Annotated in this window: 108 protein-coding genes, 1 tRNA gene and 2 pseudogenes (2 of these 111 only partly in view); 58 read left to right on the top strand and 53 right to left on the bottom strand. The window is 63.1% G+C overall.

Annotated features, from left to right (window positions below; all coding sequences use genetic code 11):
* On the bottom strand, positions 1-2,220 hold the 5' portion of the coding sequence (locus ACT3HL_RS03875) for a PAS domain S-box protein (RefSeq protein WP_445085496.1). 93 nt of this gene lie to the left of the window's left edge; only the first 2,220 of its 2,313 coding nucleotides appear in the window; it begins with the start codon at positions 2,218-2,220; the stop codon falls past the left edge of the window.
* A 90-nt stretch (positions 2,221-2,310) separates the two neighbouring features.
* Between ACT3HL_RS03875 and ACT3HL_RS03870 the strand changes: the two genes are divergently transcribed.
* Positions 2,311-3,180, top strand: a complete 870-nt coding sequence (locus tag ACT3HL_RS03870; protein ID WP_445085495.1) for a fosmidomycin resistance protein — start codon at positions 2,311-2,313, stop codon at positions 3,178-3,180.
* A gap of 112 nt (positions 3,181-3,292) precedes the next feature.
* Here ACT3HL_RS03870 and ACT3HL_RS03865 read toward each other — a convergent pair whose 3' ends face one another.
* The gene (locus ACT3HL_RS03865) at positions 3,293-3,772 is read right to left on the bottom strand and encodes a DUF456 family protein (RefSeq protein ID WP_445085494.1); all 480 of its coding nucleotides are present in this window, start codon (positions 3,770-3,772) and stop codon (positions 3,293-3,295) included.
* An 87-nt stretch (positions 3,773-3,859) separates the two neighbouring features.
* Positions 3,860-6,256, bottom strand: coding sequence for a tRNA(Met) cytidine acetyltransferase TmcA (gene tmcA / locus ACT3HL_RS03860; protein WP_445085493.1), 2,397 nt, complete (start codon positions 6,254-6,256; stop codon positions 3,860-3,862).
* A 250-nt stretch (positions 6,257-6,506) separates the two neighbouring features.
* On the opposite strand from tmcA, the gene rpl7ae reads away from it, so the two are divergent.
* Genes rpl7ae through ndk form a run of 4 tightly spaced genes read left to right on the top strand, consistent with a single transcriptional unit; the run spans position 6,507 to position 7,762 of the window.
* Complete coding sequence (rpl7ae, locus tag ACT3HL_RS03855) at positions 6,507-6,869, top strand: 50S ribosomal protein L7Ae (protein WP_445085492.1); 363 nt, start codon at positions 6,507-6,509, stop codon at positions 6,867-6,869.
* A gap of 6 nt (positions 6,870-6,875) precedes the next feature.
* Positions 6,876-7,100, top strand: coding sequence for a 30S ribosomal protein S28e (locus tag ACT3HL_RS03850; protein ID WP_049986948.1), 225 nt, complete (start codon positions 6,876-6,878; stop codon positions 7,098-7,100).
* Between the two features lie 3 nt (positions 7,101-7,103).
* Positions 7,104-7,301, top strand: a complete 198-nt coding sequence (locus tag ACT3HL_RS03845; RefSeq protein WP_445085491.1) for a 50S ribosomal protein L24e — start codon at positions 7,104-7,106, stop codon at positions 7,299-7,301.
* The gene (gene ndk / locus ACT3HL_RS03840; protein WP_445085490.1) at positions 7,298-7,762 is read left to right on the top strand and encodes a nucleoside-diphosphate kinase; all 465 of its coding nucleotides are present in this window, start codon (positions 7,298-7,300) and stop codon (positions 7,760-7,762) included. Before ACT3HL_RS03845 ends, ndk begins: the two co-directional genes overlap by 4 nt.
* 109 nt (positions 7,763-7,871) lie before the next feature.
* Here ndk and ACT3HL_RS03835 read toward each other — a convergent pair whose 3' ends face one another.
* The 6 genes from ACT3HL_RS03835 to ACT3HL_RS03810 form a co-directional block, all read right to left on the bottom strand.
* Complete coding sequence (locus tag ACT3HL_RS03835) at positions 7,872-8,939, bottom strand: methionine synthase (protein ID WP_445085489.1); 1,068 nt, start codon at positions 8,937-8,939, stop codon at positions 7,872-7,874.
* Positions 8,939-10,012 (bottom strand): 5-methyltetrahydropteroyltriglutamate--homocysteine methyltransferase, encoded by a 1,074-nt coding sequence (locus tag ACT3HL_RS03830; protein ID WP_445085488.1) that lies wholly within the window; start codon positions 10,010-10,012, stop codon positions 8,939-8,941. Before ACT3HL_RS03830 ends, ACT3HL_RS03835 begins: the two co-directional genes overlap by 1 nt.
* Positions 10,013-10,071: 59 nt before the next feature.
* Positions 10,072-10,743, bottom strand: a complete 672-nt coding sequence (locus ACT3HL_RS03825; protein WP_445085487.1) for a HemK2/MTQ2 family protein methyltransferase — start codon at positions 10,741-10,743, stop codon at positions 10,072-10,074.
* The gene (locus ACT3HL_RS03820) at positions 10,740-12,035 is read right to left on the bottom strand and encodes a mechanosensitive ion channel domain-containing protein (protein WP_445085486.1); all 1,296 of its coding nucleotides are present in this window, start codon (positions 12,033-12,035) and stop codon (positions 10,740-10,742) included. The genes ACT3HL_RS03825 and ACT3HL_RS03820 overlap by 4 nt, the downstream gene beginning before the upstream one ends.
* 10 nt (positions 12,036-12,045) lie before the next feature.
* Entirely contained in the window at positions 12,046-12,966 is a 921-nt protein-coding gene (locus ACT3HL_RS03815; protein ID WP_445085485.1) for a 16S ribosomal RNA methyltransferase A, read from the bottom strand.
* An 88-nt stretch (positions 12,967-13,054) separates the two neighbouring features.
* The gene (locus ACT3HL_RS03810) at positions 13,055-13,705 is read right to left on the bottom strand and encodes a DUF655 domain-containing protein (RefSeq protein WP_445085484.1); all 651 of its coding nucleotides are present in this window, start codon (positions 13,703-13,705) and stop codon (positions 13,055-13,057) included.
* A gap of 379 nt (positions 13,706-14,084) precedes the next feature.
* Between ACT3HL_RS03810 and ACT3HL_RS03805 the strand changes: the two genes are divergently transcribed.
* Genes ACT3HL_RS03805 through ACT3HL_RS03795 form a run of 3 tightly spaced genes read left to right on the top strand, consistent with a single transcriptional unit; the run spans position 14,085 to position 16,083 of the window.
* Positions 14,085-14,486, top strand: coding sequence for a metalloregulator ArsR/SmtB family transcription factor (locus tag ACT3HL_RS03805; RefSeq protein ID WP_445085483.1), 402 nt, complete (start codon positions 14,085-14,087; stop codon positions 14,484-14,486).
* Complete coding sequence (gene arsB / locus ACT3HL_RS03800; RefSeq protein WP_445085482.1) at positions 14,479-15,639, top strand: ACR3 family arsenite efflux transporter; 1,161 nt, start codon at positions 14,479-14,481, stop codon at positions 15,637-15,639. Before ACT3HL_RS03805 ends, arsB begins: the two co-directional genes overlap by 8 nt.
* Before the next feature lie 6 nt (positions 15,640-15,645).
* Positions 15,646-16,083 carry an arsenate reductase/protein-tyrosine-phosphatase family protein gene (locus ACT3HL_RS03795; RefSeq protein ID WP_445085481.1) on the top strand — a complete coding sequence of 146 codons (438 nt, stop codon included), beginning with the start codon at positions 15,646-15,648 and terminating at the stop codon, positions 16,081-16,083.
* Between the two features lie 42 nt (positions 16,084-16,125).
* Here ACT3HL_RS03795 and ACT3HL_RS03790 read toward each other — a convergent pair whose 3' ends face one another.
* Positions 16,126-16,482, bottom strand: coding sequence for an RNA polymerase Rpb4 family protein (locus tag ACT3HL_RS03790; protein ID WP_445085480.1), 357 nt, complete (start codon positions 16,480-16,482; stop codon positions 16,126-16,128).
* A 12-nt stretch (positions 16,483-16,494) separates the two neighbouring features.
* A complete protein-coding gene (locus ACT3HL_RS03785) occupies positions 16,495-16,785 on the bottom strand; it encodes a 50S ribosomal protein L21e (protein WP_445085479.1) in 291 nt (96 codons plus the stop codon).
* Positions 16,786-16,938: 153 nt separating this feature from the next.
* On the opposite strand from ACT3HL_RS03785, the gene ACT3HL_RS03780 reads away from it, so the two are divergent.
* Entirely contained in the window at positions 16,939-17,211 is a 273-nt protein-coding gene (locus tag ACT3HL_RS03780) for a hypothetical protein (RefSeq protein ID WP_445085478.1), read from the top strand.
* 107 nt (positions 17,212-17,318) lie between these two features.
* On the opposite strand, the gene ACT3HL_RS03775 is transcribed toward ACT3HL_RS03780, so the two are convergent.
* The 4 genes from ACT3HL_RS03775 to ACT3HL_RS03760 all read right to left on the bottom strand — a co-directional run bounded on the left by ACT3HL_RS03775 (position 17,319) and on the right by ACT3HL_RS03760 (position 20,846).
* On the bottom strand, positions 17,319-17,585 hold the full coding sequence (locus tag ACT3HL_RS03775; protein ID WP_445085477.1) for an elongation factor 1-beta: 267 nt from the start codon (positions 17,583-17,585) through the stop codon (positions 17,319-17,321).
* 3 nt (positions 17,586-17,588) lie between these two features.
* Complete coding sequence (locus tag ACT3HL_RS03770) at positions 17,589-17,768, bottom strand: HVO_2753 family zinc finger protein (RefSeq protein WP_445085476.1); 180 nt, start codon at positions 17,766-17,768, stop codon at positions 17,589-17,591.
* A 102-nt stretch (positions 17,769-17,870) separates the two neighbouring features.
* Positions 17,871-19,148: a tripartite tricarboxylate transporter permease gene (locus tag ACT3HL_RS03765; RefSeq protein WP_445085475.1), complete on the bottom strand. Its 1,278-nt coding sequence runs from the start codon at positions 19,146-19,148 to the stop codon at positions 17,871-17,873.
* A 99-nt stretch (positions 19,149-19,247) separates the two neighbouring features.
* The gene (locus ACT3HL_RS03760; protein WP_445085474.1) at positions 19,248-20,846 is read right to left on the bottom strand and encodes an ATP-binding protein; all 1,599 of its coding nucleotides are present in this window, start codon (positions 20,844-20,846) and stop codon (positions 19,248-19,250) included.
* Positions 20,847-21,490: 644 nt separating this feature from the next.
* On the opposite strand from ACT3HL_RS03760, the gene ACT3HL_RS03755 reads away from it, so the two are divergent.
* The 6 genes from ACT3HL_RS03755 to purF all read left to right on the top strand — a co-directional run bounded on the left by ACT3HL_RS03755 (position 21,491) and on the right by purF (position 28,623).
* The gene (locus ACT3HL_RS03755) at positions 21,491-22,726 is read left to right on the top strand and encodes an HD domain-containing protein (protein WP_445085473.1); all 1,236 of its coding nucleotides are present in this window, start codon (positions 21,491-21,493) and stop codon (positions 22,724-22,726) included.
* Between the two features lie 84 nt (positions 22,727-22,810).
* Positions 22,811-23,824 carry an amidohydrolase family protein gene (locus tag ACT3HL_RS03750; RefSeq protein ID WP_445085472.1) on the top strand — a complete coding sequence of 338 codons (1,014 nt, stop codon included), beginning with the start codon at positions 22,811-22,813 and terminating at the stop codon, positions 23,822-23,824.
* 215 nt (positions 23,825-24,039) lie between these two features.
* Complete coding sequence (dnaK, locus tag ACT3HL_RS03745; protein WP_445085471.1) at positions 24,040-25,980, top strand: molecular chaperone DnaK; 1,941 nt, start codon at positions 24,040-24,042, stop codon at positions 25,978-25,980.
* Between the two features lie 97 nt (positions 25,981-26,077).
* Entirely contained in the window at positions 26,078-26,497 is a 420-nt protein-coding gene (locus ACT3HL_RS03740; RefSeq protein WP_445085470.1) for a hypothetical protein, read from the top strand.
* A 54-nt stretch (positions 26,498-26,551) separates the two neighbouring features.
* Positions 26,552-26,899 (top strand): hypothetical protein, encoded by a 348-nt coding sequence (locus tag ACT3HL_RS03735; protein WP_445085469.1) that lies wholly within the window; start codon positions 26,552-26,554, stop codon positions 26,897-26,899.
* A gap of 119 nt (positions 26,900-27,018) precedes the next feature.
* Positions 27,019-28,623: an amidophosphoribosyltransferase gene (gene purF / locus ACT3HL_RS03730; protein WP_445085468.1), complete on the top strand. Its 1,605-nt coding sequence runs from the start codon at positions 27,019-27,021 to the stop codon at positions 28,621-28,623.
* Between the two features lie 85 nt (positions 28,624-28,708).
* Here the strand turns inward: purF and ACT3HL_RS03725 are convergent, their stop codons facing one another.
* Both ACT3HL_RS03725 and ACT3HL_RS03720 read right to left on the bottom strand, forming a co-directional pair.
* Positions 28,709-29,104 (bottom strand): pterin cluster protein, encoded by a 396-nt coding sequence (locus ACT3HL_RS03725; protein WP_445085467.1) that lies wholly within the window; start codon positions 29,102-29,104, stop codon positions 28,709-28,711.
* Positions 29,105-29,210: 106 nt separating this feature from the next.
* Entirely contained in the window at positions 29,211-29,771 is a 561-nt protein-coding gene (locus ACT3HL_RS03720; protein ID WP_445085466.1) for a DUF420 domain-containing protein, read from the bottom strand.
* A 116-nt stretch (positions 29,772-29,887) separates the two neighbouring features.
* Here ACT3HL_RS03720 and ACT3HL_RS03715 point away from each other — a divergent pair.
* The 5 genes from ACT3HL_RS03715 to ACT3HL_RS03695 all read left to right on the top strand — a co-directional run bounded on the left by ACT3HL_RS03715 (position 29,888) and on the right by ACT3HL_RS03695 (position 33,385).
* A tRNA-Leu gene (locus ACT3HL_RS03715) sits at positions 29,888-29,972 on the top strand.
* A gap of 175 nt (positions 29,973-30,147) precedes the next feature.
* Positions 30,148-30,663 carry a transcriptional regulator gene (locus ACT3HL_RS03710; protein WP_445085465.1) on the top strand — a complete coding sequence of 172 codons (516 nt, stop codon included), beginning with the start codon at positions 30,148-30,150 and terminating at the stop codon, positions 30,661-30,663.
* A 167-nt stretch (positions 30,664-30,830) separates the two neighbouring features.
* Complete coding sequence (locus ACT3HL_RS03705) at positions 30,831-32,036, top strand: alanine--tRNA ligase-related protein (RefSeq protein WP_445085464.1); 1,206 nt, start codon at positions 30,831-30,833, stop codon at positions 32,034-32,036.
* A gap of 95 nt (positions 32,037-32,131) precedes the next feature.
* Complete coding sequence (locus ACT3HL_RS03700) at positions 32,132-32,689, top strand: HAD-IA family hydrolase (protein WP_445085463.1); 558 nt, start codon at positions 32,132-32,134, stop codon at positions 32,687-32,689.
* A 282-nt stretch (positions 32,690-32,971) separates the two neighbouring features.
* On the top strand, positions 32,972-33,385 hold the full coding sequence (locus ACT3HL_RS03695) for a hypothetical protein (protein WP_445085462.1): 414 nt from the start codon (positions 32,972-32,974) through the stop codon (positions 33,383-33,385).
* Positions 33,386-33,430: 45 nt separating this feature from the next.
* On the opposite strand, the gene ACT3HL_RS03690 is transcribed toward ACT3HL_RS03695, so the two are convergent.
* From ACT3HL_RS03690 to tbsP, 3 genes are all read right to left on the bottom strand, one after another.
* The gene (locus ACT3HL_RS03690) at positions 33,431-34,318 is read right to left on the bottom strand and encodes a tetrahydrofolate dehydrogenase/cyclohydrolase catalytic domain-containing protein (protein ID WP_445085461.1); all 888 of its coding nucleotides are present in this window, start codon (positions 34,316-34,318) and stop codon (positions 33,431-33,433) included.
* Between the two features lie 96 nt (positions 34,319-34,414).
* Positions 34,415-35,662, bottom strand: a complete 1,248-nt coding sequence (glyA, locus tag ACT3HL_RS03685) for a serine hydroxymethyltransferase (RefSeq protein WP_445085460.1) — start codon at positions 35,660-35,662, stop codon at positions 34,415-34,417.
* Positions 35,663-35,726: 64 nt separating this feature from the next.
* Complete coding sequence (tbsP, locus tag ACT3HL_RS03680; RefSeq protein ID WP_445085459.1) at positions 35,727-36,548, bottom strand: transcriptional regulator TbsP; 822 nt, start codon at positions 36,546-36,548, stop codon at positions 35,727-35,729.
* Positions 36,549-36,684: 136 nt separating this feature from the next.
* On the opposite strand from tbsP, the gene ACT3HL_RS03675 reads away from it, so the two are divergent.
* Entirely contained in the window at positions 36,685-38,376 is a 1,692-nt protein-coding gene (locus ACT3HL_RS03675; protein WP_445085458.1) for a YcaO-like family protein, read from the top strand.
* A gap of 192 nt (positions 38,377-38,568) precedes the next feature.
* On the opposite strand, the gene ACT3HL_RS03670 is transcribed toward ACT3HL_RS03675, so the two are convergent.
* From ACT3HL_RS03670 to ACT3HL_RS03660, 3 genes are all read right to left on the bottom strand, one after another.
* Entirely contained in the window at positions 38,569-39,708 is a 1,140-nt protein-coding gene (locus tag ACT3HL_RS03670) for a DUF63 family protein (protein ID WP_445085457.1), read from the bottom strand.
* An 82-nt stretch (positions 39,709-39,790) separates the two neighbouring features.
* A complete protein-coding gene (locus tag ACT3HL_RS03665) occupies positions 39,791-40,240 on the bottom strand; it encodes an AsnC family transcriptional regulator (RefSeq protein ID WP_445085456.1) in 450 nt (149 codons plus the stop codon).
* Positions 40,241-40,329: 89 nt separating this feature from the next.
* Entirely contained in the window at positions 40,330-41,136 is an 807-nt protein-coding gene (locus tag ACT3HL_RS03660) for an inositol monophosphatase family protein (protein ID WP_445085455.1), read from the bottom strand.
* A 105-nt stretch (positions 41,137-41,241) separates the two neighbouring features.
* On the opposite strand from ACT3HL_RS03660, the gene ACT3HL_RS03655 reads away from it, so the two are divergent.
* On the top strand, positions 41,242-41,523 hold the full coding sequence (locus ACT3HL_RS03655; protein WP_445085454.1) for a hypothetical protein: 282 nt from the start codon (positions 41,242-41,244) through the stop codon (positions 41,521-41,523).
* A gap of 11 nt (positions 41,524-41,534) precedes the next feature.
* On the opposite strand, the gene ACT3HL_RS03650 is transcribed toward ACT3HL_RS03655, so the two are convergent.
* The 4 genes from ACT3HL_RS03650 to ACT3HL_RS03635 form a co-directional block, all read right to left on the bottom strand.
* The gene (locus ACT3HL_RS03650; protein WP_445085453.1) at positions 41,535-42,803 is read right to left on the bottom strand and encodes an RNA-guided endonuclease TnpB family protein; all 1,269 of its coding nucleotides are present in this window, start codon (positions 42,801-42,803) and stop codon (positions 41,535-41,537) included.
* Positions 42,804-43,068: 265 nt separating this feature from the next.
* Entirely contained in the window at positions 43,069-44,082 is a 1,014-nt protein-coding gene (locus tag ACT3HL_RS03645; RefSeq protein WP_445085452.1) for a biotin--[acetyl-CoA-carboxylase] ligase, read from the bottom strand.
* Between the two features lie 7 nt (positions 44,083-44,089).
* Positions 44,090-45,937 carry an acetyl-CoA carboxylase biotin carboxylase subunit gene (locus ACT3HL_RS03640; protein WP_445085451.1) on the bottom strand — a complete coding sequence of 616 codons (1,848 nt, stop codon included), beginning with the start codon at positions 45,935-45,937 and terminating at the stop codon, positions 44,090-44,092.
* Between the two features lie 157 nt (positions 45,938-46,094).
* Positions 46,095-46,340 carry an amphi-Trp domain-containing protein gene (locus ACT3HL_RS03635; protein ID WP_445085450.1) on the bottom strand — a complete coding sequence of 82 codons (246 nt, stop codon included), beginning with the start codon at positions 46,338-46,340 and terminating at the stop codon, positions 46,095-46,097.
* A gap of 276 nt (positions 46,341-46,616) precedes the next feature.
* On the opposite strand from ACT3HL_RS03635, the gene asd reads away from it, so the two are divergent.
* From asd to ACT3HL_RS03620, 3 genes are all read left to right on the top strand, one after another.
* Positions 46,617-47,651 (top strand): aspartate-semialdehyde dehydrogenase, encoded by a 1,035-nt coding sequence (gene asd, locus ACT3HL_RS03630; RefSeq protein WP_445085449.1) that lies wholly within the window; start codon positions 46,617-46,619, stop codon positions 47,649-47,651.
* 280 nt (positions 47,652-47,931) lie between these two features.
* A complete protein-coding gene (locus ACT3HL_RS03625; RefSeq protein ID WP_445085448.1) occupies positions 47,932-48,414 on the top strand; it encodes a redoxin domain-containing protein in 483 nt (160 codons plus the stop codon).
* Positions 48,415-48,465: 51 nt separating this feature from the next.
* The gene (locus ACT3HL_RS03620; protein ID WP_445085447.1) at positions 48,466-49,248 is read left to right on the top strand and encodes a DUF7847 domain-containing protein; all 783 of its coding nucleotides are present in this window, start codon (positions 48,466-48,468) and stop codon (positions 49,246-49,248) included.
* A gap of 159 nt (positions 49,249-49,407) precedes the next feature.
* On the opposite strand, the gene ilvD is transcribed toward ACT3HL_RS03620, so the two are convergent.
* The 5 genes from ilvD to ACT3HL_RS03595 form a co-directional block, all read right to left on the bottom strand.
* Positions 49,408-51,162, bottom strand: a complete 1,755-nt coding sequence (gene ilvD, locus ACT3HL_RS03615; protein WP_445085446.1) for a dihydroxy-acid dehydratase — start codon at positions 51,160-51,162, stop codon at positions 49,408-49,410.
* A gap of 73 nt (positions 51,163-51,235) precedes the next feature.
* Positions 51,236-51,874 carry a molybdenum cofactor synthesis domain-containing protein gene (locus ACT3HL_RS03610; RefSeq protein ID WP_445085445.1) on the bottom strand — a complete coding sequence of 213 codons (639 nt, stop codon included), beginning with the start codon at positions 51,872-51,874 and terminating at the stop codon, positions 51,236-51,238.
* 86 nt (positions 51,875-51,960) lie between these two features.
* Positions 51,961-52,737, bottom strand: a complete 777-nt coding sequence (locus tag ACT3HL_RS03605; RefSeq protein ID WP_445085444.1) for a transcriptional regulator FilR1 domain-containing protein — start codon at positions 52,735-52,737, stop codon at positions 51,961-51,963.
* 163 nt (positions 52,738-52,900) lie between these two features.
* Positions 52,901-53,077, bottom strand: coding sequence for a 50S ribosomal protein L37e (locus ACT3HL_RS03600; protein ID WP_445085443.1), 177 nt, complete (start codon positions 53,075-53,077; stop codon positions 52,901-52,903).
* Positions 53,074-53,304, bottom strand: a complete 231-nt coding sequence (locus ACT3HL_RS03595) for an LSM domain-containing protein (RefSeq protein WP_445085442.1) — start codon at positions 53,302-53,304, stop codon at positions 53,074-53,076. Before ACT3HL_RS03595 ends, ACT3HL_RS03600 begins: the two co-directional genes overlap by 4 nt.
* Before the next feature lie 128 nt (positions 53,305-53,432).
* On the opposite strand from ACT3HL_RS03595, the gene ACT3HL_RS03590 reads away from it, so the two are divergent.
* A complete protein-coding gene (locus tag ACT3HL_RS03590; RefSeq protein ID WP_445085441.1) occupies positions 53,433-53,852 on the top strand; it encodes a hypothetical protein in 420 nt (139 codons plus the stop codon).
* Between the two features lie 124 nt (positions 53,853-53,976).
* Here ACT3HL_RS03590 and ACT3HL_RS03585 read toward each other — a convergent pair whose 3' ends face one another.
* A complete protein-coding gene (locus ACT3HL_RS03585; protein WP_049985763.1) occupies positions 53,977-54,189 on the bottom strand; it encodes a ribbon-helix-helix domain-containing protein in 213 nt (70 codons plus the stop codon).
* Positions 54,190-54,342: 153 nt separating this feature from the next.
* Here ACT3HL_RS03585 and ACT3HL_RS03580 point away from each other — a divergent pair, with 153 nt between their 5' ends.
* Together ACT3HL_RS03580 and ACT3HL_RS03575 are read left to right on the top strand one after the other, a co-directional pair.
* Positions 54,343-54,666, top strand: a complete 324-nt coding sequence (locus ACT3HL_RS03580) for a DUF5789 family protein (RefSeq protein WP_445085440.1) — start codon at positions 54,343-54,345, stop codon at positions 54,664-54,666.
* A gap of 234 nt (positions 54,667-54,900) precedes the next feature.
* Positions 54,901-57,162, top strand: coding sequence for a PAS domain S-box protein (locus ACT3HL_RS03575; RefSeq protein ID WP_445085439.1), 2,262 nt, complete (start codon positions 54,901-54,903; stop codon positions 57,160-57,162).
* 134 nt (positions 57,163-57,296) lie between these two features.
* Here the strand turns inward: ACT3HL_RS03575 and aglJ are convergent, their stop codons facing one another.
* On the bottom strand, positions 57,297-58,214 hold the full coding sequence (gene aglJ, locus ACT3HL_RS03570) for an S-layer glycoprotein N-glycosyltransferase AglJ (RefSeq protein WP_445085438.1): 918 nt from the start codon (positions 58,212-58,214) through the stop codon (positions 57,297-57,299).
* 152 nt (positions 58,215-58,366) lie between these two features.
* Between aglJ and glmM the strand changes: the two genes are divergently transcribed.
* The 3 genes from glmM to ACT3HL_RS03555 all read left to right on the top strand — a co-directional run bounded on the left by glmM (position 58,367) and on the right by ACT3HL_RS03555 (position 61,869).
* Positions 58,367-59,731: a phosphoglucosamine mutase gene (gene glmM / locus ACT3HL_RS03565; RefSeq protein ID WP_445085437.1), complete on the top strand. Its 1,365-nt coding sequence runs from the start codon at positions 58,367-58,369 to the stop codon at positions 59,729-59,731.
* A gap of 60 nt (positions 59,732-59,791) precedes the next feature.
* On the top strand, positions 59,792-60,052 hold the full coding sequence (locus ACT3HL_RS03560) for a HalOD1 output domain-containing protein (RefSeq protein ID WP_445085436.1): 261 nt from the start codon (positions 59,792-59,794) through the stop codon (positions 60,050-60,052).
* A gap of 1,154 nt (positions 60,053-61,206) precedes the next feature.
* Positions 61,207-61,869, top strand: a complete 663-nt coding sequence (locus tag ACT3HL_RS03555; RefSeq protein WP_445085435.1) for an MBL fold metallo-hydrolase — start codon at positions 61,207-61,209, stop codon at positions 61,867-61,869.
* A 74-nt stretch (positions 61,870-61,943) separates the two neighbouring features.
* Here the strand turns inward: ACT3HL_RS03555 and ACT3HL_RS03550 are convergent, their stop codons facing one another.
* Entirely contained in the window at positions 61,944-62,351 is a 408-nt protein-coding gene (locus ACT3HL_RS03550) for a nuclear transport factor 2 family protein (RefSeq protein ID WP_445085434.1), read from the bottom strand.
* 109 nt (positions 62,352-62,460) lie between these two features.
* On the opposite strand from ACT3HL_RS03550, the gene ACT3HL_RS03545 reads away from it, so the two are divergent.
* Positions 62,461-62,871, top strand: a complete 411-nt coding sequence (locus ACT3HL_RS03545) for a nuclear transport factor 2 family protein (protein ID WP_445085433.1) — start codon at positions 62,461-62,463, stop codon at positions 62,869-62,871.
* Positions 62,872-63,023: 152 nt separating this feature from the next.
* Entirely contained in the window at positions 63,024-63,929 is a 906-nt protein-coding gene (locus ACT3HL_RS03540; protein WP_445085432.1) for a dihydrodipicolinate synthase family protein, read from the top strand.
* A gap of 460 nt (positions 63,930-64,389) precedes the next feature.
* On the opposite strand, the gene ACT3HL_RS03535 is transcribed toward ACT3HL_RS03540, so the two are convergent.
* The 3 genes from ACT3HL_RS03535 to ACT3HL_RS03525 all read right to left on the bottom strand — a co-directional run bounded on the left by ACT3HL_RS03535 (position 64,390) and on the right by ACT3HL_RS03525 (position 66,238).
* Positions 64,390-64,722 carry an AzlD domain-containing protein gene (locus ACT3HL_RS03535; RefSeq protein ID WP_445085431.1) on the bottom strand — a complete coding sequence of 111 codons (333 nt, stop codon included), beginning with the start codon at positions 64,720-64,722 and terminating at the stop codon, positions 64,390-64,392.
* A complete protein-coding gene (locus tag ACT3HL_RS03530; protein WP_445085430.1) occupies positions 64,719-65,414 on the bottom strand; it encodes an AzlC family ABC transporter permease in 696 nt (231 codons plus the stop codon). Before ACT3HL_RS03530 ends, ACT3HL_RS03535 begins: the two co-directional genes overlap by 4 nt.
* 251 nt (positions 65,415-65,665) lie before the next feature.
* On the bottom strand, positions 65,666-66,238 hold the full coding sequence (locus ACT3HL_RS03525) for a MaoC/PaaZ C-terminal domain-containing protein (protein WP_445085429.1): 573 nt from the start codon (positions 66,236-66,238) through the stop codon (positions 65,666-65,668).
* A gap of 368 nt (positions 66,239-66,606) precedes the next feature.
* Between ACT3HL_RS03525 and ACT3HL_RS03520 the strand changes: the two genes are divergently transcribed.
* Both ACT3HL_RS03520 and ACT3HL_RS03515 read left to right on the top strand, forming a co-directional pair.
* Positions 66,607-66,894, top strand: a complete 288-nt coding sequence (locus ACT3HL_RS03520) for a hypothetical protein (RefSeq protein ID WP_445085428.1) — start codon at positions 66,607-66,609, stop codon at positions 66,892-66,894.
* A gap of 401 nt (positions 66,895-67,295) precedes the next feature.
* Entirely contained in the window at positions 67,296-67,889 is a 594-nt protein-coding gene (locus ACT3HL_RS03515) for a flavin reductase (RefSeq protein ID WP_445085427.1), read from the top strand.
* A gap of 85 nt (positions 67,890-67,974) precedes the next feature.
* On the opposite strand, the gene ACT3HL_RS03510 is transcribed toward ACT3HL_RS03515, so the two are convergent.
* Positions 67,975-69,159 carry an MFS transporter gene (locus ACT3HL_RS03510; protein ID WP_445085426.1) on the bottom strand — a complete coding sequence of 395 codons (1,185 nt, stop codon included), beginning with the start codon at positions 69,157-69,159 and terminating at the stop codon, positions 67,975-67,977.
* Between the two features lie 350 nt (positions 69,160-69,509).
* Positions 69,510-70,187, bottom strand: a complete 678-nt coding sequence (locus ACT3HL_RS03505; protein WP_445085425.1) for a cyclase family protein — start codon at positions 70,185-70,187, stop codon at positions 69,510-69,512.
* Between the two features lie 385 nt (positions 70,188-70,572).
* Here ACT3HL_RS03505 and ACT3HL_RS03500 point away from each other — a divergent pair, with 385 nt between their 5' ends.
* The 4 genes from ACT3HL_RS03500 (at position 70,573) to ACT3HL_RS03485 (ending at position 75,831) form a co-directional block, all read left to right on the top strand.
* Positions 70,573-71,496, top strand: coding sequence for an MBL fold metallo-hydrolase (locus ACT3HL_RS03500; protein WP_445085424.1), 924 nt, complete (start codon positions 70,573-70,575; stop codon positions 71,494-71,496).
* Positions 71,497-71,964: 468 nt separating this feature from the next.
* A complete protein-coding gene (locus ACT3HL_RS03495; protein WP_445085423.1) occupies positions 71,965-72,717 on the top strand; it encodes an IclR family transcriptional regulator domain-containing protein in 753 nt (250 codons plus the stop codon).
* Between the two features lie 240 nt (positions 72,718-72,957).
* Positions 72,958-74,424 carry an amidase family protein gene (locus ACT3HL_RS03490; protein WP_445085422.1) on the top strand — a complete coding sequence of 489 codons (1,467 nt, stop codon included), beginning with the start codon at positions 72,958-72,960 and terminating at the stop codon, positions 74,422-74,424.
* Positions 74,425-74,685: 261 nt separating this feature from the next.
* Complete coding sequence (locus ACT3HL_RS03485) at positions 74,686-75,831, top strand: LLM class flavin-dependent oxidoreductase (RefSeq protein ID WP_445085421.1); 1,146 nt, start codon at positions 74,686-74,688, stop codon at positions 75,829-75,831.
* A gap of 128 nt (positions 75,832-75,959) precedes the next feature.
* Here ACT3HL_RS03485 and ACT3HL_RS03480 read toward each other — a convergent pair whose 3' ends face one another.
* From ACT3HL_RS03480 to ACT3HL_RS03470, 3 genes are all read right to left on the bottom strand, one after another.
* Positions 75,960-76,901, bottom strand: a complete 942-nt coding sequence (locus ACT3HL_RS03480; protein WP_445085420.1) for an alpha/beta fold hydrolase — start codon at positions 76,899-76,901, stop codon at positions 75,960-75,962.
* Between the two features lie 170 nt (positions 76,902-77,071).
* Entirely contained in the window at positions 77,072-77,908 is an 837-nt protein-coding gene (locus ACT3HL_RS03475; protein WP_445085419.1) for an ABC transporter permease subunit, read from the bottom strand.
* An 84-nt stretch (positions 77,909-77,992) separates the two neighbouring features.
* A complete protein-coding gene (locus ACT3HL_RS03470; RefSeq protein ID WP_445085418.1) occupies positions 77,993-78,970 on the bottom strand; it encodes an ABC transporter permease subunit in 978 nt (325 codons plus the stop codon).
* Between the two features lie 715 nt (positions 78,971-79,685).
* Here ACT3HL_RS03470 and ACT3HL_RS03465 point away from each other — a divergent pair.
* Positions 79,686-81,329, top strand: a complete 1,644-nt coding sequence (locus tag ACT3HL_RS03465; protein ID WP_445085417.1) for an ABC transporter substrate-binding protein — start codon at positions 79,686-79,688, stop codon at positions 81,327-81,329.
* 398 nt (positions 81,330-81,727) lie between these two features.
* Here ACT3HL_RS03465 and ACT3HL_RS03460 read toward each other — a convergent pair whose 3' ends face one another.
* The 3 genes from ACT3HL_RS03460 to ACT3HL_RS03450 form a co-directional block, all read right to left on the bottom strand.
* Positions 81,728-82,816 (bottom strand): oligopeptide/dipeptide ABC transporter ATP-binding protein, encoded by a 1,089-nt coding sequence (locus ACT3HL_RS03460; protein ID WP_445085416.1) that lies wholly within the window; start codon positions 82,814-82,816, stop codon positions 81,728-81,730.
* A complete protein-coding gene (locus tag ACT3HL_RS03455; protein ID WP_445085415.1) occupies positions 82,809-83,777 on the bottom strand; it encodes an oligopeptide/dipeptide ABC transporter ATP-binding protein in 969 nt (322 codons plus the stop codon). The genes ACT3HL_RS03460 and ACT3HL_RS03455 overlap by 8 nt, the downstream gene beginning before the upstream one ends.
* Before the next feature lie 474 nt (positions 83,778-84,251).
* Entirely contained in the window at positions 84,252-84,974 is a 723-nt protein-coding gene (locus ACT3HL_RS03450; RefSeq protein WP_445085414.1) for a fumarylacetoacetate hydrolase family protein, read from the bottom strand.
* A 426-nt stretch (positions 84,975-85,400) separates the two neighbouring features.
* Here ACT3HL_RS03450 and aceB point away from each other — a divergent pair, with 426 nt between their 5' ends.
* A complete protein-coding gene (gene aceB, locus ACT3HL_RS03445) occupies positions 85,401-86,708 on the top strand; it encodes a malate synthase AceB (protein ID WP_445085786.1) in 1,308 nt (435 codons plus the stop codon).
* A gap of 247 nt (positions 86,709-86,955) precedes the next feature.
* On the opposite strand, the gene ACT3HL_RS03440 is transcribed toward aceB, so the two are convergent.
* Both ACT3HL_RS03440 and ACT3HL_RS03435 read right to left on the bottom strand, forming a co-directional pair.
* Positions 86,956-87,537 (bottom strand): carboxymuconolactone decarboxylase family protein, encoded by a 582-nt coding sequence (locus ACT3HL_RS03440; protein ID WP_445085413.1) that lies wholly within the window; start codon positions 87,535-87,537, stop codon positions 86,956-86,958.
* A 760-nt stretch (positions 87,538-88,297) separates the two neighbouring features.
* The gene (locus tag ACT3HL_RS03435; protein ID WP_445085412.1) at positions 88,298-89,239 is read right to left on the bottom strand and encodes a DUF7504 family protein; all 942 of its coding nucleotides are present in this window, start codon (positions 89,237-89,239) and stop codon (positions 88,298-88,300) included.
* A gap of 226 nt (positions 89,240-89,465) precedes the next feature.
* Between ACT3HL_RS03435 and glmU the strand changes: the two genes are divergently transcribed.
* On the top strand, positions 89,466-90,668 hold the full coding sequence (gene glmU / locus ACT3HL_RS03430; protein WP_445085411.1) for a bifunctional sugar-1-phosphate nucleotidylyltransferase/acetyltransferase: 1,203 nt from the start codon (positions 89,466-89,468) through the stop codon (positions 90,666-90,668).
* Positions 90,669-90,811: 143 nt separating this feature from the next.
* Here glmU and ACT3HL_RS03425 read toward each other — a convergent pair whose 3' ends face one another.
* The gene (locus ACT3HL_RS03425) at positions 90,812-91,246 is read right to left on the bottom strand and encodes an ArsR family transcriptional regulator (RefSeq protein WP_445085410.1); all 435 of its coding nucleotides are present in this window, start codon (positions 91,244-91,246) and stop codon (positions 90,812-90,814) included.
* Positions 91,247-91,374: 128 nt separating this feature from the next.
* Here ACT3HL_RS03425 and ACT3HL_RS03420 point away from each other — a divergent pair, with 128 nt between their 5' ends.
* Positions 91,375-91,977 carry a hypothetical protein gene (locus ACT3HL_RS03420; protein ID WP_445085409.1) on the top strand — a complete coding sequence of 201 codons (603 nt, stop codon included), beginning with the start codon at positions 91,375-91,377 and terminating at the stop codon, positions 91,975-91,977.
* 26 nt (positions 91,978-92,003) lie between these two features.
* On the opposite strand, the gene ACT3HL_RS03415 is transcribed toward ACT3HL_RS03420, so the two are convergent.
* Both ACT3HL_RS03415 and ACT3HL_RS03410 read right to left on the bottom strand, forming a co-directional pair.
* Positions 92,004-93,425 (bottom strand): oligosaccharide flippase family protein, encoded by a 1,422-nt coding sequence (locus tag ACT3HL_RS03415; RefSeq protein ID WP_445085408.1) that lies wholly within the window; start codon positions 93,423-93,425, stop codon positions 92,004-92,006.
* Between the two features lie 221 nt (positions 93,426-93,646).
* A complete protein-coding gene (locus ACT3HL_RS03410; protein ID WP_445085407.1) occupies positions 93,647-94,300 on the bottom strand; it encodes a DUF7509 family protein in 654 nt (217 codons plus the stop codon).
* Positions 94,301-94,394: 94 nt separating this feature from the next.
* On the opposite strand from ACT3HL_RS03410, the gene ACT3HL_RS03405 reads away from it, so the two are divergent.
* The 9 genes from ACT3HL_RS03405 to ACT3HL_RS03365 all read left to right on the top strand — a co-directional run bounded on the left by ACT3HL_RS03405 (position 94,395) and on the right by ACT3HL_RS03365 (position 104,005).
* Positions 94,395-94,790: a helix-turn-helix domain-containing protein gene (locus ACT3HL_RS03405; protein ID WP_445085406.1), complete on the top strand. Its 396-nt coding sequence runs from the start codon at positions 94,395-94,397 to the stop codon at positions 94,788-94,790.
* Between the two features lie 198 nt (positions 94,791-94,988).
* Positions 94,989-96,146, top strand: coding sequence for a sugar phosphate nucleotidyltransferase (locus ACT3HL_RS03400; RefSeq protein WP_445085405.1), 1,158 nt, complete (start codon positions 94,989-94,991; stop codon positions 96,144-96,146).
* A gap of 1 nt (position 96,147) precedes the next feature.
* Positions 96,148-97,962 (top strand): glutamine--fructose-6-phosphate transaminase (isomerizing), encoded by a 1,815-nt coding sequence (gene glmS, locus ACT3HL_RS03395; RefSeq protein WP_445085404.1) that lies wholly within the window; start codon positions 96,148-96,150, stop codon positions 97,960-97,962.
* A 114-nt stretch (positions 97,963-98,076) separates the two neighbouring features.
* Entirely contained in the window at positions 98,077-98,934 is an 858-nt protein-coding gene (locus ACT3HL_RS03390) for a glycosyltransferase (protein WP_445085403.1), read from the top strand.
* Positions 98,935-99,125: 191 nt separating this feature from the next.
* On the top strand, positions 99,126-99,968 hold the full coding sequence (locus tag ACT3HL_RS03385; RefSeq protein WP_445085402.1) for a glycosyltransferase: 843 nt from the start codon (positions 99,126-99,128) through the stop codon (positions 99,966-99,968).
* 67 nt (positions 99,969-100,035) lie between these two features.
* Complete coding sequence (locus ACT3HL_RS03380; protein WP_445085401.1) at positions 100,036-100,617, top strand: DapH/DapD/GlmU-related protein; 582 nt, start codon at positions 100,036-100,038, stop codon at positions 100,615-100,617.
* Positions 100,617-101,699, top strand: a complete 1,083-nt coding sequence (locus tag ACT3HL_RS03375; protein ID WP_445085400.1) for an aminotransferase class I/II-fold pyridoxal phosphate-dependent enzyme — start codon at positions 100,617-100,619, stop codon at positions 101,697-101,699. Before ACT3HL_RS03380 ends, ACT3HL_RS03375 begins: the two co-directional genes overlap by 1 nt.
* Positions 101,692-102,669: a Gfo/Idh/MocA family oxidoreductase gene (locus ACT3HL_RS03370; protein ID WP_445085399.1), complete on the top strand. Its 978-nt coding sequence runs from the start codon at positions 101,692-101,694 to the stop codon at positions 102,667-102,669. The genes ACT3HL_RS03375 and ACT3HL_RS03370 overlap by 8 nt, the downstream gene beginning before the upstream one ends.
* Complete coding sequence (locus ACT3HL_RS03365; RefSeq protein WP_445085398.1) at positions 102,653-104,005, top strand: nucleotide sugar dehydrogenase; 1,353 nt, start codon at positions 102,653-102,655, stop codon at positions 104,003-104,005. The genes ACT3HL_RS03370 and ACT3HL_RS03365 overlap by 17 nt, the downstream gene beginning before the upstream one ends.
* Positions 104,006-104,045: 40 nt before the next feature.
* Here the strand turns inward: ACT3HL_RS03365 and ACT3HL_RS03360 are convergent, their stop codons facing one another.
* Entirely contained in the window at positions 104,046-105,176 is a 1,131-nt protein-coding gene (locus ACT3HL_RS03360; protein ID WP_445085397.1) for a glycosyltransferase, read from the bottom strand.
* Positions 105,177-106,032: 856 nt separating this feature from the next.
* On the opposite strand from ACT3HL_RS03360, the pseudogene ACT3HL_RS03355 reads away from it, so the two are divergent.
* The 6 genes and pseudogenes from ACT3HL_RS03355 (at position 106,033) to ACT3HL_RS03330 (ending at position 112,050) form a co-directional block, all read left to right on the top strand.
* Positions 106,033-106,631, top strand: a pseudogene (locus tag ACT3HL_RS03355) (IS6 family transposase).
* Between the two features lie 136 nt (positions 106,632-106,767).
* Positions 106,768-107,651: pseudogene (locus ACT3HL_RS03350) on the top strand (IS1595 family transposase).
* A gap of 74 nt (positions 107,652-107,725) precedes the next feature.
* Positions 107,726-108,715: an SDR family NAD(P)-dependent oxidoreductase gene (locus tag ACT3HL_RS03345; RefSeq protein WP_445085396.1), complete on the top strand. Its 990-nt coding sequence runs from the start codon at positions 107,726-107,728 to the stop codon at positions 108,713-108,715.
* Between the two features lies 1 nt (position 108,716).
* Entirely contained in the window at positions 108,717-109,856 is a 1,140-nt protein-coding gene (locus ACT3HL_RS03340) for an aminotransferase class I/II-fold pyridoxal phosphate-dependent enzyme (protein ID WP_445085395.1), read from the top strand.
* A gap of 536 nt (positions 109,857-110,392) precedes the next feature.
* Complete coding sequence (locus ACT3HL_RS03335) at positions 110,393-111,337, top strand: formyltransferase family protein (RefSeq protein WP_445085394.1); 945 nt, start codon at positions 110,393-110,395, stop codon at positions 111,335-111,337.
* A gap of 32 nt (positions 111,338-111,369) precedes the next feature.
* On the top strand, positions 111,370-112,050 hold the full coding sequence (locus tag ACT3HL_RS03330) for a formyltransferase family protein (protein WP_445085393.1): 681 nt from the start codon (positions 111,370-111,372) through the stop codon (positions 112,048-112,050).
* 96 nt (positions 112,051-112,146) lie between these two features.
* Here ACT3HL_RS03330 and ACT3HL_RS03325 read toward each other — a convergent pair whose 3' ends face one another.
* Positions 112,147-112,452: the 3' portion of a PIG-L family deacetylase gene (locus ACT3HL_RS03325; RefSeq protein WP_445085392.1), read on the bottom strand. Its footprint extends 366 nt past the window's final position; 306 of the gene's 672 nt are visible here — the last part of the coding sequence; the start codon falls outside the window, past its right edge; it ends in the stop codon at positions 112,147-112,149.

The following is a 112,452-nucleotide window of genomic DNA, read 5'->3' as shown; positions in this document are numbered from 1 at the left end:
GCACTGCCGGACGATCGACAGCCCGAACCCGGTCCCGCCCGGGGTCGTCGAGTAGCCGTACTCGAACACCTGCTCGCGCTCGGCTTCGGGGATTCCGGGGCCGTCGTCTTCGACGTAGAACCCGTCGCCGTCCGGTAACGGACCGACTCTCACGGCGACCCCGTCGCCGCCGTGCTCGACCGCGTTACGGAGCAGGTTTTCGAACAGCTGTCTGAGCTGTGCCTCGTCGGCGCGAACCGTCTGGTCGGTCTCGACGACGAGCGCGGCGTTCGCCGTGTCCACGTGCCGCCAGCAGGCGTCAACGAACGACTGCAGCTCGATCCGAACCGTCTCGACCTCCGTCTCGCGGTCCCGCGCCAGCGTGAGCAGATCCTCGATCAGCTCCGCCATCCGGTCGTGGGCGTCCGCGACCATCTCCAGTTGGTCGCTCTCGCAGTCCTCCATCGCGAGCGAGAGCCGCCCCTCGGCCACGTTCAGCGGGTTTCGGAGGTCGTGGCTGACGACGCTCGCGAACTCCTCGAGGCGCGCGTTCTGCCGGGTCAACTCCCGCTCTCGCTCGCCGAGCCGTTCCGTGCGCTGGACCTGCTCGAGTGCGGTGACAATGGTGACCGCCAGAATCTCGCCGAGAACGACGTCCTCGGCGTCGAAGGCGTCGGGGGTCGGCGACCCGCCGATGAGGATACCGTACGAGTCCAGCGGCAGATGAAGCTCGCTTCGGATCGGCGAGTCCGGGTTGTAGATGTCGGGGTCCTCGTGCACGTCGTCGATCGAGAGCGCCTCGTTCGTCTCGAAGGCGCGCCACGCGATGCTGTCGCCGCCGGTGAACGTTGGAACCTCGTCGATAAGGTCGACTACCGTCTCGGTGGCCGCGACCGGGACCAGCCCCGCTCCGTCCTCGTACAGGTGGATCGCGTTCGCGTCGAGATCGAGTACCGTGCGCGCGGCCTCGACACCGATCTCTGCGACCTCCTCACAGCTCTCTGCGGTCATCAGCTCTCTGGCCGTCTCGTTCAGTGATTCGAGCCGCCGCTCGCGCTCCTTTCGAGCGGTGACGTCGTAGTACACCCACAGATGTCCCTGTCCGTCCGGCAGCTCGATCGGACGGTAGTTCCGCTCCAGCGTCCGTCCGCTTTCGAGCGTCAGTTCCTCGTTCCAAACCGGCTCACGCGCCTCGACGACGGTGTTAATCCGGTCGACGAACCGCTCTGGCTCCGCGAACAGCCCGCTCACGTCCGCTGCGAACGCTTCGCAGTCGTCGCCGATAGCCTCCTCGGGTTCCCCGGGCAGGTCGAGCAACTCGAACAGCCGCTCGTTGGCTCGGAGGACCCGCCGGTCGGCGTCCTCCGCGAGCACACCGACGGGCAGCGTCTCGAACAGCGTCGAGCGGACGGCGTTCGTCCGTTCGAGTTCGCGCCGCCGCTCGCGGTCCTCGGTGACGTCCTCGAACTGCGAGAAGATCGTGATGACCTCGCCGTCGGTGTCGGTCACGACCGAGTTGTGCCACGACGTCAGCCGCCGCGTGCCGTCTTTCCGAACGATCTCGTTGATGCTCTGATACCCGCCACGGTCCGCGAGCAGGTCCCGCTCGACTTCGGCGACGTGTCGGCGCTCCGATTCGGGAACGATCGGCAGCCACGTCCCGCCGACGAGCTCGGAGGCCTCATAGCCCGTGATCTCGACGGTGGCGTCGTTGACCCGGACGATCGTGAACGACTCGTCGTACTCGATCGTCCCCAGCGGCGACTGCTCGATGAACCGCGAGAGGCGCTTTTGGCTCGCCGCGAGCGCCTGCTGTGAGCGGTTCTGCTCGACCGCGTTCTTGATGCGGTTGGCGAGGACGGTGTACTGCTCGGTCCCGCTCTCCTTCTGGAGGTAATCGGTCACGCCCGCCGAAATCGCTTTGCTGGCGACCTCCTCGCTTCCCCGGCCGGTGAAGAGGATGAAGGGCACGTCGGGATCGAGCGCTCTGACGCGGTCGAGGAGTTCGAGCCCCGTTAGGTCCGGCATCTCGTAGTCGCTGACGACGCAGTCGAAGACGCCGCTCTCGATGCGTTCGAGGGCGTTTTCGGCACACGTCGAGGAGTACACCGAAAAGGAGTCATCCGTGCGAGTCAGAAACGACGCGGTGAGGTCGACGAACGCGGCGTCGTCGTCGACGTGAAGCACACGTATCTTCTCGGGGAACTCTCCGGTCTGTTGTCCCCCCGCCGCTCCGGTCATAGGCGGAATACAGATACCGTGGGGAAATAGGTTTGCAAGGCGTTTATATGTGGACAGTAGCCCTTTCAAGACTGCGTCCCACTGTGGGGTATGCTCACCGCGCTCCGCCGGCTCGGACTCGAAGTGAAGCACCTCGATTCAGCGCGCGCGTTCTACGAAACGCGGCTCGGGCTCGTTCCGACAGTGCCCGGTGCGGAGCGAGTCGGATCCGAGTCCGAACTCGGGTCCGACGACGGCCGAAAACCCGCGCGCGATCCGGTGACCGAGGACGAGGCCGGACCGCGCGTCTGCTACGCGATCGGGTCGGACGCGGATGGGTCCCCCGCGACGACACTCGTGCTCCGCCGGCCGACGGGTCAGCCGCGGGGAGGCGTCCACACGCACTACGCGTTCTCGACGACGGCGGCGGCGTACCCGCGGTGGATGCAGCGCCTCTCCGATCTCGATCCCTCCGAGTTCTCCTTCGGGTCGAGCGAGTCGCTGTACGTCTACGATCCCGCGGGCCACTGCGTCGAAATCGGCAGCGTCGATCGGGACTCCCCGAACGCTAAATCGGGTGATAACGACACCGAGAGCCGACAGAGCGGCGACGAGGGGGACCACTCTGCTCCCCCGCCACTGTCGGGGATCTTCGAGGTCGTCCTGGAGGTGACCGACCTAGCGGCGGCGGAGTCGCGCTATCGTCGCCTCGGATTCGAGGTCGTCGACCGCGGCGAGACGCGGCGGCGCGTCAGGCTCTCCGGGCCGCTCGATCTCGAACTGTGGGAACCGCAGCTCGGGATCGCCGACGCGCGCGGCGGACTGCACGTTGATCTCGCCTTCGAGACGCCCGTCCCCGACGCGGTGGTCGAGGCGGGCGCGCCCTGGTGTGGTGACCCCGAACCGGTCGACGGCGGACTGCGCGTCGTCGACGACGACGGCCACGTGCTGACGTTCCTCGCGCCCGTCGCGGATCGCTGATACTGATTGTTCTGAGACGGCAGCAGACGCGATGCGACGGGCGATGAGAGACGGTGGCGAGCGCCTCATTCGGAGGATCGATCCCTCTCCCACCGGCGACCGCACTCGACGGTCAGAAGAGCACGACGAACGCGAAGGCCGCCAGAATCGATCCCGTCAGCATCACCTGCACGACCGAGGACGCGAGTACGCCGACCGTCGAGTAGAGCGCGACGCGCAGTCCGACTTCGGCGTCGGCGTGCTGGGCGAACTCCACGGCGAAGACGGTCGCCGCGAGGCCCAGGAGGAAGCCGACCGGCCCGGCGACGAACAGGAGCACGGTCCCGACGAGCACCGCCGCCGCCGTCGTCCGCAGCGAGGCGCCGCCGGCGCGAGCGGCGATCGCGCCCCCGAAGTAGTCGACGAGCATCGCGAGCGCGCCGACGCCGACGAGGACGAAGACGATGAGGTCCGACGGCTCGCTGAAGCCGCTCGACCACCAGTAGAGGAGGACGCCGGCGACCGACAGCAGGCCACCGGGAACGAGCGGGAGCACCGACCCGATGACGCCGAGCACGAGGAGCGCCAGCGCCAGCCATCCGATCGGATCCATACCGGGACGTCGTCGCCGGCGGTGATGAGCGCGGCGGTTCTGACCGCGCAACGCACCGGGGCCGGCAGCACGCACAGCGGCCGATCCTCACCCCTCGAAGCGCTCGCGCTCGGCGACGACGACCTCGAGCCCCGAGCCGAAGCGCTCGAGGAGCGACGCGCAGGCCGCGCCGAACGCCCGCATACACTGCCGTTCCGAAACGTACCCCAGTTCGTCGGCGACGACGTCCCACGGTTGCGTCTGCAGGACTTTCCGGACGAGCAGGCGCTCCTCTCGGAGGGTCAAGCGGCCGCCCTCACTACCACTCTCGTCCCCATCTCTGCCTCCGCCTTCACCGCCCCGTTCGGGCGCCTGCCTCCGCCGGCCGACGAGCGCGGCGAGCGCGAGCCGACGGAACGCGTCCGGCGCGCTCGCGTACTGGCCGGGGCCCACGGCGGCCCCGACGACGACGCGCCACTCGTGCTCTGAGAGGTCGGGACGGGGTGCGTCTCGGTCGCCCGGCGGACACGCGGCCAGCGCGCCGCGGACGACGTCGGGGTCGGCGTCCCGGAGGTGGTCGGCGAGGACGCCGCCGACGCGCTCGCGGAACCACCGCGCGTGTCGGGTGCAGAGCCGTCGACCCGCAGTCGAGAGCGGGTCGAGCATCAGCGCGGAGTACTCGCCGCTGGCGGCGTTCCGCGTCGTCGAGAGATGGACCGTCTCGTAGCCGTTGTCCGCCCAAAACGAGAGCAGGTCGGGCGTCGCGCCGTAGCCGACGCCGAGGTAGTCCGCCTCGCCGTCGAACTCCGCGCGGATCCCGTCGAGGAGTTCGGAGCCGAGCCCCCGCGAGCGCGCCGCGTGGTGCGTCGCGATCCGGACGACGCGGTACCCGACCGGCGCGCCGGCGTCCTCGTCGCGGAGTTGGCTCGTGAACACGTCGGGGAGCATGTTCCCGCGGACGCGCGCGCCCTCGTACATCTCGCGCCGGAGATCGGCGTCGAGACCCCCTTCGCGGGCGAGCAGCGCGACGCTGACGACGTGCCCGTCGTGTTCGAGCACCCGGACGCGGAGGTTCGGCGCGTCCAAGAGGCGCGCGAGGTCGTCGGGCTCGGTCCGGTAGTGCGCGAGGACGAGGAGCCCGAACACCGCCCGCAGCAGGTGTTCGTCGTCGTCGAGTTCCTCGGACGGGACCGCGCGGTACGTGACCGACGACGGCGAGGCCTCCGCGACCAGTTCGTCCACCGGCGGCCGGGCGTCGAAACACAGCGCGCGGAACGCCCACGACTCGATCGGATCGCCGGGCGCATAGCGGATCGGTTCGCGCAGCGACACGTCGGTGACGTCGTGGTCGGCCGACTCCAGCCGCTCGCGGAACCGGACCGAGAAGCCGCGTCCGGCGCCCTCGTAGCCGTGGACGGTCGTGAAGAACGCGACCCCCGGGGCGTCGAGGAACGCCGCGAGCCGTCGGACGGGAAACGCGGCCGCCTCGTCGACGAGGACGACGTCCGGATCGCCCGGGAGCGACGTCGCCTCCGCGGGAGGAACGAAGCGGACCCGCCCGCCGCCGGCGGCGCGGAGCCGATCGGTTCCGGTGTCGGCGTCCGCGGCGGCGGTACCGGGGCCGGCACGCTCCGCGTCGGTAGCGGGGGGGTGGGCATTGAGGTCGTCGAGGAGTTCTCGCGCGCGGGCGAACACGTCCGCGGCGCTCCGCCGGCTCGGCGCGGTGACGAGCACGTCGCAGCCGGCCGCCGCGAGCGACGCGCCCGCGAGCCCCGCCGCGCTCGATTTCCCCCGACCGCGGTCCGCCTCGACGACGACCGCGCGGCGGGGGCGTGTCGCTGTCCCCCCGCTCTCGGCCGGCAACAGCGCTTCGAGTGCGGAGAGCGCGCGCGACTGATCGGCCGTCAGGCAGGCGTCGTAGGCGGACCGCGGGAACCGGCGGGCGCCGTCGACCGGAACGATCGGGGCCGATCGGAGCGGCGGCGACTCCGGGGCGTCGCCCGGCCGCTCGACGGTCTCCCCGTCTACGTCGATGATCGCGACCCCGGGGTGGGACCGGAGCGTCGAGACGAGGCGTTCGCGGAAGCGGCCGCCGACGTCCTCGATTCCGTGCGGGGGGACGGCGAGCGATCGCTCGAAGGTCCCGGGACGGACGGCCCACGAGTCGAGGGGCGGCGCGAGGAGGACGAACAGGCCGCCGCCGTCGACGACGCCGACGAGGCGACCGAGCACGTTCGGCGAGAAGTCCTCGTGGGCGTCGCAGATCACGGCCGTCCGCGTCGCGCCGAGGAGGTCGCCGGCGCGTTTCGGCTTGACGCGGTCGAAGCGGAACCCCGCTTGCGCCGTGACGATCGTCGTCTCCGCGTCCGGGATGTCGGCCCCCTCGACGGCGTCGAACGCGGCGTCGATGCAGGCGCTCCGCTCGCCCGACAGCACGAGCAGGCGGCGGTGGCCCGTCCGCTGCGCCGCCGCGCGGAGGTCGGCAGCGATGGCGGCAACGTCCATAGTCGCAGGTGTTCGTCCCCGCCTAAGGCGGTTGCGCTCGGGAGATGCGGAGCGTCGCCGCGTCAAACCACGGGTCCGGAAACGGCGTGCGCAGACGTACCACGGCAGGACGCCATTGAAAGCGCTTTTATGGGATCCGAGGCTACCGAACTGTACAGCCTGCCCGGGGTTGATGATGCTCCCCGCCGTAAGGGAAACCGTACGCACCGGCGGGGCAGTCGAGCCCGCGAGCAGGAGAGGTGAACAACCAATGTCAGTCTACGTAGAATTCGACGTCCCAGCCGACCTCGCAGAGGATGCCCTCGAGGCACTCGAGGTCGCCCGAGACACAGGAACGGTAAAGAAAGGAACCAACGAGACGACCAAAGCCGTCGAGCGCGGCACCGCCGAACTCGTCTTCGTCGCCGAGGACGTCTCGCCCGAAGAGATCGTGATGCACCTGCCCGAACTCGCAGACGAGAAGGGCATCCCGTACGTCTTCATCGAGACGCAGGACGAAGTCGGCCAGGCCGCCGGCCTCGAAGTCGGCTCCGCCGCCGCCGCCATCGTCGACGCGGGCGAGTCGGACGGCGACGTCGAAGACATCGCCGGGAAGCTCGAGGAACTGCGGTAACCGACGATGAGCGCAGAAGAGACCGCCAGCGACTCGACGTCCGCGGAGGTCATCGAGATCGTTGGCAAGACAGGGATGCACGGCGAGGCCATGCAGGTCAAATGCCGCATCCGCGAGGGCTCGAACCAGGGCCGCATCATCACGCGGAACGTCCTGGGCCCCGTCCGCGAGGGCGACATCCTTCAGCTTCGCGAGACGCAGCGGGACGCCGACTCCATCGGAGGTCGATAACCAATGGTCGAAACGCGCACGTGTGATTACTCCGGCGAGGAGATCGAGCCCGGAACGGGCACGATGTTCGTCAAAAACGACGGAACGATCCTCCACTTCAAGGATTCGAAGGCCGAGAAGAACTACCGGCTCGGTCGCGAGCCCCGCGATCTGGAGTGGACGAAAGCGGGACGCGGCGCGGACGAGGAGTCCGACGAATGAGCAACGACGAGCGCACCTTCGTGATGGTCAAGCCCGACGGCGTCCAGCGCGGGCTGATCGGCGAGATCGTCTCCCGCTTCGAAGAGCGCGGACTGAAGCTCGTCGGCGGGAAGTTCATGCAGATCGATCAGGAACTGGCCCACGAGCACTACGGCGAGCACGAGGACAAGCCGTTCTTCGACGGCCTCGTCGACTTTATCACCTCCGGACCGGTCTTCGCGATGGTCTGGGAGGGCGCGGACGCGACCCGGCAGGTCCGCTCGATGGTCGGCGAGACCGACCCCGCAGAGTCAGCCCCGGGCACGATCCGCGGCGACTACGGCCTCGATCTCGGCCGCAACGTCATCCACGCCTCCGACCACGAGGACGAGGGCGCGAACGAGCGCGAGATCGGCCTCTTCTTCGACGAGGGCGAACTCCTCGATTACGAGCGGATCGACGCGCCCTGGCTGTACGAATAGACGGCCTCGGTCGACCGGTTCGCGGTCCGTTTTCGGGGGGCACTCGTCGGCCACGTTCGACCTGTGATGCGGAGCTGAGCGACTGCCGCGATCGATGCGAGATTCCCGTTCAGTCGTCGCCGGGGGCTGCGAGGTCGATTTCGCCGGCGTCGAGCTCCGCCTCGACCTCGCGGGCCGCCTGCACCAAGTTCTCGAGCTTCCGGTAGGCGACCGCGCGGGGCAGGAGCTTCACGCCGCAGTCGGGCGAGACGGTGAGTCGATCCGGCGAGACGACCTTCAGGCCCTGTCTGATGTTGCGTTTGATCTCCTCGACGGACTCGACCGCGGGGTCGTGGACGTCGACGACGCCGAGGCCGAGATCCGGCTCGAACGCGGGGTCGCCGAAGACGTCGATCTGCTCGTAGCCGCCGTTGCAGAGTTCAACGTCGAACTCGTCGATCGGGAAGTCGTTGATCGCCGGGTAGATGCGGGAGTAGTCGCCGTAACAGACGTGCAGGCAGATACGGACCGCCTCGGGGACGCCGTCGACGATGCGTTCGAGGCAGTCGCCCACGACGGCGTGGTCCTCCGGGGTCGTCGCGAGCGCGGGTTCGTCGATCTGCACGTAGCGCGCGCCGGCGTCGACGAGTCGCCGCACCTCCTCGTTGACGAGGTCCGCGAGGTCGTACGCGAGCGCCGCCTCGGTCTCGTAAGCCTCGTTGAACGACCACCGCGCGAGCGTGTACGGCCCGGTGATCGGGACCTTCACGGGCCGCGTGGCGACGCTCGACGTGAACTCGAACTCCTCGAGGAGCCACGGCTCGTCGTACTCGACTTTCGAGACGACCGACGGCTTGTCGAAGTAGTTGTGTCCCCAGACTTTCACCGGCCCGTTGAACTCGTAGCCGGGGATGCGGTGGGCGAAGTACTCGACCATCTCCTCGCGGCGCATCTCGCCGTCGACGACGGTGTCGAGCCCCGCGCGCTCGTGTTCGTGGGTGATCACGCGGGCGGCGTCGTCGTGGGCTTCCCGGAGGTCGGCGTCGTCGACGGCCGACTCGGGGTCCTCCGAGAGGTCGCGCATCCGGTTCAGCCACGCCGGCTTCGGATAGCTCCCGACGACGGTCGTCAGGAGGAAGTGCTCGGCGTCGTGGCCCGGTGGGCGGAACTGCTCGCGGTTCGAGGCGTCTCGGACCATCAGGCGGCCACCTCCTCCTCGTGGTCGGCGGCCGCCCCGAGCGCGGCGAGCTTCTCCCGGTATCTGTTCACGGGCAGATAGAACAGCTCCGTGTTGGTGCTCAGATACGCGGTCTCGAAGTCGGTCTGTGGGACCCGCTCTGTGAACCACGCCGCGCGCTCGCGGAGCGTCTCCGGCGATTCGACGAGCGTGTTCTGCCCGTCCGCCAGCCCGAGCGCGACGTCGTCGGTGACGCCGTACTCGCTGGCGTTGTAGACCGTCTGCTCGCGGTCGTCGGCGACGATGTCGAATCCGAGCGCCGAGACGTCGGCGTCCATCAGGTACGCGTACGTCTTCTCGTCGAGCGCCCCGAAGTACGTGTGCACGACCACGTCGGCGTCCGTCGCGTCCGCGACGGCGTCGATGGCTTCCGGGACGGCGTCGGCGACGTCGTCGGTCGGCGGCGACTCGACGAGCGAGGGCTCGAGGAGAAACAGCGTCTCGTGGGCCGGGAACGACTCGACCTCGCGGCCGAGAAACGACGCGATTGCCGAGAGGAACTCCCGCTCGTCGCCGTAGTGTTCGTCGGTCGCGAGGTCCGAAAGGGAGTAGGGTCCGGGAAGCACCGCCTGCAGCGCGTCGGTGTCAGCACCGCCGTCTGCCTCGTCGGCGTGTTCACTGCCGTCGGTCGCGTCGGCGTCGCCACCGTTGTCGAGCAGCTCTGCCGCCCGCGCCAACTCGTTGGGCACGTCGCCGGAGGGCGTCAGCTCACCCACCACGCGCGGGTCGCGATAGAAGTTGTTGTTGTCGTAGTACCGGACGATACCGCCGGTCTCGACGTTTTCGTGGACCGCGAGCGGATGCACGAGCATATCGTCCCAGCGAAGCTGTCCCTCGACGATCCGGTCGAGACCGGCCTCGCGCTGGTCGGTGACGGCCCCCGACCGCGCCTCGTCGTACGCGGCGCGTAGTTCATCGGACCCGATCCCGGAGATCAGATCGGCCTTCCCGTGGCCTTTGAGGTCCGAGAGCTCCGACTTCGCCCGATCCGAGAGTGGAAAGAGGCCGGGCGTCGTCGCGACGTATTCGGTCATCGACAGACGGTATGTAATGCCGAGGCTTAATATTTGCCAAAGATTGATATGCGTTATAGTTATTCCCTGTCCGGCGCCGCGCCGTCGCGCGTCAGCGCCAGCACCGAGAGCGTCTCGAACGGATACGACTCCTCGACGACGACCTCGTGAGCGAAGCCGCGGGCCGCGGCGTACTCGACGACGCCGTCGTACCCGGTGAGCGAACTCACGAGCAGCAGCACGACGCCGCCGGGGGCGAGGACGCGGCCCACCGAATCGAGGAACGGATCGATCAGTTCCCGCCCCGACTCGCCGCCCGAGAGCGCCCGCTCCATCCAGTCGTCCCACTCGTTGTCCGGATCGGTCGGCAGGTAGGGCGGATTGAACGCCACCGTATCGAACGCGTCGTCGACGAAGGGGTCGAGGAGGTCTGCGCGCACGACGTCGAACGCGGGGGATTCGGGCGCATCGACGCCGCCGTCGCCGCTGTCGACAGCACTTTCGAGCGCGCGCCGGCGGGCCTCTCGACAGGCGTGCGGGCTCAGATCGCTCGCGACGACCGCCGTCACGGCTCCGGCGTCTTCGACCGCGCGCCGGGCGACCCAGCCGGATCCGGTGCCGACCTCCAGCAACCGTCCGCGACCGCGCTCGACGACGGCGGCGGCGAGCAGTCCCGAGTCCTCTGCGGGCTGGTACACGTTCGTCTCGACGCCCCGTCGGTCCGCCAGGTCGCGTTTCGTCTCGTCAGTCACGATCCGTCCCCACCGCCGTTCCTGCTCCCGCGGCTCAACCGCTCCTCGTCGGTCATTCCATCGCCTGCTCTGCCGTCGTCCGACCCCCCTTCGATCGCCCGCGCTTCGTCCGCCGGACTACCGGCCGTACCGTCGTCGACGGCTGTCTCGGCGCCCCGTCCCTCGCCAGCGAGGACGAATCCGCCCGCCTCCTGTCGTCCGGTCAGCTCGCGCTGCGGGAACGGGATCTTGACCCCCTCGTCCTCGAGGGCACCCTTGACCGCGCCGATGACGGCCGTCTGCGAGCGCCACTTGCGGCGCGCGCTGGGGTTGTCGATCCAGTACCGGACGCCGAGGACGACCGCCGAGTCGTCGAGCCGCTTGAGGACGACCTGCGGGGTCGGAACGCTCATCGGAACCTCCAGCCTCGAAACGGCTTTCTTCGCCACGTCGGCGGCGCGTTCCGGGTCGCTCCCGTAGTCGACGCCGACCTCGACCTCGATGCGGAGGCGACCCTTTCGGCTCCGGTTGACTAGGCTCTCCGAGGAGACGACGTCGTTCGGGACCATCACGTACTCGCCGTCGAACGTCTGGACCCGCGTGTTGACGATCGTGATGTCGGTGACGATCCCCTCGTACTCGCCGACCTGTATCCAGTCGCCGATCTCGAACGGCCGCGAGAACATCAACACGAAGCCGGCGATGAGCGCGCCGAGCGTCTGTCTGGCGGCCATACCGACGACGATGCCGAGGAACCCGGCCCCGACGAGGATGCCGCCGATGTTCACCCGCCACAGCGAGAGGATGATCAAGAGCGCGAGGAGATACAGCGTGACCTGTCCGAGTCGGAACGCGATCTCGCTCTCGTGCTCGCCGATCGACGAGCGAGTCTCCGTGAGCTCTTCGACGAGCTGGCGGATCAGCCCGGTCATCGTGTACGCGCCGATCAGGAACAAAATCGAGACGCCGAATCGGACGACGGACTCCGGTCCGTAGTGATCGCCGAACACGGCGAATAGCTCGTCTGAGAGCCCCCACACGCCGACGATTACGACCCCCGCCGACGCGGCGACGGCCATCGTTCCGAGGGTGATGAGAAGGTGCCACCCGGTCGAGGGAAGCCGTTCCGGGGCGGCCGCGTGGAGCCGGTCCGTCCGGGCCAAAAGCGCCATCACGGCGATACCGATGGCGAACGTCACCGCCACCCGCCCGGGGAGCGACGGGACGAGGTCGGGCAGCGCCGCCAGCGTGCCGCCGACTTCGCCGCCGGGCACCGGTGTCGGCGTCGTCTGCAGGAGGGACGAAACGGACACGTCAACCACCTCAGCGCCCGTGTTCGTCCGCGATCGAGGCCAGTTCGGCGAACTGTGCGGGCGCGAGTGATCCGGCCCGTGCACCCAGCAGATCCTCGTCGACGGCCGCGACGGCGTCGACGACCGCCTCGGGCTCTGCGAGCCCGGAGATGTGGGCCGTGTTGCGGATGCCGTTTCTGATCGTCTTGCGCCGCTGGGTGAAGAGCGCCTTCACGAAGTCGAAGAAGAACGCCTCGTCGTCGACCTCGTAGGTCGGCGCTCGCGGCGTCAGCCGAACGATTGCGCTCTCAACGGCCGGGGCGGGGTCGAACGCCTCCGGCGGGACGATCTCGACGACTTCGACGTCGGCGTAATGCTGGGCGCTGACCGACAGGCGGCCGTACGCGTCGGTGCCGGCGTCGGCCGCCATCCGCTCGCCGAACTCGCGCTGGAACATCAACACGAGCGGCCGCCGCTTCGGGAGCAGACGAAACGCGATCGCAGAGGAGATCCCGTAGGGGAGATTCGAGACGCACGCGGTGAACTCGGGGAGGTCGACCTCGAGCGCGTCGCCCTCGACGATCCGCACCCGATCGGCCTCGATCTCGCCGGCGAACTCTTGTCGGAGGAACGCCGCGAGCGAGGCGTCGCGTTCGACGACGGTCACCCGATCGGCGACGCGGAGCAGTCGGTCTGTGAGCGCCCCCGTTCCACCGCCGATCTCGAGGATGTGGCTCGCGTCCGCGTCCGCCGGCAGGTACGTCGGGATCCGATCCAGCACCCGGTCGTCGACGAGGAAGTGCTGATCGCGATCGGGGTCGCCGCGGACGCCCGCCCGACGGCGCAGCTCGTCGGGGTCACGGGCGTCGACTCCCCCATCGGTACCTCGGCGCTCGCCCGCGGATCCGGCGTCGCGTAGATCGGACGCGGCGTCGGGCGTCGAATCAGTCATCGCAGGGGGGTTGCGGCCGGGCGAGTGTAAACGTCCCGACTCTCGACGCCCGCCCAACGCGGCAGCGCAACGTCGGGCCGACCGACCCCTACGCGTCCCGTCCGACGAACGTCTTGTACTTCAGGTCGTCGTCGCGCAGCTCCTCGAGGATCCGCTCGACGAGGACCTCCCTCGGCCGGTGGAGCCCGGAGACGCGCTCTTCGAGGTCCTCGAAGCTCTCGAAGGGGCCGCGCTTGCGCTGATCGAGGACGTTGTTTCGGAGCTTCTTCCCGATGCCGGGCAGGAGGTTCAGCTGGTGGAGCCGCAGCGTGATCGGCTGGGCGTCGTTGTAGAAGTCGACGAAGCGCCGTTCGTCCGCGTCGATGATCGCCTCGATGGCGTACTCCAGTTCCGCGCTCGCCGTGTTCGAGAGGTCGTCGTACATCACCTGCTTGAACCCCTCCACCGCGTCGCGGGCCTCCGTCGGCCCGATCACGACCCGGTCGCCGATCGAGACGTCCGCGTCGTCGGTCAGCGTCAGCTCGAAGAGCCGGAAGTCGCGCTCGCCGAGCGCGTAGGCGAGCGGCGATTTCCGGTGTCGCGGACGGTCGTCGTCGGCGCGCCCGTGCGGCAGATGATCGAGGAGGACCGCATAGCGGATCTCGTCTGCGTCCACCGCGTCCTCCGCGGGCGCGTCAGCGGTGTCGCCGGACTCCGATCCGGTCCCGTCATCGGCGTCCCCGCTCTCGGTCGTAGTCATATAGATGACGTACGCCTACAGCCTATTTAAAAAATTGGCTGACGACACCGGTGTCGGATCGGCCGCGGCCGCGGTCGGGGTTGTATCGTAGCGTTTGCAAGTCAGTGCACACTCGAGCGCGAGACCGCGTTCGATCTAATGAGCGAACAGTTGCAAACGCTACGATAACAGGCGGCCGTTCCGTCGGTGCCCCATAGTACCGTGGACAGTGAGAGCGATCCGCGAACCGAGCATAAATTGAATCTTTTCTCAATTGGATTTCTCGGGGTCGACACCAATACTTGTTTTCACGCCGGATATCTGATAACCGCTCTCTCTTTACAAGATCTGGACTGAGATTCCGAAACCATTAATTGAACATCTCTTCAAGTGGAAGCCGATGGCACAAGCGACAGACCGGCTCCGGCGATACCTCGATGACGAACTCGAATCGTGTCGCAGCGAGGACGTCGAGGAGCGGCTGGACGAACTCGGCACGCTCGAAGCGGCCCTCGGTACCGCACAGGTGAACGCCGAGCTCGACGTCCTCTCGGCGCTCGCCAACGAGACGCGCTACACGCTCGTTCGCGTGCTCGTGGCCGCGCGCGAGGAACTCTGCGTCTGCGAGTTGCACGCGGTCGTCGACGTGAGCGAGAGCGGGCTGAGTCACGCGCTCTCGGCGCTCGTCGACGCGGGGCTCGTCGACGGGCGGAAGGACGGCCGCTGGAAGAAGTACCGGGCGACGAACCGCGCGGTGGCGATCGTGACGGTCCTCGAGGGGAGCGTGAGCGTCGGTGAGTAACCTCGAACACGAACACGGCCCGAACTGTGGGTGTCCCGACTGCGGGGACCCCCGGTCGATGGCCGTCCTCGATAAGTACCTGACCGTCTGGATCTTCGGCGCGATGGCGATCGGCGTCGGCCTCGGCTTCGTCGCGCCGTCGATCACGGAGCCGATTCGGCGCTTCCACCTCGTCGAGATCGGGCTCATTCTGATGATGTACCCGCCGCTGGCGAAGGTCAACTACGGCCAGCTTCCGACGGTGTTCCGGAACGTCAAGGTCCTCGGGCTGAGCCTCGTCCAGAACTGGCTCATCGGGCCGACCGTGATGTTCGCGCTGGCGGTGTTCTTCTTCAGCGGCCTCGTGCCGGGGCTGCCGGCGCGGCCCGAGTTCTTCCTCGGACTCGTGTTCATCGGGATGGCCCGCTGTATCGCGATGGTGCTCGTCTGGAACGAACTCGCCGAGGGCTCCGCGGAGTACGCGGCCGGGCTCGTCGCGTTCAACAGCGTGTTCCAGATCCTCACCTACGGCGTGTACATCTGGTTCTTCGCGCTGTTCCTCCCGCCGCTTCTCGGGATGGAGTCGCTCGCCGCCGACATTTCGGCGTTCGATATCACGCCGATGCAGGTCTTCGAGGCGATCGCTATCTTCCTCGGGATCCCCTTCGCGGCCGGGATCGTCTCTCGGTACGCCGGCACGCGGACGAGGGGCGTCGAGTGGTACGACGAGACGTTCGTGCCGACGATCAGCCCGCTGACGCTGCTCGCGCTGTTGTTCACCGTGGTGGTGATGTTCGCGATGCAGGGCGAGCGGATCGTCGGCCAGCCGACCGACGTCCTGCTCATCGCCGTCCCGCTGACGATCTACTTCGTGATTATGTTCTTCGTGAGCTTCGGGATGGGCCGCGGTATCGGCGCCGACTACTCGACGACGACGGCGATCGGCTTCACCGCCGCCTCGAACAACTTCGAGTTGGCCATCGCCGTCGCGGTCGCGGTCTTCGGCGTCGGCTCGGGCGTCGCCTTCGCGACCGTCGTCGGGCCGCTGATCGAGGTGCCAGTGCTTCTCGCCCTGGTCAACGTGGCGCTGTACTTCCAGCGGCGCTACGACTGGACCGGCTACACGACCGGTCGCCTCGAAAAATCGTCGACCGACACCACGGTGGAGGACTGATCGGCGATGGCGAGTGAATCCGACGGGACGACCGTCGCGTTCGTCTGCGTGCAGAACGCCGGGCGCTCTCAGATGGCCGCCGCCTTCGCCCGGCGGGAGGTGCGAGAGCGCGGCCTCGACTCCGAGATCGAGCTCGTGACCGGCGGGACTCGGCCCGCAGACCACGTTCACGAGGAAGTCGTCGAGGCGATGCGCGACGTCGGTATCGAGATCGGCGAGCGGACACCGCGGGCGGTGACGTTCGAGGAGCTCAGCGGGAGCGACTACGTCGTCACGATGGGGTGCTCCGCCGAGGACGTCTGCCCGGCGGGCTGGGGCGGCGAGAACCGCGATTGGGGGCTCGACGATCCGGACGGGAAATCACCGGAAGAAGTCGCCGCGATACGCGAGGAAATCGGCGCGCGAGTGGATGACCTCTTCGACGAACTCGAATCGAGCCGCTGATCGGTCCGGACGCGTGCTCCAAAACGGGCGGACGCGCGCCGTTCAGACGTATTTCGCGACGACGTTGAGCACGTCGTCGAGTTCGTCGCCGTCGAGGGCGTAGCGCTCCTGTGCGTACACCGCGCGGAGTTCGTCGCGGCTCTGCGGGAGGAGATCAGCGATCTTGATCGCCGTCGCGGCGTCGACCTTCTCCAGTTCGAGGAGCTCGACGACGAGGTCGCGGGACTCCTCGGGGTCGAGGTGAGCGAACCGGTTCACGTGCTCGATCGCGCGCGCCAGCTCGTATCGGAGCTCGCGCTCCTCGTCGGCGGCGCGTTCGGCTTCGACGTCCTCGAGGAGCGCTTTGACCTCCGAGACGGTCAGATACTCCTCGGAAACCTTCTCTTTGAATATCGTCATCGGGTGCGGATGTTACGCCTGTGCGCGCAGGTGGGCGGGGCGAGCGATGAGCGTCTTCTCTTTGCCGCCGTCGACGATGCGGACCTTGAACGCGCGGCCCTGTTTGCCGACGACCTCGCCGGTGTGCCCGTTGAATCGGGGGTGGAAGCGCCCCTCGCGGACGCTCGGGTCGATGCTCAGGTGGACTTTCTGTCCCTCGTCGTACTCCTGGATGGCGCGCTGCGGCGGGGACGTCCCGCGGTCGCGCGGTTTGTTCGAGAGCTTCTTTCGCGTCCCGTGAAGTGGACCGTTGGAACTCGGCATAGTCGTTGGAGGCAGTACTTCCGACGTGGTTATAAAACGCACGTTCCCGACTCGCGAGCGCGGCCCTGTGTGGCCCCTGATCTGCGACCGCGTCCGCGCGCGTGCCGGACGGTCTCGACAACATCTAAAACCGGGGCAGCCGTACACGCGTGTATGGCACAACAGCACGCATCCGGCAGGAAGCTTCCGAGCGACGTCGACGGCGCGCTCGACGGCGCGAGCGAGCCGTCCACGCATGACGATTCCAGTTCCCGCCTCGAGCAGTTCGGGGCCGGCGTCTCCGCGAGCATCCTCCTCGGGGCCGTCGTCGGGGTCGCGGCGATGGCGGCGCTCGACGCCGGCGCGGTACCGCTGCTCGTGGCGGTGGGAATCGGGTTCATCCTCTCGCCGGTCATCGGCGTGTTGGTCCTGCAGCGGGGCGACTGATCGACCGACTAGCACGGTGAAGCGGCCGGCACAGCTATCGCCGTCGCGCTCTCTTCACACGTCCGATAAAATGGTGTCAGCGCAGCCGATCGAGGCCGACCGATTCCTCAGATCCGGCCGACGTTCTCGACGGCGACGCTCTCGACGCCCTCGACGCCGTTGAAGGACTCTTCGACGGCTTCGGTGCCGCCGGCGTCGTCGGGGACGATGACGGTCGGCAGCAGCGCGACGAGGCCGAACGCGACGTCGTCGCGCTCGAAGCCGTTGATCTTCGCGCCCTCGGGGAGGGACTGTTCGAGCCGCTCCTGCAGTTCGTCGAGGTCGATTTCGGGGCTGTTCGGCATCACCTTGATCTTGGCAGCTACTTTTCCCATCGTTCAGGGTCCCATAAATCCGCAGTCGGGGCACTCATAGAGGTTGCTCTGCTTGCGGCACTTCGCACAGCGCGAGATCTCGGTGCCGCAGTCCGGACAGTCGAACGTCGCCGCGCTCATGCCGGAGATGTTGATGCCGCAGGACACGCACTGTCGGGCGTGCCGCTGTTCGGACTGGCTCATACACTACAGGACCCGGCCGCGACTTTTAACGGTTGTCTTTCCCGCCGCCCGGTGGGGGACGCGCGGCTTTCGGTCCGCTGTCGCCGCCGGTACGCGTACTGCTTACCAGCCCAGCGCGATCGGTCCGAAGAGCACGCCCATCAGATGGACGCGGCGGGCGCCGACCCGGGGCGGTAGGAGACCGACGAGCGCCCCGAGGCAGAACACGGCCCCGCCCAGCGGTCCCGCGAAGCCGACCGCGAGCGCGAGAAGGAGCCCGAACACGGCGACGACGAGCGGACGGCGGGGGAGTCGCCGGACGAGGCGGAGGTACCGGTCGCCGACCGTGACCAGAAGCGCGATTCCGGCCCCCGCCGCGAGGACGATGACGAGCACCATCGCGACCAGTCCCATCGGTGGGTCCGCGGGGGCGCTCGCGGCGCCGCTTCCGCCCCCGCCCGCGGCCAGTTCCGAAAGCGCGACCGTGACCCCGCTGCGCGGCGCGCCGAGGACGGCCAGCGACGCCACGGCGAACACCGCCGTCGCCGTGTCGGCCCCGCTGGTCGCGACGACGTACGCGCGGTCGGACCCACGGCCCGCCGGGCCGCTTCCGCCGGCGCCGCCGAGGGCGAGGACCGCCGCGACGCCCGCGGAGACGCCCGGGAGATACCCGACGAGCGCGCCCCCGCCGACACCGGCCAGCGCGGCGCGCGCGGCCTCGACCGGCGACAGGCCGAGGCGCGTGCCGTCCTGCGGTGGGATCTCCCCCCGCGCGTCGAGGGCGTCGAGCAGCACCGGCGCGCCGAACAGGCCGCCGAAAAGCGGCGCGAGCATCGAGGCCGCGCCCTCGGCCGACAGCGGTCCCGCCGCCGGCAGATCGAGCGTTAGAAAGCCGAGCGCCGTCGCCGCGCCGAGACAGAGCAGCCCGCCCACGCGAGCGCGCCGAGTCGGCTCCGCCAGCACGAGCAGCGCGGCGACCAGACCGAGGAGTACCGGGAGCCCGGCGAGCAACCACGCGCGACCGGCGGCGACGACCCGGGACAGCGGGAGCGCGACGGCGACGGCGGCGGCGAGCGCCACTCCGCTCCCGATCGCGGACAGGCGAATCGCCTCCCGACCGCGTCCGGCCAGTACCAATCGGTGACCGGGAAGCGCCCCGGGCGCGGTCGCCGCGTCGGGAACGCCGAGGACGAGCCCCGGGACGATCGAGAGGAACGTGTGGACGACGCCGGCCGCGAGGACCGCCGCGCCGACGGCGACCGGCGGTCCGTCGACCGACGGCGCGACCCCGACGAGGAGGAACGCGACGCTGTTGACGTGGAGCCCCGGAATCAGCCCCGTGACCGTCCCGAGACAGACACCGAGGCACGCGTACGCGAGGGTCTCCGTTGGCGTCGCCATCGCGACGGAGTGGCCCCGCGATCCTATTTGAACGTTCGCGCCGACGACGCGTGTACGTGCCTCTCGGGGGCGCGGGCGCCTCTCCCGAAAGCGCGGCCGTCACCCGGTGCGGATCTCGAAGCGCGCGCCACCAGTCGTCCCCTCGGTCGCACGGATCTCCCAATCGTGGGCGTCGACGACCTCCGAGACGATCGCCAACCCGAACCCGGTTCCGTCCGAAGCGGTCGTGTAGCCCGCCTCGAACACCTGCTCGCGCGCGGCCTCCGGGATCCCCGGTCCGTCGTCCTCGATGTAGAACCCCGCGCCGTCGGTCAGCGCGCCAACGGTGATCGAGACGCCGTCACCGCCGTGTTCGATCGCGTTCCGAAAGAGGTTCTCGAACAGCTGTTGCAGCCGCTCGGGGTCCGCGGAGACGACTTGGTCGGCGTCGTCTTCGACCGAGAGCGAGGCCCCGTTCGCGGGGATCATCTCCCAGGATCTCGCCGCGACCGCGCCGACCTCGACGCGCTCGGTCTCGTCGATCGAGACGCCCTCTCTGGCGAGCGTCAGGATCTCCTCGATCAGCTGTTCCATCCGATCGTGCGCTCGAACGGCCGGCTCGAGGTGTTCTGTGTTCCCGTCCTCTAAGGCGAGTTCGGTCCGGCCCTTCGCGACTTGGAGGGGATTCCGGAGGTCGTGTGAGACGATGCTCGCGAACTGCTCGAGCTTCTCGTTTTTCGTTTCGAGCTCCTGTCGGTACTGCTCGCGGTAGGTCACGTCGGTCAGCACCACTGACCGCCCGGTGCGGGCGCCGTCGGTTGTGAACGGGTTCGAGGAGACGTTGTAGTACCGCGTCGTCTCGTCCACCTGCACCTCCAGAATCTGGTCGGGGTCCTCGAGCGCCGACGCGAGGTCGGGGAGGACCGCAGAGAGCGGTTCGTCCACGGCATCGGAGAGGCCCGGAAACAGCCCCTCAGCCCGGGAGTTGAAGTCTCTGATCTGCCCCGCGTCGTCGAGGACGACGATCGGATCGCTCGTCTCGCCGGTCACGCGAACGAACTGGAAGCGATCGAAGTACACCGTGAAAACGCCGATCGCGAACGCCGCGACCCCGATCGGCGAGTACGTGAGGTTCAAGATGGCCGGATGGACAGCGCCGAACACGTCGAAGAGCACCGGAAGCCCGGTGAGCCCCAAGAGCACGAACAGCGGTCGCGTATCGGAGTTCACTCGGTCGAACAGCTCGAAGAGCATGAAGAAGCCCACGAACGCGAGCGCGTACGCGAGCCCCATCACGACCCAGTGCAACGGCTGGTGGTCGATCCGCAGGTACGCGAACGGCGCGTCGACCCGCTCGGCGACGAAGTACCACTGATGCAGCGGGTTCGAGACCTTCACCGCGACGATGGTGAGAAAGACGCCGATAGCGACCCACTGGACGGTCCTGTCCCGGTGAATCGATCGCCCGGTGTAGGCCGCACAGAAGTAGAGCCAGGGGCCGATCGAAGACAGCCCGATGACGAGTCCGACGACGTAGAAGGCGTACTTGAGGCCCACGGTCGGAACAGTTAGATACCCGACGTGTGCGATGCCCCAACCGCCGCTCGTGAGGAGGAGCCAGTAGAGACCGCGGCGGGTGTCGTCGTGTTGGATCTGTCGCGTCCGTCGCAACATCCCGAGACAGACCACGGCGACCGCGAGAAAGGCGAAGACGTACACACCGTACGGGGCGTAGGGAGATGAGATGGACAACATTCCGAGTGAATTGTGCTCACATCGGTGGGTGGCGTTATCAACCCACCGGACGCACACCTCGGGCGGCGACGGTACCGTCGGCGTCGAGAAGGGGGTGTCGATCGAGTGAACGGAACCGATCCGTTCGCTGCGGGGTGCCTCCCACGCGCTGTCGGGGGCGTTGTCCGCCGGCAGCCGCTGCGGGATCTGTTGGTGACGCCGCGAGCGGGCGGTCAACCCCGGTTCGCGGCGATACCGACATCGCCGGGACGGGAGAACCGGCAGACGTCGGTGGCGTGGACCGCAGCCGGCTGCGGGATCCGAGCACCGGTGGGGCACTCGGACGCCGGCGCGCGGTCGCATCCGCGACGCCACGCGGCGCGGCGCAGCGTCGCATCCGTTCGTTGCGTTCGGACCCACTTCAACCGGGGCGACCCTCAACCCGAATTCGGTTCGTTGTGCGGGGGCAAATCCGGCTGAATTCGGATAAACCGTCGATGGGATATCCGGGCATCGAACCTCGAGAACTCCGTATGAAACTACTACACGATTGATCAGGAATAGTTCGGCGGCGTGCGTGCGACTTCCCCGCCCGACGGTTTTTCTACGGTGCCGCTCCACCCCTCTCTATGACGACGATCAAAGACAGCGTCCACGACCACATCGAGGTCGAGGGCGTCGCGGCGGCCCTCCTCGACACCGAGTCGATGCAGCGGCTCCGCCACATCAAGCAGCTGGGCACCGTACAGCTGGTCTATCCCTCGGCGAACCACACGCGCTTCGAGCACTCGCTGGGCGTCTATCACCTCGCCGACCGCGCGCTCTCCCACCTCGGTATCGAGGGCGTCCGGGCCGAGCGGCTCCGCGCGGCGGCGCTCCTGCACGACGTCGGCCACGGGCCCTACAGTCACAACGTCGAGCGGGTCACGCACCGCCACACCGGCAAGTACCACGACGACGTGCACGAACTGCTCGCCGACGGCGAGGTCGGCGACGCGTTGCGGGCCCACGACCTCGAACCCGCCCGCGTCGCCGACCTCGTCGCTGGGAAGGGAACGTACGGACAGCTGATCTCCGGGGAACTGGACGTCGACCGGATGGACTACCTCGTCCGCGACGCCCACCACACCGGCGTCCCCTACGGGACCATCGACCACGAGCGGCTGATCCGCGAACTCACGTTCGTCGACGGAGAGCTCGTCCTCGCGGAGGGAAACGTCCAGACCGCCGAGTCGCTGCTGCTCGCGCGCGCGTTGATGAACCCCACCGTCTACCAGCACCACGTCGCCAGGATCTCGAAAGCGATGCTTCGACGGGGCGCCGAACGGCTGCTCGACCGGACGCGGATCACGCCGACGCAGCTCCGCCGGATGGACGATCACGACCTGCTTGTCGCGCTCCGAACGACGCCCGAAACGGAGTCGATCGGCCACCGGCTCCGAACGCGCGAACTCTACAAACGGGCCGTGTGGGCCGAACTGGACGCCGTTCCCGAGCGCGTCCTCGACGCCGACTACGACGACGTCTGCGACCTCGAAGCGGCGGTCGCAGACCGGGCGGGGCTGCCCGCCGAGCAGGTCGTCGTCGACGTGCCGCCGCGGCCGTCGATGACCGAGTCGACCTCGCGGGTGATGGTCAGCGGCGAGATGCGTCGGCTCGGCAAGCAGTCGCCGCTCGTCTCGGCGCTGCGGACCGCCCAGAAGCACCAGTGGCGACTCGGCGTTTACGTCCCCGAGGGAGAGACGGACGCCGTCGGGAGAGCGGCGGTCGAGACCCTCGGGCTCGACATCGAGGGGCCACCGGTCTCAGACGTGCGTCCGGGCGTCCCAGCGACGCTCGACGAGTTCACCGGTCCCGGTCCGTGAGCGGTCGGCGTCGCGCCGCGGCGGCACCGAGGCCGCCGCCGCGCTCCGGGAGTTTCAAGCCGCTGCGTCGGCGAGACCCTCGCAATGATCGTCGAGGGAACGGTGCTTCGAGGTCCGGAACTCGACCCCATCCGGGGGCGGGTCGTCGTCGAGGACGGAGCGATCGCGGCCGTCGAGGAGGCGGACGTGTACTCCGATGATATCGTCGTCCCGGCGTTCGTGAACGCGCACACGCACCTCGGCGACTCGATCGCGAAGGAGGCCGGCGCGGGGCTCTCGCTCGACGAACTCGTCGCGCCGCCGGACGGGCTGAAGCACCGGCTGCTCCGACAGGCGAGTCGCGAGGAGACGGTCGCGGCGATGCGTCGCACGCTGCGGCTGATGGGCGAGACCGGAACCGCGGCGTGCATCGAGTTCCGCGAGGGCGGCGTCGAGGGCGTCGAGTACATGCGCGAGGCGGTCGCCGACCTGCCGATCGAGCCGGTGATCCTCGGCAGAGAGACGGAGGCGGCGATGCACGCGTCGGCGGGGTTCGGCGCGTCGGGCGCGCGCGACGGCGACTTCGGCCGCCTGCGGAACGCGACCCGCGACGCCGGAAAGCTGTTCGGCATCCACGCGGGCGAGCGCGACCCCCACGACATCAACCCCGCCTTGGACCTCGACCCCGATTTCCTCGTCCACATGGTCCACCCGGAGCCGCTCCACTACGAACGGCTTGCTGACCACGATATCCCCGTCGTCGTCTGCCCGCGCTCGAACCTCGTCACGGGCGTCGGCGTCCCGCCGATCCGCGAACTGGCCGAGCGGACGACGGTCGCGCTCGGCACCGACAACGCGATGCTGAACTCCCCGTCGATGTTCCGCGAGATGGAGTTCGCCGCCAAACTCGCCGACGTCCCCGCGAGCGAGGCCCTCAAGATGGCGACGGTCAACGGCGCGGAGATCGCGGGCCTGAACTGCGGCGTCGTCGAGCCGGGGCGGGACGCGAGGCTGCTCGTCCTCGACGGCGACTCCGACAACCTCGCGGGCGCGCGGGACGTCGTCCGCGCGGTCGTCCGGCGGGCGGGCGCCGCAGACGTCAAGAACGTCGTGCTCTAGTGTCAGCACCGTTCAGAAACCGTGGTAGCCACTCCGTTACAGACCCCCCGCGTCGGGCGTATCCATCTCGCGGCTGACCTGCGGTTCGATATAAATCCTACTACCTGCCAGTCGTTCACACAGACGAACCGCAAGACAGCGTCGACCCCCGAAACGCCACATCCTGCCCGTGTCTAGTAACCTTTAACCGATTTAGACCAGTAGTTGGCGCCAAGATGGCGAGCAACAAGATCCTCGGTATCGACCTCGGCACCACGAACAGTGCGTTCGCGGTGATGGAAGGGGGCGACCCGGAGATCATCGTGAACTCCGAGGGCGACCGCACCACGCCCTCCGTGGTGGCGTTCACCGACGACGAGGAGCGACTCGTGGGCAAGCCCGCGAAGAACCAAGCGATCCAGAACCCAGATCGGACGATCCAGTCCATCAAGCGACACATCGGGGAGGACGACTACTCCGTCGAGGTCGGCGACGAGGAGTACACCCCCGAACAGATCTCGGCGATGATCCTGCAGAAGATCAAACGCGACGCCGAGGAGTACCTCGGCGACGAGGTCGAGAAGGCGGTCATCACGGTCCCGGCGTACTTCAACGACCGTCAGCGGCAGGCGACGAAGGACGCCGGCGAGATCGCCGGCTTCGAGGTCGAGCGCATCGTCAACGAACCGACCGCCGCGTCGATGGCCTACGGCCTCGACGACGACTCCGATCAGACGATTCTCGTCTACGACCTCGGCGGCGGGACGTTCGACGTGAGCGTCCTCGACCTCGGCGGCGGCGTCTACGAGGTCATCGCCACGAACGGCGACAACGACCTCGGCGGCGACGACTGGGACGAGGCCATCATCGACTGGCTGGCCGAGCAGTTCCAGAACAACCACGGGATCGACCTCCGCGATGACCGGCAGGCGCTCCAGCGGCTGAAGGACGCCGCCGAGGAGGCGAAGATCGAACTCAGCAGCCGAAAGGAGACGACGATCAATCTGCCGTTCATCACCGCGACCGACTCCGGTCCGGTTCATCTCGAAGAGACGCTCTCGCGCGCGAAGTTCGAGTCGCTGACCGAGGACCTGATCGAGCGCACCGTCGGCCCGACCGAGCAGGCGCTCGAAGACGCCGGATACGGCACCGGCGACATCGACGAGGTCATCCTCGTCGGCGGCTCCACGCGGATGCCGCAGGTCCACGACCGGGTCGAGGACATGCTCGGCACCGAGCCGAAGAAGAACGTCAACCCCGACGAGGCTGTCGCGCTCGGCGCGGCGATCCAGGGCGGCGTCCTCGGGGGCGAGGTCGACGACATCGTCCTGCTCGACGTGACGCCGCTGAGCCTCGGGATCGAGGTGAAAGGCGGTCTCTTCGAGCGCCTCATCGAGAAGAACACGACGATCCCGACCGAGGAGTCGAAGATCTTCACGACGGCCGCGGACAACCAGACGTCCGTGAACGTCCGGGTCTTCCAGGGCGAACGCGAGATCGCCGCGGAGAACGAGCTGCTCGGCGAGTTCCAGCTGACGGGCATCCCGCCGGCTCCCGCCGGGACGCCGCAGATCGAGGTGTCGTTCAACATCGACGAGAACGGCATCGTGAACGTCGAGGCCGAGGACAAAGGCTCCGGGAACGCCGAGTCGATCACCATCGAGGGCGGCGCCGGCCTCTCCGACGAGCAGATCGAACAGATGCAGGAGGAAGCCGAAGAGCACGCCGAAGAGGACGAGCGACGCCGCGAGCGCATCGAGGCCAGAAACGAGGCCGAAAGTACCGTTCAGCGCGCTGAAACCCTGCTCGAGGAGAACGAGGAGAACGTCGACGACGACCTCCGCGAGTCTATCGAGGAGAAGATCGGGGACGTCGAGGAGACCCTCGAAGACGACGACGCGACCAAGGAGGACCTCGAGGAGGCCACCGAGGCGCTGACGACCGAACTGCAGGAGATCGGCAAGCAGATGTATCAGGCACAGCAGGCCGCCGGCGCGGGCGGTGCCGGCGCTGCGGGTGCCGGCCCGGGCGGAGCGGGTGCTGGCCCCGGCGCTGGCGCCGGTCCCGGCGGAATGGGAGATATGGGCGGTGCGGCGGGTAACGGCGACGAGTACGTCGACGCCGACTTCGAGGACGTTCAGGAGGACAACGAGGGCGAGGGCGGCGACGAGCAGTAACGCTCGCCAGTCCGACGCGGCCGCGACGTTTTTCCGGATTCCATTGACTGCGTAGGGTCACTTTTATGTGACAAAGATAGTGTATACCGACTGTCGTATGACGAAGGCACTCAAGTCATCCGGCTTTCTCGGATTAGCCGTGATGATGGCGGTCGGGTTGCATCAGTTCACGATCGTCGCCGGCGGCGATCCCGTACCGGCGTGGATGATCGGCGGGCACGCCCATCTGGGCGTGCTCTCGATTCTCGCGGTCGTGATGGGGTTCGCCGTCCCGGCCCTCGGCGTCACCGGACAGTTACGGACGGTGGTGTCCGTGCTCTTCATCGCCGGTCAGTGGGGGATCCCCGGTATCGTCTGGCTGGGCGAAGGGTTCGGACTGCTGTTTCTCATGCCGACGGGGTTCCTCTGGGGGATCTGTCTGATCGTCTCGATGCTCGTTATGTTCTACGTGACGGTCACCGGCGACGGAGGCGTCGGCAGCGGCGGCCCCGTGTCGACGGCGCCCGGCGACGACTGACGCGCGTCTGACGCCGAAGAAACACTTTTTGGCACCCCGATCCGAGCGGGCACTATGCCGATCAGCGACGACGAGTGGGACTCGGGCAAGCAGTGGGACGACATCGAGCGCGCGGTGGCGGAGTTCCTCGACGCCGTCGAGCCGCGGGCGTACGCCGTCCCCGAGTTACACGACCTTCTCGCCGACGGCGGGACGGTGACCGCGCCGGAAACCGACACGTGGTGCGACGAGGAGGACGACGAACCCGAACGAATCGATGTCGCTCCGATGGACGTGACAGCGCGCGAGGTCCACACGGCGGTGCTGGATCTCCGCGATGCCGACTACCTCTCCTCGAAGCGGATCGAGACCGACGACGGTGTCGTCACGTACTACCGCAGATCCGACTCCTTCTTGGGCTGAGGAGCGTGGCGCGCCGACTCCCCCAAAAGTACACACGTACTTGCATATCTACCCCCGCTATCTCCGTCGAAGGTAGCATATGGACGGGTTTTTAGCCCCGGGCGTCCGTATCGACTCGTATGCCTGACGGGCGGGACCCATCGACCCCCACACCCGGACGCGGGACGACGCACCCGACACAGACGAACCCCTCCGCGACGGACTCGACGTCGGCGCGCGCGACGCCGACCGAGGCGGATCGCTCCGGCCCGACGGAGAAGTGTGGCGTCGTCGGCGTCGCGCTCGAGGACCGGGCGGCCGCCCGCCCGCTGTATTACTCGCTGTATGCGCTCCAGCACCGCGGGCAGGAGTCGGCGGGGATCGTCACACACGACGGGTTCCAGCAGCACAGCCACGTCGAGATGGGCCTCGTCGGCGACGCGTTCGGCGAGGCCGACCTCGACTCGCTGGCGGGGGACACGGGAATCGGTCACGTTCGGTATCCGACGGCCGGAAGCGTCAACGCCTCCTGTGCGCAGCCGTTCTCGGTCTCGTTTAAGTCCGGCTCGCTCGGCCTCTCGCACAACGGCAACCTCGTCAACGCCGATGAGATCCGCGACGAACTGGCGGAACTCGGCCACGCGTTCACCTCCGACGGCGACACGGAGGTCATCGCCCACGACCTCGCTCGCAATCTCCTCGAGGCGGACCTCGTCCGGGCGGTCAAGCGCACGATGGACCGCATCCACGGCTCCTACGCGCTCACGATCATGCACGACGAGACCGTGCTCGCGGTCCGCGACCCGCAGGGGAACCGGCCGCTCTGCATCGGCGAACTCGAAGACGGCTACGTCGTCGCCTCGGAGTCGGCCGCGATCGACACGCTCGACGGCGAGCTCGTGCGCGACGTTCGGCCGGGAGAGCTCGTCGTCCTCGAAGCCGACGGCTCGGGGTTCGACTCCTATCAGCTCGTCGAACGCGACGACACGGCGCACTGTTTCTTCGAGCACGTGTACTTCGCCCGCCCGGACTCCGTCGTCGATGGGACGCTCGTCTACGAGGCGCGGCGGAACCTCGGCCGGAAGCTCTGGGCGGAGTCGGGCGTCAAAACCGACGTGGTGATGCCCGTTCCCGACTCCGGCCGGGCGTTCGCGTCGGGCTACGCCGAGGCGGCCAACGAGACGACCGCCGCCGGCGAGGAGCGCGCCGCCGCCGACGAGCCGATCGAGTTCGCCGAGGGACTGATGAAGAACCGCTACGTCGGCCGCACGTTCATCATGCCCACGCAGGACGAGCGCGAGCGCGCCGTTCGGCTCAAGCTCAACCCGATCAAGAACACGATCGAGGGCCGATCGGTCACCATCATCGACGACAGCATCGTCCGGGGAACGACGTCTCGACAGCTCGTCTCGCTGCTCCGGGACGCCGGCGCGTCGGAGGTTCACGTCCGCATCGGCGCACCGCCGATCGTCGCGCCCTGTTATATGGGGATCGATATGGCCTCCCGCGAGGAGCTCATCGCCGCGGACCGCTCTATCGGGGAGATACGCGAGGAGATCGGCGCCGACAGCCTCGGCTATCTCTCCATCGACGCCGTCGCCGACGTGCTCGACGCCGCGCGGCTCGATCTCTGTCTCGGGTGCGTGACCGGTGAGTACCCCTACGACATCGACGGTGAGGCGACCGACCGAGACGTTCAGCGACCGGTCATCGGCGATAGCGATCCCGCTCCCGCCGACGACTGATTCGGCGCTCGTCGCCGCTGAGAGGGCGCAGCCCCAGTGTTTTTCCCTCGATGATCGAGGGCTCCCAATGCGGAACCAGCTCAGCTTAGAGACAGAACATAAACGGATTCACGAGCGCGACCCGGTCGCCGTCGAGGAGTTTCGTATCGAAGCCGTCGAGAGTCTCGTTGAACCGCCCGTTGACGAGGATGCGCGCGTACGCTCTCGTCTGCTCGCCGTCGGGGTTCTTCCGGAGGCTCCCGGGAACGTCGTCGGCGTCGATCGGGGCCCACCCGCGGGTCGCGGACTCTTCGGCCGTCTCCGCGATCACGAGGTCGCGCACGTCGTACTCCGCGAAGAACGCCTCGACGAACTCCCGCAGCGTGTCGCCCTCGAACGTGTAGGAGAGCCGCGGCGTGCCGAGCGCGTCGCGGACGTGCCCCGTCGCGCGGACGTCGACGGTCGTCTCCGCGGTCTGCCGGGCGCTCTGAGACTGAGCCATACTGTTAGTCGGGTGAGGAGGCGTTTGTCAGTGTGGCCGAATATGTTCGGCTCTCGGCTCGCTCTCGGCGACTACGGTCGCGTACCGCGGGGGCGTATTGTCGCCATCAGTAGACGAGATACAATAGCGCGTAGACGACGTTGCCGAGGACGAACGAGAGCAGCCACAGCGACGCCGCGACCCGGCCGACACGTCCGTGTGGCGTCTGGGATATCGCCGTCACCGGGCGCGTGAGTGCGAAGAGCAGCGCGTAGAACAACAGCGGAATGCAGACGACGGCGAGGACGATGTGTACCGTCAGCGTGGGCAGGTACACGAGGCTGTAGACCGCTTCGGGACCGGGGAACTCCGTGGGGCCCCGCAGAACGATCCGGTAGAGATACAGCACGAGGAAGGCGGCGAACAGTCCGAGCGAGAGGAGCATCATCGCGCGGTGACGCCCGACGTCCCCCCGACGGATGGAGCGGACACCGAGGAGGATCGTCGCGATCGCGACCGTGCTGATCGCGGCGTTGACGTGGGGAATCGCGTTCACGACGGACGCGGGAGCGCGCGGCAGCGCGGCGGCCGGAACGACTCCGAGGACGGCGCTGAACACCGCGGCGAGCGCGACAGCCGAGAGCGCTGCGGCGAGTTCGGGCACGTGGTTCCGAGCGCGGTGTCCCATAGCGAATGACAGGACGGCTCGGTGAAAACGGTGCTGGCTCGGCGGCGCTTCGCCGCCGAAAGGAAACTCATTTAAATTACCCCGGACAACCACTGACTGGGTATACGACACCGCGAGCGTGGGTAGCCAAGCCAGGCCAACGGCGCAGCGTTGAGGGCGCTGTCCCATAGGGGTCCGCCGGTTCAAATCCGGTCCCACGCATCGCACAGCGGCGAACCCGCCAACCCGATGCGGGTGCTCCTCCCTTCGGGGACACAGCATCCACGCACAATCCTTTCGAAGCGCTACCGTAACTCCGTAGCCGGGCGTCCGCCGTCTGCGGAGCCCCGATCGGCGGCGCAGCGCTTTTAAACCAGTCCGGTCCGTACGAGCGGCTATGCCCAAGTACTCCACCGGGAGCGGCGGAAGCGGTGGCGACGGCGATAGCTGCGAGCTCTGCGGTCGCTCGACCGGCTCGCTCCGCCGAGCGAACGTCGCCGGCGCCGAGCTGCTCGTCTGTGAGTCGTGTGCGCCCCACGACGACTCCCGAAAAGGGACCTCGAGTGCGGGCGGGTCCGAGCCGAGCGGCGACAGCGGACCCTCTCGACAGAAACGTGCCGCACAGCGGCAGGCGAGGATGTACGATCAAGCCAAGGGAGACGCCACACGCTGGGAGGAAGGCACCGATTACGAGTCGGACCGACTGCCCTACCTCGTCGCAGACTACAGCGATCGGGCGGCGACGGCGCGGCAGGAGGCGGGACTGACAACCGAGGAACTCGCCGCAGAACTCGAGCTCGAGGAGTCGGATCTCCTCGCGGTAGAACAGGGACGTGCGACGCGCGCCGGCGTCGGCGGGTCGGTCGTCCGCGCGCTCGAAGAGCGGCTCGACGTCGAACTCGTCGACGAGTGAGACGGGCCGTCTGGACGGTCGGACTCGAGCGCCACCCCGTCATATAATAGCGTTTGCAAGTCTTCGCTCATTCGATCGCACGACCGCGTGCGATCGGGTGCGCAATTAGTTGCAAACGCTACTATAACTACCACCATTTTTGTCTCCCGGAACCCTCAGCGCGTCGTATGCGAACGCACGCTCCCGAGGAACCCGAGGTTCGCGAGTTCACCGCGTCAGTCGTCGCTATCGACGGCCGGTCGGTGACGCTGGATCGCACCTACTTCTACGCCGAGAGCGGCGGCCAGCCGGCGGACACCGGGACGCTCGGCGGGACCCGCGTGGTCGACGTCCGCGACGACGGTGAGGCGGTTCGACACGCGCTCGCGGCGGCGCCCGACTTCGGCGTCGGCGACGAGGTGACGGGCGTCGTAGACGACGACTTCCGAACGTACTGTATGCGCGCACACACCGCGAGCCACCTGCTCTACGGCGCGGGGCGCAGGCTCCTCGATGACCTCGGCTACGGCGGCTTCGACATCTCCGAGGAGAAAGTCCGCGTGGACTTCACGACCCCGACCGACATCGGCGACGAGACGCTCGTCGAACTCGAACGGCTGACGAACCGCGCGGTGTGGGACTCACTCGACGTCTCGTGGACCGAAGTCCCGACGGAGGAAGCGACCGCTCGCGACGGGATCGCGTTCAACACCAAGACCGAAGAGGGTGTGATGGGCTCCGCCGAGACGGTCCGAATCGTCGACATCGACGGCTGGGACGTCGCCGCCTGCGGCGGGACGCACGTCTCGAACACGCGCGAGGTCGGCCCGGTGACGGTACTCGAACGCTCGAATCCGGGCGAGGGACTCACCCGCGTCGAGTTCGCCGTCGGACCGACCGGCATCGACCGCCGGGCGACCCAGCACCGAGCGCTCCGCGAGACGACAGCCGCGTTGGGCACGAACACCGACGACCTCGCAGCGCACGCGACGTCGGTGCGAGCCGAGCGCGACGACCTCGAAGCGCGCGTTCGCGAACTGGAACGCGAGGCGGTCGCAGACGCCATCGACGACTTCGAGACCGTGGATGTCCGGGACGCGACGTGGCGGATCGGCACGCTCGTGGATGCCGACTCGAACGACGCCGGCGAGGCCACGAAGGCCGCCGTCGAGGAGTCGACCGTCGTCGTCGCCGTCGGTGACACGCAGAGTCCCTACGTCGTCGTCGCCGCGGGCCCCGAGAGCGGCGTCGACGCCGGGAGCGTGGTCGACGGGCTCACGGACGCGTTCGGCGGCGGTGGCGGCGGTGGCCGGCCGTTCGCTCAGGGCGGCGGCCTCGACGCGTCGCCCGAGGAAGTCCTCGAAGCCGTTCGCGCGTGGGAGCCGGACGAGTGAACCCTGCGCCGATGCTCCGTGTGCCGTAGACAACGTACAACACAGCCGATCGTCGGCCGAAGCGCCTTTTGACGCTGCCGCCGTACCGTCATCGAATGACTGACCGAGTATCGGAGACCGCGGATCCGCTCTCGACGTTCGACGCGGTGGTCTGGGATCTCGACGGGACGCTCGTGCGACTCCTGGTCGACTGGGACGCCGTCTCTGTCGAGGTCGCGGGCGTGTTCGAGGCCGCCGGGATCGACGCCGCCGGGAGGGACCTCTGGGAGATGCTGGACCTTGCCGACGAATCCGACCTCCGAAACGATGTCGAAGCGGTCATCGCAGACCACGAGCGAGATGGGGCGATGCGCTCGGAGCGACTCTCGCACGCCGATTCAGTCGGTCGGTTCGACACCGAGGGCGTCTGCTCGCTGAACAGCGAGTCCGCCTGCCGGACGGCTCTCGACGTGCACGGGCTCACGCGACACGTCGACGCCGTGGTCGGACGCGACACGGTCTCCGCGCGGAAGCCGGACCCGTCGCCGCTCCTCGAAACGCTCCGTCGGATCGGCGCCGACCCCGACGAGGCGCTGTTCGTCGGCGACTCGGCGACGGACGCGGAGGCGGCGCGTCGGGCCGGCGTCGCGTTCTATCGCGTGGGCGAGCGGTAGCGAATCGGTCGCGTCGTCGGCAGCGTCGGCGGTGGCTACGCTGTCGCGTCCACGGAGGCTCGGGAGTCGGGGCCCGGGGGACGAATACGATGGCGAACAGGCGGCACACCGCCCACGAGACGCCGTGCCGCGCTCCCGCGTCACGTCCCGTGGCTGCTCTCAGCTCACGGGGGCGCTGGTCCCGCGATCGCATATAAACACTCGGCGGAGAAGGGCACCGGAGGACGGAACGCACTCCCGCGAGCCGGCAGTATAAATCTCTGTGGCCCCGAACGTGAAGTAATGAGCTACCCGGTCAGCTACTACTGCCCGCACTGCGGGGCGGTCTTCGAACTGGACCGCGAGGGCTACTTAGCCGATAAGTCGGTCACGCCGTATCCGCTCGCCGGCTGGACGTACGCCGACCCCGACGACGACTTCGAGTCGGCCGACGGCGTCCGACTCGTCTGCGGTGCGGGCGACGAGCGGGAGCGACTCCGCTGGACCGACGAACGGGTGGCGGCGGACGACATCGAGAACCCGACCGGAGAGAGCCCCTGTGGTCGGGCGATCTATCTGTCCTTCGTGCGGTTCGAAGGCGGCGAGGAGGTCGATCCGCGACCGAGTGCGGACCACGTGGAGATCGCCCCCCGCGGCCCCTCGCGACCGCGCGGACCGGAGGGTCCCGGTGGCCCGGACGGGTTCGGCGGTCGGTGAACGAAGCGGCTATCGAGTACAGAGAGCGGCCCCTAGGTCCTGATCTCAGGGGAGTTCGACGTCGATTCCGGCGACGTCGCTCGCGGCTTTGACCGTGTTCCACAGCAGCATCGCGCGCGTCATCGGGCCCACGCCGCCGGGGACCGGCGTGATCGCGCTCGCCTTCTCCTTTGCGCTCTCGTACTCGACGTCGCCGACGAGTTCGGAGCCGTCGTCGGTCTCGACGCGGTTGATGCCGACGTCGATCACGACCGTGCCCTCGGTGAGCATCTCGCCGGTGAGCATCTCGGGGACGCCCGCGGCGGCGATGACGATATCGGCCGCGCGGGTCTTCTCCGCGAGGTCTTTCGTGCGGGAGTGACAGACCGTGACCGTCGCGTTGCCGCCCTCGGCCTTCTGGAGCAGGAGGTTCGCCATCGGCTTGCCGACGATGTTCGACCGGCCGACGACGACCGCCTCTGCGCCCTCCGTCTCGACGTCCGCCGCGGCCAGCAGCTTTTGGACGCCGTGCGGGGTGCAGGGCTTGTACCGCGGGTAGCCCGCGACGAGTCGTCCGACGTTCTCCGGGTGGAAGCCGTCGACGTCTTTCGCGGGATCGATCCGCCGCAGGACCTCGCGCTCGTCGACGTGGTCGGGCAGCGGCATCTGGACGAGAATGCCGTGGACGTCGGGGTCAGCGTTCAGCTCGTCGACGGTGTCGAACAGGTCGTCGGCGGGGGCGTCTGGGTCGAGTTCGATGTCCCGGGTGGCGATGCCGACCTCCTCGCAGTCTTTGTGTTTCATCGAGACGTACGTCTCGCTGGCCGGGTCGTTGTTCATCAGCACGGTGGCGAGACACGGGGTCGTCCCCGCGTCCGTCAGCGTCTCGATCCCCCCGAGGAGGCCGTCTCGAACGTCTTCCGCGACAGCGTTGCCGTCGATTATCTCGGTCATACCCTAAGGGCGTCGCTCGCGCACTTCAAATGTGCGGGTTCGCGTACTACCGCTCGCGTTCGGCAACGGATCGATGCGGACGTGCGAGAGGCGAGTTTACTCGTACAGCGGGAACGCCGCACAGAGCTCGCGGACGCGCTCGCCGACGTCGGCGACGACGGTCTCGTCGTCGTAGTTGTCGACGACGCGGACGACGAGGTCGGCCACCTCGCGGGTCGCCTCCTCGTCGAACCCGCGCGTGGTGATGGCGGGGGTCCCGAGGCGGATCCCGCTGGGATCGAACGCGGAGCGCGTCTCACCGGGGACCGTGTTCGCGTTCATCACGATGCCCGCGGATTCGAGCGCGCTCTCGACGTCTTTGCCCGTCGTGTCGGGGTGAGACGGCCGGAGGTCCGCGAGAACGAGGTGGTTGTCGGTGCCGCCGGAGACCAGCGTGAGGCCGTTCTCTCGGAGTCGCTCTGCCAGCGCCGTCGCGTTCCGCACCGTCTGTTCGGCGTAGGCCTCGAACTCCGCGGAGAGCGCCTCTTTGAATCCGACGGCCTTGCCCGCGATGTTGTGCATCAGCGGGCCGCCCTGCGCGCCGGGGAAGACCGCCTTGTCGACCGCGTCCGCGTACTCCTCCTCGCACATAATGATGCCACCGCGACCCGCCCGAATCGTCTTGTGTGTCGACCCGGTGACGAAGTCCGCGATCCCCACCGGCGAGTCGTGGACGCCGGCGGCGACGAGGCCGGTGATGTGGGCGATGTCCGCGAGGTGGTACGCGTCGACGCCGTCGGCGATCTCTTGGACGCGCTCCCACTCGACCTCACGTGGGTACGCCGAGTAGCCGGAGACGATGATGTCCGGCTCGAACTCGTCGGCGATCGATTCCAGCCCGTCGTAGTCGACGTAGCCCGTCTCGGGATCGATCTCGTACTGTTCGACCTCGTAGGTCTGTCCCGCGAAGTTCGCCGGGTGACCGTGGCTCAGGTGGCCGCCGTGCGTGAGATCCAACGAGAGGATCTTGTCGCCTGGGTCGAGCATCGCGAGGTAGACGCCCATATTCGCCTGCGATCCCGAGTGTGGCTGGACGTTGACGTGCGCCGCACCCCACAGCTGCTTCGCGCGCTCGATCGCCAGTTCCTCGACGTCGTCGGCGTACTCACAGCCCGCGTAGTACCGCGACCCCGGGTACCCCTCCGCGTACTTGTTCGTGAGGGCGCTTCCCTGCGCCTCCATCACGGCTTCGCTCGCGTGATTCTCGCTCGCGATCATCGCCAGCGTGTTCTGTTGCCGCTGTACCTCGCCGGAGAGGGCGTCGGCGACGGCGGGGTCGACGTCGCGCACGTGGCTGTCGTGCATACGTGTTACGGCGCTCGTCGCATCAATAAGTGTGTTTACTTCGACCGCGGGAGCGCGGGCTCGGCTACCCGAGACGTTCCAGCGCGACTGTCGCAAGTCGCTCCGGCGGGGCGTCGGCGAGTCTCTCGTCGTCGAGCTTCAGCCGGAGTCGGGGGCGGCCGACGTCGATCGGGACCTTCTCCGTCGCGATCAGTCCGCCGTCTTCCAACTCGGATTTCGTCCGGGAGAACGTCGCTTTGCTCGCAATGCCGATGTCCTCCCCCCACTTCGAGACGTCGTACAGGAGCACTTCGTGTCTCGCGGCGACGAGGAGACAGATCGTCACTTCGTCGAGCCGGTCACCGGTGCTCGGGTCCGCCGGCAAGGAATCGAGGACGGTATCGAAGTCCGAACGCACGTCCGAGCCGAGATCCCTCTCGAGGGACTCTCGGACCGCAGAGATGGCCGGCGTCCGCAGCGGGAATCGATCGCTCTCCTCGAACAGCGACTCATAGGCGTCGTTTGCGGCCCGAACGAACGCCTCGTCGTCGGTGTTCAAGCCCGCGACGCGACCGCCGGCGGACACCACGGCAGTCACCGCGTCGCGCCGAACCAGCAGCGTGTTCTCGATCCGCCGGTCAGTCACGCGGAGTTCGAGCGCGCCGGCGGCGACCAGGTCCGCCGCGTTACTCGCCGCGACGAAGTCGCTAAAGACGGCCTTCAGCGTCCCGTTATCGGCGAGCACCCGGATCTCCGGCGTCGACGCCTCGCTGACGGAGAACTCGACCAGAGATTCGACGAGTTCCGGCGTCGGATCGACCACGTAGACGGGGGCAGACGACGACTGGAGAGCCGAAGAGAGAACGTCCTCAAGGCCGGCGCCGAGCACGTTCGTATCGGGAGCCATACGCTACTGCATTCGGAAGTGGCTACTTAATTTTACCGTAACTTGACCTGTATATACCCCTTCACCCGCGCAGTCGGAGAGCCGACATTCGAACCGAACCCGGCGCTTTTTCTGCGCCAGGGTCGACAACGGAGTTATGACACGCACGATCGCGGTCGTGGGAAGCGGCCCAGCCGCAGACGCCGCAGCGGCCGCGTTTGACGACATCGACGCCCGCGTCGGTTCGGACCCGGAGGCGGCGGCGCTCACGGTCGTCGTCGTTCCGGCGGGCGCCGACGTCCCAGCGGCCGCGCCCGAGAGCGAGCGACTCGTCGTCGTCGAGATCGGCGGTATCGGCGGTCGCCCGGTCGCCGAACTCGACGCCGGAGTCTCCGCGTTCGGCCCGGGCGGCGCGCGGTTCGCCGATCTCCGGGCGCGCGTCGCTGCGACGACCGACGCCGACGGATCACCGTCGGGCGATCGGAGCGCGGTCCGCCTCGCGGGCGCGCTGGCGGGGCGGCGAGCGGTCGCGCTGCTCGCGGGCGACGACGTCGCGGGAACCGTCGTCGAAGTGTCCGGAACGGGGGTGCTCGCGGAACGACGGGTTCTCCCGGTTCCGGATCCCGCCGCACGGGACCGAACCGTCCGTCTCGACCACCGCGAGACCGGCGTCGACGACGCGCTCGCCCGCGCCGAGCGCGCGCTCGACGAGCGGACCGGAATCGTCTCGCAGGTCGGCGAGCGCGAGTCGTTCCCGGTCCCGTACTACCTCGCACAGACGGCCGACACGAGCGGGTTCAGCGACGCTCGCGCCGCCGAGTTCGCCGCCGGCGTCGATGTCGGCTGGGACGCCGCGTTTATGAAGGGCCTCGGCGAGGCGCTCGAACGGTACTGCGCAGGCGTCTATCGGGGCTCGGAGTTCACCGTGGCCCCCGAGCGGACCCGCGCCGCTCCGGTCTCGCCCTCGCGGTTCGTACGACCCGACGACCACCGCGACCCGGATCCCGAAACGCCGATTCCGTGGGTTTCGGGCGTCGATCTCCGGACCGACGCGGCGGTGTCGCTGCCCGCGGAGTTCGTCCACTACCCGCCGCCGACAGAGCGGTTCAAGCCGGCGATCACGACGGGGTTGGGGCTCGGAAACTCCGGAGTGGAGGCGCTGCTCTCGGGGCTCTATGAAGTGATCGAGCGCGACGCCGCGATGCTCGCGTGGTACTCCACGTTCGAGCCGCTGGAACTCACGGTGAGCGACGACGCCTACGACGACCTCCGCAAGCGGGCCCGCGCGGAGGGGCTGTCGGCGACGGCGCTCCTCCTCACCCAAGACGTCGACGTGCCGGTCGTCGCCGCCGCGGTCCACCGCGACGGCGAGTGGCCGCGCTTCGCCGTCGGCTTGGGCGCGTCGCTCGACGCGGTCGACGCCGCCCGGTCGGCGCTCGCGGAGGCGCTACAGAACTGGATGGAGTTGCGGTCGATGGGGTCCGAGCGGGCGGGCTCCGAGGACGGCGCGATCGGCGAGTACGCTGACTTCCCCGCCGCCGCGACCGGCTTCGTCGACGCCGACGCGAGCGTTCCGGCCGAAACCGTCGGTCCCGAGGAAGTGCCGGACGGGAAGGCGGAACTCTCGGCGGCGATCGAGCGGGTCGCCGACGCGGGCCTCGACGCCTACGCCGCGCGGACGACGACCGCGGACGTCGACTCGCTCGGGTTCGAGGCCGTTCGCGTGCTGATCCCGGAAGCGCAGCCGCTCTTTCAGGGACAGCCGTTCTTCGGCGAGCGGGCGCGGACCGTTCCCGCGGAGTTGGGGTTCGAGGCGAGACTCGATCGGGAGTACCACCCGTACCCCTGACGGCCGGCCGCGACGAGAGCGGTGACTGGATCTCACAAGGGGCTGACAGCCGACACGCTCCGCCCGCGCGGCGGCGTGTCGGACTCCCGCGAGTCGCCGCGCGGCTGGCTACGGGGGGATACGGCTCGTGGTCCCGTTCTCATATATAAATCGACGGACGGGGGAGGGGGCGAAGGCGGAGGGGGCGCGTCCTCACACGCCGAACGTCGCCCGGAGCATATCCCGCGTCCCGGGGCCGAGTCCGACCGCGAGCACGGCGACGAGCAGCAGCATCGTGTACCGGGGGCTCTCCTCGAAGATCTCCTCCTCGAACACCCACAGCACGAACGTCGCGGCGACGAGTTTCACGACGAGGAACGGCCACGTGTCGCCCGTGATCGCGAGCACCGACGTCGGGAGCACCGACCCGGTGACGTCGACGACGAACTGATTGACCGGGTGTTTGGGAATCAGGTTCGGCCCGGCGTCGAGCGCGGGCATCCAATCGAGGCCGACGACGTTGGCGACGCCGTCGACGGCGTGGCCCCACAGGATCACGAATCCGATCTTCTCGGTCCCCTCGTTCACCGAGGGCGCGTAGCGCTCGATGAGCCACCACGTCGCGGCGGCCGAAACCGTCGCGCCGGCGAGGACAACCACGAGGACTTGCGGGTAGAACTCGACGCCGTCGGTGCCGCCGACGACGAGCGAAACGAGGTAGCCGAGGGTGGCGAGAAGGGCCGCGGACCCGATCCCGAACAGGAGGCGACCGTAGTGCTCGACGTACCCCGCGCGCGCCGCGTACACCGCGGCGACGACGGCGACGAGCGTGATCGCGAACACGGTGAAGTAGATGATCGGGCTGATGAACAGGGTGTTCAGCGGGTAGGTGATGAGCGCCTCCGACGCGGGGACGGCGTCGTTGGCGTCCTCGACGACGCGGAGCGCCCCGCCGAAGAAGACGAACGGAAGCAGCGCGTAGAAGAACTCTCGATCGGTCCCCAGATCGAGGCGTCGCAGGAGCAAGACGACCCCGATGAGGGCGACGAGCAGCGTCACCATATAGCCGACTTCGGAGACGAGTGTGTAGCCGGGGTACGCGACCGGTTCGGCGGCGTTCGCACACGCCTGCGAGTCGTACAGGTACTCGACGGTACTCCCCGGTCGGATCGCACAGACCGCGGAGTTCGCGTCCGCCTGTACCGGCCCCCAGAAGTAGTGCCAGATGAAGCCGTCGTAGACGGTTTCGGGGAATGCGAGCGCCCCGACGACGAGCGCGACGAGCGCGGTCAGTACGCTCCCGCCCCAAAGCCGCTCGGGATCGACGCCGAGGCGTTCGGCGACTGTTGACATACGCGAAAAGGTGACGCGGGACGTGTTGAGGATTCCGGTCTCCGGCGCGTCCGCGCTCCATACCGTCCCGTCAGATGCGCCGTCAGATCGGGAGCGTCCGGTCGTCGAGGTCGGTCGCGAGAACCACCATCGTCTGCGACCGCGAGAACCCCTCGACCTGTGCGATGTCGTCGAACATCAGCTCTCGGAGCCCGCCGGTGTCCTCGGCGTAGACTCGGAGGATTACGTCCCACTCCCCGGTGGCCAGGTGGATCTCCCTGACGCCCTCGATCTCACGGAGCCGTTCGAGCGCGTCGTCTTCGACGCCCTGCTCGATCCGGAGACCGACGATGGCGGAGGCTCCGAGTCCGACCGCGCGCGGGTCAACCTTCGCGTGGTACCCTTCGATGACGCCGGCGTCCTCCATCCGTCCGACGCGGTCGTGGACCGTCGCGCTGGACATCTCGATCCGGCGCGCGATCTCGCTGAAGGGCGTCCGCGCGTCGGCCTGGAGGACTCGGAGGATCTGCCGGTCCGTCTCGTCGAGTTCCATATCTACGGTGGGGGCCGCACAGCCTTCCCGTTTGTGGCTCCGATCGTCTCGGAGTCTCAAAACGTCGTCTCCTGATCCGTCTCCACCGCTCAGGACTCCCCCGCGGACGCGGAATCGATCTCTCTCGCGGCCTCGAGAACCGACTCGTGCACGTGTCCGTTCGAGGCCACGAGTCCGACGGAGTCGTGTCGCCACCGGTCGCCGTCGAGGTCAGTGACGGTCCCACCGGCGGCGCGGACCATTGCGACGCCGGCGACCGTATCCCAGGGGTGTCCCCGCACGTTCGTCAGGACCCCGTCGAGCGAGCCGTCGGCCACGCTCGCGAGTTCGGCCTGTGCACAGCCCAGACGGCGGATGTCGCCGAACCGGTCGACGATCCCCGAGCAGGCGCGCCCGAACTGCCCGCGCTCGTCGAAGTCCCACCACATCGTCGGCGCGACGACGCAGGCCTCCGGATCGCCGCGCGCGGAGACGGACACCGGGTCGCCGTTCCGGTAGGTCGCGTCGCCGTCAGTCCAGTAGACGTCTCCGAGCGCGGGGAGGTTCGTCGCCGCGGCGACCGACTCGCCGTCGCGAACGGCCGCGACGGCCGTGCCCCACACTCGGAGCCCCCGGGCGTAGTTGTTCGTCCCGTCGATCGGATCGATCACCCACGCCGCGCCGGCGTCGGGCACCGTTTTCAGTTCGTTGCCCTCCTCGCCGACGACTGCGTCGTCCGGAAACGACCCCTCGATCACGTCGATGACGGCCGCCTGCGCGTCGCGGTCAGCCTGAGTCACGACGTCGGTCTTCGCGCCCTTTCGCTCGACGGCGATGTCCGTCCGGAACTTCGAGGCCGCGACAGCCGCGCCGGCCTCGGCCGCTCGTCTCGCGAGCGCCGCTCGATCCGCTGTCATATCTATCCGGGCGCTCCCCGGCGTTGTGAACCCTCGGGGTTTCGATCCATTAACTCAATTCCGAGTCTGAGTACGCTTTAGTATTCTCGGGCCGTTTATCCGCGTATGCACCCATCCGACGCCGCACGACAACTCCAGTACGCGGTCGCCTCGAAGGCGGACACCGACGACTACCAGATCGGCCACTGGGAGACGCACGCGTACCAAGACGTCTTCGCGGACGTCGCGGATCGCGGGGAGCTCTCGGACGTGATGAGCGTCGTCGAAGAGCTCGGAGACCGGTGCTGTGAGGGCTCGCACCCGACGCCGGCGGAGGCCCGCGAAATCGCGGACGGCGTTCTCTCCGCGGGCGGCCGACCCCTCACGGACGGCGGCGACGGGAAGTGAACTACCCCTGCCTACTCGGCGGCTTGTGCCGCCTCCTTGAGGCAGGGGCTTCCTGTTTCGACGACGCGACTTGCAGACACATCAATCGTATCCGCAGCGGTCGCAGTCTCCGCAGGCGTGTCTTCGGAGTGAACCACTCCTAGTTGGTTCCAACCGCGTTGCTGAACATTGAGCGCCGCGTTCCAGTCTCGGTCGATTTTGAAGCCGCACGACGGGCAAGAATGTTCGCGCACCCACAGCGGCTTTGCGGTTTCCGCACCGCATTCGGCGCATTCTTTCGTCGTTCCTCGTGGCTCGACTTCCAGGATGTGACACGCGTTCTTGTCGCCGTGGTGTTCAAGGATAGTGAGGAAGTCACGCCAGCCGACCTCGGCCTTATTCCGGGCGTTCTGCGGGGATTCAAGCATACCCTTCACGTTGAGGTCTTCGACGAACACTGCGTCGTACTCGGTGGTGTAAAAGTGCGCGAGTTTGTGCTTGAAATCCCGCTTCTTGTTCGACATCCGCTGATGGATTGCAGCGACGCGACGACGCTGGTTCGCCCAGTTGTTCGAGCCTTTTTCTTTCCGTGACAACGCTCTCTGTTCGCGTTCGAGGCGTTTACGGTCACCCGACAGGTCGAGGCGTCGCACTGACCGTCCGTCGCTGTCGTGGATGAAGTTGTGGACGCCGAGGTCGAGTCCCACCGTATCTTCGGGGTCGATGTTCTCGGGGTCGGGTTTGGGCGGTGCGTCGGTGTCGATGGTGAACGACGCATACCACGCGCCAGTCGGCTCTTTCTTGAGCGTGACTTCTTTGATGGCGTCGTGGTCGGGGAGGTCACGGTGGAGTCGAATCGGTATCTCGCGGGGTTCGCCTTTGAGTTTCTTCAGCGACAGGAGTCCGCGTCCGTTGGGGCCACTCTTCGTGTCGAGTTCGAAGCCCGATTGCCGGTACGTGAAACTCCTGTACTCTCTTGGGGGCTTCCAGTTTAACGAGCCGACGCCGTACCCTTTCTCTTTCAGTTTTCCGAGGTTGTTGATGTTGTCACGGATGCGCTCGACGGCTTTCTGTAAGACGGTGGAGTAGACTTTCTTCAAGTCTGACCACCAGTCTTTTAATTCGGGGATGGTGTCGCGGACCATCCAGACGCGCTGCCGGAGCGTCCCGGTGTCTTCGGGAATCTGGTTGAATTCTCTGAGCGCGTGGTTGTAGAGTTGCCGGACGGTGTCGCGTTGCCAGTCCATCGCTTCTCGTTGCTCTTCAGTAGGGAAGAGTCGAAAGCGAGGACTGTACTTCATGCGACGTGTTCACATCTACGACTTATTGATAATTAAGGATGCTGATTAGAGTCGTTTGTACCTCGTGCGGGCGCTGTATCCCCGCCCTACTCGCTCGCCTCCGGCTTGCTCCTTGAGGACGGGGGCTTAGCGCCCTCACCTTCAGCTAACGGCCGCCGCGATCCCGGATCGTTCCGGCCGAGAACGCGCTTTTCCGCTGTCGTGTCTCGTTGGGTGTTCAGATCGCGGAGGGACGCGAGCGACGCCCGAGCGCCGACGTGCCGAATCAGCGGTCGGCGGCCGGCCGCAGGTGTTCGCAGTCGCCGGCGTGGACGACACGCTCGCCGTCGTCGGTCCGGACGACGAGGCTGCCCGGGAACCGGACGTCGACCGCGTCGCCCTCGATCGTCTCGCCGGCGGTCTCGACGCGGACGCGTCGCCCGATCGTCGCGGCGTGCTCCCGCCAGGCGTCGAGCACCCCCCGGAGGTCTGCGCCCTCGCCCGTCAGCTCTGCGAAGACTTCGAGCAGCCGCTGGAGGAACACGCGCCGGTCTACGTCGCCCACCTCCGCGCGGAGACTCGTCGCTCCGGGCGGCAGGTCCTCGACGTCCACGTTCGCGTTCACGCCGATCCCGACGACGAGCCACGAGACGCGGTCGGCCTCGCCCTCCATCTCGGTCAGAATACCGGCGAGCTTTCTGGCGCCCGGCCGATCGACTTCGTCCTCCCCGCCTTCATCGTCGTCCCGGCCGTCTCCGTCATCGCCGCCTCCGCTGTCGCCGACGAGGACGTCGTTCGGCCACTTGATCGCCGCGTCGACGCCCGCCTCTCGGCTGGCCCGGACGACCGCGACGGCGGCCGCGAGCGTGTAGAGGGGGACCTCCGCGGGCGGGCGTCGCGGCCGGACGAGCGGGCTCGCCCAGACGCCGCCGGACGGCGAGGAAAACGAACGTTTCAGCCGTCCCCGGCCGCCGGTCTGTTGGTCCGCGACGACGACCACGTCGGAGGCCCCGTCGGCGGCGAGTTCGCGGGCGCGATCGTTCGTGCTCGCGATCCGGTCGTGGTATTCGATCTCGTACGGGGCGTCGAGACCGAACTGGATCGCCGCGGCCCCGTACTCGGGGACGTCGACGACCCGGTAGCCGCCCTCACCGCTCTCGATCGAAAAACCCTCCTCGCGCAGCGCTTCGACCTGCTTCCAGACGGCCGCCCGGGAGACGCCCAGCCGCTGAGCGAGCGCCGGCCCTTCCACCGGTCCGGCCGCGAGGGCGTCCAAGAGCGCGCGTCGCGTCTCGTTCATCGGCCGGCTACTCGATGGCGACGAGGACGTCGCCCATATCCACGCTGTCGCCCGCTTCGACGAGGATCTGTGAGACGGTGCCGCCGCGCTCTGTGACGATGTCGTTCTCCATCTTCATCGCCTCTAGCACGCAGACCACGTCGCCGGCGGCGACCTCCTCGCCCGCCTCGACGTCGACCGAGAGGATCGTCCCCTGCATCTCGGCGACGACCTGCTCGCCGTCGCCCTCGAGAACGATCTCTCCCCCGTCGTCCGCGGTCGCGTCCCCGCCCCGTGATCGGGAGCGGCCGCCGGCGCTCGTCCCACCGCTCGCCCGCCCGTCTGCGATCGCGTCGAGCGACGGGACCGGCGGCGCGCCGCGCTCTTCGAGGCTGACGTCGAAGCGCTTGCCGTTGACCTCGACGGTGAACTCCCGCTCTGTCGCGTCGTCGCCCGCCTCGTCGCCGTCGGCTCCGTCGTCCGCGTCGGCGGCCGCGCCGTCGGTGCCCCACTTCTCGACCGCGCGATCGATCCGCGTGCGGTCGAGTTCCTCGTCGAGGTACTTCGTGGTGTGCTCGCCGGCGCGGAACGCCTCGTCGGTCAGCATCAGCCGGTGGAAGGGCACGATCGTCGCGAGCCCCTCGATCTCGAACTCCGAGAGCGCCCGCTCGGAGCGGGCGAGACACTCCTCGCGGTCTGATGCGGAGACGATCAGCTTCGCGATCATCGAGTCGTAGTCGCCGCCGATCTCCTCGCCCTGACGGACGGCGTCGTCGATCCGGACGCCGATGCCGCCCGGCGGATCGTACGTCGAAAGCGTCCCGGTCGCCGGCGCGAACTCGTCGGCGGCGTTCTCGGCGTTGATCCGGTACTCGATCGCGTGGCCGTCGATCTCGACGTCCGCCTGCGCGAAGTCGAGTTCCTCGCCGGCGGCGACCCGCAGTTGCCACTTCACCACGTCGATACCGGTGACCTCCTCGGTGACGGTGTGTTCGACCTGGATGCGGGTGTTGACCTCCATGAAGTAGAACTCGCCGTCTTCGACTAGGAACTCCACCGTCCCCGCGTTGGTGTAGTCGGCCTCGCGGACGCCGCGGCGGGCGGCCTCGCCGACCTTCTCTCGGAGGGCCGAATCGAGCGCGGGCGAGGGCGCCTCCTCGATGACCTTCTGGTGCCGACGCTGCAGCGAGCAGTCGCGCTCGCCGAGGTGGCGGACGTTGCCGTGCTCGTCGGCGAGGATCTGCACCTCGACGTGCCGCGGCGCTTCCAAGTACTTCTCGACGTAGACGGAGGCGTTGTCGAAGTACGCCTCGCCCTCGCGCTGGGCCGTCTCCAACTGCGACTCGACCTCCTCCTCGGATCGGACGACCTTCAGTCCGCGGCCGCCGCCGCCACCCTCGGCTTTGATCGCGATCGGGTAGCCGTACTCCTCGGCGATCGCCTTCACCTCCTCGGCCGACTCGACGGGCTCTGTCGTCCCGGGGACGACCGGCACGTCGGCCTCCTGCATCAGCGATCTGGCTTTCGTCTTCTCGCCGAGACGCGCCATCGCCTCGGCCGACGGGCCGATCCACGTCATCGGGCTCTCCTCGACCTTGCGGGCGAACTCGGCGTTCTCCGCGAGGAATCCGTACCCGGGGTGGACGGCGTCCGCGCCCGCCTTCCGCCCGGCCTCGATGACGGCCTCGTGGTCGAGGTAGGAGTCGGCCGCGCGCGCGGGCCCGACGTTGTACGCTTCGTCGGCGAACCTGACGTGGCCGGCGTGTTTGTCGGCGTCGCTGTAGATCGCGACCGTCCGGACGCCGAGATCCCGACACGCCCGCATCACCCGGAGGGCAATCTCTCCGCGGTTGGCGACGAGAACCTTGTTGAACATTTGCCGATGTGTTACCGAACGTGCCACCTCTATCTGTCGGTTCTGCACGAAGGGACGTTCGACAACCGTCGATAAAAACCGGAGGGGAACCGAAACAACGACGCTTTGGGGCCGTTGTCGGGCGTCGTCGACGCGCAGCGTCAGGCGACGCGATTCGTCACTCGCTCCAGCGGACCTCGTATTCCAGTTCGTACCGTTCCTCGCCGGTCTCCGAATCTGTCAGCCGTTCGAGTTCGACCTCGAACAGCGCCGTCTCGGGGACGTTGACCTCCCGCGTATCGGTCTGGCTCTCGAGGTGGACCTCACCCCCTCGATCTGGTCGGCGGCGGCGAGAGCCGCGGCGGTCTCGGAGCGGGCGTGCGATTCCTCCGATTTGTAGAGAACTTCTTCGGACATCGATCAAATTCCGCGCCCCAGTGTGATATAGTAGCGTTTGCAACTGATTGCGCATTCGATCGCACGCAGTCGTGCGATCGAGTGAGTGAAGACTTGCAAACGCTACTATAGCAGTACAGTCACGGTCGAGACTGCACTGTGATACACCTATAATCGACCAATATATTCGGTAATAACTGGACGTTAATCAAAAATCCGGTGCGCACCGAGACTCGTCCGAACATTCGTGAAATACGATCCGAATCCAAACCGCCTTATGTGAGTGTCACTCACGCTCACGATAATGACAGTACGTGTCGGTATCCTCGGCGCGACGGGCGCAGTGGGACAGCGATTCATCCAGCTCCTCGACGACCACCCGACGTTCGAGCTCGCGGCGCTCACGGCCTCGGAGTCCAGCGCGGGCAAGTCGTACCGCGACGCGGCGAAGTGGCGCGTGAACACGCCGATCCCCGAGGACGTCGCGGAGATGAAAGTCAGCGCAACGGCGCCGGAGGAAGTCCCCGACGACGTCGACCTGCTCTTCTCGTCGCTGCCGTCGGGCGCGGCCGCGGAGGTCGAGCCGGCGTTCCTCGAAGCGGGCTATGTGGTCTCCTCGAACTCCTCGAACGACCGGATGGCCCCGGACGTCCCGCTGACGATCCCGGAGATCAACCCCGGTCACCTCGACCTCATCGAGGTCCAGCGCGATCAGCGCGGCTGGGACGGCGCGCTCGTGAAGAACCCCAACTGCTCGACGATCACGATGGTCCCCACGCTCGCGGCGCTCGATCAGTTCGGCCTCGAATCCGTCCACGTCTCGACGCTGCAGGCCGTCTCGGGCGCGGGCTACTCCGGAGTCACCTCGATGGAGATCATCGACAACGCCATCCCGCACATCGGCGGCGAGGAGGACAAAATGGAGACCGAGTCCCGAAAGCTCCTCGGCGAGTTCGACGGCGCGGAAATCTCGCTGCACGAGATGGACGTCGCCGCCTCCTGTAACCGCATCGCGACGCTCGATGGCCACCTCGAGAACGTCTTCGCGGAGACGGCCGAGGACGTCTCGCCCGCGGAGGCGGCCGAGGCGATGCGCGGGTTCCCGAGCGCCGACCTCCCCTCCTCGCCCGAGCAGCTCATCCACGTCTTCGAGGACTTCGACCGCCCGCAACCGCGGCTCGACCGCGAGCGCGGCGACGGGATGCAGATCTCCGCCGGCGGGATCCAGGAGACCGAGCACGGCCTGAAGTACAACTGCCTCGCGCACAATACGATCCGCGGCGCGGCCGGCGCGTCGCTGCTCAACGGCGAACTGCTCGTCGAAGAGGGCTGGATTTAAACCTCCAGGTTTTTACGCGGAGGGGTCCGGGGACCCCTCCGCGTAAAAACCTGGAGGGAAAAAGGCCGCGAGGCTCTCAGCCGCGAGCCTCGCGGTACTACCGCTGGATGTGACTTCTTGGACGCGACTCTCCGGATACGACTTCTTGGACGCGACTCTCCGGATACGACACCCTAGTTCGACTGCTTCTGACTCCCACTGACGGCGACCACAGCGACCGCAGAGCCGAACATATGGCCCAGTATCTTTTCCTCTGTGGCGTGCGAACGTCTCTAGCGCAATGACGCAGTCACCGACCATCGGCGACGAGGCACCGAACTTCCGAGCGACGCTCGCTGACGGGGATGTTTCGGCGTTCGAACTCGACGACGCGCTGGGCGAGGGGCCGGTCGTCCTCGCGTTCTTCCCCGGCGCGTTCACCCCGCCGTGTACGAGCGAGATGGGGGCACTGCAGGACCACCTCGACGAGTTCCGGGACGCCGGCGCGACCGTCTACGGCGTGAGCGCGGACTCGCCGCTGTCCCAGAACGTCTTCCGAGAACGGGAGGGCCTCGAGTTCGGACTCATCAGCGATATGGGACGCAGCGCGATCGACAAGTACGGGCTGGAGATCGACATCGACGACCTCGGACTGATCGGCGTCGCGAACCGCGCGGTGTTCATCGTCGACGACGACGGCACCGTCGCCTACGACTGGATCGCCGACGATCCGACGAACGAACCCGACTACGAGGAGCTGCTCTCGGAAGTGCGAGGGCTGTGAGGCCGAGTCGCTCTACCAAGGTTTACTAGCGTCGACGGAGAGCCGTTATGTATGGCCGCCCTCCGGTCCCTCCGCCCGGCAGTCGCTGCACTGATCCGCAATCCCGTCCTCGTGGCGTTAGTCGGGCTGTTCGGCCTGATCCAACTCCCACAGCTCGCCCTCCAGCCGTCCCAGCCCCTCCTCGCCGCCCTCGTCTCGCTCGTGACGACCGGCGTTTTGATCGTCGTGATGCCGTTCTTCCAAGGCGGGCTGCTCGGGATGGCCGACGAGGCGCTCGCCGAAACGACGAGTCTGCGGACGCTCGTCGACGAGGGGAAGGCTAACTACGTCAGCCTCCTCATCGCGTACCTCGCCGTGTTCGCCGTGAACGTCGCCGTCGGTATGGGCGCGTTCTTCGCGCTCATCTTCGGCGGTGCGGGCCTGTATGCGGCCGACGCCTCCAGTCTCGTCGGTCTCGGCGCCGTCGCCGTCGTCGGCCTCCTGTTCGTGCTCGCGTACCTCCTGATCGCGTTCTTCGTCCAGTTTTACGCCCACGCGATCGTCCTCGGCGACGCCGGCGTCGTGGACGGCTTCAGGACCAGCGTGGGTCTCGTCCGCCGCAACCCCGTCAGCGTCGTCGGATACACGGTCATCCTGTTCGCCGGGAGCCTCGTCTTCGGCGGCGTCGCCTCCCTCCTGCTGTCGCCGCAGCCGACAGCGCTCCCGCTTCCCGATCTCTCCGTGCCGCTCCTCGCGCTGGCCGCGGTCGTTTACGTGGTCGCGCTCGCAGTCGTCGGGGCGTTCTACGCGACCTACTCGGTCGCGTTCTATCGGTCCATCGAGGAGACGATCTGAAAAGCGGCGACTGCCGCTTCGCGCCCGGGTTCGTCACCGCGCCGTTCCACCTTTTTTTCGCTCGCTCCGGGAGACCGAGTTCTCCCGCGCTCCCGATCGCCTTCGGCTCACGGGAACTCCGCTCGCTCGAAAATCTGGACCAAAAGGCGGTTGGTCGGGCTACTCCTTCGCGCCCGGGTTCGTCACCGCGCCGTTCGCGGCCGACCCGAAGTCGTTGCCGTACTTCGCGAGCACACCGGAGGTGTAGGCCGGTTCCTTCGGCTCCCACGCCTCGCGGCGGGCGTCGAGTTCCGACTCCGAGAGGTCGACCGAGAGGTCGCGCGCGGGGATGTCGACAGTGACCTCGTCGCCCTCCTCGAGCAGGGCGATCGGGCCGCCGACGGCCGCCTCGGGCGCGACGTGACCGACCATCGGGCCGCGGGTCGCCCCGGAGAAGCGGCCGTCCGTCAGCAGCGCGACGTCGTCCTCGTGACCCTGTCCGACGACGGCGGCGGTGACGCCGAGCATCTCGCGCATCCCCGGGCCGCCCTGCGGCCCCTCGTTTCTGATGACGATGACGTCGCCGGACTCGATGTGGCCCTCCTGGACGTAGCGCATCGCCTCCTCCTCGCTCTCGAAGATCCGCGCGGGACCGGAGTGGTGGAACGCGTCGTCGCCGGTGACCTTCAGGACCGCGCCGTCGGGCGCGAGATTGCCCGTCAGGATCTTGATCGCGCCCTCCGCCTGATACGGGTCGTCGACGGTGTAGATGAACTCACCGGAGATTTCGCCGTCGTCCGGGAGGTCCAGCTCTGCGAGCTCCTCTTCGATCGTGCGCCCGGTGACGGTCATCGCGTCGCCGTGGAACAGCCCGGCCTCAAGCAGGCGGCGGATCACGACCGGGACGCCGCCCTCCTCGTGGAGGTCGTTCATCGTCTTCGTGCCGCCGGGCTGGAGATTCGCGATCTTCGGCGTCCGTCGGGAGATCTCGTCGAACTCCTCGATCGAGAGGTCGATTCCCGCCTCCGCGGCGAGCGCGAGCAGATGCAGGACGGCGTTGGTCGAGCCGCCGATCGCGACCTGCAGCGCGATCGCGTTCTCGAAGGACTTCTTCGAGAGGATGTCGGAGGGTCGGAGGTCGTTCTCGACGGCCTGCAGGACGGCCTCGCCGGAGCGCCGCGCAACGTCGTAGCGCTCGGGCGATTCCGCGGGCGCGTCGGCGGTGCCGAGCGGCGCCATCCCGAGCGCCTCGGAGATAGAGGCCATCGTGTTCGCGGTGAACATCCCGCCGCAGGAGCCCGCGCCCGGACAGGCGTGGCGTTCGAGGTCGTCGAGTTCGTCGGCGCTCATCTCACCCTCCGCGTAGGTGCCGACGCCCTCGAAGACGTTCTGGACGGTCACATCGCGCCCCTCGTGCTGGCCGGGCATGATCGACCCGCCGTAGAGGAACACCGAGGGCAGGTCCGTCCGGATCGAGGCGATCATCATCCCCGGGAGATTCTTGTCGCAGCCGGCGACCGTGACGAGCGCGTCCATCCGCTCGCCGAAGGCGACGAGTTCGACGGAGTCGGCGATGACCTCTCTGGAGATCAGCGAGGCCTTCATCCCCTCGGTCCCCATCGAGATGGCGTCGGAGATGGTGATCGTCCCGAACTCGATCGGCATCCCGCCGGCGTCCTCGATCCCCTCGATCGCGGCGTCGGCGACGTCGTCGAGGTGGACGTTACACGGCGTGATGTCGGCCGCCGGGTTGGCGACGCCGACCATCGGCGAGCCGAGATCCTCGTCGTCGAAGCCCATCGCGCGGAACATCGCGCGGTGCGGCGCCTTGTCAGGCCCCTCGGTGACGTCCGAACTCGGGAGGTCAGGGTCCTTTCCGGTCGAGAACGGCTCGTCGCTCCCGTCCTCGGGTTCGCGTGATTCCTGTTGGCTCATACACGGGAGGTAGTCGCAGCGGCATTAAAAGTCAACGCATGGTTTCCCACAGCCGAGTCCGTGACCGGAACTGTCACTCCTCGTCTCGGGTTTCGTCACCTGACTCGTCGGTCCCTTCAGACGCTTCCTCCCCGTCCTCGGGGCGGGTCGCCAGCCCCGCGAGGTGCGGCGCTTCGGGGACGATGATCTCCTCGCTGCCGAGCCGCGCGGCGTTCTCGCTGCCGGGGAGACAGAACACCGGGACGCCGCGGGCGATTCCCGCGGTCGCCCGCGTGCCTACGACGCGCGTGCCGATCTCCTCCTCTGAGTAGCGGCGGAACAGCTCGCCGAAGCCGGGCAGCTCCTTCTCGAAGAGGTCGTCGATCGCCTCGACGGTCACGTCGTCCGGCGTGACGCCCGTCCCGCCCGTGGTCACGACCACGTCGACGTCGTCGCTGTCGGCGAACCGATCGACGATCGACTGCAGGCCGTCGTAATCGTCCGCGACGACGTCCCGCGCTGTGATTTCGTGGCCGGCCGACTCAAACGCCGAGGCGATGGCGTCGCCCGCGGGATCGTCTTCGAGCGTCCGAGACGAGGAGACGGTGACGACCGCCGCGGCCAGCGACTCGAGGTCGTGAGCGTGGTGATCGTGGTCGCCGGAATGGTCGTGATGGTCGTGGTCGTCCGACGACGACTCGTCGTCCTGCTCTGGTGAATCGGAATCAGTCACGGCACGCGTTTCGACTTCGACCGACAAAGCTCCCGCGACGTGTCGCCGGTCCGCTCTCGACGTCCACCGCCGCGCTCCCGCTCGTCTCACACCGACGGCGGCTCGATCGGGTCGGCGCTGTGGGCGATCCGCTCGTACTGCGAGCGCGCCCACGCCAGCGCCTCCTCGGTGTCGTTGACGATGACGCCCCGGACACCAGTGTCGCTGTAGAGCACGATCCCGGCCTCGTCGTCGGTGATCCAGAGGCCGTACGAGAACGGCACGTCGGCGCGTCGGAGTTCGACCAGCTCGTCGCCGAGCGCGGTCAGGAACGGTCCGGACGTCTCGGACGCCCCGAGTAACTGCTCGACGACGGGGTGATCGAGGACCATCTCCAACGTCGCTCCGCCCGCGGTCGCGACCTCGTGGAACTGCCTGATGTGTCCCGAGAGGACCGCGGGCGCGATGCACCGAATGGCGGCCGCGGGTTCGACGCTGTCGAACAGCCGCTGCATAACCCCGTCCGGGACCTCGGGGGAGGCGTGGATCACCTCGGCCCCGTCGAGGAACCGATCTGCGATGGGGACGTCCGCCGGGACGTGTCGGAACACCTCGATCCCCGCTCGGATCTCCCCGAGCCGCCGGTGATACCGGTCGAGCGCAGACAGCGCGGTGCGGCCGGCGAGAGTCGCCTCGTATCCCTTATCGGTGCGCTCGATCAGATCGCACTCGAGGAGGTCGCGGACCGCCCGGTCGACCGTCGAGCGCGACGCGTCGGCCGCCTCGCGGAGTTCGGACTTCTGCTTCGGCCCGTCGAGGATCGACCTGAGGAATGGTTCTCTCGTCCCGATGACGTCTTGGAGCGGTCGGTCGATCCCGGGCATCGACTACGTTGTTAGTGACGGCGGTGATGAGTATTTCGACGGCAGACACGTTCGCCGCTACGGCCGCTATCGAGCGGGAGGGAAACGAGAAACACCGCCGGAACCGGTCGAGGACCGGCGTTGATAGATCAGTCGGCGTCGATTAGTCGGCGACCGGACCCGACTAGTTGTCGCCCGCTTTCGACGTCCACTCGTAGTCGCGTCGCTTCGCGGACTTACCGAAGCCGCACGAGGAGCAGACACTCTTTTTGATGTGGTATGATTTCTCGCCGCACCGGCGACATTTGACGTGCGTCGTCTTGTTCTTCTTTCCTTGGCTCGGGGTACCTGCGCCCGTCATGTTTGTATCGTCACGACGTTGTCGCCGCGTATAATCGTTGTGTCTTCGACCGCCGTGGCGTCCAGTTCGCCCGGTACGGCATCGCTGTCTGCTGCGGGCTCCAACACGGCGTTCATGTGCTGGTCGTACCCGGCCAGCGTGCCGTAGTAGGCGGTGCCGTCTTTCAACGTGACCGTGACCACGTCTTCGAGTGCGGCTTCGAGAACGTCCAGGGGTCGTCCGCTCATACCCCAAGCGCCGCCCGTTTCGGTATTAAATGTGCCGGACCAGCGCCGCAATCGCGTCAGCAGAGAGCGCTCCGCTCGACGCTCGATCCCGCCGATGCGGTTTTCACTCGGGGCGCCGAGAGACGACTGTGGTGTACATCACGCGCGGGCTACTCGACGCGCTGCTGGAGATGGCCGCCGCGGAGGAACCGTCGTCGATCAGCGTCGTGCTCGCGTCGACGCCGGCCCGCGAGTTCGAGGCGGATCTGGGGCTCGAACCCGAGACACCCGTGCTGACGCACTTTTACTTCCCGGAAGCCAGTGGCTCCGTGACGGCGGTATTCGGCGTCGACCTCGGGACGCCCGCGGGTCGGGGGCGCGCCCGGTTCGTCTCGCATCCGCAGGGGCCGCTGGAAGCGACGCGCGAGGACACCTTCGCGGCCGCGCTCGTCGTCGCGGTGCCGCCGTGGGAGGAGACCTCGTGTGCGGCGTTCGACCGCAACGACCGCGAACTCGACCTCGACGTACTGGACGTCGAGCCGCCGCGGGAGACGGTCGCCGAAGAGTGACGAGCGTCGAGGGTACCGATAGCGGCGGCGTACCGAATGTTATAGTAGCGTTTGCAAGTCTTGACACACTCGGCCACACGACATCGTGCGGTCGGATGTGCAATCAGTTGCAAACGCTACTATACTACCGGTCCAGATACCCCAGATCCGCGAGCTGTTCGGCGATGTCCTCGAACTGCGCCTCGGTGAGTTCGCCCTCCCGCTGGTACTGGATGACGATGCTCCGCAGGAGGAATCGCACGAGGTCGCTGGTGCTCGAAAAGCTCGTCCCCTCGATCGTTTCGTCGACGCGCTCGGCCAGGTCTTTCGGGATCGAGACGGTCGTGTACTCGGTCATCGTCCTGTGCGGTGTGAGGCGTCGGTCGGACAAAACCCTGTGGAGTCGATGCCGGGCGGTCGGCTCCTCGGACCGGGGGCGACGCACCGGGACTCGAGCGCTCCCAAACCGGAGCCGGGGGTTTTTCCACCCCCCGAGCCGTAGCCGTCGTCGATGGCTGTCAGACCACCGCAGCAGGGCGGCGACGACCCCGACTCCCTGGAGTTCGGTATCGCGGCGCTCACTCCCTATCTCGCGGAGTCCGATATCACGTTTCCCGCGACCACCGACGAGATCGTCCGCGCCCTCGGCGACCCCGAGATCTCCTGCGACGCCAGCGGAAACGCGGTCGCGCTCTCGACGGCCCTCGCCGCCGTCGAGGCGAGTCAGTTCGACACCGAGCGCGAACTGCTGGACGCGTTACACCCCGTCTTCGAGGAGTTCCGGACGTCCGGCGGCGGGATCTTCTCGCAGCTTCGGGCGTTACTTCCCTTCTAGGTGGAGCGTTCACGGTGATGCAAGGCGGAACCCCACGACTTCAGTCGTGGGTTATTCTCCCGTCACTGTGTGGACCCACAACTAGATGTGTATTGGGTTATGTATCAGTTCGTAACAAGATGTATAGGACCCAACGCTACATTATTGTCGAGAGGCCGATCGGCCGGCCGCAAATAGACGACTCCCGGTGAGATGACTGACACGCCGATAACGACACAAGCGGCCAGAGAAGCGTTGTATGACGTTATTCGCAAAGAGATACCCTTCGAACAGAAGGCACGCGAAGCGCTTGAACTCGGCCGGCGATATCTCGACGCGGACAACGGACATCTAACGCAGATCGATCAGGAGACCGGTCACTGGGAAGCGATCGTCAGTACCGACCCGCCGGACGGACAGTTTCCGGCGGGGCTAACGGTCGATCTGGGAACGACGTACTGCCGTCGCGTTATCGAGACCAACTCACAGATCGCCCTTCACGATGCGCCCAATCAGGGATGGGCCGACGACCCCGCGTTCGAAACCCACGGTCTGCACTGCTATCACGGCACACCGCTTATCGTTAATGGCGAACCGTACGGGACCGTTTGTTTCGTTTCCGAGGATCCGCGGGGAGAGTTCAGCGACGGCGAAACAATGTTCGCCGAACTCATCTCGCAGCTCCTCGAACGCGAACTCGAACGAGAGCAGCACGAAGCCGAGCTCACGAGACAGACGAACCTCGCCATCGTCCTCAACCGAGTCCTTCGTCACAACCTCCGCAACGACCTGTCCGTTGTCCGCGGGTTCACCCAGATGATGGCCGACGAGTTAGGTGACCACTCGTACAGTCAGACCGTCCTCAGGAAAATCGACGAGCTCATCGAACTCGCCGAGAAAGCCCGCCAGTTAGATCGCACGGTCGCCGCCGACTTCGAGCGCGAACCCACCGACATCACCGGGCTCATCGAAGAGGTCGTCGAGACGGTCACACGACAGTACCCGAAGGCGTCACTCTCCGTCGAATCCGCCGACGGCGTTACCGCGGCAGTGATGCCGAGCTTCGAACGAGCACTACAGGAACTGATCGAAAACGCGGCCAAGCATAGCGGTGACACCCCCACCGTCACTGTCTCGATCGAAAACGCGCCAACCGCCGTCGAGATTCGGATCGCCGATGATGGATCGGGGCTGGCCGATCACGAAGCTGACGTGCTTCAGACCGGTACTGAGACGCCCCTAACGCACGGAAGCGGGCTCGGACTGTGGCTCGCTCACTGGATCGTAACCAGTCACAGCGGTTCGATCGACGCGACCGTAACAGATGAGGGGACGGTGATGACGATCTCTATCCCGCGGAATCCGGCCTCGGACGTGCAACACCAACTGACGGAGCTACGACGGGCACGCGATCAGTACCAGGCGGCGTTCGAGGGGGCCAACGACGCGATGATTATCCTCAACGACGACGCCCAGATCATCGAGGCAAACCCTGCAGCGAGCGACATCTACGGGTTGGCACAGCAAGCGCTGCTCGGCCAGTCAATCCAGCGCTTTCTCCCCGCGGATTTCGACTTCGAGAGTTCGTGGCGCGCGTTCACGGATGGCCGAGAGGAACGTGACACGGTGACGATCCTCGGAGCGGACGGCGTCGAACGCCAAGTGGAGTACGCCGCCACGACCAACGTGGTTCCAGGCCAACACCTCGTCGTCAGCCGGGACATTACAGAGCGCGTCGAGCGCGACGCGGAACTCCAGTCGAAAACACAGGCGATGGACGAAGCCCCAGTCGGGATCACACTCGCGGATCCGAACCAAGAAGACAACCCACTCGTCTACGCCAACAGGCGGTTCTGTGAACTAACCGGGTACGAGGCGGAGGAGATTCTCGGCCGGAACTGTCGGTTTATACAGGACGATGATACCGATTCGGCGGTGATTTCCAGAATCCGCGAGGCGGTGGAGGCGCGGGAGTCTGTCACGGAGACGATTCGAAACCGTCGGAAGGACGGGACCACGTTCTGGAACCGGCTCACCATTGCGCCGGTACGGGACGAAACAGGAGCGCTCGTGAGCTTCGTGGGGTTCCAAGAGGACGTGACTGACCGGATCGAACGCGAGCAGGCCCTCGAAGCGACGACGCAGCGACTACACGCGATCATCGAAGCCGCTCCAGACGCGATACTCGCGCTTGACGCGGACGGGACGATCCAGTTGTGGAACGAGGCTGCCGAAGACGTGTTCGGATACGACGCGGATGCAGTGATCGGTGAGTCGATTCGATCACTCGAGTTTCCCAGTGAGAAGGAACGGTCCGAATTCGAACAGCGGTTCGCGCGTGCACTACACGGTGAAACGATCAGCAATCACGAGATACAACGACAGACGAAAGACGGCACCCGTATTCGGCTCCGGCTGTCGACGGCGCCGATCAGAGACGAGTCCGGGGCAATCACGGGAGTGACGGGCGTGATTGAAAATCTCGCGGAGGACGTCGAATCGTCCGCTACCGAGTGACGAAATTACTCACGGCGTGGTGTCCGACAGCGGCTGCGAGGTCGCCTCAGTCGCGCCTTTCTCCTCCGGTTTCCAAGGAACTCTGCTGTAGCGACGCCGACTTGGCGACATCGTCGTTCCCACTCACCGCCCGCCTACTCCGAGGTCTCCTCTTCGATCTTGCGCAGCGTGTCGCGGTGAAGCGACAAGATCAGGTCCGCGAGCACGCCGAACATCAGAAGCTGTACGCCGACGATCACGCCGAACCCCGAGACGACCGCGAGCACCTCGTGAGAGATCCCGGCGGTGATCCACTCGACGACGACGTAGACGGCGATGAGGAGGCCGGTGACCGTCGAGAGCACGCCGAGGCTCCCGAAGTAAAAGAGCGGGTTGTTGGTCTTCGCGCGGCGGTAGAGTTCCAAGAAGATGATCCCGCCGTCGCGGACCGGCCGGAGGTTCGTGTCCGACCCGGAGGGTCGCGGGAGGTACGTGATCGGGACGACCGCGGTCTCGACGTTCCGCTTGACGCACTCGACGGCCATCTCGGTCTCGATGCCGAAGCCGTCGGAGGTGAGTGCCATCCGAAGGAACGACTCCCGCGTGAAGGCGCGGTAGCCCGAGAGGATGTCGCGGAATCGCTCGCCGTGGACGAGCGCGAACCCGCGGTTGATCATCCGGTTGCCGAGTTGGTTGAACCGCGTCATCGCGCCGTCGCGCAGGTCAGCGAAGCGGTTTCCGATGACGTGCGCGGCGTCGCCCTCCAAGAGGGGCGTCAGCATCGCGTCGGCGTCCTCGACGCGGTAGGTGGCGTCGCCGTCGAGCATTAGCACGTACTCGCGGTCGACGTGCGCTTCGACGCCCTCGCGGACGGCCTGTCCCTTGCCGCTCCCAGATTGGTAGACGACGCGCGCGCCGTGCTCCGCGGCGATGTCGTCTGTCCCGTCGTCGGAGCCGCCGTCGACGACGAGGACGTCGTCGAACCCCGCTCTGCGGAAGTCGTCGACGACCCGACCGATCGTCTCGGCCTCGTTGTAAGTGGGCACGAGCACGCACACGTCGTCGTAGTCCATCGTGCGGACTGCGTCGGGGACCGGTAAAAATGGTTCCGGGACGGACCAGCGGAAGCCGCCACCGAGATGAAGAGGCCACCTTCGAGGGCCGGCGGGCGGGGGGCGCCGCTGGGTGCCGGGGTTTTTCTCCGAGGTCGGCGTAGGTCCGCTCGATGTTCGGGACCAGCGGTATACGCGGACCGGTTGGATCGGCGGTCACGGCCGAGGTCGCACTCTCGGTCGGCCGCGCGCTCGCCTCGACCGGGGCGGAGACGGTGATCGTCGGCCGCGACGCGAGAGAGAGCGGTCGGATGCTTCGCCGGGCGCTCGTCGCCGGCGTGACCGAGTGCGGCAGCGACGTCGTCGACGTCGGCGTCGAACCCACGCCGACGATCTCCCGGTACGTCGGCGCGGTCGGCGCCGACGCCGGCGTGGCGATCACCGCCTCGCACAACCCCCCCGAGGACAACGGGATCAAACTCTGGTCGCCCAGCGGGCAGGCGTTCGATGAGGCGCGAACGGCGGCGATCGTCGAGGCGATCGACGCCGAGGCGTTCGACCTCGCCGACTGGGAGAGCGTCGGCGCGCGAACGGCGGCGGACGACGCCCGCGAGCGACACGCGAGCGCGCTGAAGGCGTCGCTGTCGGCCGCGGGCGCGGGGAGCACACCGGCGTCGGACTCCTCGATCGCGGACCTCTCGGTCGTCGTCGACCTCGGGAACGGGACCGGCCGCGTCACCGCAGACGTGCTCGACGGGGTCGGCTGCGACGTCGAGACGCTGAACGGCCAGCGCGACGGCGGCTTTCCCGGGCGGCCGAGCGAGCCGACAGCGGCGAACTGCCAGACCGCGTGCGCGCTCGTCGGGGCGACGGACGCGGACCTCGGGATCGCCCACGACGGCGACGCAGATCGGATGCTCGCGATCGACGAGCGGGGGCGGTTCGTCTCCGGCGACGCGCTGCTCGCGCTCTTCGCCCGTCGAGAAGCGGGTCCCGGCGATCGGGTCGCCGTCCCGGTCGATACCTCGCTCGCCGTCGCGGACGCGCTCGCCGGGCGGGACGCCGAGGTCGTCTACACGCGCGTGGGCGACGTTTTCGTCGCGGAGCGCGCCGCGGAGCCGGACGTCGTCTTCGGTGGGGAGCCGAGCGGCGCGTGGATCTGGCCCGACCAGACGCTGTGTCCCGACGGCCCGCTCGCGGCCTGTACGCTGGCCTCGCTCGTCGCGAGCGAGGGACCGCTGTCCGCGCTCGTCGACGACCTGCCGTCGTATCCGATCCGCAGGGAGTCCGTCCGAACCGACGAGAAGGCCGCCGCGATGGACCGCGTTCGCGAGCTCGCCGCGGCGGAGTACGCCTCGTCGACGACGCTCGACGGCGTCCGGATCGACACCGACGAGGGGTGGTTCCTCGTCCGCTCGAGCGGGACGGAGCCGCTGGTTCGGATCACCGCCGAGGCGCGCGCGGAGGCGGACGCCGAGTCGCTCTTCGAGGCGGCGCGGTCGCTCGTCGACCGCGGGATCGACGCGGCGAACGGGTGACCGAGGCCCGGTCGCCGACTAGCCACTTAACCGTGAGCCGCTCGTACTACCCGTGTTCAGATGGACAGCGCAGCCCCGGGCGACCACCCCCAGTTCGGCGACCTCCTCGTCGAGATCATCGAGACGCTGGAGGCGGCCGGGCTCGACTCGAGCCAGTACCAGTTGCACGATTCGATCGATCTCGACGCGTTGGAGCGGATCCTCGCCTCTTCGAACGGCGAGGTCTCGGTGCGGTTCTCCGTCGAGGGGATCCGCCTCGCGGTGACCTCAGCGGGCGTCGACGTCGTCAACGACGACCGCACCGACGTCAACGGTCGATAGCGGGTCGAAACATCGCACAACGCCCGCGATATCGGACCCAGCGCCTCGATCCTGACCGTGTCGTCGTCGTCATACGAGATGGAATCGACCTCGATGGGGAGCGGCAGATTCGGATGAGCGATCCCACGCGTGAACGCCTCTGGCGCCGACGACGTCCCCGTGGCTCCCTCCGCGACCCATACTGCGACCTCGGCAGCGAGCTACTCGGTGAAGCACTCCGTTTCCTCGATCAGGACCGGGGCAGTCGTCTGCGCTGGGGAGACGCCTATAGATCCGGCGATCCACTAGGTTCGGGTTGGTGATGCCCTTTTGAGTCCCGTGACAGACGGTCGACCCAGAACTAATAAATATAAATACAAAAAATAAAGTAACAATATTTTAAATCGGTAATAAACGAATCGAGCAGAGGCTGTGAGTCCTCAATAGCTTCAGTTGTGCTTCCGACACCGCAAATTCTAACTCGATCTGTCCGGGACTAGCGCGGCGGAGAGTGCTTGGCACATCAAGCGCCCAGAACACGCTATACCTATCTTTCACATCCGTATCTGAATCCCCCGGTCGCGGTAACTAGCGCGTGAATTGTGATGGTCGCCGAACGCTTCGAGCCAATGTTTCTCAGCCGCTCTCGAGACGCTGCTGATAATGTATGTTATTGTATACTATTACTGTTCCACCTCAAAAATTAACGTTCAATAGTAGTCCGGGGTCACGTTGCGAATCGCCTGAAATCGATAGCCGCCTTCTGCAAGAACTGGGCCTATAGTCGCGTTTGCAACTGATTGCCCATCCGACCGCACGACGGCGTGCGGTCGAGTGTGTCAAAACTTGCAAACGCGACTATAGATAGTGCATTATGATCATCTGTTCGTCAACGGCAAACCGATACGCAGAAATTGTCGATATGAGCTTTATATCGGTTGTATGCGCCGAGTTGTGAATAGCAACGTGACTTCGGTCCATCCCAGACCTCCGGGTGAATTCACTCACTTCGCGCAGAATATATCCCGGACAAGCGACAAGCCAATTCACGTGTTGCGTTCGCCGAGGCGTTCGAATCCGCCTCACTCTGAAATCGAACGCCTCGTCCTCGAACGGAACACGACCAGCACCGCCGGGTGAGCTTTTTTACCGGTGCCCGCGCAGACTCTCCTAGTATGGACTCCAAACCGATCCGATCACTGGACCTGCTTCGTCCCCAGAATCCCGACGAGGCCAGGCCGCAGACGAACGAACCGGTAACCGTGCATATTCTCGACGGCGAGGAGACGGTGCTTTTCGGCACGGGATTCGACTCCGGCCTCGAGACGCTCACCGCGGCCCTCGACGCGTACGGCGGCCCGGACGTCATCGTGGTCGAACACGGTGATCCCGACCACTACGCAGCGCTCCCGTCACTGCTGGAGCGATACGATGCCACGGTGGCGATTCCCTCGCAGGATGCGCAGGCCCTCGAGGGTATCGGTGTGACCCCGGACGTCAAACTGGGTCACGACGAACACCACTGGGGCGTCAGGACGGTTCACGTCCCCGGCCATACGCCCGGCAATATGTCTTTTCTCCACGAACCAAGCGACACGCTGATCGTCGGCGATACGTTCGTTCACCGGAACAGCTTTGCCGCCGCGCCGGGCGAGTGGTCGGGTCGGTTCGCTCCGATCAAACCCGAACTCAATGCCGATGATCGCCAGGCGCGCGAAAACATCGCAACGCTGCGGGGGTATCCGTTCGACACGGCGGTGACGACGCACGGTCTCAACGTCTTCGAAGGCGCAGCGGCGGATCTCGAAGCGCTCCTTGCGGATCTCAACCTGGCATAGCGCCGTAGCCGACCGCGACGCCGTCGAACGACGCTCGGGCCGCGGAATGGAACGGTCGCAACCGCTCTCCGAGGTTATCCCGACAGTTTCTCGGTGGCGCTCCGGCCCGCGACTAATTCGGCTATCTTCCACTCATCGTCGACGCGCCGGAACGTCGCCTCGTACTGGCCCACGCCGAAGTACAGGGGCTCATCCGGCGGCTGGTACGTGATAATGTAGTACCACCTCCCCTCGGCGTCGTCGCCGTCGACGCTGATGACGGGATTCATCGACAGGTGGGCGACGAAGTCCCACTTGTCCGCGACGGTTTCGACGATCTCCTTCCGTTCGTCGTCGGTTTCGGCAACGCCCGTCGATCCGGCGACAAACCTGCCGTCATCGGTGAAGAGCTCCACGAAGTCGTCGGCTCGGCCCTCATCAAGTGCAAAGCAGTACTCGTGTAACAGCTGCTGGATCGCCAGCAGGTCTTCGCTGGATGACATGGGAGAAACTATGTCACCGAATAGAAATAGCTACCGGTCAGCGGAGCGCCCTCGCCGCTCGGCACGCAGAACCAATACAATTTAACTGCCGTCTCGAAGTTCGATACCTATGAACGGAACCGCAGACGACCTGCTCGCGATTCAGCGACTCCACCACCGGTATTTGTACTGCTTGGATGCCGGTCGGATCGACGAATTCGTCGATCTGTTCCACGAGGACGCCACGCTCGCCCTCAGTTCGGGCGACCGTTCCGGCCACGACGACCTTCGAACGTTCATTCGAGACCGGTCCGAGCGGGACCTCGGCGAATCTGTTCACATGGCGGCGAACCCGGTTGTCTCCATAGACGGGACCGAGGCGGAGGGGCGTTGGTACTACGTGGTCGCAAAGCGGTTCGACGACGGGTCGGGTGAACTGGGATTCGGGACACACGAATCGACCTACCGTTCGGCGGATGGAACGTGGAAGATCGACACGATGTCTGCCTCACGACTACAGACCGTCGAATTCGACAGCTAACAGTCGCCAGAACGGGATCTGGTCGCCGTTCTCTGCGGGGGCCGCGTCACTCCCCACCGACGACACGTCCGTCTGCCCCGAACGTGATCTCCGACTCCGTTCCGTCGAGGGGCATCCATACTTTCTTGTCAGACGCCCGCTCACGGAGCAGTATGGAAGAGCTCGGCGACCCAGGATTGATCGTTCCACCGATGACTCCGTTCACCGCGGACGGAGACATCGACTACGACGCGTACGAAGCGCAGATTGAATACATCGTCACCGAATCGGGCGCAACGGCTGTTCCACTGATGGCCGTCGAAGCGCAGGAGTACCGTTGCCTCGACTTCGAGACTCGACAGGAAGCAATTCGACGGGGTGCGGAGGCCATCGACGGACGGGTTCCAGTCGTAGTCGGTGCGTCGGCTGATAGCGTCGACCTCGCCATCGACGTCGGACGGGTCGCGGCCGAGGTCGACGCCGCTGCGTTGCAACTGCTTATTCCGCGCCGTCCCCAAGGGGGCGACCAGCCGATTGAGGAACTCATCGCGTTCTTCGAGCGAGTTTCAGAAGCGCTCGGCCTTCCAATCGTCGCCTACCACAACCCTGGGCCGGGTGCCGACCTCTCAACCGATGAGATGGTCGAGCTCGCTCGTTCGGAGGCCGTTATCGCCTTCAAAGAAAGCTCACGGAACCTTCGCCACGTTTCAAACCTGATCGAACGGATCGATCGGGCGGGTCTCGCGAACTACTACACGACGATGGAGATGCTCTTGGTTACGTTGCAACTGGGCGGCTCGGGTGCCACGATGCCGGCTCCTCCCGCTGAAATCGCCGCCGAAATACTGCAGGCAGTGCAGGCGGGTGCGATTGAGCGAGCGGCGGACCACCAGCGGAAATTCGCCGAGTTTCCGGGGCCCTTCCTCCACAACGGCTTCCCGACCGTAATGAAAGCCGCACTGGATCACGTGGGTGTCGACGGCGGCCTCCCGTATCCCCCGGCCGACCCGATGGACGAAGCGGAGCGAGTCGAACTGGGCAGGGAACTCGACGAGATGGGACTCGAGAGCGGTCCGTGACCGGTACCGTATCCTGATATCTCAAATGTGGGGAACCCCTCGTCTCGACTGCTACAACGGTGATCCGGTGAAAAGACGACCCAAGAGTTGCCCCTATAGTAGCGTTTGCAAGTCATTACACACTCGATCACCCGACTGCGTGCGATCGGCTGTGCAAGCTGTTGCAAACGCTACTATAGAAGGGGTCTTTTGAATCGCCCCTGTCGAGGAGTCGGCGGTTATTCGGTCGCAATCGGGTGCAAACGATCGTAGCGTCGTCGAACAGATCAATGTCATCGCGGTGATCGAATCGAACGGGCGTGAGGGGTGTACCAACTGTACGGCGGCAACGAACGCTGCCGCCATCGCTTTTGGTCGGGAAAACTGGTGGCCACGTTTGATCAAACGCCCACCAACTACAGAGGGCGTGGCCCTGATCCGAATACCGACTGGTGCACCGAATGGCGGTCTCTCGTTGGGATCAAACCCATAGAAGCCCCCAGAGTACGATCATCCCTACGCTGACGGTGAGGATCATACTTTCGGTGTACCACGCGACGACGAACGCGACGAGACCAGCGAATAGCCGGGGGTTCCCAAGAGCGGCCAGACCCGACCCATCCGCCGGTACCAGATTCGGCGCGATAAGCGCGGCCAGCACCACGGCGGGGATGAACGGCAACACTCGTTTGAGCCATGCGGGGAGTCCACCCAGTTTGTTGATGCTCAGGAGGAACGAAGACCGGAGCGCGAATGTGGCTAGGCTCAAACACACAACCATCAGCCATACGGTCTCGGATTCGATGGCGGTCACCGCGACCACCCCGGCAATTTCCCTTCCGCCAGCAGACCGACGCCGGTCCCGCAGAGAACTGCCACCAGCAAGCCGGTGTTAAATGGCAAGGAGGCGCCGATAACGGCAAACCCACCGGAACTGATTGCGGCCACCCCCGTCGCTTTGCCTTTGATCTGCGGTGCCAGTAGGGAGATGAAAATCAGGGGAATGGCGAAATCGACGTGGAACCCGTCTCCGATGACTTGGCCCACCTGCGCACCGGCCAGCGTCGACAGTGCGAGAACCACGATGAACGGGAGGCTGGCACCGAGAAAGTACCAGCCACGGTGGCGTTCGTCGGGATCAGTATCGGCGTATCTGGCCTCCGCAAGCGCGTAATTGATATCAAATAACGGAAACGATATCGCGGCACGCCAGTAGCGCGGAAGGTGGCGGACTTTCGGCGCGAGCGACGCGCTGAAGAGAACGTATCTGAGGTTGATCAGAAGCACCGTCGCGACGACTACCTGCAGGCCGGTTCCCGACTGTAGCAGCTCTACGGCGGCCAACTGTGCAGTCGCCGCGAAGGTGAACACCGACATTGCTGTCGCCGCGATCGGCGTGATCCCTGCTTGCACTGCCGTCGCACCGAATAGCATTCCGAACGGTATATTCGGCGGTAACGCGGGCGCAGCGTCCCGTATACCAGCAGTAAATTCAGAGCGGTCCATCAACCGTCACCGGGACTTCGACGAACATAAACGTAGGGCATTTGATCTTCGGTGAAACCGTCGTGGAAACCTTTGATACGAGGATCGGCTGATCGGATTTATCGAGTCGAAATACGTCGATAGTGACTGTTAGCGCTCCTACCAGTGTTTTTTGAGAAGATATCACAGATAGTAGCGTTTGCAACTGAGTGCGCATTCGATCGCACGCAGTCGTGCCATCAGATGCGTGAACACTTGCAAACGATATTATATTAGTCCGCGAGATCCTCGGGTTGCGTTCCGATCTCCCCAATCCACCCGACGGGCTTAGCGGCCGACGGCTGTGCGAACTCTCGCTTCAACACCATTGGTGTTCGCTCTAGCGACAGCACCAACTCGTCATCCTGATTAAACGCCCGGAGTTCTGTCGTTATGATCCCGACGTGATCTCGGGATTCACTTTCTCGTTTATCTATAACTTCACTTTCGGAGAATATGGTGTCGCCGTGGAAGACTGGGCTATGATGACGAATATCGTCGTACCCGAGGTTAGCCGTGGCGTTTGCAGAGATGTCGATTACACTCATTCCAACAGCGAGTGCGATCACGAACGTACCGTCCACAAGTCGTTCCCCGAACTCGGTTTCCGACGCGTACGCCTCGTTGAAATGCATCGGATTCTGGTTCATCGTTAGATTGGTGAACCAGACGTTATCCGTCTCAGTCACCGTCCGTCCGTAGGGATGCTTGTATATGTCTCCGATTTCGAAATCTTCGTAAAACCGACCTTGCCAACCGGTTACGAGGCGTCTGTCAGAACCGTCAGATGCGTCTTTAGTTCCCATATTCCAGTGACAATACGTTGGGGTACGGTCAAGAATGTTTTCACCGAACAAGGGGTAGTGGTTATAGTAGCGTTTGCAACTGATTGCGCATTCGATCGCACGCAGTCGTGCGATCAGATGAGCGAAGACTTGCAAACGCTACTATAGTTAGGAGTATTGAGCCAAGCAGCACATGCTTGGAGCCACTTTTCGGCGGTTTTCTGCTCAACGTGGCTGACGCAGTTTGAAACGAAGACGTTCTTCGTTTGACTTCGCGGAGAATCAGTTCGATGACGTTCCGATTTCACCCTATCGTAGCGGGGATATTTACCCGCGATCCAACGACCATCGGGTAGACCATCGCGTTTACCCGCGTCTTCGCCGTCTCGATGCTGTTTTTCGGCATTTTCTTCCCGCTCGCGGGCACGTTACGCGGTTCGGGTGACACCCGGACGCCGTTTTACGCCAGATTCGTCGGGGTGTTCCTCTTTTTGCTCGGGTTCTCGTTCGTCGCCGGTATTATCTTGGGGTACGGGCTTCCGGGAGTCTATGCGGGACTTTTCCTCACGCACGTCTGCTGGGCGGACATCGGAACTGCCGGGTTTCTCTGGGGCGATTGGGCCGACACAACTGCGACGATGATAGCGGAGCGGTCGAACGCTTCCCCAAACGAGTGACGATCCGTTTCCCCGCTATCTGTCCACCGGACTCGCGAACGAAATCGGTCGGTCGTCCCGTTCGGGAGGCTGTCGAAAGAAGGTATGAGACATCTCGAAGCAGCCGACGGAGGCCGTCTCTGCTACCCGTACGTCGCCGTGATCGGTACGGATTCGCTTCCCCACACAACTTCTCACCTCCGGAACGGTATATAGTAGCGTTTGCAACTAATTGCGCATCCGATCGTACGCGGTCGTGCGATCAAGTGAGCGAAGACTTGCAAACGCTACTATAGCTACGGTTGGGACCGTGTTGGTCGGTACGGTCAGGAAAACCGGTCAGTTTTAGCCACAGAACACGTCACACTGAAACCGATGCGTCGACAGATCAGAACGCACGGTTCTCGAACGGGGCGTTTCAGATGAAAGAGCACGACCCGAGGGAACTGGAAGAACGGGAAATCGCGAGAATCATAAAAACCGCGGTCACGCCGCGGCCGATCGCTTGGATCAGCACGACCAGCGAGACGGATGTCGATAATCTAGCGCCGTTCAGTTCGTATACCTACGTCGGCTCCAGTCATCCAGTCGTGGTATTCAACACACCGACTGAATCCGCCGGCGGACTGAAAGATACCGCCCGGAACACACTCGAGACCGAAGAGTTCGCTGTTAACGTCGTCACAACCGCTACCCTCGAGAAAATGGACACCACGGCGGCGAACCTTCCCCGAGACGAGAGCGAATTCGATCTCGTCGAACTCGACCGGGCGCCGTGTCGACGAATCGGTCCACCTAGGGTCGCAGACGCCGCTGTCACCATGGAATGTACTCTCTACGACACGGTGACCGTTCACGACCGACTGATGATCTTGGGCGAAGTGCAGTACTTCCACGTCTCGGAGGAGGGAATGAAAAACGGACAGATCGACTCAAGAGAGCTCGACACAGTCGGTCGCCTCGGCGGTCCGCACTACACCCAGTCGAGTCCGATCGAATTCGAGCGCCAGTTCTGAAAGAGGGGTCGAGGCCGCACCTCGGCACGCACGGGTCACGTGCTCTTCGTGGTCGAGGCCAAGACGAGGGGCGCTAACTCGAGTATCACGATCGGAGTTCGATGCTCGTGACAATGCCGGCGCCGATAACCAGACACGCAACGAGGGTGATAAACGAGGCCGTGTAGCTTTCGATCTCCGCGATGAATCCGACGTAGGCGGGGCCGAGGGCGCCGAATCCGATATAGAACGACCGTATAGCGCCGAGGTCCCCACCCATGCTCCCGTCCGGGAACAGGTCCATCAGGAACGCTTGCATCACCGGTGGGAACGACATCAACCCGGTCGCGAAGACACCGATGGCGAGAAATATCAGTGGTGTCGTCGATGCCACAATCAGTCCCACGAGACCAACGATACCGATCAGGAGGGCGCCGACCGCTGTAATTGCGCGACCGACCCTGTCGCCAACGAGTCCCGCGAGTGGTTTGATGATCGAACCGATGACAAAATACAGTGCGAAGCCAGCGCTCGCCAGACCGACCGAGAAGTTTTTCTCGACCTGTAGCAGCGTCGGTAAAAACATCGTGGTACTCTGCCAAGTAAACGCGAACATAGCGTAGGCTGCAAGGAGCCACCGCAATCGTGCGTTCCCGAGTAGCCGCCAACCGGTGGACCTGACATCGAGAGAGATCATCCCGACGGTGTATTCCTCGCGGCTCCAGACGTGGATCGCCAGTAGTGTCCCGGCAAGCAGAATGACTATGGGGAGAAATGCCGCCTGCCACGTCGCGAGGGCGACCGCCGCCACTGCAAGACCAGCCGCGGACGCATTCCCGATATCTCCCGACGCGGTGTGGAGACCGAATGCCTGCCCGCGACGAGCAACGAAGAGATCCGAGGTCAACGCTCGAGCGGCTGTCGGATAGAGCCCCGCACCGACACCGATGACGGCGAGTCCGAACAGGAATGCCCCGTAGGAGGTGGTAACTAAGAGAACAAGAAATCCGATGACGAGCGGAATAATTCCGGCTGCGAGAACCGTTTTTCGCGAGAGCCGGTCCGACAGTCGACCACTTGGATACTGGAACAGGGCGTAGAGACCCCACATCATCGAAAGCGCTACGCCGGCTTGCGCCGATGATATTCCAAAGTCACTGGTGATATTCGGTAACAATGGCGGGATGAGCTGCCGTCCCATCTGAACGAGCAACCACCCGAACGAGACCGTCAAGAACAACCGTCCCGAATATCCGCTGATCAATCGTTCCTTCCCTACAGCCTTATTCACAGTGACTTCTCACCGACTGCCGGCTTGGTGGTACCTCTTGCGGCAAAGAAGGGCAGTAACCAGTACTTCCTAAATGGTTGCCTCACAACTGCCACCGGACAGATGACGTGAAGCGGACACTTCTATCGAAGGTAACTGCAGATAATGAACGGATTATCACACAAGTGGGAGATCGAGTGCCGAGGCGGTTGTCGATAAGTTCCCCTCGGAGGAGGTACACGCTTCTGCGTAGACATCATACCGTCCGAGCTAGCAAAAGTCATCGGAGAGGAGATGTATTGTGACCGTCCCCGTTTGACACACCGGTCGCCTCGAATATCGATAGGAGGGGAGCACTCGTGTTCGGATACCTACCGAGACGGTTTCGACGCCATCGCCCGAACCGGGGCGCCGTCAGCGTCTCCGAGTTTAATTGGCGCCACGAGGAGCGTTACGGTTTCTCCGACGAGATCCGCGGTATTTGAGAGGTTCTCCAGGATGATCACGTCGTCATCGAGGAGCGTCGTGTGAATGGGGTAATCGAAGCCTTCGGGTCGCTCGCTCGGTGGCATATCCGGCGTCAGGAAATCCATTCCCACGAGGTCGACGCCCTGTTCCACAAACCACTCTGCGAGGTCCGGGGTGAAATACGGATGTTCGTGATAGGTCTCCGTTTTGGCGTGGTCCTCCCAGCCGGCTCGAACGATAACGGCGTCGCCGGAATCGAGGTCCTTGAGAGCCGGCGCCACATCGTCCACATCGATCGCTTGGAGCGGATCAGCGTCCACGGCTACGACGTGGGCTGTCGTGACGAACCTGTCGACCGCCAGCTCGTCGATCGGGTCCCCATCCGCGATCGCGTGGGATGGCGCGTCTACGTGCGTTCCGATGTGGGTCGTCAGGCAATAGTTGGTCACTTGAAGAGACGTTTCGCTCTGCTCGCTGACTCGTTCAAACTCCGGACAGGGGAGGACCGGCATTTTCGGCACGGTGGGATCGACGGTAATTGAAAGATCTATCCATTCCTGTGTATCGAGACTGTCTACCATATCCCTCAAATTACTCTAGCCCGTGAAAAGTCTATCCCGACGCGGTTGCTCTGTGTTCTCATCTGTTCTCTTTCCCAACAGGAAATGAAAGACTCGCGTGCGAACTTCACAGCGGTTTCCAGTCAGCCGATGGGATCTGGTATAGAACCGGACTGCAGTGATTCTGCCATAGAATCGTTCAGAAACGGCAATCCGGCGTTGATACACGACGCTTCGGATCGAGAAGATGATATCGGTCTCGGGTATCCTGCTCAAGCCTTGACACCGCCGCAGTAGCCCGACTTCGGAACGATGCAGGGGGGGACTCGTTTGCGTCGCTCTATAGTAGCGACGTCGCCGACACACAGATATCGAATACGACGATCGGTCATCGTTCTCGCTCACGGTGAACCACGGGGAGACCGTCACCGATATTACCGATATAAATCGGGCGCGAACGATAAACGCGCTGGGAGAAGCAGCACGTGACCCCTCGAGGACAGACTTTGACACGGAGCTCGACGTTCCCGGCCACGTCCCCCGAGCAGCTCTGAACCTTCTTGATGATCGGCCAGGTCACGCTGAGTTCGGCGCCGATCACCCACCGCTACTCACAACGACGAGTAGACGCCTGCTCAGGATCCGATCGACAGAAAGTACAATATACTCCGCGATAATGTATCGATTGATGCCAGACGTGACAGAAGTTCGTGACGGAATCTATGACATAACAGCCGTAGAAATGGATGACGGAAGGCGTTACCGGGCATATCTGGTCGACGGCCCGACTCCGACCCTGTTCGACACTGGGTTCGACGATAGTGTTGAGAGTCTAATCGCCGGTATCGAGGAAACCGGTGTGGTCCCGGAACGACTCGTGATTACCCACGCTGACGGCGACCACATCGGTGGAGTAGCGGGCATCGTCGATGAGTTCGATCCCCAAGTGTTGGCGTCCGAACAGTCCGACCTCGACGGCTTTGACGCCGACCGGCGGTACGACGATGGGGATCACATCGGGGATTTCGAGGCGCTTCACTTGCCGGGACACAAACCCGACAGTTACGGCTTCGTGAACGAAGATGCGGGGGTCGTTATCTCAGGCGACATCGTCAGCGGATCCGACCAGCGCGGTCTCCCGGCGGGGTACCCCATTCTACCCCCCGGACCGTACAGTACTGACCTGATCGGCCTCGAAAAGAACCTAGAACGACTTCTCGAGTACTCCTTCGACACGATACTGGTCTATCACGGATCCTCCATCCTCGATGATGCACACGAGCGACTCGATAACTTCGTCAACTTTCCCGGAAAGCCCGTCGACGACTGACCGGCGGTAGGGTTCTCCCGTTGGGAGCACACACTCGCTGAGGGATGTTGGTTCGACATATTCGAACCGTGTGAGTCGGTGCCGCATCGGTCCATACTTATTTTCCGTTACATACTGGTGGTAATAACACGTGTACGACTGTCATATCGATGTGTTTCGCGTCGCGCTCGGACGGCGGTGGATCGTATTTGATCGAACATCTATAGTAGCGTTTGCAACTGATTGCACAGGCGACCGCAATTCGTTTCAGGCAATGCGACCGTTTTCGAGCAATAGGCGGCTTTCAGGTCTCGGCTTGAAAACTCGTGTGCTGACCCACTTGTGCTTAATTGGAGTGATGAGAATTGATGGACACTCGATCGAGGTGACGACCGGCCACAAACGTGGTGTGTTCGCAGGCGACCGAATTGATACGACATATACGAATAGAAACCAACGTTTATTATTCCTCGGTTTCTGGTGGAGTGTATGAGTCACGGTCAATTATCAACGATCAAGATCGCGTTCGACATCTTGGAGCATCTGGGAGATGAGAACCTGTCCACACCGACAGAAATCGCGGAAGCGCTTGATATGCCGTTGAGTACAGTCCATGGGTACCTCTCGACCCTAGAGTCGATCGGGTATCTGCAGAGTCAGAATGGGAGGTACCAAGTGAGCGCAACCACGCTCGAGATCGGGGTAAACGCGAGAAAGAACGACGCGCTCTACAACGTCAGTAAGCCCATCATCGAGAACCTCGCCGAGGACCTGAAAGAACAGGCCACGATCATAACACGGGAAGGCACCGATGCAATCGTGTACTACACTCTCCACGAAAACAACGACATCTATCTCGACACGTATCCTGGCCTCTCACTCCCTCCACACGCCACGGCGGCGGGGAAAACGACGCTCGCGTTTTTGCCCCCCGATCGTCGCGAGGCGGCGATCGAGAAGATTACCTTCGAACCACTGACTCGCTTTACGATAACTGACAGAGAGGAATTTGAGAAGGAACTCGAAACGGTTCGTAACGACAAAATCGCTGATGTTCACGAGGAGTACAAACTCGGAATCTCGGCGCTTGGTGCACCGGTGTTTTCAGACGACACGCTCGTTGGCGCCGTCTGCGTAGCCGCGCCCGAAAAACGGATGTCCCGTCAGTCGTTCAAACGGGAAGCGACGAGGAAGGTAGAAACAGCCTCGAACACCATCGAAGTGAACCTACGGAATTACTGACCAACCGGAATTTTCGACCGCGGGGTCGGCGCATCAGATCGCCTCGAGTACACATATCGTGGTTCGCTGTACCGAGATTCGATGCGATAGATTCGATATAACGGAATGGTCGCGAGTCTTCGCAAGTAGGGGCCTCTCTGGGCAGAGCAGACTCACTGGTGGGCAAGAACCAAATAATATTTATACTAGATCTGACGAACGCCACAGTTACTATTACCCTCACCGGAAAATGAAATCAGTATGGACGAACGAATCGCTTACGCAAGCAGTTCCGAGTTGCTGGCGCAAATCGGTCGCGGCCAGTGTACTCCGAGTGACGTAGTCGATGCCCATCTACAAAACATCGAAGCGCGCAATCCCCGACTCAACGCGTACGTGACCGTTCTGGACGATGAGGCTCGGACCGAAGCGAAACGACTCGAACGGGCGGTCCAGAACGGAGAGACGCCGGGTCCACTCCACGGCGTATCGGTTGCGGTGAAAGACCTCTCGGCATTCAAGGCGGGGTGCCGACACACGTTTGGATCTGAACTGTTCGCAGACCACGTTCCGGAGGAGGACTCGATCGTCGTTGAACGGTTCGAACGCGCAGGAGCGATCGTTCTTGGGAAAACGAACACGCCGGAATTCGGCCACAAGGGGACGACGGAAAACTCGTTGTTCGGGCGAACCGCAAATCCGTTCGCACTGGAACGAACTGCCGGCGGGTCGTCCGGGGGAACGGCAGCAGCCGTCGCTGCCGGATTAGCAACGGTCGGTCAGGGATCTGACGCAGCCGGATCCGTACGAATTCCAGCGAGCGCCTGTAGTCTGGTCGGGCTGAAACCGTCACCCGGACGGATTCCGACGCGGTCCCGCCCGAACGCATTCGAGGGCATCACTCCGTTCGTCGATCTCGGTCCGATAACTCGGACGGTCGAAGATGCGGCACGCGTACTCGATGTCGTCTCCGGACCACACGCGGACGATCCGATGAGTCTCCCGGCCCCGAGTGACCGCTTTATCGATGCCAAAAGCGATAGTATCAGAGATCTCTCCATCGCCTATAGTCGGACGTTGGACGGGTTGTTTCCGATCGACTCGCAGGTCTCGGACGTCGTCGAGGCGCGAATCGATGACCTCGAGGACGCCGGGGCACGGACGGTGGCGGTCGATCCCCCCATCGGGATCTCGTACGAACGCCTCAACGAGGCGTTCACAACGGGGCTCGAGGTACGTACGGCGTCGAGATATCGGCAATTCCGTGACGAATTTGATATCGATTTGCTGGCGGAGGACTCTGTCAGTGACCCCATTCAGGCGCGTATCGAGGCAGGAATGTCCCTATCTGCGGATGAGGTCACTCAGGCGAATGAAGTGCGGACAGAACTCTACGACGCCGTCCAGCAGACTCTGACCGATCACGACGTGATCGTAACACCGACACTTTCCGTGCCGCCGTTTATCGACGATGGATCGTGGCCGTTCCCGACCGCCGTTGATGGGACGGAGATCCACTCCCACCACGGATGGACGCTTACTTGGCCGTTCAATATGACCGGGAATCCAGCGGCTTCGTACCCTGCCGGATTCACCGCGGAGGGTTTGCCGATCGGGCTCCAAGTAATCGGTCAGCGCCACGATGAGCGGACGGTGCTGACTATAGGCTTTGCACTCGAACGAATACACCCGTGGCACCACGTCTACGCGGAGACGATCATCGGATGAATGTGTTACACTCCCGGTGGACGGTACCGGTCTTAGGCTCTCACTGAGACGTACCGTTCGTAGACACATTCGTAATTGAAGCTGTACCCCTCATTCGTGCGGATGCGGATTTCAGAGTCGGTTGAGGACAGGGAACTGACGCTAGGGTGGTCGAGGATGGCTATCGGGAGGTTTGCGCCCAATACTCATACTCGTCCTATCAGTCTCACCGGCCCGGGGCCACAAGTAGATTTAAATGGGCCGGTGGCAATGCTATCTTTCATGGAAGTCCATGTCTTCCACCTAATGCCGTGGACAGAGGTAGAGGACGAAGTCGCCTGGCCGTTTTCGGATGACCAGTACGACCCTGACATCGGAGAGGAACTATACCAAGATTACATCGACCAGCTGGAATACTGTGAGGAGTTGGGGTTTGATGCACTCGCTCTGAACGAACACCACTATTCCGCGTACGGGCTGATGCCGTCGCCTAACCTCATCGCGACCGCACTGGCTGACCGGACGAGTGATATCAAAATCGGCGTGTACGGAAACGTCCTTCCGCTCCGGGGTCACCCGGTCAGAGTGGCTGAGGAAACTGCGATGATCGACAACATCAGTGAGGGTCGACTCATCAGCGGATTTGTACGCGGTGTTCCCTCGGAGTACGCAGCGTACGGAGTCGATCCGAACCAGTCCCGATCCAGATTCGAAGAGGCATGGGCGTTGATCATCAAAGCTTGGACCGAAGAGGAGCCCTTCGACTGGGATGGGGAGCACTACCAGTACGACGACGTCTACATCTGGCCCCGACCAACGCAGGACCCACACCCACCGCTGTGGATGCCTGCTGAAAGTGAGCGATCGATCCGTTTCGCCGTAGAACGGAAGGTACCCATCGCTCGAACCATCGCGACGCCTCAGAACGTCTCGAACACGTTCAACCAGTACCGCCGAATCGCTCAAGAAGAGCACAACTGGACGCCGGGCGACGAGCACTTCGGCATCTCCCGTATGGTGTACGTTGGCGAAACGGACGAGGCAGCGATTGCGGAGTCGAAAGAACACATCGAATACTACTACGACAAGTTGCTTGGCGGTCTCTACCGGTCCGGCGCCGTCAAAGCCGTCGGAGATTCCGAGTACCGGGAGGACAACGCATTCGAGTACGAAGAGATGGCAACCTCGCGCGACGAAAAAGGCCGCAAAGCGATGGAAGCCGACTTCGACGAACTCCACGAGACCGGCGAGGTCATCGTTGGAAGCCCCGAAACCGTCATCGAAAAGATAGAGGACCAATACGAGATCACCGGCGGATTCAACCGACTCATCACCCGGTTCCAGTTCGGGACGCTCTCGCACGAGAAAGCCATTGAGAATGCGGAACGCTTCGCTGACGAAGTCTACCCCGAAATCGAAAACCTGTAATCGAGACCGGGCAACCGCGCTGTCTGAAACAGCCGAAGCTATAGTAGCGTTTGCCAGTCTTCGCTCACCCGATCACACGCTGTCGTGCGATCGGATGTGCACTCAGTTGCAAACGCTACTATAGACGTTCACTCTGAACGGAGTGGTCTATCACCCGCAAGATCGGCAAATTCGGTGACCACTCTGGCGAACTCCTCAGGGTACTCCCTGAACGGAAGGTGGCCACACTGGTTTATGACCCGCAGTCGTATCGTCTCATCGGCGGCTGAGAGCATATCGAACAGCGCGGTTCCAGCTGAGAGCGAGACCGTCACGTCGTTTCGACCCCAGCAGACGAGGGTCGGAACCGATAGTTCGCCGTTCGCGATTCGTTTGTGCGCGTCCGAGATCGTCGAAGCGAGCGATGTTGCGAACGTCTCACCGGCTTCTCCCTCGAAAGCCTCATCGATGCGACGGGACTCGTCCGTACAGGCCATCCGAGCAGTGGCATCTAGGTCCGCATCCGTGACGTGATCCGTCGAGTAAGAGTACGTCCCGTATCGGTACTCCGCCCGTTCACGTTCCCGTTCGACGCTTCCGTCAGCGGGGGGAATACCGCGATTGAGTCGAGACATCCTGTGTCCGAGGTCGCCCTTCGCCGGTGAGATAGTGGCGCTGTTGAGCAGGGTCACTGTTTCGATCCGGTCTGTCTCCTCAAGTGCGGCAACTGCCGCCACTCCGGCACCGCGAGAGGACCCCACGAGGTGGTAGCGTTCGATTCCGACCGCGTCGATGAATCCTCGCGCGTGCTCGACCGCTTCAGGGAACACGAACCGGTCAGTGTCGGCTGGGGCGCCAGTCAGTCCGCAGCCAAGTCGGTCGAACGCGTACACGCGGAAATGCTCGGCCAAGTGCGAAAGCGCCGGTACCCACGTGTTCGCACTGCTTGACCCTCCCCAAGTACCGCCGTGAATCAGGACGAGCGCTGGACCCTCCCCGAGTTCGTAATATCTCGTCTCCAATCCGTCGACGGTAACGAAGCGGGGTTCGTAGTCGCCGATCGCGCCATCGTCCGGTACGCTAGTCGACATACCCGGTCCACGTCGAGTGTCCACCTAAGAGTAACGGCTTTTCGATCTGCTACCCGCCGGGAAGACTCTACCCCCGGGATAGCACCGATCAGGCGGTGATCCCAGTCGCGAACTGGGGTTCGTGATCGCGGTCGTCGTGCGTCGAGCACAGCGAAGATCGGTCGGTTGATTCAGACGCGCGCGTCGTCGGTAGTACCCTCGACGTTTTCTTCGAGCGCCCGCGTGATAACGAACAGGCTCCAGATGAACAACCACAGCGCGATGGATGGCGCGAGCACCCACCACCAGGCTCTGGTGAACAGAGCGGCGTTGAAGACGTCGTGGAGCATTACACCCCACGAAACCATCGTCGGATCGCCGAGCCCGAGGAAGCTCAGACTCGCTTCCAAGAGAATCCCCCACGTGGCCCCGAACATAAAGTAGACGACGATAAGCGGAAGCAGATTCGGAAGGATGTGGAAGTACATTATTTTGAAGTGCGATGTCCCAACCGCTCTCGAGCTCTTTACGAAATCCTGTTCTTTGAGCGAGAGCGTCTCCGACCGAGTGACACGGGCGATCGTACGCCAGAGGACGATCCCGATCACGATGATGATATTCGTCAAACCGCGTCCGCCCACGGCGACGTAGACAATGGCGAACGGATAGAAGGGAAGTCCGTACATCAGATCGGTGATACCCATAAACAGGGAGTCGATACGTCCTCCGAAGTATCCCGAGATGAGACCGATGTTCATCCCGATAAACACCACCATCAACGCGGCACCGCCGCCGACGATGACAGAGACGCGGAACGAATTGATCACCTGACTCAAGACACTGTATCCCGCTTCGGTCGTTCCGAGGGGGAACTGCAGGCTCGGAGATACGAGACCGACGTATTCCCCACTGCTAGTCGTTTGTGTTATGTACGGGCCAGGGATGGGAAGCATCGGGCCGATGAGGGCGAGGCCGAGGTATGCGAGCAGAATCGACAGGGCCGTCTTCCGCAGTTTGGACTCGAACACCGGCGAAACGAACGACCGAGCAGAGTATAGCGATCGATAGAACCGCTCAGTATAGCGTTTCCGTGTGTTTCGGTTGACCATTGTCTAGGACCTCCCGTAGGTAATTCGCGGATCAAGGTAACCGTACAACAGGTCGATTAACAGGTTCGCCGTGATGACGATGACGCCGATGAGCATAAACGCCGCCTGTGCGAGCGGATAATCCTGTCTGTTGACCGCTAGAATAAGTTCACGACCGATGCCAGGCCACGAGAAGACCACCTCGATGAGTATCACGCCACCGAATGCGATGGCGACGAGGGTAGCCGAATACGTGACGAGCGGCAACAAACTGTTTTTCGCCGCGTGGTTTCTGATGTCCTCCTCGTGCAGCCCCTTGAGACGGTGGAGACCGATGTAGTCTGCGGACCGTTGGGTGACCATATTCCCGCGCATCAGTAAGTACGGGTCAGATAGATAATGCAAGATAACAGTCAGGAACGGAAGTACGGCGTATTTATATAGGGATGGGGTGGTCACCAGTTCCTTTGCTCCCGCATTTTCTGCCGAAATCGGACCCATTCCTCCCGTGGGGAACCAACCGAGCCAGTAGGAAAATATCATCAGGAGAACCAGCCCCGTAACGAAGTGAGGGATCGCACGGAGCGAAAGGAACGTGTACGAGCCCAGTCGCTCCTTGAACGAGCCTTTCTCCCACCCCAAGCGCGCTCCGAACACGTAGGCGCCAAGAACAACGAGTGACATCCCGGGCAACATAATGATGAGGGTGTTGAGAAGTCTGGGATACAGCACCGACAGTACCGGATCTTGGTAGAAGAATGAAACGCCCAAGTCTCCTCTTAGCGCATTTACCAAGAATAGATAGTACTGTTCGTGGAGCGGTTGGTTGAGCCCGAACTGCTCCAGCATACTCTGTCTCGCCTCATCGGAAAATGTCCCCGTCACCAGCATCGCCGTAGGATCGCCAGGCATCACCCTAAACATAAAGAAAATGATAGTAAGTAGGGAGAATAATACGAGGAAGTACCGTCCAAGCCGTTTTAGTATGAATTTTACTGGCATATACCCTTACCCCGATTATTCAACAGCAATTATAAAAACGTTTCCCAAGTGGCAGCGGTCCGCTTCGAGCAATCACGCTGTCTGATCGGTTACTATGCCTGTCGAATGGGACATAGATTCAAACCCGCTCCTCCAGAACCGGCCCCGCCCGTATGGATGCCAGCACTGTGTCTCATCACGGGGCTATGTTTATAATAGCGTTTGCAACTGATTGCACAGCCGACCGCACGCCGTCGTGCGGTCGAGTGTGTAAAGACGTGCAAACGCTACGATAGGTAAGCGATTACTGGCCGGAAAACCGCGAGCGGGCGAGACTGGATGGATTCGTCTCTCGAGAAGACGGGCGACGGTATTGTGCGTTTGCGCGCACATCCGATCGAACGACCGTGCCAATCAAGTGAGCGAAAACTGGCAAACGCTACTATTGGACCGCAGGACGGGCAATGCGGACCGCAGCGAGCCCATCGAGCCGAGCGCTCGATTCTCTCCACACAGTCCCAACGATCTCACCCCTCACGAAACAGTGCCGTCGCGAGTAGGGAAAATAGTACAAGTGTAACGCCGCCAACTAGACGTGAGAGGTATCACAGTGGACTGCGCCCTACTGGGTTCAAAGACCGTTTCCAGTGACCAACTCACGGGAGGAGTTTTACTATCGAATCGGTGCCGTGTAGACTCCGATAGATATATGTATTGGGATTGTGAGTTCGTGGATATGGTTAATGATAGTGAGGAATACAGGTATAACCGTCGGACATTTTTAAAAACCGGCGCGGTAGGGACATCGATCGCGATGGCCGGGTGTACGGGAGGCGGCAACACGCCGGGTGGCGAACAGGTCCCAACAATTCAGATCAAAGCGCCACAGTTCAAAAATTACGTCCCCATTACTCGAGAACTGGCAAAACAGTGGGAGCGTGGCCTGGGGATTACGACCAATCTTGAGACCTTGTCATGGTCGACCTACCTCTCGGATATTTACACGGGAGGAGAGTTCGAGCACATCGCTCAGAACACGTTTGGACCTTCCCCTGACCGGATCGATCCGGAGTTCTATCTGTCCCTATGTCAGTCAGAAAACACGCTGAACATCTCGCGGTACGAGAACAGCGAATACGACGAGAAATATAGCGAACTGACGACGACGTACGACGACGAACGACGGAACGAACTGATAACCGAACTCCAGAACATCTGGTTCGAGGATCTCCCCCGAATGTCGGTGTTCCGTCCGTATATGACGACGCCAGTGAATACAAACCTCTGGGACATTCCACCAACGAACACGGTTGGCGTTCACATTTCGGCGAGTAAATCGTGGTTCGAGGCGACGCAGCAGGGCGGTGAGAGTACCCTAATTATCGGTGGAGAGGGCCAGTACCAGTCACCAAACCCACTCGCCCCGTCCGGCAACCCACAGCAGTTCCTGTTCAAACTCTCCTACGACACGCTGCGGAGAGTCAACCTAGACGGCGAGTTCGAGAACTGGGCGGTCCAAGAATTCAACGTTCGGGACGACACCACAATCGACCTCTACCTCCGCGAAGATATGTCCTTCCACGACGGGGAGGACGTCACCGCGGAGGACCTGAAGTTCACGTTCGACCTGCTCACCGAGAACAGCTTCCCGAAATACGATCCGCACACGGCGAGCATCGACAGCACCGAAATAAGAGACGACGGTGCCGTCAGGGTGAACCTCTCGCAACCTGACGCCCAGTTCCTCCGTTCTGCGTCCGTGTTCCTGCCAGTTCTCCCCGAGCACATCTGGAGTGGTGCAGCCGAATCCGACGAACCCGTCACTTGGGACCTCGCTCCGGAAGACCACATCGGAAGCGGACCCATGGCGGTCGAAAGCGTCGCCACCGACCGGGTCGAATTCAGCACGAACGAGGATCACTGGGCCGCACCGGACTACGACGGCATCATCTACATCGCCCGAGGAAGCCTCGAGGCCCTTCGAGCAGACCTCGAGGAAGAGAACATCCACGTAACGATGACTGCACCCGACCCCAACCGTGCGGCTGAGATGGCCGAGCCAGACAGTATCGAGGTCGCAACCTCGCCCGGCCTCTCGACAGGCGAGTGGGTGTTCAGGATGGACCAGCCACCGTTCGACGACATCGCGATGCGAAAGGCGATTCGCCACGCGACCGACGCGAGCAAAATCGTTGAAGTGTATATGAACGGCCAGGCGGACATTCCGGACGGAACCGTCGTTCACCCCCAGCAGAGGTGGGGAACTGACGAGCACCCATCGATGGCCGAAACCTTCAGTCGCGATAAGGCACGCTCGGTGCTCGAGGAGGCCGGCTACGGATGGGACGACGACGGCCAGCTCTACTATCCAGAAGAGTAGACGACTTGAATTCGCACGACCAGGATCACTTTTTCGCGGCGGTCGACGTAATAGGTCGATAGCTGCTTCAACAGACGAACCCCTGATCCTTCTGCCCATCCCCACCAGCCTCCTTCACTGGAAGTGAGATCTCCTAGTCACTATTTTGACGCGGGTCCACTCGTCTCCCTCGCCGCAGTCATTGGGAGTCAGGAGGCCGACCAACCGTTGAACCCGCTCCCACGGTCCCGGTCATTGCGTTCAGCCAGAAACTGGGAGTGACCACACTGGTCAGATGGGAGAGATTCCCGTCGGATCCCACAGCCCGTCCCGATCGAAACCCGTTGCTGCGGTACGTCCTGAGGTGAGAACGCCGTCCAGACGAGATGGAGTAAACCGAAAACAGTACTCCTGTCGTTCTACTGGTCGCTCCCGTCGGATTCGAATACCGTTTGCCCCCCGTCAGTGGTCACCTCTTTCTCTGACGCTCGCTGATTCCCAACGTCGGGCATCTTTGACCCGTCGATGGTCTTGTCGTGGTGAAGGTAGCAGGCGACGTTGCGACCTTCGGCTTCGGCGAGCGCTGGTTTTTCTTTCGAGCAGGAATCCATCGAATCGGGGCACCGGGGGTGAAAGGGGCAACCAGAAGGAACCGTGGAATCGTCGTGTTCTCGATCCGGGAGGATAACGCGTTTTCGTTTGGTCCGTAGATCCGGAAGACTGTCGATGAGCGCCCGTGTGTACGGATGTTTCGGATCGTGAATGATCTCCTCGGCCGTTCCCTCCTCGACGACGTTTCCGCGATACATAACCCCGACGCGATCCGAAACTAGGTTGATCATAGAGAGGTCGTGTGAGATGTACAGCATCGTGAAATCATACCGATCCTGAAGGTTGTCGAGCATTCTGAGGATACCCGCTTGAATGGATACGTCAAGCATCGACATAGGTTCGTCTGCAACCACGAACTCTGGTTCCACGATCAGTGCACGAGCGATGTTGATCCGCTGGCGCTGCCCGCCGGACAGTTGGTCGGGATACGCATAGAGGAACTCCTTAGGCGGTCGAAGCCCGAGTTCGGCGAGCAGGTCGGCGACTCGGTCCTCCAACTCGGAGTGAGAGAGATCCCTGAAATTTCGAAGCGGCTCCGACACGAGCTTGAAGATCGTCTTTTTCGGGTTGAGCGTGGAATAGGGATCTTGGAAGATGATCTGGGCATCCTCGCGGAAACTGCGCAGTTCGGACCGCGAGTACTCGGTGATGTCTTCACCATTGAAGTAAATGCTTCCAGACGTCGGTTCTTCCAGACGAAGCACTGTTTCACCGAGCGTCGACTTCCCCGAACCGCTCTCCCCCACGAGCCCGTACACCTCTCCTCGTTCAATCTCAATATCGACGCCGTCGACGGCGCGTACGACCTCATCGTTCCCGAACAACGACGAGATGAACGTCCCCGAACCGTAGTTCTTTTGCAGTTTTTCGGTGACGACGTGACGACTATCACTCATAGACCCAGGTCACCTCCGAAGACGAGGCCTGATCGCGAAGCACGCTGGCCTCGCCAGCGCGATAGCAGGCTGCTTCGATACCGTCACGGACGGCTTCCAAAGGCGGGTGGGCCGTTTCGCACTCCTCGGTCGCAAACGGACATTTGTCGATGAATCGACACTCGTCCTTGATCGAGCGGAGGTCCGGCGGGTTCATATCCATGCGAATCAGCTCTTTCGGATCGCCGTGGATGCTCGGCAGTGATCCGCGGAGGCCCATCGTATAGGGGTGAGACGGCTCGGAAAACAACTGCCGACTCGGCCCCCGTTCGACGATCTTCCCACCGTACATCACCGATAACGTATCGCAGGTTTCGACGAGGTCGGCGATATCGTGCGAGACAAAAAGCACGGAGATACCGAACTCGTCCCGATACCGCTCTAGATCGTTCAGTATCCGGTCTCGAGTGAGAACGTCCAATCCTGTCGTCGGTTCGTCTGCGATGATCAAATCGGGTTCCAGCACCAGTGACATAGCGAAGACAACGCGCTGGCGCATACCGCCGGAAAGCTGATGTGGGTAATCGTTCAGACGCTGCGGACTGATATTGACGATGTCGAGGACCTCTTCAGCTCGCTTTCGGGCCTCCTTATCGCTGTGGTCGCGGTGAGCCTGAATTGATTCGATGATTTGATCGCCGATTCGAGACACCGGATCGAGACTCCCCATTGCGTTTTGTGGAATGAACGCGACCGTTTCCCACCGTATCTCGCGGAGCCGCTCCTCGGACACCTCGAGTATGTTTTCGCCGTTTACGAGGATTTGGCCGGACTCGACCACGGCGTTGTCTGAGAGAGACCTGACGATACTCTCCGTGAGAGTGGACTTGCCACACCCCGACTCCCCGAGCAACCCCCGTATCTCGCGGTCATCGATATCGAGATCGACCCCGTCTACTGCATGGACCTTTCCGTCGCTCACCTCATACGACACGCGCAGGTCCGTAATTGATAAAACTGACATCCTCGTTCTTCCTCTCACGTACAAAATCGAACTGGATAAAGATTCCCCTCAGGGACCGCGTGGCAGTACTATTGGGGTTCCGTTCTGAACGCCGTTCGTTCGGTTCGAGTATCTGTATAACTGCATCCGTTTATTCGGACCAGTCTCCGTGCGTATCGCCGGGTCGATCGTGAGGAGTGACTCACAGGTATTGGCGGCGGTGACCCGCCGCGGCCAAGTACGGGGAGAAACGGGGGCTTCAAGAACGAGCGGTCAAGACTCTGACCGCGCGGTGCGGACAATTCTCGAGTTGTTGGTTCGCCGCCCCGATCGAATTCGTCGACGAACAGTTCGCTCAGTCCCTCCGAGAGAGGACCACGAGAATCGATCGAACGCAACTTCTCGACCGGATAGTGCGTCGACTAGACGCGTTTCTTATCGGAAGAGACCCCGTTAGACTGTCTCCTCGACGACGGAGTTTCGGAGGGTGCCGATCTCTTCGTACGTGATCTCGACATCGTCTCCGGGTTCGATCGTTCCCGGATTCGCCGGACTCCCGAAGGCGACGACGTCACCCGGAAGCAACGTGAACCGGCGCGAGAGGAACGAGATGACCTCGTAGGGGTCGAACAACATTGATTCTGTATTGGCGTCTTGGCGTACCTCGCCGTTGATTTCCGTCTTCATATCGAGTGTACGCGGATCGAGGTCCGTCTCGAGCCACGGGCCCAAGGGTCCGGAGGTGTCGAACGCCTTTCGAGCTGTCCGTCCAGATTGATCGAGGGCGTCGACATCGTTCAAGATGGTGTATCCTCGGACCTTCGCCGGGACGTCCGCGGTGTCGACGTCTCGACATCGCTCGTCGATCACCGCCGCGAGTTCCCCCGCGTAGGTCAGTTCCCCCGTCCAAGACGGGTATCGGATCAACCGTTCGGGCCCGATCAGGGAGGCGGGCGGTTTGATGAAGAAGTCGGGTACCTCTGGGCGGTCGTAGTCCATCTGATCAAGCGTCTCGACGTAGTTGCGGCCGACACAGTACAGCGCCGACGGCAAACAGGGATAGGTGAGGGATCCATCGCGACCAACGACGTACGTTCCATCGTCGGCGGTGACAACGCCGTCCGCATAGCGGCCGCTGACAGGTCCTTTCGGTGTCTGAATCCGTGCGATTCGCATAGCTTCTGTTACAGAGTCGAGGTGAAAGTTCCGTCGGAGTCGGTACACTGCACTCAGAAGACGGTTACTGCCTTTTTACTCTGGCCCTGCCGAGACGGTCGCGTTCAGATACGTTGATGCCATACGAGAGCGAACGAACTCAGCCACTCGTTAGCAGTTTCTGCCTCTACCTTGCTGAACTTAAAAATATGACACTTAGATATTCATCCGCTGAGAAACACGTCAAACGCTGCCTTCCAAGTCATACATCGTTCGTATTTAAACTCGAGCGGCGTCCGCAAACCGCAGCGAGCCCATCGAATCGAGCGCGCCGGAACATTCGAGGTATTCTCCACACCGGCTCTAACGAGTGTCCCCATCTTTAGCAGCAAACTCGTTGCTCGGTAAATTTAATGCCTTCCTGTGGAACCCATAAACGTGGTTGATATGAACGTTAATAGACACTACACACGAGAGTTCGTGCGTACGTTCTTTACATCGCCAGCTGCCGTTGACGGTGAAGACGATTCAGCTAAGATGCTCAGGAATGCGGCCCAACTCAGAGGAATGCAGGCTCCGGACGTCTGGGTCCCGGACAACGAGGACGCGACGGCGCCACCGATGCGTACAGAAGGGGTTGAGAACGTCATCGAAATCGTCGCCGAATACGGTCGTGATTTCCCCGGTGAGATCCACCCGCGCGTCGTGTGGCACCGCGAGGATGCGACAACGCGATATCTGGGTTTTCAGCAGATCCTGAAGATCACCACTTCCGACAGCGGTGCGATCGAACACGTCGATGGCTTCGTTATCCCCGAGGTGGGGGACATCGACGACTGGAAGAAGGCCGACGAGTGCCTCACAATCGCCGAAACCGAGGCCGGGATCGAAGTGGGGAGCCTCTCTATGTCTGTGATCGTCGAGTCCGGCGAGGCCGAGTTAGCGCTGACGGACCTTCGCGAGGAGATGGGAAAGCCTTCCAACAATCTTGAACGCCTGTTCTTGCTCGTCGACGGCCAAGTCGATTACACCAAAGATATGCGCGCAATGACGCCGACCGGCGAACTACCGTCATGGCCAGCACTACGTCACAACACGTCTCGAAGTGCTAGCGCGACCGGGCTGATCGCGGTTGACGGCCCATACGACGACATCCGCAACATCGATGGCTACCACGAACGGATGGAGGAGAACCGCGCGAAGGGAATAGTCGGGATCTGGTCGCTGACGCCCGGGCAGGTCGTCGCGGCGAACAAAGCGCCTCTTCCCCCGACGCGTGGAAGCTGGCTTCTGGAAGTAAACGGGCGGCAAATACCACTCGAAGATGAAGACGACCGTCAGGTCTACCAAGGTGACGAGCTCGGACTCAAAGAGACCGGCGATGGCCGGTATGTCCTCCGTTTTAGCGATGACAAACGTTCTCTCACCGTCGAGGAACTCCACGAGACACTTCAGGACCTGACCTCGTACATCCCCAGTATGAACGACATCGTTGACTCGACGGAGGAGTTCGAGACGGCCAAGGCGGCCGGAAAAGGCGCAGTCTCGATGACCCAGTCGACGACGCTTGTCATCGACGGGATCAAAGTCGATCTCACCAAGGATCGGATGTGGGACAAGGCGACGTATCAAGCCGTACAAACCCCGATATTCCTGTTCCAATACGTATACGAGAACCGTCCCGATCAGCACGAAGAACTCGCGGAAATGTATGGAACCGACACCGTCGAACGTGCGATGGCTGTCGGTAACTGAGACTGTCGTCGGCAGCTGATTGTATACTACGTTTGCAACTGATTGCATATCCGACCGCACGCCGTCGTGCGGTCGAGTGTGTCAAGACTTGCAAACACGACTATAGATAACGAATGTGTGGCGTCTAAATCCGACAACTCAGCAATTGCCGCAGATGCTGAGCTTCATCAGCAGCCTCGGCGTCGCTTCTCGTTCAACAAACTCTAATTCGAGATGGTCGAGACTATCCTCGAATGAGCGTCGAGAATCAGAGGTTTTCGAGATCCCAGCCAACGAATTCTGATTCGACCTCGACTTCGAGAGCTTGGAGGACGCGACTGAGTCCGAGATAACAACCGCTAAGCATTGCAACGCCGAGTATGGTTTCCTCGTCATAGTGTGTGGCAAGCAACTCGTGGGCTTCGTCGTCGATAGTTCCCTCGACTAGCTGGCTCGCGTACGTAACAAGGGCGGCAAATTCCGGTGATATCTCGTCGTGTTGCTCGCGCGAAATAGCGAGGATTTGCGCTGGCTTTAGCCCCTTGTCGAGGCCGACGCGAACGTGCTGGTGCCATTCGTACGGCGATCCGACGTAATAGGAGGTCGCGAGGATAACAACTTCGCGCTCGTGGGGTGAGAGCCCGCAACTCTCCCAAACGACCGTCATAAATCTTCGAAATCCCTCGAGGAGGGGGAGATTGAGACCGAGCGTCCGGTACACGTTCAGCGTCCCGCCCCTGAGCGAATGCCCCCGGTCACCGTCCGTATTTTCCTCGTCAGAGAGGGTGTCAAGCAAATCACGTTTCTCAGATGGCAACTCCGCCGGGTCGACGTGTGAGAATCGCGCCATACGATAGTATTTTCCAGAAGTGATAATATCTTTGCGCTGCCTGTCTGTTGTGGTCCCAGAAGGATTCCCTACGAACGCGAATGGTCTGAGCCAACCGTAGGCAGTTTCTGCCCCAAAATTATTTACTACTTGATATTTAGTGAGTATAATATATTATCTTATAAGATATTTAATCGATGCTGTTCCGGTTCTCGTGTTTCCATACCGCGATCGGAGTTCATGTCAGTGGTATGCATCCCGCAGTGAGTTAGCGTCATCGACGAGAAGTACGGTGTCTTTGTCGTCAGTTTGTCACGGAGATCAAGGAAGAACAAATAGACGATAACGTTATATCTGACTCGCTTAAATTTGGTATTACGTAATTCTCCGGACTGACAGCAACGATCCGCCAGTACTGCTCACCGTGAGCCGGTTTACTGTTTTATCGCCCCAACGTGATCCGGTGATCCACCGGACTCAAACGGTAACTCGTCCTACTGAACTTCACCGCATATGAATCACCTTTACATACGTTAAAATTCATAAATTATATATTTAGTAGTTTAGAGCATTAGTTCGGAAATGAAAACAGAATTCTGCGCTTTATCAGCAGCCGTGGTGCCCCCTCTCGGTCAACAAAACCTAATCCCGTCTGGTCGAGTCTATCCCCGAGACGAGTGATCTCGGGGTAGAACCACGTAGAAAACGCCACAGTTCCACCATTCAATCCGTATCTGAACACTGCCTCGGGATGGTTCCAGAAGCTGGCACGTCCCGCGGACTACGGCAGGTGCAGCGTCCACGTCCCGTTGCCCTCAATCTCGAAGCTGCCGTCAAACAGCGGTCGCAGCGTGTTTATGGTCTGTTCGTCGTGGGCGCGGGGGTCGAGGTGGAAGTGCGCGACGGCGCCTTTCGACGACAGCCAGCCCGTGAGAAGGTGGAGAAACCGAAACACTCGTTCGAGATCGGCCACCTCGAGCACGTCGGAGACGGAGTGAAAACAGACCACCGACTGCCGATCCGAGTCCTCCCACGCCGAGATCCACCTGTTGATCTGCATCCCGATCGACTGCAACTCTCCGGGACCGACCACGGGGTCGACCCGGATCGGCGCGGAGTGATCGCCTCCGGATCGATCGCCGTCAGGGAGGTTCCCGACGGCCTGTGTCGCCGACGAACGCGTGAAACCCTCCACCGTGATGAGTGTGGTCTCTGCCGGGTCGCCGGGCTCGAAATCCCACCGGTCGAGCGGGTCCGTCCCCTCAGGGTCGAGGTCGACGCCGAGGACGTTGGTCCGCTCGAACCCCGCTGTCGCCTCCGCCGTCCCCGTGGCGTGTGCGTCCGACGCGTCCGCTCCCGGCACCGCCGCAGTCAGCAGGGCGTTGCAGGCCGCCTCGTCGTGCCCGCAGTCGGTCGGTGCCAACACGAGCACGTTCGTTCCCGGCGCGAGGTCGCCCCCGCCGGGCGCGTCGATATCGCGGACGGTGACCGGTCGCTCCCCCGTGACCGCGACGTCGTACCCCTCGTACTCAAAGCGGACTTCGGGGTACGGCCTCCGCGCGGCGTCGAACAGAGCGTTCAGCGCCGCGACGTCGACAGTCCGCTGGAGCGGGGTAAGGGCCGTCGAACCGACACCCTGCAGCCACGCCACGGCCTCGATAACGCGGACGCTCGGCGGTGCGTCGGATCCGAACGGGTCCGGTGAGGAGTCGTCACGTACCATTGTCAGCGGTTCCGCCGGCCGGTGTGTTCGTCGCGCTGTTCGACCACACCGCTCTGCGAATACATCACACATACCGTCTATCGGCATAAATGACCCTATCGCGGCCCGTCACCGGGGCACACCCGCATCGATCCGTCCGGCGAGGACCGAGACCGTCCGCGCTCGCCGGGCGCTACGTGGGGGAGCACCGCAGTCCCTATACGCCGCCGGTCCGTCGGTCGATCATATGTACGGAGTGGTGCTCGCGGCCGGACAGGGAACGCGGATGCAGCCGCTGACGGACCGGCGACCGAAGCCGCTGCTGCCCGCCGCAGGCCGCCCGCTGCTCGAACACGTCTTCGACGCCTGCGTCGACGTCGTCGACGAGTTCGTCGTCGTGGTCGGCTACCGGGGCGAGGACGTGATCGAACGGCTCGGCGAGTCGTATCGGGACACGCCGATCAGCTACGTCGAACAGCGGGACCCCGCCGGGACGGCGCACGCCATCGAACAGGCGCGACCGGTCGTCGACGAGCGCTTCGTCGTCCTCAACGGCGACGTGCTCGTTGATCCCGACCTCCCGGCGGCGCTCGCGGCTGCCGAGGGCCACGCGATCGCGACGACCCCAGTTTCGGATCCTCGGTCCTACGGCGTCGCCTCCGTCGGCGACGACGGGTCGCTCGAAGCGATCGTCGAGAAGCCCTCCGACCCGCCGACGAACCTCGCGAACGTCGGCTGCTACGCCTTCGATCCGGAGGTGTTCGAGTACATCGACGACACCGAGCGGAGCGAGCGCGGCGAGTACGAGATCACCGACACGCTCGAGCTGCTGCTCTCGGACGGCCGCGACGTCTCCGTCGTCGAGTACGACGGCCGCTGGCTCGACGTCGGCCGCCCCTGGGAGCTACTGCGGGCGAACGAACTGCTGCTCGCGGACGTCGAGCGCGACGTCCGAGGGACCGTCGCCGAGGGCGCTCGTCTGGAGGGCGCCGTCGTCGTCGAAGACGGCGCGACCGTGCGAGACGGCGTGCACATCGAGGGGCCGGTCGTGGTCAAAGCCGGCGCGGAGGTCGGCCCGAACGCGTACGTTCGGGGCGCGACCACCCTCGGTCCCGACGCCCGCGTCGGCCACGGCGTCGAGGTGAAGAACTCGATTCTCTTCGCCGAGGCGACGGTGCCGCACCTGTCGTACGTGGGGGACTCGGTCTTGGGTCGGGACGTGAACCTCGGCGCCGGCACGAAGGTGGCCAATCTGCGCCACGACGACGCGTCCGTGCGGATGACCGTGAAGGGCGAACGCGTCGACACGGGCCGGCGGAAGCTGGGCGTGGTGCTCGGCGACGCCGTGAAGACGGGAATCAACGTGAGCCTGAACGCGGGCGTGAAAGTCGCAAGCGGCGCCGGGATCGAGCCGGGGGAAGTCGTCTTGCGGGACGTTGAGGGAGAATAATCGACCGAAACGCAGTGAGCGACAGGATGCGAACAACGACCCGAGCGCCGCGTCGAGGTGATCGAGCGGTGGGTGGAAACCTCCGAGTCACTGACAAGCCCACGACTTCAGTCGTGGGTTACTGACAACGCGACGCTAACCGATCACGCGTCGTCGGGCCGCGGCATCTGCTCGACCTCCCGGATCCGCGGCGTCTTCTCGACCGCGCGATACTGCCGCTGCCACGCCTCCCGCGGAAACAACCCATTTGCATCGAACAGGTGGCGCGCCTCGTCGGTGAGCGAGTAGAACTTGTACGGGTAGTCTCGATGTCGCTCCCCCGGAGCGAGCGCGCGCTCGCTGACGACATCGACGTCACGGAGCGTGGCGAGATGTCGACGGATCGAGTCTTCGCTGAGGTCCGGGTTGAGATAGTCCAGCTCCTCGACGGTGATCGACCCTCGCGGATGGCCGACGATGTCGGCGATGATATTCGCCCGCTTCCTGTCGGTCGCCTTCTGCAGCGCCGCCCACGTGTCGAATCCGGCCTCCGAGCCCGTCGCGCCCGCTCGCCGCTCTGCGGTCCCCGTCGGTGTCATACGTCTCTATTGGGGTTCTATCGACATAAACACTCGCACTCAGATTCGGTTAGTACCGCAGTTAATACTGCAATTGATTGCTCTACAAGACCCGAGATTAATACCAAGAGGAGTTCATCGGTCACTCGATGACGCCAGACGACGATGATCGGGGCCCTCGCGACTTCGACGCCGATGCGTTTCCTCCGCAGGACGAACTGATCGCGGGACTGGAGGACGTCACGCTCACCCCGACCGAACACCAGACGATCAAAAACCTCGTGAACGAGGATTTGGACGAGTTGAAAGCCTACGAGCGGCGGTACCTGAACGTCGGCGCGGGCGGTGAGACAGCGGCGACGGCCCGTCGGAAGAGCGTCTACGACCTGCTCGACGCTCGGACGAACCCGCCTGCAGTCGCGTTTCGACTCGAGGATTACGGGTTCACGCCCGAGGAGATCCGGCTGTGGTGTCGCGCGTTCGATATCCTCTGTGGACGCGCGACGCACATCGTCGCCGTCATCGAAGATTTCGAGGGCGGGTACGTGTGGGAGTTGGGGTTGCTGTTCGCCCCGCCGTACCGGGATAAGGCGTGGGTCCTCAAGCGGCGGTACGCCGACGCGGAGACGGAGCGGGCGAAGTACGAAAACGGGATGGCCGCGTCGCACGTCGAACTCCTGCTGACCGGCCCCCGGTGTCACGAGTGGACCGACGCGTCGGAGTTACGGGAGGCGGTCAGAGCGATTCCTTGACATCCTTTCCGGCATGGAGAGCGCGGTCATACCGGACTGTTCTCGAAGACCGTCGACCGGAACGTCGCGGAGATGCCGAACAGGACCAGAAAATACGTCGTCGCCCCGACGGCGACGAGAAGTACCACGGTCGCGAAATTGTGGTTCAGGCTCGTCGCCGTCTCGATGAGAATCTCGGCCGCGTAGACGACAGCCGCCATCGCCGCTCCCGCGCCGAACTGTCGGAGGATCTCGCCGAACGGGATCGCGAAGGCGACTTCCGAACGCAGCGTGAAGAGGGCGACGACGACGCCGACGGCCGCCGAGACCGCCGTCGCGATGGCGGCGCCGACGAAGCCGACCGTCGAGATCAGCGCGACGTTCAACACGACGTTCACGCCGATGAAGGCGGCGTTGATCCGGAACGCCGCCCGCGGTCGGTCGATCCCGTTCAGGGCGTTCAAGAGCTGTTTCTGATAGCCGTACAGCAGCGTGGCCGCGATGAGTATCCAGAGGACGGACGCGCCCCGAACGAATTCTTGCCCATAGATCCGCAGCAGCCGATTCCCGAGCAACATTCCGCCGAGGAGCCCGGGAATGAGTACGAGCCCGCCGTACGTCAGCGAGTCCTCGACGAGCGTTTCGACGGCGTCTCGCTGGCCTTTCGCGTCCGCCCGACTCAGCTCCGGAAACAGCGTCGAACTGATCGCCGAATCGAACAGCGTGAGGAACGTCGCGATGCTCCAGGCGGCGGAGTAGACGCCGACGAGCGAGGGCTGGACGAAGACGCCCAAAAGCAGCACGTCGACGTCGTTGAACGACCGCGACTGGAGCCCGCCGAGCCACGAGAACTTCGCGTACTCGTAGAGGTCCTCGAAGTGTTCCCGAGCGGGCCGGACGAACCGGACGGAAAGCAGCGAGAGCGCGACGACGCCGACGAACACGCTTCCGACCGCGTAGCCGACGAGCATTCCCACGAGCTCGAATCCGACGACGACGAGCCCGATCTGGACGAGGCTCCTGACGGCGATGCCGACCGGCGTGAGCAGCCCCGTGAGGTGGACTTTCCGCTCGCCGTTCAGCGCCGAGTTGGCGACAGAGCCGAACAGCCCCACCAAAAGGAGGGCGACGACCAGCGGGGCGATCGGCTCGCCGACGTAGGCGTTCACCGGGCCCCTGAAGACGACGACGAGCGCGCCGAGTACGAAACCGAGCGCCGCGATGGTGACTGCCCCGGCGCTGGCGTACGCCGACGGGGATTCCCCCTCGCTCATCCGCTTTGTCACTGCCGAAGAGATTCCGAGGTTGCCCGCGAGCGTGAGCCACGCGACGAGCGCGAGGACGAGCGCGTACTGCCCGAGCACTTCGGCTCCGAGGGTCCGGGCGAAGTACAGCGTCGCGACGAAGCCGAGCGCGGAGCCGACGAGCTTCGAGGCGAAGACCGCGAAAGACGTTTGTCCAATTCTCATCGTTTCGGGAGGGCGAAGGCGGTCTGTCGTGGCCGGCCGTTCACGGTGGCTCTATCGTGTTCGACTCAGATAAGGCATCCCAAACCAATCCGTCTCGGTATCGGAGGGAGAAGACGAGTAGCCGATTGTACGGCCACAGAATCTGATTGCCGGGAGTCCACATCAAAGCCCTACCCTCAAGGACCGAGGCGCACAGCGCCGAGGGAGTAGGGTAGGGTAGTTTACAGTTGAGGGAGATCACCGCGCTGTTCCCTGCGAGCGAGATCGCGAATGAATAGGCGAACCTGACGTACGAGGTCCTCGCGATCGGTGTACGAATAGACGCGGGCGTCCCACCGCTCTTGTATCGCTGCGATCATCGCGCTTCGGACGCCGGACTCGTGAGCGAACACGACTCGCTCTGCGTGATCACTTGGGTTGTTCTCGTCGGATGTGCGCTCTCCCTCGCGGTAGATCGCTTCCAATACTGACCCTGCTTCGATTCCCACGCCGAGGTTGTCCCCGATCTTCGGTACAAGGTAGACGATCGCATTACTCGTGAGCGCGAACTCGATACTCTGCGTGGCGGCGTCCATCTCCTCAAGCGGGATATCGATGTCGATCGCGAGAAAGGCGTTCACGCCCGGATCGGTCCGGAGTCGATCTCGAACGTCGAGTAGGAGGTCGAGCACGGCCTCTTGCTGTTCGAGATCGACATCGGCGTCCACGAGCGTCCCGAAATCCACGCTCTCGGGAACGTGCGTCTCGACACGGTCGGCTTCGGTACCGGCCTCGAGAATTTCCTCGACGTCGAACGCCTTGTAGGGTCCCATCAGGTACACGAGAAACTTCGAGTGAGCGAGGTCGCCGAGGCTGTCGATCAATCGATCACGCATTACCGGTCTCTTTCGCCACAGTATATAAAAAACTCTGTTTTCTAATTTCGCTGAGTCAGTAAACACTTATTGACGCGGGCAGTGAAGACAACGTATGGCCGAGACGGATCCTTCAGGACACGGTTCCGGTGACCACCCGCGGTTGCTGCCCGAGCACAGCCTGCTTTCGCTCGAGGAGTATCTCGAGATGCAGCGGGCGATCGGTAACGAGACCCGCTTTCGCATCCTCGACCGGCTCGTCGAGGCCGGTGCGCACAGCGCTGCGGAGCTCCGAGACGCACTCGACGTCGAGTCGAATACCCTGCACTATCACCTAGACGCGCTCGTCGACGTCGGCCTAGTGGAGAACCGCAAACGGAAGGAACCGTCCAGCGACGGCCTCTACTCCTACTACCGGGCGACCTCACTCGGCGAGGGGATCCTCGAACACGGCGTCCGCGAGCTAATGCGAGAGGAGTGGGAGTTGCTGAAGGCGTATTCCGGTGAGTGAGTGTCCGTTTCGTGTGTTCTCCCAGAGAGCAACCATTGAACCGAATCGGACCGGGAACGCAAAACGAACGCGACGGGGTGAACCCGTTCTCTGATTTTCGATATCTTCTCTCTATGAGAGATAACTATCGAGATACCGACCTCCGGAACGAACGATAGACACAAAATATTGAACACACCTCGTCTCGACACTCTTCGTATGAAAGCAGTCGTCCTCGCGGCCGGAGAGGGAATGCGGCTCAGGCCGCTGACTCGAACGCGGCCGAAACCGATGATACCGATCGGCAACCAGCCGCTTCTCGAACACGTCCTCGAAGCCGCCAAGGAGGCCGGCATCGACGAGTTCGTGTTCGTCGTCGGATACAAGCGCGAGCGCATCCAGAGCCACTTCGGCGACGGCGACGACTGGGACGTCGATATCGAGTACGCCGTCCAAGAGACGCAGCTCGGAACCGGACACGCCCTGCTGCAGGCGGAATCCCACGTCGACGGCAACTTCCTCGCGCTCAACGGCGACCGGATCGTCGAGCCGAGCGCCATCTCGGCGGTGATCGAGGAGCGGCGGGAGACGGGCCGGCCCGCGATTGGGGTGACGCGCCACCGGAATCCGGAGAACTACGGCGTCGTCGAATTAGACGGGAGAGCGGTGCGCTCGATCGAGGAGAAGCCGCCCGCACACACCGTCAAGACGGACTACATCAACGCCGGCGTCTACGGGCTCGGCGAGTCAGTCTTCGACGACCTCCGGGAGGCCGAACGCGAGGGGGAACTCGAGATCACGTCGGTCCTGCGGGAGTACCGGGACGCCCTGCGCGCGGTCCGCTTCGACGGCCTCTGGCTCGACGTCTCCTACCACTGGGACACCCTGTCCGTCAACAGCGGGATGCTCGACCGGGTGCCCGCGCCCGTCGCGGAGACGGCGACGATCGACGAGCGAGCGACCGTCGTCGACGGGACCGCGATCGGCTCCGACGCGCGCGTCCGGCCGGGCGCGACCGTGCTCCCGGGAACGGCGCTCGGCGACAACGTCGAGGTCGGCTCGAACGCCGTCGTTTCCAACTCGGTCGTGCTCGCGGACGCGACGATCGGCGACGGCGCGGTCGTCCGCGACTGCGTCGTCGGCGAGAACGCCTCGATCGGACCGAATTCGACGATAGAAGGCGGCGAGGCCGACGTCGTGGTCGACGGGCGCGTCCACGGCGACGTGCGACTCGGGGGCGTCGTCGGCGACAACGCGACGCTGGGCGGCGGCGTGACGGTCGCTCCGGGGACGGTGCTCGGAAACGACGCGCGCGTCGAAACCGGGGCCGTCGTGGACGGCTGGATCGAGACCGACGCGATCGTGAGGAGGGGCTGAGATGTGCGGAATCATCGGCTACGTCGGCAGCGAGGACGCGCTCTCGATCATCCGGGAGGGGCTGGCGAACCTCGAATACCGGGGGTACGACTCGGCGGGGACCGCGCTGTGCGGCGAGACAGTCGACGTCTACAAGCGAAAGGGGGAGCTGTCCGCACTCGAGGGCGTGCTGCCGTCGAGTTCGACGGCGACGACCGGAATCGGCCACACGCGGTGGTCGACCCACGGCGAGCCCACGGACGCGAACGCGCACCCGCACACGAACGAATCGGGCGACGTCGCCGTCGTCCACAACGGGATCATCGAGAACTACGACGAACTGAAGGCGGAGCTGGAGGCGCGCGGGCACACCTTCGCGAGCGAGACCGACACGGAGGTCGTCCCGCACCTCGTCGAGGAGGAACTGGAGTCTGGTCGGAGCCTCGTCGACGCGGTCTCCGCGGTCGTCGACCGGCTGGCCGGGAGCTACGCGCTCGGCGTGGTGGCGGCGGGCCACGAAGGGGTCGTCGCGACGCGGAACGGGAACCCGCTGGTCCTCGGTCACGCCGAGGACGGGACGTTCCTCGCGAGCGACGTCCCGGCGTTCGTCGAGCACACGCGGCGCGTGAGCTACCCCGAGGACGGCGACGTCATCCATATCACCCGGGAGGGGGCGACCGTGTACGCCGACGGCGAGGAAGTGGATCGGGAGGTCATCGAGGTCGACTGGGACGCCGAAGCCGCGGAGAAGGGCGGCTACGAGCACTATATGCTCAAAGAGATCCACGAGCAGCCTAGGGCGCTCAGACAGACCATCTCCGGGCGCATCGACGAGGTGCAGGGCGAGGCCGACTTGGAGATCGACCTGCCGACGGAGTATCTGAACTCCTTGGAAGAGATTCAGTTCGTCGCCTGCGGGACCTCCTATCACGCCGCGCTGTACGCCGCGAAACTGCTGGAGGAGTACGCCGACGTGCGGGCCTCCGCGGAGATCGCCTCCGAGTACGAGTTCGACGGCGGCCGCGACCCCTGGCGGACGCTCGTCGTCGCCGTGACCCAGAGCGGCGAGACCGCCGACACGCTGTCGGCGCTGCGGCGGGCCAAGCGGGCGGGGGCGCGAACGCTCGCGGTGACGAATACCCTGGGCAGTACGGTGACGCGGGAGGTCGACGATACGGTGTTCATTCGGGCCGGTCCCGAAATCGGCGTCGCGGCGACGAAGACGTTCTGCTCGCAGGTCGCGACGCTGGCGCTACTGAGTGTGTACGTCGGCCGCGAGCGCGGGGCGATGTCGTCGGGAGACGCTCGGGAGTTGCTGTCGGATCTCCGCGGGCTGCCGGGCGCGGTGCAACAGGTGCTGGATCGCGAAGAACAGGTGCGTGTTGCGGCCGAAGAGTACGCCGACGGCGACGCGTTCTTCTTCATCGGGAGACGGCTCGGTGCGCCGGTTGCGCTGGAGGGGGCGCTGAAATTGAAGGAGATCTCCTACGACCACGCCGAGGGATTCCCTGCGGGGGAGTTGAAGCACGGTCCGCTGGCGTTGGTAACCTCGGAGACGCCCGTGCTGGCTGTGTTGACGGAGGGGTCGAATGCGGACGAGACGCTGAATAACGTGAAAGAGGTCGAGTCTCGCGGTGCTCCGGTGATCGGGTGTGCATCTTTGTCGGTGGACGCGGAGAAGTACGTCGACGAGGTGTTCGAGGTTCCGGAGTTGGGGGAGTTAGAGTCATTGGTGGCGAACGTGTACTTCCAGTTGTTCAGCTACCACGTGGCGAATCTGAAGGGACGGTCGATCGATAAGCCGCGGAATTTGGCGAAGAGCGTGACCGTGGGGTAACGATTGTGATCCGGTCTTTAGCCCTTCTGGACTGACAATCTGTGGATTTGTTTCTGCGAAAAGCGCTACGGCGTACCACAAGAGGTATGTTCAAATGGAGGATTTTTCCCATCGATGCGCGTCTCCGTCGTCATCTGTGCCCACGATCCTGATCTATTCGAGCATCTGCAGGAGGCGATTGAGAGCGTCCTGAACCAGACGTACAACGACGTCGAGACGGTGGTCGTCGTCGACGGAAGCGACAAACTCGCCGCGCTGGTGGCGGAGGCGTACGGTGACAATGAGGACGTGCTACTCCACCAGAACGAGACGAACCGTGGACTATCGCGAAGCCGAAACGCCGGTATCGATCGGAGCACGGGCGAGATAGTGGCATTTCTTGACGACGACGCAGTCGCGCGATCGGACTGGATCGAGACGCTCGTCGACACGTACGAGCGTCGGGACGCGATCGCCGCCGGCGGGCGGATGGCCCCCCGGTGGGTCGCGGGCGAACCGTCGTGGCTCCCACCGGAGTTTTACTGGCTCGTCGGCGTCACGCACCGCGGTTTTCCCGAAGAAGAGTGCGAGGTCCGGAACACGTTCGGATCGAACATCTCCTTCAGGCGGGAGGTGTTCGATGAGATCGGTGATTTCGATCCCGACCTCGGCAGGCACGGTGACCGACAGATCCAGGGCGAGGAGACCGAATTCGCCGCGCGGATGTACGACGCCTTCGGGAAACGAGTCTGGTACAACCCCGACGCGGTCGTCGAGCACAAGATATTCGACTACCGGACCGATCCCCGATGGCTCCTCGAACGCGCGTTCTGGCAGGGGTACTCGAAGCGCGTCCTGGTTGGGGCGGGGAACCTATGCGGGATCGTTGCGACTCATTCGTTCGCGTCGATAGCGGCGTCCGCGGCGTGTGGGAAATATATATGGGATTGTCGCGACCTTCAATTACGAAGCCAAAATAGGAGGAGAACGTAATGGTCATCCCCTCGAATCGAAAACTGAGTATTCTATGGCTTCGACCGTCTACCGGGGAAAACGTAAGTACTCGTCGTACTCGAATCGCAGAACATCTTCGAAATCGGTCGATATCAGTAACGTTCCGGAACGTGAGCACTTCTAGTCCGTTATCGGATCTCAAGGCACTCACGTTCGGCGATCACGACGTTGTGATCGCGAACGTCAGATTACCCCTTTACGTGAGCTATCCGTTCGTCGAAATCCTTCGAAAACCGTTCATTGCCGATGTGAGTGATCCAATTTCCCAGATTTCAGACCTTCCGAATTCTCTCTATCGAACGCTCTATCGATACGAATGGTGGATCCTCCAACGATCAGATATGGCTATGTTCGCCGAGACCGAGTCGTACGAGGCTGCTCGAAGTCGAGGAATCGATGCCGTTCTGGCGAAGAATGCAGTCAACTACGAGATGTTTTCTGATCCATCCACTGATGTCGTCGATTTCGCACGTCACGAACTCGAAGCTGCCGGAGTGGAGCTCGGTTCGCCGATCGCAATCTATCCCGGTAGCTTCTCCTCAGTCTATCACATTACCGAGACGCTCGCCGCTGCAGAGATAGCCGAAGACTGGGAGTTCGTCTTCATCGGTGAGAGAGCCCAGCAGGACGCCGTCGAAGAAGCGGCAGAACGGAAGTCGAACGTGTACTATCCGGGATCGTACGCACACGATCGAGTTCCCGGATTTCTCCAGCATGCCGATGTCGGATTCTGTCTGGTCAACATCGAACGACCACTGAAAATCCTCGAATACGGTGCAGCCGGACTTCCAGTACTCGGTATGCCGGGCGATCTCCAGAAAGAATTCTCCGAAGATCAAATCTGGTTCGTCGAACCGACTCCCAAAGAGATCGCTGGCGGACTCAAACGGATACAGAACAACCCCGACAAGGCGAATCAGCGGTGTGAAAACCTCCGAAAGACCGCGAGTGAAAACAGCTGGAGTGCGGTCGCAGATATGTATCTCGAGGCCATTCGAAAAGTTGTCGAATGACGATAAACTATGACGAGTCGATGCGAGTATATAACTCCCGGAACAATCACGGCCAACGAAACCGACAATGAGCGAGACATATCAGGGAGAGGATTGCGAGATCGATCCGGGAGCCACGGTGGGGTACGAGTACGCAGAAAACATATCGCCGGCCGAACTCGGAGATAGAGTCGTTGTTCGTACGGGGAGTATCGTCTACGGTGACGTCAAGATCGACGATGAAACACAGACCGGACACAACGTCCTGATTAGGGAACACACCGAAATCGGTCAGAAGTGTATCGTCGGAACGAATACAGTTATCGATGGATACTCCGAAGTGGGAGACAACGTGAGTCTCCAGACTGGCGTCTACGTCCCTGCACAGACGACGATCGAGGATCGGGCGTTTGTCGGTCCCTGTGCTGTCCTGACGAACGATCCGTACCCGGTCAGGCAGGATGTCGATCTTGAGGGACCGACACTCAAGCAGTCGGTGTCGATTGGCGCGAACGCGACGGTTTTACCGGGAGTTACAATTGGAGAACGGGCGTTCGTGGCGGCCGGGGCCGTCGTTACAGAGGACGTCCCAGCTGAGACGCTCGCTGTCGGGGCACCCGCGACATTCAAATCACTTCCTCAGCAACTCCAAGAAGAGAACGGTCTCTGATGATTCCGATAGCAGATCCCAAGCTAGGCGACAAGGAGCTCGATCGCGTTCGATCCGTGCTCGAGAGCGGGATGCTTGCCGACGGACCGGAAGTTCGCTCCTTCGAGGACGAGTTCGCATCGTACTGTGGAACCGAATACGCCGTCGCGACTTCTAACGGAACGACAGCGCTTCATGCGTCGATGGAAGGGCTAGGGCTCGGGTCCGGCGATAACGTACTCACAACGCCGTTTTCGTTCGTCGCCAGTGCGAACGCGATCCGGCTCTGTGGTGCCGAACCGGTCTTCGCCGACATCGACCCTCGAACCTACGCGCTTGATCCGGATGCTACCCGTGAGGTTCTCGAAGAACGAGACGACATCGATGCGATCGTTGTCGTCCATCTCTACGGGCTCGCAGCAGATATGGATGCGTTCTGTTCGATTGCCGACGAGTACGATCTCCTGTTGATCGAAGATGCCGCCCAAGCTCACGGTGCGGAATACGACGGAACACGAGTCGGCTCCTTCGGTGACGCCGCCTGCTTCTCGTTTTATCCGACAAAGAATATGACGACTGGGGAAGGCGGGATGATCACGACCGACCGGGAGGAGGTGGCCGACGCTGCTGCACGGTTTGTAAACCACGGGCGAACCGACGGCTACGAACACGTCGAACTCGGCCACAACTTTCGGATGACGAGCCTGGCCGCCGCGATCGGCCGTGCCCAACTCGAACGCCTGCCGGAACTCACCGAACAGCGTCGGAGTAACGCCGGACGTCTCTCGAACGGTCTGCAGGAGACACCGCTGACGCTCCCCCACGAACCCAAAGACAGACGACACGTGTATCATCAGTATACGGTACGGGCTGATGACCGGGACAAACTTCGTCGTCACCTCGAGGAATCGGGTGTTGGTACCGGGATCTACTACCCGAAGTGCATCCACGAACAGGAAGCGTACGCCGACGTAGAGTACACCGCGCCGATGGCAGAGGCGGCAGCCGAGGAGGTGCTGTCACTCCCAGTTCATTCGAACGTTTCGGAGTTGAACATCGAAACAATCACAACAGCGGTACGGAAGTTTTACGCTAATGAGTGAGAGACCGGTCCCAGTCGGCGTAATCGGCGTCGGCAGTATGGGGCAGCACCACGCTCGTGTTTACAACGAACTCGCAGATGCGACGCTGGTCGGTGTGTACGACGTGGATTCAGAACGGGCGAAGCAGATCGCTGCTGAGTACGAAACCGATGCGCTGTCTTTAGACGAACTGATTACGGCCGTCGACGCTGTTTCGATCGCCGTCCCAACTGAGTACCACTACGATATCGCTCGAAATTGTATCGAGAGCAATATTTCGATTCTCGTCGAAAAACCGTTCGTTTCCAAAGCTGAGGAGGGAAAAGATCTGATCGAGCTTGCAGACCAACACGGCGTACAGATACAAGTGGGCCACATCGAGCGATTCAATCCGGCCGTTGAAGCCCTAGAAGAGATCGTTCCGCAATTAGATGTGACTGCTGTCGATGCCCGTCGGCTCGGCCCGGATCCCGGCCGCGAAATCAAAGACACCGTCGTTTCGGACCTTATGATTCACGATGTCGATATCGTGTCGTCATTGATTGATTCAGATATCGCGTCGATCCAGACTGCTGGGACCGCTGAAGGCCGATATGCCGCATCGACGCTGACATTTGCAGATGGCACTGTCGCCTCACTCACCGCAAGTAGACAGACCCAACAGAAGATCCGAGAACTAACGATTACCGCGACCGATCGATACGTCAAGGTCGATTACTTGGACCAGTCGATCGAAATCCATCGACAATCCGCCCCTGATTTCATCACTGATGATGGCAGTGTGAAATATCGGCACGAAAGTATCGTCGAGAATCCTGTAGTCGAGAATGTCGAACCTCTCAAGAATGAGCTACAGTCGTTCTTGGAGGCGGTAGCTGCAGACACTACACCTAGTGTTTCAGGAACAGAGGGTTTGGAAGTCGTCAAAATCGTCCAAGAGATAGACGAACAGGCGTTCGGAACTGAGGAGACAAATGAAGCCCTACAATAACCGCGAACAAGAGCTCCGAGAAGCATTTACTGGTGGTGATATCCCGGTCACGGTCTACGGTCTCGGAAAAATGGGGCTCCCACTCGCGGCGGTGTATGCAGACGCCTGTGGTTTGGTCACCGGTGTCGATGTTGATGAGACAGTCGTCGAATCCATCTCATCCGGAACTGCGCACGTGAACGGTGAACGTGGACTGGACCAGCTTGTCCAGCGGACCGTCGAGTCGGGCGCTCTTTCGGCGACAACCGACGAACAGCAAGCAGCGGCAAACGCCAGTATTCACGTTATTATCGTTCCGACGTTAATTACGGACGACAACGAGCCCGATCTGTCGGTGGTATCCGACGTCGCCTCTGACATCGCCACCGGTCTCGAACCCGGTGACGTCGTGTTCATCGAGTCGACTGTGCCTCCACAGACGTGTCGAGACGTCGTTGAGCCACTCTTGGCTCAGCAGAGCGGTCTCGATGTCGACGAGTTCGGCGTGGCGTTTTGTCCCGAGCGAACGTCGAGTGGACGCGCGATCGAGGACATTCGCGGCGCGTACCAGAAGATCGTCGGTGGGACCGATCCCGAAGCGACGCGTGTCGCACAGGTCGTGTATAAGGAAATTAATGACTCGGGCGTGGTGCCCGTGTCAGACGCGACTACCGCTGAGGCGGTCAAGGTGTTCGAAGGTGTCTATCGGGACGTCAACATCGCCTTTGCCAACGAGTTAGCAAAACTCACAGACGGCTTGGAGATCGACGTTTTGGAGGCGGTCGAGGGTGCCAACACGCTCCCGATGTGCGATATACATACCCCCGGCGCTGGTGTCGGCGGCCACTGTATCCCGTATTATCCGTACTTCCTCATCAATCAGTTCGACGGACCGACGCCGCTCATGGAGACGGCTCGGAACGTGAACGACTCGATGCCCGAATTCGTGACCGAGAAACTGATCGACGGATTGACCGAGCGAGAGACGGCGCTTTCGAACGCGACTGTGGTCGTGCTCGGTCTCACGTATCGGGCCGGGGTCGCGGAACTCAGGCACGCGCCGTCTATCCCGATCGTGGACCGGCTCGTTACACAGAACGCGGAGGTGTTCGTCGTGGACCCGTGGTTGGAAGACTTCTCCACGTTCGACGGAGCCACACCGATCGATCAGTCAGAGATCTCCGAAGTGGATCCCGACGCGGTCGTATTGGTCACCGCACACGGCGAGTTCGAATCGATCAATTGGCACGCGTTCGACCGATCGCTAGTCGTAGTGGACGGACGACAGGCGCTCGACTTGGGAGAAACGGATCACTGGGTGTATACGATCGGACGTGCCAGAACGTTCAATAGTTGATCCAAAACGGATCTACACAGATTATCTCCCAAATGTGGCACTACTGGTCAGTTAATCTGTTGTAGAGTTCGAGGAGGGAGTCTCGCTCGCTTTCCCAAGAATATTCAGTCTCTACCCGGTGTCGACCTGCTGTACCCATCTCTTCTCGGAGTGTACTATCCCGTGAGAGCGTTTCGAGAACTGACGCCGTCGCGTGTGGATCGTCATATGGTACGATTTCACCGCAATCGCTCGGGAGATACGCTCGGTTAGCGGTCGTATCGCTTGCCACGACCGGAATCTGCGCGTACATATATTCGAACATTTTCGTGGGGACGCCATATTCGTAGGGACCCGAATCAAGAAGTGCTAGCCCGACATCGGCGGCGGCGAGGTATGCGAATATCTCGTTATGTTCGACTCGCCCGAAAAATCGAACAGCATCATTCAATTCGTGATCCCGGATATAGTTTCGAGTACGGCGTTCAGTCTCGGCATTGTTGAACGCTCCAAGTAGCCATAAGCCCGCGTCGACACCGCCTTCTCGTAAGAGCCGAAGGACTTCGACCATCCGATGAATTCCCCGTGTCGACGTGAGGCCCCCGACGTACACCAAGACGAAATCGTGGGTTCGATTGACTCCGGTAGCGTCGATCACGATGTTTTCGGTGATCGGAAAGTTACGGACGAGCTGTACCGAGCTATGACCCAACCCCTCGAAATCCTCTTGGATCCACTCCGTGGCAGCGATGACTGCATCTAGCGGCTGGCAAAAGCCGGACTGAACGTGGGGAAAGATATGTTGGAAAAAGGGATTGAATACGTCTGGTGGAAAATCGTAATCTCGGAACGAGATATCGTATTGCTCGTGACAATCGTAGATGACCCGAGCATCGGTGCGAACTGCGAGTGCGGCACCAACTGGAAGCAATCCCGGATCGTGAAAATGATAAATATCTGTATCGATATCACGGGCGATCTTATACATTTTCGGGAGATCGACGAGACGATCGAGATGTGAACTCGCGTCTTCAACAGATATTATATCGATACCGTGTTGTGATTCACTCTGGGTGTGATGTGCGATAAGATACACATCATATCCATCCTCTTCTAGAGTTCTAGCCTGTTTATGGAATATTCGCGTATCGTCAATTGGATGTGCCGACGTAAGAACGCATACAGAGGTCATAAACGGTAATGATAGTCTCTCCGTATCAGTCTTATGAGGACTGTCGAATAGCGGTCTCATCGTGGACAGTCGCTCCATTGAGTTGGTATGTGAGCGAATGCCACTACTGACCCTCAGATTGAGGGGGAACATTATTTTCGCTCAAAGAGACGCTATCCACCAGAGCAGGATGGAAACCAGAGGTAACCCGTCCTCACGGGGCTCAGTTGCCACTGAACGTTAAAACCACTTTGTGACACGACTACCTTGTTTCGTCGCGACCACTTTCCAATCGGTGTCTGCGGGTAGCCAGCGTACAACTGTTCGGCCGCGTTCTCGTATCGCTCGTGGAGTTCTGTAGCCGAGACCTCGCCAGCGGTGCGAATCAGTTCGTAGAGTACGTGATGATGCAGCGGAACCGAGTTGAGGTTCGATTGCCGAATACGGTGGAGTGCTCGGTCGTACGAATCGCCGATGTCCGTGTCGGATCGTCTCGTGGGAGCGTTCGACTGCTATGCAGCTGCGTAGAGTGACTGAATCCCGAACCGTGCGACACCGGCGACGTGATTCGCAATCGATCTGAGTTGGTCCCGAGTGACAAGATCCTTCACGAGCCCCCTAGTTCGCACGGGCCTCGAGAATATCTGCGAGTTCCTCCGTGCTGTATCGACGCAGCTGAATGTACCGATCCCGTCAAACGAATGGCTGTCACCCACCGGCACCTGAGCGAGCCACGACTGCGGGTCGTGGCAGATCGCAACGATCGACATTCGGGGAATAGCGTGGAGGCGTTCGATCACGTCGTGGTGGTAAATATTGTCGGCGGCACTGTTCAGATAAGGTCGAAGAGTGAGGCGGTCGTAGATTGTTGGTGCCTATGCCAAAACCCAACCGCCTCGTCGGATGTAGCGACTGGCCTGAGTTAGGATTTGTGGTGCGAGAGGCGACACCCGAGCCGGCGATAAAGCTAGGTATCCAACTGCATTTGGCGGGATTATCGCTGGCTGATACCGTCTCAGTCCTCGCTGGCTTGGGTGTCGAACATTGTCGCTCTACCGTTCACAACTGGATTCAGAAGGCCGATCCACAGCACACAGAGGGACAGAATCCGGGTTACGTTGCGGTTGATGAGACCGTAATTCGAGTGAATGACCAGCGCTACTGGCTGTTTGCGGCGGTCAATCCCGATGCGAACCGCCTGCTGCACGTGCGGCTCTTCCCGACCAGAACCCAAGCGCTGACCGAGATGACGCGATCTTCCTGGTTGATAGAGCGCCGTGGTTGCAGGCAGCCTGCCACCGCCACGCACTCCGATTCCAACACGTCACCCACGGGAATCGGAACGCCGTCGAACGCGTCTTCAAAGAACTCAAACGCCGAACTGAAGCCTTCGCCAACCACTTCAGACACGCTGATCCGAACACAGCAGAAACGTGGCTCCAAGCATTCGCCGTCTGCTTCAATCAGCTTATCTGAACAATGCCATATATTTTCCGAAGCAATCAAGGATGTTGCTTCTGACACTTGTCGGAAGCAGATTGTAGGTCACGGAGATCTGGCGCTACAGAAGCGTATCGGAAAGGGGTGACGCTGCCGCGTCAACCGACGAAGGATGCTCCCAGTCAAGGGGTTCGTCTCGAAGCGTTGGGCCGCAGACCTGCTGGGACAGGTTTGCTGCGTAACGGTCTCAGTTGCCTACGCTGTCGTGGCGAATCTATGATTCGATACGGCAGCTATCGAGTGTTTCAGCGGTATCTCTGTGAGAATTGAGACCGCACGTTCAACATCAGACGGGCACTATCATCGAACACTTGGCGGTGGCACTCAGAAAGTGGTTTCTCTCCGTCTACACCTACATCCGGTTTAAAACGCGTCTCAGACAGCTAGACGTAAAAATCGACGTTTTCTACAAGACGATCTACCGGCGCGTCCAGCGCTTCCTGCGAGCGCTGGACCTCACATCGCCCGCAGCTGGAAGGACCGGTCGAGATCGATGAACTGTACGTGAAAGCTGGGCTCAAAGGGCGCGAGCGCGACAGGCTGTCGCGCTCGCGTGGCCTGTCTACACGCGGGCATAGAACATATGTCAAGGACAAGCCACCCGTGTTTATTCTGGCTGATCGTGGCACCGATGAGCGGTACGTGATCCCAGCGAAAGCCGCCACGGAATCGACGACTTGACTCCTGCTTGCTGACCGCAAAGAGAAGACGTTAACCGTCTATATTGACGGCTTTCGAGCGTACGACCCACTCGACGAGGACGACACATTCGTCCGCGAATACGTCGTCCACGGCGACGGTGAGTACGTTGATGGAGACGTACACGTGAATACGTGCGAGAGCCACACGTCGATGACGCGACCGTGGCTCTCGCCGCATCGAAGTGCCTCCAAAGACAAACTTACGCCATATCTCAGAGCGTTACCACTCCGACGTGAAGTCTTCCGAAAACTTGGGGAAGAAGCGCTGAAAATCATCCTCAAAACAGCACTCTAACTCACCAATAATCTACGTCACAAGAGCGACGAGCATATAACAAATAATAAGATACCCACACCAAATCTTGCAATATGACCGATAGAACCATTCTCCTCACTGGAGGCGCGGGCTACCTCGGCTCCATCCTGTCGCGACAACTGCTTGATGACGGCCACGAGGTTTTAGTATACGACGCTAAGCTTTTTGGTACCGACGCTATTGACTCGCTCCGAGAGCGGGACCGATTTGAGTTTGTCTCGGGAGACATTCGAGATACAGACGACTTGGAGCCTGTCGTGGAGCGAGCGACGGATGTGGTCCATATGGCCGGCATCGTCGGCGAACCAGCGTGTTCCGCGGACGTGGACGCGACGATAGAGGTGAATCTCAACGCGACGGTCGAACTCAAGCGACTCTGTGACCGTCACGGCATCAATCACTTCGTCTTTATGTCCACCTGCAGCGTCTATGGCAACTCCGAGGACGAACTTCTCACCGAGGTGTCCTCCATCAATCCCATCTCGGCGTACAGCCAGACCAAGCGCCTTTCCGAGGATTCGCTGCTTTCCTCGGAGGTGTCCTTTTCGCCGACCGTCGTCCGCCTCGCCACCGTCTACGGTCTCTCACCCCGCCCGCGCTTTGACCTCTCCGTGAACTTCCTCACGAAGAAGGCCGTTCGCGACCACGAGGGTACCATCTACGGGGGCGACCAGTGGCGCCCGTTCATCCATACGACCGACGTGGCGCGCGGCGTCCGTGCCGTCCTCTATGGGGACCGCGAGGATGTTGAGGGACAGATTTTCAACGTCGGATCCACGGATGAGAACTATCAGATGAAAAAAATAGGGCGCATCCTTGACGACGTGGTGGCCGACGCGAAAGTTGAGATTGACCAGTCGATGGTGGACAAGCGGAGTTACCGTGTCTCCTTTAAGAAAATTGAGGAGGTGCTCGGCTTCAAACCAGAGATGACCGTTCGCGACGGCATCGAAGAGGTTCGGGACGCTCTCGTCTCTGGGGAGATTACCGACCCGGACGACAACCAGTATTATAACTACGTGCCCAAGGAGGAAGAGGAGTAAGATGGCGGACGGCGACCCGATTCCGCTGTTCGAGATAGACTGGGACCGACAAGACGTGCTGAACGCCGTCAATTCTATCACGCGCGGTAGCTACTGGGCCAAGGGACCGTACGTGGACGAATTCGAAGAGCGAATCGAGTCCTACCTAGACGTTGAGCACGCGGTAACGTACAACTCGGGAACGACGGCGCTGGTCGGAGCTCTTCAGGCTGTCGGGGTGGAGGAGGACGATGAGGTTGTCGTCCCTGCGTTCACGTTCATCGCTACTGCGAACTCCGTCCGCCTCGTCGGCGCAGAACCTGTGTTCGCGGATATCGAGCGGGACCGGTACGCCCTTGACCCCGACGCTGTCCGGGCCGCGATAACGGACCGGACCGCCGCAATCCTGCCCATCCACTGCTACGGCAAGCCGTTCCTGATGGCCGACCTGCGAGCAGTCGCAGACGACTACGATGTCCCACTCATTGAGGATGCCGCGGAGGCGTTCGGGGCCTACGAGGGCAGTGAGATGGTGGGGACAGTCGGCGACGCGGCCGCTCTCAGTTTCTGTCAGAATAAAGTCGTCGCGACCGGAGAAGGCGGCGCCGTCGTGACTGACGACCCGGAACTCGCCGAGCGACTGCGTCTCTATCGGTCCCACGGACGGAGTAGTAGCGACTACTTCAGCGCCGCGGACAGCGGCGAGTACGTCGCTCTCGGAACGAACAACCGGATGGCGGACGTCGTCGCGGCAATCGGCGCGGGACAGATGACCCGCGTCGAGGACATCGTAAAGCGCCGTCGGTCGGTCGCAGCGGACTACCGCGATGCGCTTGCGGGCGTGGACGGAATCAACCTCCCAAGCGAACTTGCCGATGGCCGCCACGTATACCAGATATACACCGTGACCTGTGCATCGTCAGCCCTCCGCACGTCTGTCCTCAACGCACTCGACGCCCACGATGTGTCTGCGAAGGTGTACTGGGACCCGCCGGTCCATCGCACCACGTTCTATGGGGATGACGACTACGCAAATCTCCCAGTTTCCGAGGACCTCGCGAGTCGAGTGCTCTCACTCCCTATGCATCCCAACCTCTCCCCCGAATCGGTGGCCCACGTCGCTAAGGCTGTCCGAGCGGGCGTGGCAGCCCATAGGGACTGAAGTGGACTAGGTAGTGTGATTCTATGTTATCAACGAGAAACTCGGTGTCACCGGGCTGGTCGCCTGATGTAGCTCGGTCGAAACCACCGCGTTGTTTTGTTGCGGTCAGATAGAAGCTTACGTGGAGGATCTTGTTCGTGTGAGGATCAACTGAGCCGTATAGCCAGAACTGCTGAGCGTGGAAGAGGATCATCTTCTCATCAACCGCGAGTTGACTCGCTGAGACGGCGAAATCAGCAGTAACTTAGCTTTATGACCCAGTTGTGAATAGAAACGACCCCCCATTAATCCGTATTCATCAAGAGATTTTTCATATAATAGATTGATATATTGGACAAGTAACTGCAGATCTCTACTTTAATCGCTCATCGGGGCGTTCTATATCGCTCCCCAAACCATATTTTATCCGCGCGATAATATGGTGAGTTGATATAATTCTGGCATAAGCACTCAGATCTCGTCTGTCTCATTTTCTAACTTAACGCGACCACTGTGGTAGCCAAAACTACTAAATTCCGACGCAGGAAGGTTGAGGTATGCGGATTGCATTTGTCTCACACAACGAATTGGGGTTAGCTTGTCTCGAAGAGTTGATACAATTAGATGCGGATGTCCGTTACGTGTTCACGAAACCTAGTGATCCTAATATTTCTGATCAGGTCGAATTTGAATCGCTCTGTCGATCTCACAGTGTTCCTATTACTGAGACGGAATCTGCGAACGATGATTCGGCGGTGGCAACGATGCGCAAGTGTGATCCTGATTTACTGTTCGTGATTGGATGGTCGGAACTGGTTTCCTCAACTGTGCTGAATATTCCGTCAGTCACCGCCCTCGGAATGCATCCGGCACCCCTCCCCAGAGGTCGGGGGCGAGCACCACTCGCATGGTCGTTGATTAAAGGACTGGACGAGACGGCACTCTCATTTTTTCATCTTGTTGAGGAAGCTGATGCCGGCGACCTCGTCGGCCAACAATCGCTCCCGATCGATATTGGCGATAACGCCGGATCGATGTATCAGAAGATGATTGACGCTGGCCGCGCAATGATACGTGAGTACTATCCGAAATTCGAACAGGGATTTGTACCGCGAATACCCCAAGAAGACGAGGAAGCGACGTGGTGGCCGCGGCGGAGACCAGAGTATGGGATTATCGACTGGAACAGTGCTCCACGAGATGTGTACAACTGGATACGAGGACAAACGCGACCGTACCCCGGTGCGTTTTCTTATATAAACGGACAAAAGGTGACGATATGGGACGCAAACCCGCCAAACGAGAACACTACCTTTGTCCGACCCAGTGAGATATCGTATCAGAATGACGACGCTCTCGGTGTCGGTGTGTGGGAGGGTACGATCGAAATAACAGAACTCCAGATCGAGAATGATGAACCAGTAACGGGCAGAGAGTTTTTAGAAGACTACGAATTTAAGATAGGTGATTCATTCAAGAATGCCCGGGAGTTCGGTGAGTAATTCTTTTGATGCAGCTTACTTAATTAGAACATATGGATATTGTGTTCCTCGGGATCAATGATACTGGCCGAGAGATTTACCAGTGGCTCTGCAATCGGGACGAAGTAAGGGTTCGTGCACTACTAACGACTAAGGAACAGCTTTCTCTGGTGGAAGATATCCAACCTGATGCAGTCGTCGCAGCAGGTTATCCATATATTGTGCCTGAGGAAATACTTACAATCCCTGAACGTGGCTGTATTAACGTCCATCCTGGATATCTTCCTCAGGGTCGTGGATATTACCCGAACGTCTGGAGCATCGTAGAAAACCTTCCCGCAGGGGGAACAGTCCACTATATGGATACTGGAATCGATACCGGAGACATCATTGCCCGGAAGCGGGTGGAGAAGCAGTTTTCTGACGATGCAAAGTCTCTCTACGAACGGATCGAACGCACTAGCGTCCGTCTATTCAAACAGGCTTGGCCGGAGATTGAGTCGGGAGACGTAACCGCAACCGAACAGAGCGACGACAAAGCAATCTATCATCGCAAATCAGACTTCAAAGATCTCTGCCAGATCAATCCGTCTGAAACGCACACTGCACGGGAGTTTCTTAATGTGCTCCGGGCACTCACTTTTCCCCCCCACGAGAACGCTATGCTTGAAATGGATGGTAAACAGTACACCATTGAGATTGATATCACTCCAGTTGGAGATCGTCCCAGTTAAAAGCAAAAACTGAATATAGTTTCAGCGCGATCACTCTTCCTCCTTAACGAAACACGACCGGATATGGGCGGCTGGAATGTTTAATTTTGCAATCATTCAGATCTCTCTATCCCGAGCTACCACGAGCGAAAACGCCTCAGCGGCTTCGAATCCGGCTTCGACACCGCGGGTGGTCGCTCGTGCCCGGATCGCTCGTTCCGAGCGTGGATGTGGAAACTCTCGCACCTCTGTGTTGTACTCTATGAACGACTTAACTTTCGTATCGACGTACCCGGAAATGTTGACATATCGATTGGGAAAGAACTGCCGTCTGTCGCCGCCGGTCCACTCGGTCGAAGAGGGAGTCTCATATGCGTAGATTCGGTCTACCCCTGATCCGGGACGGGAAGCGACGAGTGTCGA

It is taken from the genome of Halobellus sp. GM3 (assembly GCF_052545375.1).
This window is presented reverse-complemented; position numbering and strand designations above follow the sequence as displayed.

Excerpts from the sequence above, each read along its gene's own strand:
- ACT3HL_RS03870 (WP_445085495.1), top strand. The coding sequence starts at position 2,311 with ATGCTCACCGCGCTCCGCCGGCTCGGACTCGAAGTGAAGCACCTCGAT.
- ACT3HL_RS03865 (WP_445085494.1), bottom strand. The coding sequence starts at position 3,772 with ATGGATCCGATCGGATGGCTGGCGCTGGCGCTCCTCGTGCTCGGCGTC.
- tmcA (WP_445085493.1), bottom strand. The coding sequence starts at position 6,256 with ATGGACGTTGCCGCCATCGCTGCCGACCTCCGCGCGGCGGCGCAGCGG.
- rpl7ae (WP_445085492.1), top strand. The coding sequence starts at position 6,507 with ATGTCAGTCTACGTAGAATTCGACGTCCCAGCCGACCTCGCAGAGGAT.
- ACT3HL_RS03850 (WP_049986948.1), top strand. The coding sequence starts at position 6,876 with ATGAGCGCAGAAGAGACCGCCAGCGACTCGACGTCCGCGGAGGTCATC.
- ACT3HL_RS03845 (WP_445085491.1), top strand. The coding sequence starts at position 7,104 with ATGGTCGAAACGCGCACGTGTGATTACTCCGGCGAGGAGATCGAGCCC.
- ndk (WP_445085490.1), top strand. The coding sequence starts at position 7,298 with ATGAGCAACGACGAGCGCACCTTCGTGATGGTCAAGCCCGACGGCGTC.
- ACT3HL_RS03835 (WP_445085489.1), bottom strand. The coding sequence starts at position 8,939 with ATGGTCCGAGACGCCTCGAACCGCGAGCAGTTCCGCCCACCGGGCCAC.
- ACT3HL_RS03830 (WP_445085488.1), bottom strand. The coding sequence starts at position 10,012 with ATGACCGAATACGTCGCGACGACGCCCGGCCTCTTTCCACTCTCGGAT.
- ACT3HL_RS03815 (WP_445085485.1), bottom strand. The coding sequence starts at position 12,966 with ATGACTGATTCGACGCCCGACGCCGCGTCCGATCTACGCGACGCCGGA.
- ACT3HL_RS03810 (WP_445085484.1), bottom strand. The coding sequence starts at position 13,705 with ATGACTACGACCGAGAGCGGGGACGCCGATGACGGGACCGGATCGGAG.
- ACT3HL_RS03805 (WP_445085483.1), top strand. The coding sequence starts at position 14,085 with ATGGCACAAGCGACAGACCGGCTCCGGCGATACCTCGATGACGAACTC.
- ACT3HL_RS03795 (WP_445085481.1), top strand. The coding sequence starts at position 15,646 with ATGGCGAGTGAATCCGACGGGACGACCGTCGCGTTCGTCTGCGTGCAG.
- ACT3HL_RS03790 (WP_445085480.1), bottom strand. The coding sequence starts at position 16,482 with ATGACGATATTCAAAGAGAAGGTTTCCGAGGAGTATCTGACCGTCTCG.
- ACT3HL_RS03785 (WP_445085479.1), bottom strand. The coding sequence starts at position 16,785 with ATGCCGAGTTCCAACGGTCCACTTCACGGGACGCGAAAGAAGCTCTCG.
- ACT3HL_RS03780 (WP_445085478.1), top strand. The coding sequence starts at position 16,939 with ATGGCACAACAGCACGCATCCGGCAGGAAGCTTCCGAGCGACGTCGAC.
- ACT3HL_RS03775 (WP_445085477.1), bottom strand. The coding sequence starts at position 17,585 with ATGGGAAAAGTAGCTGCCAAGATCAAGGTGATGCCGAACAGCCCCGAA.
- ACT3HL_RS03770 (WP_445085476.1), bottom strand. The coding sequence starts at position 17,768 with ATGAGCCAGTCCGAACAGCGGCACGCCCGACAGTGCGTGTCCTGCGGC.
- ACT3HL_RS03765 (WP_445085475.1), bottom strand. The coding sequence starts at position 19,148 with ATGGCGACGCCAACGGAGACCCTCGCGTACGCGTGCCTCGGTGTCTGT.
- ACT3HL_RS03755 (WP_445085473.1), top strand. The coding sequence starts at position 21,491 with ATGACGACGATCAAAGACAGCGTCCACGACCACATCGAGGTCGAGGGC.
- ACT3HL_RS03750 (WP_445085472.1), top strand. The coding sequence starts at position 22,811 with ATGATCGTCGAGGGAACGGTGCTTCGAGGTCCGGAACTCGACCCCATC.
- dnaK (WP_445085471.1), top strand. The coding sequence starts at position 24,040 with ATGGCGAGCAACAAGATCCTCGGTATCGACCTCGGCACCACGAACAGT.
- ACT3HL_RS03740 (WP_445085470.1), top strand. The coding sequence starts at position 26,078 with ATGACGAAGGCACTCAAGTCATCCGGCTTTCTCGGATTAGCCGTGATG.
- ACT3HL_RS03735 (WP_445085469.1), top strand. The coding sequence starts at position 26,552 with ATGCCGATCAGCGACGACGAGTGGGACTCGGGCAAGCAGTGGGACGAC.
- purF (WP_445085468.1), top strand. The coding sequence starts at position 27,019 with ATGCCTGACGGGCGGGACCCATCGACCCCCACACCCGGACGCGGGACG.
- ACT3HL_RS03725 (WP_445085467.1), bottom strand. The coding sequence starts at position 29,104 with ATGGCTCAGTCTCAGAGCGCCCGGCAGACCGCGGAGACGACCGTCGAC.
- ACT3HL_RS03720 (WP_445085466.1), bottom strand. The coding sequence starts at position 29,771 with ATGGGACACCGCGCTCGGAACCACGTGCCCGAACTCGCCGCAGCGCTC.
- ACT3HL_RS03710 (WP_445085465.1), top strand. The coding sequence starts at position 30,148 with ATGCCCAAGTACTCCACCGGGAGCGGCGGAAGCGGTGGCGACGGCGAT.
- ACT3HL_RS03705 (WP_445085464.1), top strand. The coding sequence starts at position 30,831 with ATGCGAACGCACGCTCCCGAGGAACCCGAGGTTCGCGAGTTCACCGCG.
- ACT3HL_RS03700 (WP_445085463.1), top strand. The coding sequence starts at position 32,132 with ATGACTGACCGAGTATCGGAGACCGCGGATCCGCTCTCGACGTTCGAC.
- ACT3HL_RS03695 (WP_445085462.1), top strand. The coding sequence starts at position 32,972 with ATGAGCTACCCGGTCAGCTACTACTGCCCGCACTGCGGGGCGGTCTTC.
- ACT3HL_RS03690 (WP_445085461.1), bottom strand. The coding sequence starts at position 34,318 with ATGACCGAGATAATCGACGGCAACGCTGTCGCGGAAGACGTTCGAGAC.
- glyA (WP_445085460.1), bottom strand. The coding sequence starts at position 35,662 with ATGCACGACAGCCACGTGCGCGACGTCGACCCCGCCGTCGCCGACGCC.
- tbsP (WP_445085459.1), bottom strand. The coding sequence starts at position 36,548 with ATGGCTCCCGATACGAACGTGCTCGGCGCCGGCCTTGAGGACGTTCTC.
- ACT3HL_RS03675 (WP_445085458.1), top strand. The coding sequence starts at position 36,685 with ATGACACGCACGATCGCGGTCGTGGGAAGCGGCCCAGCCGCAGACGCC.
- ACT3HL_RS03670 (WP_445085457.1), bottom strand. The coding sequence starts at position 39,708 with ATGTCAACAGTCGCCGAACGCCTCGGCGTCGATCCCGAGCGGCTTTGG.
- ACT3HL_RS03665 (WP_445085456.1), bottom strand. The coding sequence starts at position 40,240 with ATGGAACTCGACGAGACGGACCGGCAGATCCTCCGAGTCCTCCAGGCC.
- ACT3HL_RS03660 (WP_445085455.1), bottom strand. The coding sequence starts at position 41,136 with ATGACAGCGGATCGAGCGGCGCTCGCGAGACGAGCGGCCGAGGCCGGC.
- ACT3HL_RS03655 (WP_445085454.1), top strand. The coding sequence starts at position 41,242 with ATGCACCCATCCGACGCCGCACGACAACTCCAGTACGCGGTCGCCTCG.
- ACT3HL_RS03650 (WP_445085453.1), bottom strand. The coding sequence starts at position 42,803 with ATGAAGTACAGTCCTCGCTTTCGACTCTTCCCTACTGAAGAGCAACGA.
- ACT3HL_RS03645 (WP_445085452.1), bottom strand. The coding sequence starts at position 44,082 with ATGAACGAGACGCGACGCGCGCTCTTGGACGCCCTCGCGGCCGGACCG.
- ACT3HL_RS03640 (WP_445085451.1), bottom strand. The coding sequence starts at position 45,937 with ATGTTCAACAAGGTTCTCGTCGCCAACCGCGGAGAGATTGCCCTCCGG.
- asd (WP_445085449.1), top strand. The coding sequence starts at position 46,617 with ATGACAGTACGTGTCGGTATCCTCGGCGCGACGGGCGCAGTGGGACAG.
- ACT3HL_RS03625 (WP_445085448.1), top strand. The coding sequence starts at position 47,932 with ATGACGCAGTCACCGACCATCGGCGACGAGGCACCGAACTTCCGAGCG.
- ACT3HL_RS03620 (WP_445085447.1), top strand. The coding sequence starts at position 48,466 with ATGGCCGCCCTCCGGTCCCTCCGCCCGGCAGTCGCTGCACTGATCCGC.
- ilvD (WP_445085446.1), bottom strand. The coding sequence starts at position 51,162 with ATGAGCCAACAGGAATCACGCGAACCCGAGGACGGGAGCGACGAGCCG.
- ACT3HL_RS03605 (WP_445085444.1), bottom strand. The coding sequence starts at position 52,737 with ATGCCCGGGATCGACCGACCGCTCCAAGACGTCATCGGGACGAGAGAA.
- ACT3HL_RS03600 (WP_445085443.1), bottom strand. The coding sequence starts at position 53,077 with ATGACGGGCGCAGGTACCCCGAGCCAAGGAAAGAAGAACAAGACGACG.
- ACT3HL_RS03595 (WP_445085442.1), bottom strand. The coding sequence starts at position 53,304 with ATGAGCGGACGACCCCTGGACGTTCTCGAAGCCGCACTCGAAGACGTG.
- ACT3HL_RS03585 (WP_049985763.1), bottom strand. The coding sequence starts at position 54,189 with ATGACCGAGTACACGACCGTCTCGATCCCGAAAGACCTGGCCGAGCGC.
- ACT3HL_RS03580 (WP_445085440.1), top strand. The coding sequence starts at position 54,343 with ATGGCTGTCAGACCACCGCAGCAGGGCGGCGACGACCCCGACTCCCTG.
- aglJ (WP_445085438.1), bottom strand. The coding sequence starts at position 58,214 with ATGGACTACGACGACGTGTGCGTGCTCGTGCCCACTTACAACGAGGCC.
- glmM (WP_445085437.1), top strand. The coding sequence starts at position 58,367 with ATGTTCGGGACCAGCGGTATACGCGGACCGGTTGGATCGGCGGTCACG.
- ACT3HL_RS03560 (WP_445085436.1), top strand. The coding sequence starts at position 59,792 with ATGGACAGCGCAGCCCCGGGCGACCACCCCCAGTTCGGCGACCTCCTC.
- ACT3HL_RS03555 (WP_445085435.1), top strand. The coding sequence starts at position 61,207 with ATGGACTCCAAACCGATCCGATCACTGGACCTGCTTCGTCCCCAGAAT.
- ACT3HL_RS03550 (WP_445085434.1), bottom strand. The coding sequence starts at position 62,351 with ATGTCATCCAGCGAAGACCTGCTGGCGATCCAGCAGCTGTTACACGAG.
- ACT3HL_RS03545 (WP_445085433.1), top strand. The coding sequence starts at position 62,461 with ATGAACGGAACCGCAGACGACCTGCTCGCGATTCAGCGACTCCACCAC.
- ACT3HL_RS03540 (WP_445085432.1), top strand. The coding sequence starts at position 63,024 with ATGGAAGAGCTCGGCGACCCAGGATTGATCGTTCCACCGATGACTCCG.
- ACT3HL_RS03530 (WP_445085430.1), bottom strand. The coding sequence starts at position 65,414 with ATGGACCGCTCTGAATTTACTGCTGGTATACGGGACGCTGCGCCCGCG.
- ACT3HL_RS03525 (WP_445085429.1), bottom strand. The coding sequence starts at position 66,238 with ATGGGAACTAAAGACGCATCTGACGGTTCTGACAGACGCCTCGTAACC.
- ACT3HL_RS03520 (WP_445085428.1), top strand. The coding sequence starts at position 66,607 with ATGCTGTTTTTCGGCATTTTCTTCCCGCTCGCGGGCACGTTACGCGGT.
- ACT3HL_RS03515 (WP_445085427.1), top strand. The coding sequence starts at position 67,296 with ATGAAAGAGCACGACCCGAGGGAACTGGAAGAACGGGAAATCGCGAGA.
- ACT3HL_RS03505 (WP_445085425.1), bottom strand. The coding sequence starts at position 70,187 with ATGGTAGACAGTCTCGATACACAGGAATGGATAGATCTTTCAATTACC.
- ACT3HL_RS03495 (WP_445085423.1), top strand. The coding sequence starts at position 71,965 with ATGAGTCACGGTCAATTATCAACGATCAAGATCGCGTTCGACATCTTG.
- ACT3HL_RS03490 (WP_445085422.1), top strand. The coding sequence starts at position 72,958 with ATGGACGAACGAATCGCTTACGCAAGCAGTTCCGAGTTGCTGGCGCAA.
- ACT3HL_RS03485 (WP_445085421.1), top strand. The coding sequence starts at position 74,686 with ATGGAAGTCCATGTCTTCCACCTAATGCCGTGGACAGAGGTAGAGGAC.
- ACT3HL_RS03480 (WP_445085420.1), bottom strand. The coding sequence starts at position 76,901 with ATGTCGACTAGCGTACCGGACGATGGCGCGATCGGCGACTACGAACCC.
- ACT3HL_RS03470 (WP_445085418.1), bottom strand. The coding sequence starts at position 78,970 with ATGCCAGTAAAATTCATACTAAAACGGCTTGGACGGTACTTCCTCGTA.
- ACT3HL_RS03465 (WP_445085417.1), top strand. The coding sequence starts at position 79,686 with ATGGTTAATGATAGTGAGGAATACAGGTATAACCGTCGGACATTTTTA.
- ACT3HL_RS03460 (WP_445085416.1), bottom strand. The coding sequence starts at position 82,816 with ATGAGTGATAGTCGTCACGTCGTCACCGAAAAACTGCAAAAGAACTAC.
- ACT3HL_RS03450 (WP_445085414.1), bottom strand. The coding sequence starts at position 84,974 with ATGCGAATCGCACGGATTCAGACACCGAAAGGACCTGTCAGCGGCCGC.
- aceB (WP_445085786.1), top strand. The coding sequence starts at position 85,401 with ATGAACGTTAATAGACACTACACACGAGAGTTCGTGCGTACGTTCTTT.
- ACT3HL_RS03440 (WP_445085413.1), bottom strand. The coding sequence starts at position 87,537 with ATGGCGCGATTCTCACACGTCGACCCGGCGGAGTTGCCATCTGAGAAA.
- ACT3HL_RS03435 (WP_445085412.1), bottom strand. The coding sequence starts at position 89,239 with ATGGTACGTGACGACTCCTCACCGGACCCGTTCGGATCCGACGCACCG.
- glmU (WP_445085411.1), top strand. The coding sequence starts at position 89,466 with ATGTACGGAGTGGTGCTCGCGGCCGGACAGGGAACGCGGATGCAGCCG.
- ACT3HL_RS03425 (WP_445085410.1), bottom strand. The coding sequence starts at position 91,246 with ATGACACCGACGGGGACCGCAGAGCGGCGAGCGGGCGCGACGGGCTCG.
- ACT3HL_RS03420 (WP_445085409.1), top strand. The coding sequence starts at position 91,375 with ATGACGCCAGACGACGATGATCGGGGCCCTCGCGACTTCGACGCCGAT.
- ACT3HL_RS03415 (WP_445085408.1), bottom strand. The coding sequence starts at position 93,425 with ATGAGAATTGGACAAACGTCTTTCGCGGTCTTCGCCTCGAAGCTCGTC.
- ACT3HL_RS03410 (WP_445085407.1), bottom strand. The coding sequence starts at position 94,300 with ATGCGTGATCGATTGATCGACAGCCTCGGCGACCTCGCTCACTCGAAG.
- ACT3HL_RS03405 (WP_445085406.1), top strand. The coding sequence starts at position 94,395 with ATGGCCGAGACGGATCCTTCAGGACACGGTTCCGGTGACCACCCGCGG.
- ACT3HL_RS03400 (WP_445085405.1), top strand. The coding sequence starts at position 94,989 with ATGAAAGCAGTCGTCCTCGCGGCCGGAGAGGGAATGCGGCTCAGGCCG.
- glmS (WP_445085404.1), top strand. The coding sequence starts at position 96,148 with ATGTGCGGAATCATCGGCTACGTCGGCAGCGAGGACGCGCTCTCGATC.
- ACT3HL_RS03390 (WP_445085403.1), top strand. The coding sequence starts at position 98,077 with ATGCGCGTCTCCGTCGTCATCTGTGCCCACGATCCTGATCTATTCGAG.
- ACT3HL_RS03380 (WP_445085401.1), top strand. The coding sequence starts at position 100,036 with ATGAGCGAGACATATCAGGGAGAGGATTGCGAGATCGATCCGGGAGCC.
- ACT3HL_RS03375 (WP_445085400.1), top strand. The coding sequence starts at position 100,617 with ATGATTCCGATAGCAGATCCCAAGCTAGGCGACAAGGAGCTCGATCGC.
- ACT3HL_RS03370 (WP_445085399.1), top strand. The coding sequence starts at position 101,692 with ATGAGTGAGAGACCGGTCCCAGTCGGCGTAATCGGCGTCGGCAGTATG.
- ACT3HL_RS03365 (WP_445085398.1), top strand. The coding sequence starts at position 102,653 with ATGAAGCCCTACAATAACCGCGAACAAGAGCTCCGAGAAGCATTTACT.
- ACT3HL_RS03360 (WP_445085397.1), bottom strand. The coding sequence starts at position 105,176 with ATGACCTCTGTATGCGTTCTTACGTCGGCACATCCAATTGACGATACG.
- ACT3HL_RS03345 (WP_445085396.1), top strand. The coding sequence starts at position 107,726 with ATGACCGATAGAACCATTCTCCTCACTGGAGGCGCGGGCTACCTCGGC.
- ACT3HL_RS03340 (WP_445085395.1), top strand. The coding sequence starts at position 108,717 with ATGGCGGACGGCGACCCGATTCCGCTGTTCGAGATAGACTGGGACCGA.
- ACT3HL_RS03335 (WP_445085394.1), top strand. The coding sequence starts at position 110,393 with ATGCGGATTGCATTTGTCTCACACAACGAATTGGGGTTAGCTTGTCTC.
- ACT3HL_RS03330 (WP_445085393.1), top strand. The coding sequence starts at position 111,370 with ATGGATATTGTGTTCCTCGGGATCAATGATACTGGCCGAGAGATTTAC.